Origin of the sequence: Candidatus Liberibacter solanacearum CLso-ZC1, assembly GCF_000183665.1 — a bacterium.
Classification (GTDB): domain Bacteria; phylum Pseudomonadota; class Alphaproteobacteria; order Rhizobiales; family Rhizobiaceae; genus Liberibacter; species Liberibacter solanacearum.
In genome coordinates this window covers 748831-864173 of record NC_014774.1, presented here as the reverse complement: position 1 = coordinate 864173, position 115343 = coordinate 748831, and the positions used below count along the sequence as shown (strand labels likewise).

The window sequence follows — 115343 nt, the reverse complement described above, 5'->3', positions numbered from 1 at the left end:
CCGCTTTTTCAACGGCTATAGGATTAATGTTATATCCACAGTTGGTTGCAAAAGAAGTTGATTATATAGGAGAAGATTATTCTTTTTTTAGGTGGGATAAAAAAAGATTCCTTTATTAGGAAAATGGTTTCGAAAGAGTTCATAATTTGGATATTTCATTGTATTTTTAAAGGATATAAAATCAAAATATTATTTGATCCTTTCTAAACTGAAATATCAAAACATAGAATATCAATAGGAAGGAATGGATAGATGGTGGAAAAACACTCTAATGTGGATATAACTGAATTGAAACCTCGGATAACTGTATTTGGTGTAGGCGGCGGTGGCGGAAACGCTGTTAATAATATGGTTTCATCAGGACTCCAAGGAGTTAATTTTATTGTGGCTAATACTGATGCACAGGCTTTGACAATGTCAAAAGCTGATCGGATCATTCAGCTTGGAACTGGAATTACGGCAGGTTTAGGGGCAGGATCTCATCCTGAAGTTGGTCGCGCCGCTGCAGAAGAATGTATTGATGAAATTACCAATATTTTAGAAAAAACGCATATGTGTTTTGTCACCGCTGGCATGGGAGGTGGTACAGGTACAGGAGCGGCACCAATTATTGCCAAAATAGCACGCAATAAAGGGGTTTTAACTGTTGGTGTTGTTACGAAGCCTTTTCACTTTGAAGGTTCTCGGCGTATGCGTGTAGCAGAAGCGGGGATAGAAGCATTGCAAGAAACAGTTGATACGTTGATTGTTATTCCTAATCAAAATTTATTTCGAATTGCGACTGATAAAACAACATTTGTCGATGCTTTTTCTATGGCAGATCAAGTTCTTTATTCGGGTGTTTCTTGTATTACGGATCTTATGATTAGAGAAGGTTTGATTAATCTTGATTTTGCCGACGTTCGTTCGGTCATGCGCAATATGGGACGCGCTATGATGGGAACAGGAGAAGCTTCTGGTCATGGACGTGGTATACAGGCTGCTGAGGCAGCAGTGGCTAATCCATTGCTTGATGAAGCCTCGATGAAGGGATCGCAAGGATTGTTGATTTCAATTACAGGTGGGAGTGATCTTACATTATTTGAAGTTGATGAAGCTGCGACACGTATTCGAGAAGAGGTCGATTCTGAAGCAAATATTATTCTTGGTGCTACATTTGATGAGGCTCTTGAAGGCGTCATCCGTGTATCTGTTGTTGCGACGGGAATAGACAATCGTTTTCATAGAGATAAAGATGATGATGATCAAAAAAACTCTCTTGATTCAGAGAATGAACCTTTTGAAAACTCAAAACTATTCAATATTGCCTCTCGTAAATTGACGAATGATCATCATGTTGCGCATGATAATGAAGTCGTTAAGGATTCTAGTCTAATCCAAAATAAAGAAATGATGGATAATATTAATCATGATAAAACAGATGTTTCTGTAAAAGAGGGGGAGAAAGATTTTTTTATTAATGAAGATATTATCCCCGAATCTTCTAATCCACATCGGCATGTTCCTAAAATATCTATAGAGGAAAATTATCCTATAGAAGAGCGGGGTGTTATGGCATTAATAAAACGTATTGCGCACTCTTTTGGTTTGCGTGAAGATATATCTACGAAGAGGGATTCTGCGCCTTTAAAAGATAAGGCTACGGTTTCTAACTTGAAAGAGAAGATTGTTTCTTCTCCTCAAGATTCAGAAGAGAATGTTCATGTACAATCAAAATCACCTTTCAATCATGAAAAAGATCAATTAGAAATACCTGCTTTTTTACGTCGTCAGTCTCATTAAATTGAGTTTAAGTATATCTGGTTAATTATAACTCTTTGATAAGGGGTTTTGAAGATATAAGGATGTAAAATTAAATTTTTAGGATGTAGATGTTGCAAAATAATCAATTGTTGGAATTACAGCATACGATTGCAGATTCCATAACAATCACGGGCATAGGAGTCCATTTTGGTAGAAGTATTTCTTTAAAGTTACACCCTGCAACAGAAGGGGTGGGAATATTATTTAAGCTTGTACAATCAGGAAAAGTCTGTGATTCTGTATTGGCATCGTGGAGTAATGTTGTTGGAACGAATTTAAGCACTATTTTAGGATCAAGTTCTTACAAGATTCATACAACGGAACATTTAATGGCAGCATTACATGCTTATGGCATTGATAATGTTATCATTGAAATGGATGAATCAGAAGTTCCGATTATGGACGGGAGTGCCCTTGCTTTTGTAGAAGGCATAGAGCGTGTTGGAATCAAAGCATTACAAGCCAAGCGTCGTTTTATGCGTATTCTTAAGCCTGTTCGAGTTAAAAATGGTGATTCTTGGGCAGAGTTTATCCCTTGTGATACTGCTCGTTTTGAAATTTCTATTCAATTTAAGAGTAAGCTCATAGGTTTTCAGAAATGGGAAGGAAATTTAACAAAACAAGTTTTTCGGGATGAGATTTGTGCTGCTCGTACATTTGGTTTTTTGCAAGATGTTGATCAATATAGGCAAGCTGGTTATGCATTAGGTTCCTCTTTGGAAAATAGCATCGTTATTTCTGCCGATGACCAAATTATTAATGATGAAGGATTGCGTTATTCAGGGGAAGAGTTTGTTCGTCATAAAACACTGGATGCAATTGGTGATATAGCATTATCTGGAAATCGGTTGATAGGTTGCTATCGTTCGCATCGGGTCAGTCATAAAATAAATTATATGGCTTTATGTGCTCTCTTTGCGGATAAGAATGCTTATGAAATCGTTGAGGATTATGTATATCCAGATAAATAGAAAGATTAACCCTTTCTTATTTTATCTAATGGGATAGAATGGTTGTTAAAAAGTATAATGATTTGGTTATTTCATTCTATTAAGGTGTTAGTTAATTTTTATTTTTGAAGAGTGAGCATGTTAGTTGTATAGATTTGTATTAACTATATTTTTTATTAGTACACTTTCCTTTTTGGCAAGTTGTAAACATCAGAATCAACCTTCTCAAAATTTTATTTTTCCTAGTATTTCAGATAAGAAATATCAGCGTAATCTTTATGAAAAAGCAGTAGAATTATTAGAAAATAAGAATTTTGAAAAAGCTTCTAAAGAGTTTTATTCATTTTCAAAGGAATTGCCCTTTAATGATGTCGCACGTAAAGCTTTATTGATGTCTGCTTTTGCCAAGTATAAGACGAAAAAATATTTGTCATCTGCATCGCTTGGCGAAGAATATATTGCTCAATATCCTAATTCAGAAGATATAGACTATGTCTATTATCTTGTGGGCATGTCTTATGCGCAGAAGATTCGTAATGTATCGTATGATCAACACCCTACACAATCAATGGTACAATATATGAGTGAAATTTTGGAAAAATATCCAAAATCTCCTTATTCCAAAGGTGCTCAATTTTATCTGAGTATTGGAAGGAATCAATTAGCGGGTCAAGAAATGTATGTGGGGCGCTACTATCTTAAAAATAAAGAATATGTATCTGCCATTTTACGGTTTCAATTGGTTATTGCAAATTATTTTGATACAGAACAGGTGGAAGAGGCAATGGCTAGGCTTGTAGAAGCATATTTTATGCTTGGATTAGTTGATGAGGCAACCAGTATGGCATCTGTGATTCAACAAAAATATCCTAAGGGATTATGGTCTGATTATGTTAGTGATCTTGTGCAATTGAATAAATAAAAACCGGGAATATCCCTAGAGAATTAATTTTAGAATTGCTATTATATCTTTATGCTGACACATCTTTCCATTCGTAATATTGTTATTATAGAGAATCTTGATATCGATTTTTCTGCAGGATTGTCCATACTGAGCGGAGAAACTGGATCGGGTAAATCTATTGTATTAGATGCTCTCTTCCTTGCTATCGGAGGAAGAGGAGATGGAGGACTGGTTCGTCGTCATACGGAAAAAGGACAGGTTATTGCTGTTTTTGACGTTTCTCCTGTTGAAGCACTAAAAAATATGTTTGCAGAAGCCAATATTACTCTTGAAGATAATGTGATATTGCGTCGTGTGCAATTTCCTGATGGACGCACAAAAGCCTATGTCAATGATCAGCTTGTCAGTGTTAACTTCATGCGTTCAGTAGGATCTCTGCTGATAGAAATAAATAGTCAGCATGCGGATCGTTCTCTCATTGATGTTAGCGAGCATCGTAAGATTCTTGATTCTTATGCTAATCTTGCAGAAGATCTTGATAATCTTGGAATATTATATCGTAATTGGCGTCAGGCTTCGGATGCATTGCAAGAGTATAAAACAAAAAAAAAATTTTCTGCTCAAGATATTGACTTCTTACGTTTTTCGGTAGAAGAACTACAGTCGCTTGCTGTTCAGCCAGAAGAGGAAAATCAATTGGCTGAAATGCGTTCTAGGATTGTAAAGAAAGAGCGTATTGCTGTTGAGTTAGCAAGTATTATAGAGGATTTCAATCAATCTTCATCGCCTATTGCAATTGTTTGCTCAATTTTACGAAGATTAGAACGCAAAAATACGGAATTTCCTGATTTGTTGACGGAGGCTATCTCTTTTTTAAATGAAGCACAGGCAAATTTATCCGATGCACAACACGAAATAGAAAAAAGATTTGCAGAAATTCAATATGATGCTCAAGAATTAGAAAATATTGAAGAACGTTTATTTGCATTGCGTGCGATGAGTCGAAAGTATTCTGTTTCTGTTGATCAGATACCTGAATTAGTAAAGAAAATGGCAAAAGATCTTGATGATATTCATGCGGGAAGTGAAGAATTGTGTTCTTTCGAACGTGCCCTTGATGAATCTCGACAAGTTTATAATCATGCAGCGCAAAATATTTCTGAAAAAAGGCGTCACTTTGCCAAAATATTAGAAAAAAATATTATGAAAGAGATTGCTGCTTTAAAGTTAGAAAATGTTCTTTTTATAGTCAATATTACATCAGATATACAAGATATTTCTTTTCACGGCATTGATAGAATTGAGTTTTACGTTCGCACTAATCTGGGAGAAAGCCCTGGTCCTTTGATGAAATTAGCATCAGGAGGAGAATTATCAAGGTTTCTATTAGCGTTGAAAATTGTTTTAGTGGATCGAGGATCAGTTCCTACTTTGGTGTTTGATGAAGTGGATTCAGGGGTAGGAGGTGCTGTTGCTGATGCTATTGGATATCGCCTGAAGAAATTATCAACGAAAAATCAATTGTTGGTTATTACACACACACCACAGGTAGCAGCGCGTGCCGATGTACATTTTCTCGTATCCAAAAAGAAGAACCTTGAAAATATGGAGAGAACCGAAACAACTGTTGTAGTCCTTACACCACAAGAACGCTGTGAAGAGATTGCTCGGATGTTGGCTGGAAGTCATGTGACTGAAGAAGCAAGAGCCGCTGCCGTAAGGCTTGTTGAATTATCGCAAAAATGATGAGTAAATTTTTATGTAGAGAAGAATTTTTCTAGGAATAATAAATGGCAAACCGTAAATTTATTCCCATTGAAGAGTTGAGCCCTGAACAGGCGAAAAAAGAACTTTCCTTTCTTCAACATGAAATATCATACCATGATGATCTCTATTATCAGCATTCACAACCTAAAATTTTGGATTTTGAATATGACCAGTTGAAGGAACGTTGTGATGCTATCGCACGGGCTTTTCCCGAATTTGCATCCCTTGCAGATAGTAATGGACCTCTCAATAAAATAGGGGGAGAAAAAAACTTCTCACTGTTTAAAATTACCCATTCTCCTCCAATGAGATCATTAGAAAAGAGTCATCAGATCGAAGATATTAATTATTTTATGACTAAAATTTATCGTGATCTGAAAAAGGATTGTTATAACAGCATTGTTTTTACGCTTGAACCTAAAATTGATGGAGCATCTCTTAGTATACGATATGAACAGGGAAAATTTGTTCATGCTGGGCTACGTGGAGATGGTTATATTGGGGAGGATGTGAGTGCTAACATTTCTATGATGTCTATCATTCCACAAGTTTTATCATTCAAAGTTCCAGAAATTTTTGAAGTACGGGGTGAAATTTACATCTCTAAAAAAGATTTTTTTGTTCTTAATGAAGAAATGAGGACGACTAAGAAAAAACTATATTCTAATCCTAGAAATACAGTTGCCGGATTGTTACGTTCTCGTAATCAAACGAGTAAGAGTAGAATCAGCCGTTATTTGAAGTTTTTTGTTCATGGAATAGGGACAATATCTGAGAAGTTCGCAGATGGTCAATATGAGATGCTGCAGAAAATGCGAGCTTTGGGTTTTCCTGTAAATGAAAGAATTCAACAAGCGCATACCTTAGAGGGCATTGTATCTTATTATGATGAAACGGCATTAATTCGTTCTTCTCTCCCTTATGATATTGATGGAATCGTGTATAAAGTTGATAGTTTTACTTTGCAACAACAATTAGGAGAGCGTTCGCGTAGTCCTATTTGGGCTATATCGCATAAATTTTCAGACGAAGAATTCTCTACACCTCTTTTAGGAATTGATATTCAGATTGGTCGTACGGGTATGCTCACGCCAATAGCTCGTTTTGAATCAATCAATATGGGTGGAGTTTTTGTCAGTAATGCCACATTACATAATGAAAATTATATCAAAGGATTAGATTCATCAGGTAAAATAATTCGTGGAGGAAGAGATATTCGAATTGGGGATATGATTCTTGTAAAACGAGCAGGAGATGTGATTCCTAAAGTAACAGATGTTATTATGGAAGAGAGACCTATTGATTCCCAGATGTTTTCTTTTCCATCTTCTTGTCCTGTTTGTCAGAGTAAGGTGGTTCGTGCTGTTAATCCAAAAACAGGAAAATTGGGTTCTTCTCACTATTGTACGGGAGGATTGATGTGTCCAGCACAGCAGTTGGAGTATTTAAAATATTTCGTGTCGCGGGATGCTTTTAATATAGAAGGTTTGGGAGAAAAACAGCTGGATTTTTTCTTTAAATCAGAAGATCCCTCTTTTTCGATTCGGATTCCTGCCGATATTTTTACGTTACAGCATCGTCAACAAACTTCATTTAAAAAACTTGAAAATATTCCTGGTTTTGCGCACGTTAGTGTTACCAATCTCTATGATTCTATTAATAAGAGGCGTAATATTTCTTTGCAGAGATTTATCTTTTCTTTGGGTATTCATCATGTGGGCATAGAAATTGCTAGATCCTTGGCACAGTTTTATCGTTCTTATCAAAATTTTGAAACAGAAATAAAAAATATTCTTGATAAAAAAAATGATGCTGATGTTTCTTTAAAAAAAGTTGCTTTAGTTGGGGATATGGTGGCGCAGTCTATTATAGCATTTTATCAGAATCCTGAGAATAATCGTGCTATAGCAGCGTTGTTAAACGAAATATCTCTTTCTGTTTGGGATTCTCAGGAAGATAATTCAAGGAATTCAATTTTAGCCAATAAGAGATTGGTCTTTACAGGAACTCTTCAAAAAATTACACGGCATCAAGCACAAGAGGCTGTTAAGCAATTAGGTGCCATCGTTTCATCTACTATTTCGCATAAAACTCATATTGTTGTAGTGGGTGATAATGCTGGATCAAAGCTTAACAAAGCACGCCAATTGGGTATTGAAATCGTGAATGAAGAGCAATTTTTATCTTTAATTTCCGAACAGATAAAGATGTCAGGTGTAACACGAAATGATACCATTCTATAATAATAAAATAGTCTTTTGTTATTGTGGTACATCAGAAAGATCATCAACCTTACTTTCTATTCGAGTGAACTCTCTAGCATAGAAGTTACATTGCTTTTTTTATCATAGGTATAAACATAGATAATACTGTATTTGTTTTATAAAAGATTCTTATTTTTTTATTCCCTCGGTATTTGAGAAAACAATAGATGTTATTTCTGAGCATCTCATGCAGAAGAGGTCTATTGAATATGAGAAGATGAAGCTTGAGCAAACTAGAATTCAAAGCTCTACTCAACTAGATCTTGCAGATATTAAATTGGGGATTGAAGAGCTTAAAGTTGATCAGCCAATCAGATTAGCAAGAATAAAAGCTCAACAAGTCAAGAGTGGTATACAATGGATTGATGCCTTTAACGCCTTAATCAACGCCTTAATCCGTCCTCTTACAACACTATTTTGGATTATTTTTCCGTTATTGGTCTGGTGGAGTATGGGTGTGAAAGAGGGCATCTTTGACAGAAGCCCCCTTTCGATCTTAAGCCCATTTGAACAAGATATTATCGCTTGTATCCTTGGTTTCTGGTACACCGATAAAATTGTGCAGAAGAAGAGGAGTTAGTTAGTTTCAGTTACTGAGTTACCAGCTACTTCATATACTTCAGCTGTTTTAGATCCTTCATCTACTTTAGATGGTTTAGATTCTTCATCTACTTTTAGATCACTTAACGCTCATCAAATGGTGTTAGTCGTCTAGGCTATGACTCAATATTGATCGTAGTATTTCTTGGCTTACTATATCACACAATTTGGGGTCATTTCGAATTTCTGAAGACGCCAACGCACTTCTTATATCCCCGATATGTTTTGTTTGCTCAATGGCTTTCTTTATCGCATCGTCACGTTTAACTTTATCTTCAATTTTTATTATCTCTTTTTGTTTCTTAGGGCTTCGGATTGCGACAGATCACAGCCACCTAAAGATACGGTTACTGACAACATGGCCACAGTTGATATTAAGCCTAGCTTTTTAATGTCCATATTTTACCTCTCCAAATATGATATAATGTACTACAAATAACACCTATAGATTGCGTGAGTCAATATCATGCCACAGCTTTTAATTGATTTAATCAAAAGACTTGAAGGGCTTCTCCTATCCGCTTATCGATGTCCGGTTGGTATTTGGACTATCGGTTATGGCCATACTGGTAAGGATGTTTTTGAGAATTTGGTCATAACTGAACAACAAGCAGATGATCTTCTTAAATGGGATGTTTCGAAGTGTTTAAGCCAAGTATTTACCGTTTCCCCGATTCTTATTAATGCTGGTGAAAACCGCATATCAGATATTGGGGATTTTGTTTTTAATTGTGGAATTGGAAGATATCGGGCAAGAACTTTAAGGAAATGTGTAGATTCTGAAGATTGGAAGAGTGCATCTCATGAATGCAAAAGATGGGTTTTTTCTGGTGGAAAGAAGTTGAAAGGGTTGGTTGCGAGAAGTTGAAAGGGTTGGTTGCGAGAAGAGAGATTGAGGCAGAGCTATTGTTGAAGAATTAGTGATAAAAAGGTTAGGGATTTGTATTTTCAAGGTATCGTAATATCATATATGTATGATTCTGGTTAGGGATCAGTTAAGTTGTTGTTTTACGTTATTAATTTCTCTTATCGGAAAATTTATCAGCGTTATTTTCAAGTTGATCATCATTTTTCAAGCAGAGTGAAGAGGATTGTTCGTGGAGGGAGATAAAGCAGAATGAAGGAGGCTTTTTTAGATATTTTTTCTTCTGCGACATTCCGTATCATTTATATCCTAGGATTTTAGTACATTGATACAGTTGTGCAGAAGAGGAGGGATAATCATAAAAAGAGGGACTTCAATGTCATTACTAGGAACGGCTTCAGGTGAAGTTATTCCTTCGTAATAGTCATGTATAGTCCCGCGTTACTTTTTCAATTAATCTTTAGATAGTTTAGTTTGATTATCTTTATCTTGGGTTGTTTCTTTTTGATGTAATTTATTTTCTTTTTTCAGCGGTTTATTCTTTATATTTTTCTCTTTATTCTTCAGTTGTTTCTTCTTCAGCTTTTTTTTATTATCTAATTTTTCTTCTTTTTCTTTATTTTCTTTTTTTGTACTAGATTGAGACCTTGTTTTTTTAAGGTTATTACTGTGTTCTACTTTATTTTTACTTAATTTTTCTCCATCAGTTGTATCATTTCTAGCAGTATTTTTATTTTCTCCACCAGTTTTATTAGATTGAGGTAATTGAAGTGGTTTTTCTATCTTAGTTTTAGTTTCCGCTGGAGTAGCTTGAGTTTCTTTTTTTTCTTGCGTTGATGGAATTGATTTTTGAGTTTCTTTTATTTCTTGCGTTGATGGAATTGATTTTTGATTTTCTTCAATCCCTTTATCTTCTGTATTAGATTTTTCCTCGCTTGAATTACAACTACTCAACATTACAGTTATTGCTATTATTGCGGCTATAGAAGTGGAAATTACTCTATTCATACTTTCTCCTTGAGGATATAAAAATAAGTCTGATTTTTTTTATTGCAATATTGAATAGATTGTAAAAGAATATCTAGACATAATATTTATTTTTATTTTTATCCTTAAGACTATATAAAACAATCTTGACTTTTTTATAATAAAAACTTGGTTAATGATATCATAATTTTATTAATTTGACTAGGAGAATATAGCTTAATTTACTTTCTTCATTCATAAATTGTATTTAATTATTCATGGGCCAAAAATGAAGTTAAATATGATTATAGTTTCATTGCTTTGAGTTAATGGAATGCAATATTTTTATACTCTGTGATTGTAAGCGTATTGATGTCCCGCTGGAAGTAAGGACTATCATTATATCTTTGAATACTCTCTAAACATCTAGAGGGATGAGAAGAGCGTTTTTTTGAATGCCAAATATAGCTTTTGTTGCTAGGAAGGAAGCTCGAAGGTCTTGTATTTTGTATTAAGAGGAGAAGATTGAAGAGGGGAGAATTGTTATTGAATGGTTAGTGATAATTTGACAAAAGTACGGAATAGTATAAAGAAAACACTGGCAAATCAATATTATCTTGATTAGGATTGATAGTATTATAAAGAGTCTTGACCATGCTATTGTTCAACACCACTTTGTTCAATACTGTTATTATTCTGATGAGATGAATCGGAGTAATCCTTATTTACTATGACGGTTACACAAGAATCCGACCAAACGTTTAATGATGTTTCTAACATGTCTACTATACTATAAAATGGCAGGATTATACTCATGATATTGATAGGTATGCCCATATTTGTTAACAAACTTGCGCTTAGAAAAAAACACCCCATAGGTACGCCTGCATTGCCAAGTGCAGATATAGTCGCAACCAAAACCCATGAAAACATGTTTCCCAAACTCATTTCTATACCGTTATTTTGCATGACATAAACTACCGTTATTAATATAAAAGCAGCACAACCATTCATATTAATAGAGGTACAAAAAGGTAATATAGAACGACTTACTTGCGGAGAAACATTAAGATTTTGTTCGGCACATCGCATCGTTGCAGGCAACGTTCCCGTTGAGGATTTGGAAAAAAAAGCAATAACCAATGCAGGGAACATTCCTTTGATTATCTTTAAAGGATTATGGCCATTGATATATAGTATAATTGGCAAAATAACGATACCTTGTATCAGATTAGATAATATGATGATCGATAAATATTCTCCTAATCCTGAGATATTCAATCCCTGTTTAAATTGTAAAATCGTGACAGCAACAAAACCACTCATAGCAATAGGAATGATTCTCATAATCCATCGAGTAATCGTTAAAGAGATACTATGCATTCCTTCAAAAAATATTATAACGTTATTTTTTATGTTTTTATCTGTTATAAAATGAATAGCAATACCTATAGAACCAGATATTAATAAAACCCCCATAACCTGATTTTCCAAAAATGGCGACAAAAAATTATTTGGAATTAAGTTTACAAGATGCTGTAAGTAACTGATTTTGCCCATTGCAACAGTGTTATCTGGTTTAATAATTATATTAGACGGAGAGATGATCTTATATATCAATAAGGCAAGAGATGCCGCTAACATGGTAGTAAGAATTGTGTAAAATACAGTTCTTTTCCACAATCTAATCATACCCTGTTCAGGAATACATTTCGATAAACTGACAATTAACGATAAGGATATCAATGGTAAACTGATAAATTTAAATAGTCGGATGAAAATATTGACAATAACTTCTGCTATATCATTAAAAATAACATAATCTGTTGTTCCTAAAAATATGCCTATCAATATAGAAGATATATAAAAGAAATAAGTTTTCTGTTGTTTATTAAGAGTTATTATATTTCTTAAAAACATGTTTTCTCTTTCTGTAATGCTGAAATATATTAATACAAATATTTTTTTTAATAGTCTTGAGGCAGACATGGCAAATAATAGCAATCAAGCATTTTATTATCAAGAACTTAATTTTTTATGTTACTGATCATAAAATTATTATTGATTTAGCTATATTTTTGCTATAAAAAGGCTACTATTTCTTTGGGAAAAGGAAAAAAATTGTTATGCTATTGATTGTTTTTGGGCGATAGAATACTTGCTAATAGTGTGTTGACGAGCTTGTTTGTGGTCAACTATTGGATGAGGATAAGGATGAATTGTATTCTTGTTATCAATCCAATTGTGGGGAGTATGAATGTATTGGTCAGGAACATTTTTGAGTTCAGGTAACCATTGACGTATAAAAATACCTTTGGGATCAAAACGCTTTCCTTGGGTAGTAGGATTAAAAATACGAAAGTAAGGAACAGAATCATGTCCCGTAGAAGCTGCCCATTGCCATCCTCCGTTATTTGACGCTAAATTACCGTCTAATAATTGCGACATAAAATATTTTTCTCCTATCCGCCAATCTATCAAAAGATCTTTTACCAAAAAACTTGCTGTGATCATGCGTAGACGATTATGCATCCATCCCATTGTATTGAGTTGACGCATTGCTGCATCAACAAGAGGAAACCCTGTATTACCTTGTTTCCATACTTCTAAAGCTCGTGGGTCATTGTTCCACTCTATTTTATCAGTCCATTGAATAAAGGGTTTGCCCGTGCATAAAGAAGGATAAAACACAATTAAATGATGATAAAATTCACGCCATATCAGTTCATTAAGCCAACTAAAAGCACCGCTATTGGTTTTGATAAGTACATCTGAAAATTCTACATTTAATCTATTCCAACATTGGCGAGGAGAAAGAGCTCCAATAGATAAATAGGGGGATAAATGACTCGTCCCTTGAATGGCGGGGATATCTCGTTGTTCAACATAATATTGTACTTTTTCTTTACAAAATTTGCGCAAAATCTGTAATGCGTTGTATTCTCCAATAGGGAAAATAGGATCTACTTCCTGAAAAGGATAATCAAAATATAGAGGAACTTTTGTTAGGATGACAGGTCCAGTTTGACGAATTGTAGGGGCTGGAACAGAACGCAGATCTGATTGAGTTAAATTTTGGATAAATTCTTTGCGAAATGGTGTATATATCTTGTACATTTCGCAGGCTCGATTGAATATTTTACCTGGTGGAAGAAGAACACTGTCATCAAATCCTCTACAAATAACTCTATTCTTTAGGCGTCGTTCTAATTCCTGATCACGACGATGTTCATTAATTTCATATTGGCGATTGTAAAAAAGTTCGGTTACTTTTTTTTCTTGGCAATAAACATCTAACCATTTTATCGCATCATCAAAATGAGAACATTGGTGATATTGGAGAACAATTCCTCTCTTAGAAAGGGATTGCTGTACTTGTAAAAGCGTGGCATAGATAAAAGTAGCTTGACGTGCCGACATTCCATGTTGGTTCCATTGTTGTGGTGTGGCAATAAAAACGGCAATTACTTTTGCATTTGGATTTTTACAAGCAGCATAAAGTGCCTTGTTATCTGTAATACGAAGATCGTTGCGTAGCCAAACGAGATGAACGCTCATATCATATCTTTCGCACTTCTATATCCTTGGAGGATGATCACGAGAATAAAAAACAATAAGACTTACCTCTATTATCTTATAGGTAGCTTTTATTTCATAAACAGTAGATTGGGAGGACAATAAAAATTGTCAAATTCATTTTCCTTCATCATAGATAATGAGAGAGTTTATTTTTTATAATCTATATCCCAGCGATACATTGCCCAAATAATATTTTGGTGTCATACCAATAAATATCTTTGAAAAAATGTGATCAGTAATATTATATTCTAAGCCAATAGTTTTTGTTAGTTCATTACACATAAAATTGTAATTAAATCTAAAAAAGACTGAAGTGGTTCGGTGTTACTTTCACGTAAGGTGTAAACATTTAAAAGGATTCCATTTGTTCTCAGCATCGCTTCTAATGTTGCCCCTATTTCTCTAACAACAGTTTTTTACTCTTGTTAAGCAGCGAATTATATAAAATTTTATTATTTAAATAAAGATATCATTCATCATGAGGATTAATCAGGTCTTTTTTCATGATTGAGTTGACGGCGAGCATGAAACATATAAACAATGGCAAATAAGAGAATGAAAATGATGAAAAAGCGACTCCATTGAAATCCTTGCATAATAAATGGTGCTAAAAGAGACCAATCTGCCATTCCCATCCAACTATCCGTTTTCGCCAGTTTAAGAGCCCAAACACTACCAAGAATTTCAATTATTCCCATAAAAAAACAAATTATAGATGCTGCGCGCCATCCTCCGTAATGATTGGCAAAAATTCCTATTGTCGCATTAGAAAAAAACATGGGAATAAAGCCAGGGATAATTAACAAAGAAAAACGAAAGAATATCATCATAAAAATTGCTGATATTTGGCCGATGGCTCCCCACAAAAATCCCCATATTAATGCATTGGGAGCAAATCCATAAATCGCAGAGCAATCAATAGCTAGAATCGCCCCCGGAATAAGAGATTGCGAAATTCCTTTAAACGAAATAGTAAGCTCTTTGACGAACATTGACACTCCTTGCATAATAATAACAATACCGACAGAAAAGAGCATGCCTGTTTCTAAAATATACAGTGTCCAGTGTGTTTTTCCAGCCATTTCTTGAATTACGTCAGTACCGAGAGATAATAATGCCACTCCCCAAAATAGGGTCATAACAATGCCTGTAGCAATAACGTAATTATTAAATAAAAGAAGCCATTTGGATAGTTTGAGAGAATTAATGTTTTCTGATTTATTGCCCAAATAAGGAGCTATTTTATAAGCAAGCCAAGATGCTACTTGCTGTTGATGTCCAATAGAAAAACCAGCATTATTTGTTATTTCTTGAGTCGGTTTATATAATATATTAGAGGTTATTCCCCAGTATAATGCTAAAAGACAGGATGAATAGGCGACGGATTGCCATATATCTGTTTGTAAGGCTATATGAAAGAAAATGAAAATCAGTCCAGCCTGTTGAAACATGACTTCTCCGTTGAGTATAATTGTTCGAATTCCAGTTAAACGACGCAGAATAACCATGAGAATATTTAGCATGAACGCTATCAAAACAGTATAGCCGACAAAACTGTATTTTTCTCCTAAAGATGCTATGCAGGAAAACATAAAAACATAAGGATCAATAATTAAGCCATCAATATGATGGATGATAGAAATTTTGGTAATGATAGCTTTGGATTTATTGACAAGAATATCAGCTCCTACCCGCAGGAGAAGGAATCCAACAATCGTTTGAATCGTAGAGGAAATAATAAAGATAATCTTTTTGCCAAGTAGAATATTCCCTAACATGACAATAATACCAAGCATAAAAGAAGGCTTGGTCAATATTTGATGATGAAAAAAACTGAAAAAATTCTCAATAAAAGGCATTCAACCTCCTCTTAACACGTGATGTATTCCGTGTGTATATATTGCTATCTAGATGGATCAAAAAAATTTTGCCATTTTATAGCCAATGAATCCTAATATGAGATGGAGGATAAATTTGCGAATAATACCAACAAAAACATATCAAATAATTGCAAAACAAGGGTTTGGAAAATCATTATCCTAAGATAAAATCAAATATAACACTGTGTTGTTTATAGAATCCTATATTGATTATTTATAAAAATACTGTAAAGTCAATAACTTAAGCTTTAAACCTTACATCTTCACATTGTTGATTTCACGCTTTTTTTTATACGTCTCTTATACTTTTTATATGCTTTTTGACAATAATTCAATAGCATTTGAGGACAGTTTTTTATTATCTACCTCCTTCGTATATATATCTCAGCCATAGCTAGTTTCTATCATCCGTACATCGCCATTAATTCATGAGAACGTACACCTGCATTCGCCATAATCGTCGCTCCCGCTTTTCTTAATCCGTGTGCTGTACACTGGTTAGGCAAATCTGCTTTTTTACATTGGTTTTTAAACCATATTATATTACGAACGACTCCTCGTTTGCGTACTTTATACCTGATGGAGATGTTAAGAATACTTTTCCTGTGTACTGTGTGGCTTCCTAGCTATTGGTATAGTAACATGTGTTCCTTTCTTTTTAGTTTGGATCGAAAAAAACCATCTTTAATATGTTGTTTTCCTACTCTCATAACATCCGATCGTCTTAACCCAAGAAACAACATCATCTCCATAGCTAACCTAGCTTTCGTACCTATTGGATGAAATCGTCTATACTGTTCTATATTCTCTATCATCCATGTTACAAATTCTTTAATCTTTAATTTAGGTGATTTTACGCCTACAGTAGAATCAGCTTTAACAATGTTTCTTTCTAACACCCATTTATTTGTTGCTTAAAAGCCCCCTGATATTCTTCTCAAGGGGCTTTTTTGATTTAATCACTAGATATTTTCGCACCTGTCTTAAGATGTTCTTCGTATTTCTTATCTACCTTACTTTGTAGTTCTTCCTGTTGTTTTGTAGTAAGATTGCAAATGGCATCACAGATTTGATCAGGATTTAGCTTCTTTGGTTCATCCGCCAAATCACAACCAGCTAATAAGCCACTGGTGATTAAAGTTGATGCTATTAAAAATGTTTTAGTTTTCATTTGATACATTTTCCTTATAACTTTATAGTTGGACTGAATTATTCCCGCCTTTAAAGGGCGGGGGTGATTTTAAGATGCTTCTTTGATTTGTTCGATGACCACTTAGCTATCGCTAGAGGTTTGTACTCTTCTCACATTCTAGCTCTCTCACTTTTAACGTATTTGATTTAATTACCATATATTTTCGCACCTGTCTTAAGATGTTCTTCGTACTTCTTTTTTAACTTAATGTGTAGCTCGTCCTGTTCTTTTTTAGTAAGCTTGACGATGCCATCACAGATTTGATCAGGAGTAAGCTTATTTGATTCATCCGCCAAATCACAACCAGCTAATAAGCCACTGGTGATTAAAGTTGATGCTATTAAAAATGTTTTAGTTTTCATTTGATACATTTTTCTTACACTTTATGGTTGTAATAAATTATTCCCGCCTTTAAAGGGCGGGGGTGATTTTAAGATGCTTCTTTGATTTGTTCGATGACCACTTAGCTATCGCTAGAGGTTTGTACTCTTCTCACATTCTAGCTCTCTCACTTTTAACGTATTTAGCCTTTAACTTCATAATAGGATACCCTAAATCACTTGGCTAGGGCATAACTGTGAATAATCTTTAAGCCATTTTTCTTGGCAAATAACCGTTTCAGTTCTATAATTTTATTTATTAAGTGGTTGCGAAGGTCGTGTTAGTATTACTCAAATGGGTTAAAACCGTAGTTTAAAGGGTCTATATTTTAAATTAAATACTATTCTTAGAGTTTCTAATGACATTTTTAATTTGCAGAACAATTGCAGTCTTCGACTGTTTGGCGATTGCTTTGAAGCTTTATTTGAGAATTACGACTCTCAGTGGGATGTAGATACGTTAGTAAGATGTCTCAACTCTCATTTGCGTGAGGTCTGCGACGATGAAGAAACCTGGGAAGCTGATGATTGGAACGATGATTACATTTACGGAAAGAGACAATTAAAAATCTTAATTTCACGTATGCAATCTTTGCTAGAGAAGTTAAAGGATCAATCGTCCAAAGCATCAAGTGGCGAGAAAACATCTTAGATATTTTGAAAGGAAACAATAAATCATGATACCTACCGTCATTTCCACTTCCACCAACACATCATCCCAACAATTCCAAAGAAGAGTATGAGATTAAACGCTAATTTGGCTTTTTCTAGTTTTGTAAGTTCTTTACTCATGGTTCTTGTCTTTTCGTATGGCTTTTAATTCCTTGTACTCATTTCCATTCATCCCAACGGTCTTTAATAGTCTCAATTAGAATTATAGTTACTAAAATCGAACTTACGAATATTAGAATAATTATTCATCACCACTTCTTTGTAACTTTTGATATAACTCTTTTAACTCGTGATCGTCTTTATATTTTTGTAAAAAGTGGAGGTGGGCATGGATAATAACAGCGTTCTCTAATAACGCCATACAGACCTCATGAGATCCATATCTTCCAACAAGTGTTAAGATATCTACACGGGTTTTATCTGGTTTTCCATGATGGTAGTTGCAAATATCGCTAACCTGATTTAAAAGTTGTATATTCATTTTTTTCTTCCTCCCATTTGGTGGAGATACGATATGTTAATTTGGGAAAGCTCAGACTCGGATATCTGGTACGGGCATTGCTATGAACAAAAGCCGAGTTATGATATGAGTTATGTGGGTGTTGCCAAATATATAAAAGATGACGACGATCTGTCTGCTTATGCGGTTGGGGCTTGTAGGAGCTGTGGTAACTTGTCGTTGTTCCTTTTCAAAGAAATGCTTTACGAAGAGCTCTGTATTAAAGAGAACTATATTCAAAATATTAATAGGCATATAGATGCCCCTCGAATCATCACCGCACCTATGATTAACGAGCGTATGTTTACAGTTATCCCAAAACCAACTATTCTTATTGAATCTGCACAAGGTTGGCCAGAAGAGGTTATTAATAATATGCTTTCTGCGAAAGAACTTATGGTCAAAAATAATCCTCGGTATGCGAGTGTTATTCTTTCGGCGTGCCGTACCGCATTGGAGACCGCCATTAAAAATATCACGGATGATCAAGGAAAAGCCATAGATTTTAGTAATAATATAAATCTTAAAAATAAAATAAAATCTCTTAGAGAACAAAACTTGATTACCAGAGAGCTTTATGAGTGGTCTAATCACATTCGTTTAGCAGGCAATAAAGCTGTGCATGAAGGTGAAGCTCATATTGAGGACGCCAATGAATGTTTTGAATTCGTACATCTTTTTTGTCATATTCTTTTCACTTTACCTGCTTTGATTGAACAAAATAAATTAATTAATTCCGATAAATCAACCGAATAGGTTTTTAACCCGATACTAAAATTCATTTCTTATTCTTCCTCCTACTTCTTGGAGTTTTGCCGTTTGCAAAGAGGTTTTTTATGTGTTTTGTCTTCGCTTATTCTCTTTTGAAATGGTCGTATATTAAGACACCAAGAAAAGCTAAAAAAAGCCATGCTATAAACAATAGCTATAAGGTGATTAACATATGTTGTTCATTATTCTTGTTCCCCATACCAAGCTTCAAGAGCGATAAGCATAAATAGATTTGAGACCAATGATACAGCTTCTAATTGATTTAGTTAAGGGGGTTTTGGGTTGTCTCGGCGCGGGGATATTGTTGAAAAGTTAGTGTTAATCTGATACCTAAAAGGTGCGGGATTGCTATAACGAAAATTATAGTATTTTCACACCTTGTTTTTGGTGTGAGAAAATGGCTTAAAAGTAGCGTATTATCAATAGTTTACAAATTGATATGTAGTATGTTGTTACAATTTTCTAACAAAATAGTATTTTTGATGAGAAAAAATGGTGTACAAAGTGCTTTTTAATTAAAATTTTAAGGAATAGAGGGAATGTTGGCATATGTATTAGATCAGAAGTTTCCAGAAAACAATTCTCTTCTCCATGGATCAGCTAAGGTTTTTAGTGTCGCTCCAATGGTTGATTGGACTGATCGACATTACCGTTTTTTTGCTCGGTTATTAACTAATAATGCTATTCTTTATACAGAAATGATTGTTGCTGATGCAATCTTATATGGAAATAGACAGAATATTTTGGGTTTTAGTACTGAAGAAAAGCCCCTTGCTTTGCAAATTGGTGGTTCTGATATTGCTAAACTCGTTGAGTCAGCAAAAATTGTTGAAGATTTTGGATATAATGAAATTAATTTCAATGTTGGTTGCCCTTCACCTAATGTTCATGCGGGATCTTTTGGAGCATGTCTCATGCTCACTCCTGAATCTGTTGGTGATTGTATCGCAGCAATGCAGAATGCTCTTTCTATTCCGGTAACTGTTAAGTGTCGTATAGGGGTTGATAATCAAATTCCTGCGATTGCTCTGCGAAATTTGATAAAATCTATCAAACAATCAGGGGTAAAAGGGATATGGATCCATGCTCGTAAGGCCATACTCGGTGGTTTATCCCCCAAAGATAATCGCAAAATTCCAAAGCTTGATTATGACATTATCTATGAAATCAAAAAGGAAAATCCAGATCTTTTTATCGGTCTTAATGGTGGTTTGGACAATATGCAGCAAATCTTACAGGTCTTACCTCATGTAGATGGTGTTATGGTCGGTCGATCTGCATACCAAAATAGTATTATTCTTGCTTCTGTAGATGAATATTTTATGAATCCTTTAACAGGATCTGCCCCTAAAAAGAAAACAATAGATAAGGATTTTTGGAAACAAATTAGTGATTCTATGAGTAAATATGCTGATCGCCATATCAAAGCAGGGGGAAAATTATCCCACATTACGCGTCATATGATTGGTTTGTTTCATGGCTTTCCTCATGCGCGACGTTGTCGTCATATTTTGACTGTTGAAGCCAATGCTCCAACAGCAACTCATCAACTTATTAAAACAGCATTTAACCTGATGATAGAATCATTAGAAAAATAGGTAAGGTGTTAAAAAAATAATTCTATTAAGTTGTATTATTGCATTTTTTAAAATAAATAAAAAATCCCGCATTACGTACTTTCGTTTGATCATTTTAGAGAAACCATTCAACTTACCCCTATACCATGAATATGCTTTGATTAAAAATCATGTGTTCTGTTAAAGAGAGGGATAAAATAGTTAAAATAATTTTTGTTTTTAAGTCTTTACTAGATCAAGTACATCGAGTTCATTTATAAAAAAAGGTCTATTGATATATTGTCCTATAGGGAATTCTATAGGACAAAAATCTTTACACGGCGGAGATCGCAAGAATATCTTCTCCTTTTATTCCAACAACCTGATATCCAAACTACGTCATGATATTCACCCGTCACACCGCTAGAAAGATCAGAAAGCATGTAAAGAGCTGCTTTCCTTCCTTCATCATGAGAATATTGCGGCAAAGAAGGAATGATATTGATTCCTATTTAGAGTATCGCTAAAATTTTCAATAGTATAGGAAGAAAGAATTGTTGCAAAGGAAGAAAGAATTGTTGCAAAGGAAGAAAGAATTGTTGCAAAGGAAGAAAGAATTGTTGCAAAGAAAATAATAACTCTTGCAAAGGAAGCAAGGGTTTTAGCATAGCCGGCAGATATTGTGTTGAATTGCATATCATCATTGCTTTTGAAGAGAGAAGTGAAATAGTTAAAATCATTTTTTTTTTAAGTCTCCAATTGATCAATACATCGGGTTCATTTATAAAAAAAGGTCTATCGATATATTGTCCTGTAGAAAATTCTATAGGACAAAAATATTTATACGACGGAGATATCAGGAGCGTCTTCTGCTTTCATTCCAACAACGTGATATCCAGCATCTACGTAATGACATTCACCCGTCACACCACTAGAAAGATCAGAAAGCATGTAAAGAGCTGCTTTACCTACTTCATCATGCGTAATATTGCGACGAAGAGGGGAATTATATTGATTCCATTTTAATATATATCTAAAATCTCCAATAGCAGAGGAAGCAAGAGTTTTAGCGGGACCAGCAGATATTGCGTTGACTCGAATATCATCTTTTCCTAAATCCATGGCAAGATATCGAACAGAAGTTTGCAGAGCTGATTTAGCAAGGCCCATCACGTTATAATGTGGCATCACTCTTTCGGCACCAAGATAAGTAAGCGTCAACATGCTTCCGCCTTTGTTCATCAACTGTTTTGCGTGGGCTGCTAAAGCGGTAAAGGAGTATACCGAAATATCCATTGTTTTTAGAAAGTTTTCGCGACTTGTATTAATATACGGTCCTGTGAGTTCGCTTTTATCTGAAAAAGCAACAGCGTGAACAATAAAATCTATATTCCCCCATTTATTTTTTATATTACTAAATACTTCATTAATTGTTTCAGGTTCGGAAACATTACAATTTCCTGCCATGTAAAAATTTTTGCCATCTACCAAGCTTTCAATGCGTTTCTTAACAGAATCACCTTGCCATGTTAAGGCTACTTCTGCACCTGCATCATGGCATGCCTGAGCAATTGACCACGCTAGAGAACGATTATTGGCAACACCAAAAACAATTCCTCGTTTATTTTGCATGAGGGAATCCACTGCAAGCATTTAAAAACTCCTAAAAAATTTCTGATATTTATTTTATTAACAGGGTATGTACTATCATGTTTTTATTTGTTGGGGGTGGATAGAAACCTATGTAGCATAAAACCACCCCCCAACATGTATTACACACATTGTATGTATATTCAAGTTTACTATATATAGTAATTTTCTCTTACTGAGATAAAATATCTATATAGATTTTTTTAGTATATTCATCTAATCTAAAAAAATGGAAATTTATGGTTTTATGCAACAGTATCACTCTATCAACGACGAAGATTTTTTTTACGCTTTTATCTCAATGGATGAAAAAAGCAGAATCGAGCGAATCCAATGATCCCCATGCTGCGGTATTAGCTACTGCTGATCGTAAGGGTTTTCCGAATGCACGTGTTGTTCTTATTAAATATTTCAATAAGAATGGTTTTGTATTTTTCACGAATACGCAAAGTTTTAAAGGGCAAGAAATAAAAGAAAATCCCCAAGCGTCTTTGTGTTTTCATTGGAAGTCTTTATGTCGACAATTACGTGTACGGGGTCTAGTAGAAAATTATTGTCCATCTAAGTCAGATGATTACTATGCTTCGCGTCCTCGGGGCAGTCAAATAGGAGCTTGGGCTTCAAAACAATCACAGAAGATGGAATCTATTGATATATTAAAAAAGTCCGTACAGAAGTATTCCGCACTTTATGATGATTCACAAGAAATACCGCGTCCTATTTGGTGGTCTGGTTTTTTGATTCGTCCTTTATATGTGGAATTTTGGGAAGAGCGTCCTTATCGTCTTCATGAACGTATTGTATTTTCTCGTGAAACGATTACAGGAGAATGGAAAAAATTCATGCTTTATCCATAACAACTATTTCAAAAAAATATGAGAAGTATTTGTTATACTGTTATAAGTAAGGAATAATGCTGTTATTTTATCTTCCTCCTCACTTTTTTATGGTGCTCAGGAGATTGTGCGCGGTAAAAGAGGAGACGCAACAAGTTTAGAAGATTTAATGCTCAGTCGCACTCTGTTTGCCTCTTTTGGTATGTATTTCTGCTTGCGATACAGTCTTCCTAACCGTATTCTACCACGAGATCATGAGTTGTAGCTCTTGCTTCAGTTGAAAGTGTAGCGGATAGTTTTATGACGCCATGAAGATTTCTCTAGAAATATTTGTGATAATAAGGAGCAGTGAGAGTATCTCGGTTCTAGATCGTCATAAGTATTGTTTTAGATATTTCTAGTAAATATTTTTTAGTTATAGACAGTTTCTTTGCAACTTTGTATAACGCAATGCGTTGAATGAGACAATATATTTTCTTTAGCATCGTTAGTGCTATCTTCAGGACGATAATATTGTCAATATTTTAATTTCAAAGGGTTTAATATAAAACAAAAAGCAATTTTTTATCATATCATTTTTTGTGAGATTGTATGCGTTGATAACAAACTTGATTTTTTTTCCAGAAACTGCTGATCACGATTCTACTATTTGTGCCATGCATGCAGAAGCATTTGGTCCTGGTCGTTTTGTTCGTGCAGCTATGTTGTTGCGTGAACAGGGAACGCATGATCTTTCTTTGTCTTTTCTGTGCGCCGATGGAGAAAAAATTGTAGGATCCGTGCGTATGATGCCGATTTCTATAGAAAAAATAAAAGGATATATGCTTGGACCTATAGTTGTACATCCATTATACAGAAACAAAGGAATTGGAAAAAAATTAATACAGATGGCTATTAAAGGGGCTAGAACAAAAGGATCAGAAGTCGTTGTGCTCGTTGGTGATGCTGATTATTATACTAAAATAGGTTTTCAAAAAGTTCCATTTAAATCTCTTCTATTTCCTGTTCCTGTTAATCCCCAACGTGTTATGTTTTACCCGATAGAGAACAATATCGTCGAAAATCTTAAAGGTGTCATTCGCTGTAGAAAGGTGGATTAAAATTTTTTTTATTCATCCCTTTCAAACAGAAAATCTCTGTTTTATTTTTTTATGACACCGTTTCTTTTTCAGAGATTCTCTCAAAACATTAAAAATCAATCTTTAATAAGCATATTCTTCAAAATATGGTTCTACCGAATTATTCCATCTACCATGATAAGCGGTGAGTATTTCATCAGAAAAACTTTGATCGCTATGGATTATTTTTTCTAACGGTTTTAGAAAAATCGTTTCATCCTCTCGTTGAAAATTCACTTTAGCACGGTTCTTCAATCCATTCTGTGAAAAAGAAAGAACTTGAGCGGCAATGCTTTTTAAAGATTGACCGTCAATTTTAGCGTTTAGTCCTTCAGAAGGGACAATATTGCGCAAATCGTTGACATCATGAAAAGACCATGTAGACGTTAAATCATCTGCATTTTGCAATGCCGATGAGTCATAAAGTAGCCCTGTCCAAAAAGCGGTAATAGCGAGAATTTTTTCCGATGTACTAGCATCTGCTCCACGCATTTCGAGACAATTTCTCAAGCGTACATCTGGGAATAGGGTGGATAAGTGATTTTCCCAATCTCCTATTGTGGGATGCCATTGTTCAACTCTTCCTTTGAGCGCTCCATTCATAAATTGACGAAAATTTATATCTGTACATGCATGATATTCATTATCACGAAGAACATAATACATTGGAATATCAAGTGCCCATTGTGCATAATCTTCAAAACCATAATTATTCTCAAAAGCAAAAGGTAAAATTCCTGTACGATTGTTATCAGTATGACGCCATATTTCACTACGCCATGATTGAAATCCATTAGGGCGTCCTTCTGTAAACGGAGAAGAAGCAAACAATGCTGTAGCAAGTGGTTGTAATTTTAAAGAAACCCGCAATTTAGTCGCCATGTCCTGCTCACTACAAAAGTCAAGGCTTACTTGTGTAGTACAAGTTCTAAACATCATCTCTAAACCCTGGGTTCCTACTTGAGGCATATATTCCTTCATGATCTTATAGCGTGATTTAGGCATGATTGGTATTTCATCTAATGTCCATTTAGGATTAAAGCCAATGCCTAATACACCAAGATCAAGATCTTTTGTTGCCTCTTTAAGAACCTTGATATAATAGAAAATTTCTTCTTTTATTTGATGAACATTTTGCAGAGTGTCGCTAGAAACCTCTAATTGACCTCCTGGTTCTAGAGATATTCCAGCTTTATTGGCGGGATTTATGAGTCCTATGAGGTTGCCTTTATCTATAATAGCTTTCCAACCAAGCGTTTTTTGTATCTTATGTAAAAGATTCAAAATGCCTTTTTCCCCCCTATAAGGAATAGGGCGATGATCTGAGCGTGAAAAAACGAAATGTTCGTGTTCTGTGCCAATTTTAAAATCTTGTTGTGATTTCACACCAGATGCCATGTATTCTACCAAATCATCGGTAGAAGTTATAATAGTATTGCTTGATAAAGTGCGTATCATGTTTATTCCTTAGACGGGCAAATATTGAATTGATAGGCGCATATGCACAAATTATGATTGTTTAGAACATAATGACGGTTGCCTTTTATACCAATCCCCACAAGTAGATTGAACTAAGGCTATGGCTGCTACTGCTGCGGTATCGGCACGTAAAATTCTTGGACCTAGCGAAATAGGAGTAACAAAAGGGAGTGAATGCAATTTTTCTTTTTCTTTTGGGTGGAATCCTCCTTCTGGACCAATAAGAACTGCCATATGGACGATATGTGCAATCGCTTGAATTTTTGAATTTTCATGAATACATGTTTCGTCAGCAAAAACAATATGACGATTTTGATCCCAATCTTCCAACAGAGTGTCCAATGTAATAGGGGGATGTATAGAGGGAAGAGAAATAATATTGCATTGTTCTGCGGCGCTGATTGCGTAAGTTCGCATACGATTCACATTACAATGTGTGTTTTGTGTGTAACGTGTGATGACAGGGCGAATGGCAGAAACTCCCATTTCAACTGATTTTTGAATCATATAATCAAGACGATTTGTTTTAATCGGAGAAAAAATATAGTGCAAATCAGATGGTTTTGTTTGAGTCCTGGTTTGATGTTCGACATTAAAAGAAATGCTTTTTTTTATGTAGGAAATAGTACTGATCCACTCTCCATCTTCACCATTAAAAATGAGAACTTTTTCTTTTTCTTTCATACGTAATACATGGGCAAGATAGTGGTATTGAGCGTCGCTTGCTTTGCCTTGAGCTTTAGGCTGTAAAGAAAAATTGACAAATAATCGCTTCAGAGGAGGATGCATTTTCATAGACGTATATCTTAAAATTTAACAAAAGCATAACAATAAAAAACGCTATAATAATATAAAATAAAAGAATGAGTATCAACTCTCTTTCTTAGTATATTTTTTATCTAAAAAAAGGGTTTAAAAAAATATTTTCATCATATTATATGTCTTTTTATAGCCTTACTATCAGCATTGAAATTCTGGCTTTGCCTTGACCTCTTTAATTTCGCCTTTAAGAATAATATTCTTGAGCATATTAAATTTTATTTACCATATAATCCATTTTAAGTATTGATTTTCTTAAAAAGAATTAGTATGTCTCAAAGTGAGATAGTATATTTTTCTTCAAAAAATACAGTCTATGAAAGTATAGAAATATCGTTATAATGCCTGAGTGTATCCATTCATAATGGTTATACTGTCTATTATTATTATTATTAATTAAATTTAATATATTTTAAAGTAATAATTGTTATTATATTACTTGGTTTTATGAATTTATCATTTAATGTAATATTAATTTGTTTTAGTATAATTGCACTTCAAATAAATTACTTCATTTGAAGGTGGTTTTTTCCTTCTATGTATTTTATAAGTTCAAGAGTTTTCTTGTCTTTTTACAGAACTATTCTAAAATGGATTAAATGTATTGGGTAAAATTTTGAAAAAAATATATTGCTGGCATGAAGAATACAAGATATATTTTAAAAATATCTGTAGTATAATTCTTCTTCCCTTCACTTATGAAAACGTTATAAAACTTTATGTTATTGTAAATGTCTTTCTTTTTGGTGTCTTAGTCGGAAAGGTTTTAAGGATTTTTTTTTATCATTCCTAGAATCAAGATACGTTCAATATTCTGTATAAACTCTATACAGAATGTAATTTCCCTATGATTTTAAGGTCTTTTATTCAATCGTCACTTTATCGTCAACTCACTATATAGTTTAAGTGAGCGTAACAGTTGTTCTGGCAAGACAATGTCGGTGATATAAATTTGATTGTAGCATTAGAAGAAAATCATCGTAGGTGAAACTGTAGTATTATGAAAAAATATCAATTCCTATTATGTTACATATTAAAAAAAACTAGGATATGATAATCATCATAATTTCCTATGACACAATGATGATGACCCACTCAATGTGCTGGGCATTATTGCTCTTCTTTATATTCTGTTGATCGCTTGCCAAAAGATATAGTCGTAAACCCGAAATAAATTGTATATTTACCAAATATCTGTTAACTACATCTCAACATAGAGCTGTAGTTAAAATGTTTCAATGATTTTGGGGATAATAAATTATCATGTTGGAGATAATACGCAAGGCTTCCCGTACGTGGGTTGCAAAGATTTTTCTCGTCGTCTTGTTCGTTCCTTTTATTGTCTGGGGAGTGTCAGATGCTTTTTTTTCCTTTTCAGGAAAATCAACAGTGGTTTCTGTAGGCAATCAAAAAATTCCTCTTTCCGCTTTTATTCAGATTTGGACACAAGAATTAGATGCTTTATCGAGACAAATTGGATTTGCTGTACCTCCAGAAAGAGCACGTTCTGCTGAATTAGATAAAAAAATTACGGAGCATCTTGTCGCTGGAGCTGCTATTGATCAGTTTATTGAAGATACGGGTTTGGAAGCACCTGATAGTCGTGTTTTTGAGTTTATCGGATCTCAACCAATTTTTTATGGAAAAGATGGAAAATTCAGCCATGAGGTATTTTTATCCAAATTAGCTCAGGAAGGTGTATCCGAAAAAGAGTATGTTGAAACTTATAAAAAAATGATTTCACGCTCTGATATTGCTGAGATGTTTATAGGAGGGGACAAGTCCTCCCGTTTTTTAGCAGAGCAAATGATGCGGCATTATTCTGAAAATCGAACCATTGAGTATGTTGTTCTTAATGCTCATGATGTTCCTGCTGTCGTAGATCCTGCTCCTGTGGTTCTTGCAGAGTGGTTTGCAAAGTTTAAAGGGAATTATAGAGCGCCAGAATACAAGAGCTTTTCTTATATTGCGTTAGATGTAAATGAAAAAGAAAAGAATGTGGTTGTTACAGAAAGTGAGTTGCGTTCAGAATATGAAAAAAATAAAAATCAATATTTTTCCCCAGAAATTCGAACAGTAGAACAATTAGTTTTCCCAAATCAAAAAGAGGCAGAGGAAGCTCTTAAATCTTTGAAGAAAGGGAAAAAATTTATACAATTGGCTAAAGAAAAAGGCAAATCTCTTTCTGATATTTCGTTGGGAAGTTTTTCTAAAGAATATATTCCTGATCCTTCTTTAGCAGATCCAATTTTTGCTCTTGCAAAAGAAGGGGATTATACCTCTTTGATCCATGGATCTTTTGGATATGTGATTGCTCATGTCAGTCGTATTAAACCTAGCTTTACAACTCCTTTTGAACAAATCAAAAAGAGTATTGAACATAAAGTTCGGCTTGCAAAAGCAAGTCAGGTAGTTTTGGAAGAGTATAAAAAAGCACAGGATCTTCTTTCTTCAGGAAAGACAATGAAAGATATTGCAACAAAAGAGAAATTTTCTTTTGGAGATCTTCCTCCGCTTAATTATTTAGGAATGGACATGAAGAATCGTCCAGTACAAAAAATACCTTATAAAGATCATTTGTTGTCTCGTATCTTTAATCAGGAAGATGCTCTCGTCACAGATAATACCATACAATTGCCTGATGGAAGCTATGTAATCTTTAAAGTAAAAGAAGTTATTCCTGCTCGTGATAGAAAATTGGAAGAAGTTTTGACGGAAGTGAAAAAAGATTGGAAGAGCATTCAACAAACAGAAGCCGTGTTGAATAAAGCGCAGAATTTGGTTTTGGCGTGTAATAAAGGAAAATCTTTTGCGGATATGGCATCTTCTCTTAGAAAATTCATTTCAGTCAAGAGTAATATTACTCGTATGACAAAAGAATCAGAAGAGGGAATTTTAGAAAATGATGGTATTTCAAGGGTATTTTCTGGTCCTGTGGGGATGGTAAAAAGCTTTCCTATCAAGAATGGGGCAGAACAAGTTGTGTTCAAAGTAGTCCGTTCTAAGATTAATCCTATGGATGATAAAAAGAAATTTATCCTTTCTTTGGAAAAAATGATAGGGAAGGATATGTTAGATTCATCCATTGCCTATTTGAGACAGCAGTATCCGGTCTATGTCAATGAGTCGCTTATCACAAAATATTTTGATCAAAATAAATAGATAAAGAATACTTTTAAGCAAGTGATATAAGATTTTGGGAAAAGATGATGGAGATCTTTAATTTTCAATCTCTCTATAACAATGTCTTCTTGTGGTAAGCTAAAAGCCATAGATATACAAAAATGACAAAGGTGCATGATTTCATAATAGGAATCATGCATTTTTTGGATATTTTTTCGTGATATTAATATTGCTTTTTGAAAAATTTATTTTGCATAAAATGCTAAATGCTAAATGCTAAATGCTATAAATTTATATGTTTGTTGTTTTTTTGTTAAAATAATGTGCTATTATCATAGAATTTAGTATTGCCAAAAAAGTATTTTTTAAAATCAATCTATGGAACATTAATAGATATTAAATTGATCGTATATTGAACGTTTTTTATATGTTGATAGCCATGATGATTGTCATATTTTTTGATCTTCATATTTGCTCAGTGTTGATCAGTTTTTTATTATAAGGTTATTGTATATTGATTATGATCAAGAACAAATTATTATTAAAAGATGATTGCAAAAATCCTTTAGGATTTCCAGTATTTAGCTACCGTATTAGAGATTTTTTCTTATTTATGAGTTTGTCTCTTTTTTTGATAGCAGGTCTCATATTATGTATTGAGAAACAATGGTTTTCTCTCTCTTTTGCAGTTTATTCTACTATACTATCATTGATTGCAATGGAATTTTCTATAAGGGGTCAGAGGCGTGTTTATTTAGAGATATTTTTCTATATCATCTTTTTGATATCTTTGACGATCATTTTTTACATAACTCAAATATTCGTTAGAGATTCTTTGGAAATTAAGGATTTATGTTCTCATTACTTTTATGAATTCAAAAATTTATTTTTATGTGAAAGGTTATTTATCTGGGGATATGTTTTTATTGTTGCATGCTTGCAATATATCTTTTTCTTTAGATATAGACTCGTGATTAGTTTGTTCGTCGGTTTTTTTCTCGCTATAATCGGATCAATTTTCTTTACATTATTATATATTTATCAAATATACGATCTCTCGTCTGTTAGAGAATATGGAATCTATGTTATTATATTATGGATATCATTGATCTTATTTTTAGGTATTTCTTTTGAATTACAAGATTCCAAACGCTACTTTTCTTATAGAGAACTATCCATTCTATGCCATGCATTAATGCTACCAGTGTGTGTTTTGATATCACTGTATGTCATCTATCCTAGTGGTATAGAAGGAGAAGAAATATCCTATAATATGTACTTTCAGTTCTTTTTATTAGGAATAATTCCTTTGGTAAGCATTGTTTCAGGAATTGTATTTAATAGAGTTTCGACTATTATAGCTAGTTTTATAACTTTATTGAGTATTCTTTATTTTATTCTACAAACATACTTTCAAAGTAGTCTTGATTGTATGATATTTTCGTTTTTTATCTGTGGTATATTATCGTTGCTACTGATCCTGTTCTGGTATGAAATAAGAAATTTTGTATTATTTATATTGTCTTATACCTTGAAAAGGTTGCATGCAAAATAAATGATTATAAGCAAAGCTAATCTTACATAAGAAGTAAGAAAGTAGGGTTGCCAGAAGTCAGAAAGTGGGGCTTCTTTTTTGTATTAAATTTGATCTCTGGATTTTATTATATTGCTTTTGGTTATTCTTGTTTCGTGTCATTGGGAGTATAGTTTCTGCTCATTTGTCATCGTAAAGGACCCGCAACAAATATTTTAGATATTTTTTTAAAATACACCATCTATGGTGGATTTATCTGTTTTTTATTTGGAAGATACAATACCATAATGATCAATGAGAATATCGGTTGCATGGCATAAAGCCAGTTCTAAACTCAACGGGGTAGAGTAAGTCGTATGGCTATCTCGTGCAAGAAAATATTCAAGCGCTTTCCATAAATTATGAGATGAGTTATTTTGGGCTTCGTCTATTGCTTTTTTTAAGGATAGCCAATTTTTTTTAATAGCTAAACAACGTTGTGTATCTCTTTCCTCGCTGTAGGGATATTTTCTAAAATATTCACCACGGCGTTGTAAACTATTAGGTGATTGTATCATGTTGATATATTGGTGATATTGATGAGAAAAACATATAAAAGACTGATATTGTGTGGAAGATATTTTACCAGTAAGTCTCAAACGACCAACGCGACTACCACCTTCTGCCTGAGCAGCTTGAAAAGCACTTAATCCAAAAAGACGCATTCTTGCTTCTTGTACAATTTTTTCGGTGGATAATTTTACTTTTTTTGAACGAGAAATTCTACCGCTATCAGTACGTGCAACTCCTTTTTTACATGGGCGTCCAGTAGACTTATTTTTATAACCTTTTTCGTCTTTACTGACCATGGAATATCTCCTTTAATTTGCTTTTAAAAATATTTTTGTATTAAATTTATTATTTTTTGTATGAGAAATGTTTGTAAAAATTACTCTTTCAATGGACTGAAAATACAAATTTATTTCTAATGTAAAAATAGTTATCAAAAAAATTTTATTCAAATGGTTGAAGATTAGTTTCTTGAAGTAGTTTTTCCGGAACAAGACAGCCTTTTTTCCCTGGAGCAGGACCCCAATCTGAAGGCCAGATTCCATCACGATTAGCCCATAATAGTCTTTTTTTCCAATACTCTTCATCAACTTCCATAGGTTTTGTAAATGGAAGTTGATGATCTGGAAGAGGTTGAGATGGTTCTAAAAATATTTTTTTTGTTTTCCAAAAATGATTAGATGTTTTCTTATTTATAGCTTCTGGTTTATAGGACGCGTGCGCGGACTCAAGTATTCCTTGAAATAAGTTGTTGTTTTTATGGGTAAGAGTACGCATTTGAGAAGATTTTATTCCACCTTTTCGACCGTTTTCCTGACGTTCTTCGATGGCTTTCATGGCTTTTATCATCTCTTTTTCAACGCGATAATTATAAATATTCCCTCCTTTAGAAAAAATCTTATTAGCTTTTTCTAGTACGATACGGATACTTCTCCATTTTCTTATAGAGCATCCGCAAACACCTGCAATGTATTTGTCATTGTCAGGAACTGATCCTCCACGATCATACATCAGATCAATAATAATGCTGTACGCTCCTTTTTGTTCAAGGGTGAGTTCTAAAACACCAGAGATAAAATCAGCTGGATAGCGTTTGTACCATGGACGATTATTCACTATTCTTTCCCATCCTTTATTATGGAATATGGCATGTCGGCAAAAAGGGAAACGGATTCAATTGGCCCATTACGTTGTTTGGCAATAATAAAATCCATTTTTTTTTCATGAATCTCAAGTTTATCACGTCGTTCAAATTTTTCATCAGAGGTTCCTCCTATTTCTCGTGCTAAATAATAGGCTTTGCGATATAAAAATGCGATGGTATCGGCATCTTGTTCAATTGCTCCAGAATCTCGTAAATCAGCAAGTTGTGGAATTTTATTCGTACGATTTTCAACAGAACGATTGAGTTGAGATAAAAGAATAACGGCTACATTTAATTCACGTGCTATCGATTTGAGGCTTGCTGTTATTTCGGCAATTTCATAAGTACGATTGCCTTGATAACGATTAGAAGGTCGTATGAGACCAAGGTGGTCAATAATAATTACTTGTAAACTCTTACCAGATTTTTGTGCTTGTTCTGCTATCCTTTCGCTGCGTGTACGAATTTCAACTATAGTGGGAAAAGTACGGTCATCAATAATGAGGGGAAAATTTTGTAGTTGTTCGCATATCTCTTTGGATGAGCGATGTTGTTCTTGATTGATCTCTCCGCGGATGAGGTTAATGTAGGGAATGCGAGCAGGGCTTTCATAAAGAAGATTGGATAGGGCTCTGGCACCAATTTTTTCTCTGTCCATTTCAAGGCTAAAAAATGCAACGCCATGACCACTCATTGTCATCTGCAATGCGACAGAAAGTGCAAAAGTTGTTTTTCCCATAGAAGGGCGTGCACCTATGAGAATGAGTTCACGTAGTTGCACGCCACCTATTAAATGATCAATACTTTTTAATCCCCATTTGAGATCAGTATTCCCATCTTTTTCTTTTTGTTGTTCTGCTGATATCATTGCTGTTTTTGCTGCATGGGCAATAGAAATACAAGATGTGCTTGTGCATTTATTGTTTGCCAAGCGAATTTCTGAGTTAATATCCTCAAAATTTTGCATGAATTTTTGGATTAGAGAAGTAGTATTGCAGCTAGGATGAGAAGTATATAACGAGAGCGTTTTTGCTTCTTGAGAAATCGTTATTCTAGCCCATTGTTGTACAACTCGTCGTGCTGCATTGATCACTTCGGAACTAATTGTAGTGGCTAATGTTAGCAAGTTGCCAAGATAAGTAGAAAAAGTTATTTTCGTTTGTTTCTCAAAATGAGATATAATTTCAGAATTCATGAGGCGTTTCACAATTAATGGATTAATCGCATTAAACCTCTCGTGTGCTAATAAAATAGCACGAAATATTTCACTGTGAACTGGGTCAATAAAATGTTTTGCATCTAAAAAGCTTATAATTGGTTTTAAATTACCGTTTAATAATAAAGATCCTAAAATCTCTTGTTCAAATTCTACAAAAAAATCGGTTTCAACTGTTGCCATCAATTTATCCTATAAAAACTATATTTTTTTTATGAATTTTTTCTTAATATGTTGAAGAAAGACAATATAAAATATTGGAAGATCAGTATTTTTTATATCTTCACAAACTCTTGTTCTTAGTCGATTGTAAAATCTCTTTTTATCTATGATATAAATTTTTAAAAGTACTATTTTTTCAAATAGATAATAGAATTTCTTTATGTTAGGATAAGATATTTTTTTGGAAATAAACGTAAAAAAATTGTTAATTATAAGAAAGATTGAGTATTAAATTTATTTTTATCGTAAATTTTTCTAAATATTTTAAAGGAAAATATTTCTATGTTTATAAAATAAAATTATCAAAAAAGTACATAAAACGCCACTAAAAGAATTTATTCCTTTATTATAATACATTTTTCAATAAAAATCTAGGGGAAACATTGTTTTATATAGTTTTTATGTTCCATATTATGCCATAAAGTATAATAGAGTGATTTTTTAGAAAAATATCTCCATTAGATAGGATTATTAACTTAATAATATATTTTTAGGATGTTGTTTGAAAAACGAGAAAATGGCGTTGCAGATGATCGTTTTCTTCTGAGAAAACAACAAAAAATAGAATGATTTTGTATAAAGAGCAAAATAAAATATTCGATTTATAATGCGGTGCCATTTGGAAAATGGGGCTATATTATTGCAGTGCCATTAGGGAAATGAGGGTATATTAAGTGGATGCATATGCAATGTAGCATAGCTGGTCGCATTAAGTCCTTGTAGGATAAAAGAAGCGCCATATCTACATAATATAAATATCATTTCTGATGGCGATTCCTTAAAGATATTTAAAAAATTAAATGGGCATACACCCACTAAGGTTTTAAAAGTTTCCACAAAGGGGTATTCAAGGTATGAGCTAGAATAATCATATTATCGATATTAATAGTTGATTTTCCTGTTTCCAATTCACTAATCCATGATTGGGCAAAACCAGTGCGATTTCTTATTTCTTTTTGGGTTATTTTTGCTTCTTTCCGAGTATTGCGAAAATTATTTACGAAAATCATTCTTTCACGTAATATTGTATTCGACAAATGTGATTCATCTTTTCTACGTCTTGGCATATTTATATCACTTTCTTTTTTTTATGGATCATGAAAATATTGCTTTTCTTATTTCAAACGTATACAATTGTGCCAATAAGATACAATACTATAAAATACTCCATGAAATATAGTCATAGATATGTTGATTTTTAATAATTTAACACTTCATTTCATAATAATCAATACAGTTATTATAGATCTTTGATCTATACTTGTAACGATATTGTCATAAATAAACTATTAAATATTGATTTTTTCTTTCAAACAAATAAATCATAGTCCTTATATTTTTTTTATTATACATCATAATTAAATGTATTTAATGCGATATACTCAATATTAATATTAGTATACAAAATGTCATTAATTATTTTTAGTGTCGTGTGTAGTATACAAAAATATTTAACACCTTATTTATAATTTTATATTATAATATAATATATAATTATTTTTAGAGATATTTTTTGTTTTTTCATTAGCAATTTTTATTTGGAAAAGTAATTGTAATTTCTGCTCCAATGTTGTTTACTTTTTATAGTATTGAGCATACCCTTTTAAGGATTGTGCTCGTACATGTCTCTGTTTATATTTTAAGGGAAAACTATGTTGATTCATTTACAAATTTATTCGTTAGGTATTTTTTTACTCTCTTCAACTTTTTATTATCTTATGACGATCAAAAAATTTATTAAAGCCCCTGTCTTTGCCCTTCGTAAAATTTCTCACGCAGTCCATTTTTACAATAAAGCATATTGAAATTACCATAAAACGTATTGGAATTGAAAGATTCTTTTTTCATCGGTATGAATGCGAAAAATAAGCACATCAATTATTAAGGACTGCATGGTCTTTAGTAGGTTTATATTCTTATAAATGCGTTTTTTTATGAAAATTTTCTCTTTTTGCTATAAATTCCTAAAAATGTTGTTGACATTTATCCTAAATTCAGTATATATAGCCTTATTAAATAAAGTTAAAATATTATGAATAACAGAGAGCGCTGAACATGATTTTTAGTATGTGGCGTTCTTTTGTATTATAGCCATGATTATAAAATATTTTTAATAGGCGATGAATCATTAGAGATGATGATCGCCTCTTTTCGTCGTTTTTCTGAAAAAACATGAGGGTTGCTCTTGGCTATGAACAAGGATTCTTACGCAATCGTAGTGTAATGGTTTTTTTCTAAAGAAAAGTTATAGTTGCTATATTGTCGGAAAATAAGTGTTTTTTGAATTTTTCATAAGGGACGTTTAAAAAACAATCTTATTTTTATTAGATTTCTCACAACATACAGGGCTTCATGAGATCAACAATAATTGGTTGTTGTTTGGGATTTTGCGTTAATTTTTGTAATTATGCCTATAAAAATGAGATGGTTATTTTAGAGGAGTGTAATAAATGTCTCTCGTCATGCCTTCATCAACACAAGTAAAATATTCTGAAAAAAATCAATTATTTCATCAAGATATTTCTCTTCAACGTTTATATAAAAATGTATTAATTAAAGATTTTTCTAAACATGGTCGCAAAGTAGTAAAAAATTTGCGCAAAGAAAAGCCTGAACAATATTTGCGCCTTATTGCTCAAATACTTCCCAAAGAGAATATAAAAGAAGAAGAAACAATAAACGGAGATCCACTAACTGATGAACAATTATGTGAAATCATTCGATCTCTCGAAAAAGAATTACAGCTTGTCACAGATTCTAAGAATCAAGATGTCTGTCCTACAAAAGTTAAAAAAACAACGTGAATTTCGTCGTCTTGATTTTTATCACCCTTATGAACAGCAAAAATTATTCCATCAATTGGGAAAAATAGCACGAGAACGTCTTTTTATGGCTGGAAATCAACTTGGAAAGACGCTGGCAGGGGCTGCTGAAGCAGCAATACACTTGACGGGTTTTTATCCACCATGGTGGTTAGGACATCGCTTTGTTAAGCCAATCGTTATGGTGGCGGGATCTGTATCATATGAATTAACGCGTGATGGTATTCAACGTCTTTTGTTAGGGGAGCCAATGTCTTTAGATCGGCAAGGAAGTGGTATGATTCCAGCGCATACAATCGTTAATATGACACGTCGTTTCAATGTTGCAGGAGCATATACTACTGTCACGATCAAACATGTTTCAGGTGGAACATCTGTTTTGTTATTGAAAGCTTATGAGCAGGGCAGGGAAAAATGGCAATCTAATACCGTAGATTATGTATGGTTTGATGAAGAGCCTCCTGAAGATGTATATTTTGAGGGATTGACCAGAATTAATGCAACACAAGGTTTGGTTGCTCTTACTTTAACTCCTTTAAAGGGGCGGTCGAATATTGTTGAACATTATCTTTCTTCTTCCTCTCCAGACCGACAGGTGATCCGCATGACTTTGGAAGAAACACCGCATTATACTGCAAAAGAAAGGATACGGATTATCAATAGTTATCCGCTTCATGAGAGAGAAGCGCGAACAAAAGGAGAACCCGTGTTGGGATCAGGACGTATTTTTCCTATTTTAGAACAAGATATTGTCATCACTTCTTTCGATATTCCCGAACATTGGTCACAAATAGGAGGGATGGATTTTGGATGGCATCATCCTTTTGCTGCGGTGCAGCTTGCGTGGAATCGTGATTCAGATGTGATCTATGTTGTTAAAAATTATCGATGTCGAGAACAAACTCCTCTCTTCCATGCTGCCGTATTGAAGTCTTGGGGGAAATGGTTGCCTTGGGCTTGGCCACATGATGGATTGCAACATGATAAAGGTTCGGGTGAACAATTAGCTGTTCAATATCGCCAACAAGGAATGAAAATGTTGCCAGAATGTGCAACATTTGATGATGGTAGCAATGGCGTTGAGGCAGGAGTTTCTGATATATTGGATCGTATGCGATCGGGGCGCTGGAAAGTATTTAGCGATTGTCAAGAATGGTTGGATGAATTTCGTCAATATCATCGTCGCGAAGGACGAATCATCAAAGAAAAAGAAGATCTGATTTGTGCAAGTCGTTATGGTTTAATGATGAAACGTTTTTCTGTTTCTAGGCCTGTATGCTCTTCATGGAAATATACTCCAAGAAAAGTTATATGATCCATATTGTCAAAAACATTTGATGTAATGCCATCGCTAGAATTAAAAAATATTTACTCCTGAGTATAGTATGCGGCTTAATATATCCTTTTGATATCGTCAATATGAAAAATGCACATCTTATATTTTTGAGTCTTTAATACAAAAATACATTTATTTTCATTGTAGTTTTAAAACTATTTTTTCCATTTCATTATTAAAATAAGAAGTTCATATTCAATGATGACTGATGATCTAAAAACAAATTTTTCACATAAAATATCACGTTTGATTGCAGATGCAGAAGAGACGCTAGCAGAGAGGCAACATGCGTATATTTATTCGCAAGAGTATTATAACGGAATTATGCGTGATGTTCCCTCTGTAGTGGGACATTCTTCGGTCGTCTCGTGTGATTTGCGGGCTGCAATTCGCAAAATTATGCCTTCTATTTGTCGCGTTCTTCTTTCTGGACATAAGTTTGTCGAATATTGTCCTGTTCGGCAAGGGGATGAAGAAATGGCTATTGCTGCAAGTGATTATGTCAATCAGATCATTTTTCCAGAATCAAAAGGACGAGATTCTGTGGAAGATTCTATCTATGACGCGTTATTATCTGGTGTTGGTATTTTAACGTGGCGCTATGAGTTACAAGAAAAATGTGCAACAAGCTTACATACGGGATTAGATGAACAGTCCTTCGTTCTCTTGATTAGTGATCCTGAGGTTGAAGTGCTGGAACATACTCAAAGAAAAGATCGGGAAGAGATCATTCACGATATTCGTATTCGTCGAAAATACTCTCAAGGTAAAGTATGTGTTGACGCTGTGCCACCTGATGAATTTCTCATTCATCCTGATGCAACCGATATTGAAAAAAGTCCGATTGTTGGACGTAAATTATACCTTACACGTTCTGATCTCATTTCTATGGGATATGATCGTAAATATATTAATCAATTACAAGTAGCATCTTCGCAAGGTAATGAAAATTCATGGCAACTTTCAAAATATCATCATTCTGATACCGCTTTGGAGATGATTGAATATTATGAATTATATGTCACACTTGACTATGATAACGATGGAATCGCTGAATTACGTCGTGTTGTAATGGTTGGGGGAACAGGAAAAGACAATATTCTCGTTAATGAAGAATGGGATGAATTGCCTTTTACATGTTTGCGCGCTATACGGGCGCCTCATTGTTTTGTAGGAGAAAGTTTAGCATCCTCTATTATTGAAATTCAAAAAATCAAAACTGTTTTATTGCGTCAAACACTAGATAATCTTTATTGGCAAAATCAACCGCAAACAATTGTCCAAGAAGGATCAATTGTGGATCCAGAAAGTGTATTAAATCCACAATTCGGCAAGCCCATTCGTGTTGTATCAGGAATGGATATTCGCAGTGTATTAGGAATTCATAGTGTGCCGATGATCGCTGACAAGTCTTTTTCGATGTTGCACTATTTGGACCAAGAATTGGTTGATCGTACCGGTATTTCTGATATCTCTTCGGGTCTTTCTCCAGAAATATTACAAAATATGACGGCTACGGCGACTTCTTTGATTGAGCAAAGTGGTGTAGGGCAAGTAGAGCTGATTGTGCGTACATTAGCTCAAGGATTAGAGCGTCTTTTTCGAGGATTATTACGCTTGATTATTCAACATCAAGATAAAGTGCGCATGGTGAGATTGCGAGACCAATGGATTTCATTTGATCCAAGACATTGGAATGCAGATATGGATGCTAAAGTAAATATTGGCTTAGGATCGGGAAGTCGTGAAAAAGATACTATGATGATTTCTCATCTTTTGGGTCTTCAAAAAGAAATTCTTGCAACATTTGGTATTAATAATCCTTTTGTGTCTTCTACCAATTTATATAACGGCATTGCACGTCTGGCTGAATCGATTGGGGTTCAAAATGTAAACGAATATTTTACAAGACCAGATGTCAGTGATCATTTAACAGCTGATCCGATGAATGAACATATACAGCGATTACAATTTGAACAATTTCTATCTTATGCACGATTGCAAGCCGATATGGAGCTCAAGCGTGCTAAAATACAAGCTGAAATCAGCCTTAAAAGCCAACAAATAGAGGCGGAATATCTTCTTAAAGAAAAAGAAAGATTGCAAAAATAGGTACAGCTGTAAATCGGTTTGTAAGAAAAAACGCATCAGTGGTTATTGTATATTTTTAAATCATGCCTGCGGGTATGAGTTCTCATCATATTTTTATTTAGAATCAATCTTTTTTAAAAGGAGTGTCATCCTATGATTACATCAGACGATTCGTTTTCTGCTCTAGAATCTGCCACCAATCAACCGCAACAAATATTGGGTAACGGTGTGAATACACAATATGCACAGTACAATAATACAAATCAGCAGATGACCAATAAATCTGCTAATCATCTACAAAAACAAGATAAAGATGAAGATACTGAACATGAAAATATTGCACAACAGCAAGGATTAGAGCAAGAATTAGATTGTGAACCAACTTCACAAGATTCAGATGAAGATTTGCAAGAAATTAATGATTTACACGAAGTTCATCTGGATGATGGTGAAAAAATTACCATTGCTGAACTCAAAGATGGTTATTGGCGTCGTCAAGATTATTTGTCAAAACAGCAAGATATTGTAGAACAAAAAAATTATGTACAAAAGCAAGCAAAAATTTTGGCACATAGCGCAGATTCATTAGCACAACTAATCAATCATCATATGCCTGCTGATCCTCATCCTTCTTTGGCACAAACAGATCCATCTGCTTATCAGAATATTATCAATTTACGACAGCAGGCTTTGAACATTATCAATCATTTCGTTGAAGAAGGACGCTATCCTGACAAAATCGCCAAAGAATTAGACGCGGAACATGTGGAAATAAAACTAAAAAATGAAAATGAACAGTTAGAAAATATTTTTCCGCAAACAAAAGATCCAGCACAACGGGAATCCTTCTTTCAAAATATATTTAAAATAGGAAAAAAGATTGGCTTTCAAGAAGAAGAAATGAAAAATATTATCGATCATCGTTTACTTGTTCTGGCACATTACGCACAATTAGGATTGCAATCTCAAAAAATATCCGAGGATGTCTACCGTAAAATTCGTCACAAACCTTCTGGTAGCAGTGTTCCTAATAGAAAAAAAAGCTGCAATCATCATCGCATAACATCACAGCAAAGAGCTATACAAAAACTACAGAAAAGTGGATCTTTTTATGATGCTTTAGACATCGATTTCGTATAAAAAAAGAATTTTTTTGTAAAATACATCTGTTCAATATCAAAATTATTTGAATGAAGCATTAGGCGATGAACCATGCTTTTTTCAATAGCCTACGCGCACAATTTAGTCAGTTCTCTACAATAATGCCCATACCATTCATACTTTTCACAACAATTAATTTTAATCACTTCACTCTCATTAAAGGATAATTTTATATTATGACTGAAATTACTAATACATTCATTAGCACTTCTTCTTCTACCAACAAGGAATCTTTATCTGATGTTGTGTCACGTATTACGCCAGAAGATACCCCTATTTATTCGATGATTAAAAAGGGCAGCACACGGTCAATTCATCCAGAATGGGTTGTTGATGATCTTTCATCTCCTGGTCCTAATGCCCAATTAGAAGGAGATGAATATAGTTTCGAATCAATTTCCACTCCTGAAAGAATGGGTAATTATACCCAAATTATGCGTAAAAGTTGGATTCTTTCTGGAACACAAGAATCCATAGATGATACGGGTTCTCTTTTAAAATATAAGGAGCAAAAATTAAAAAAAGCCCTAGAAATTCGTAAAGATGTTGAATTTGCTCTTGTGAGTGCGCAGGAATCTGAAAAAAAATCTCCCCGTAAACTTGCTTCTTTGAGTAGTTGGATTAAAACAAATGTTAATAGGGGGACAGGTGGTGCTAGCGGAGGATATGATCCTACAAGCGGAATGACTAAGAAAGCCAAAGATGGAGCACAAAGACCTTTTACCAAACAACTCCTTGATGCGGTCATGCAAGAAGGATATCAAAATGGTGCTAACTTTCGTCATATTGTCGTTTCACCATATGTGAAAAGTGAATTCGTTCGATTTATGTCGGATTCAAATGTTGCGTCTTTTCGCTATGCTGTATCGGATAACAGTAAAAACAATACCATTGTTGCAACTGCAGATATATATGATGGACCATTCGGGAAAGTTATGGTGCATCCTAATCGTGTTATGGCAAGCAATGCCGAAACTGCACGCAATGCCTTTTTGATTGATCCAAATATGTTAGAATTTTTATGGTTACGTAACATTCAAGAAGATAAAAATATTGCTAAAACTGGAGATGCTAACAAAGGCGTATTGATTGGAGAAGGAACTCTCAAAGTGAAGAATGAAAAAGCTATAGGAGTGATTTCTGATCTTTTTGGTTTATCGAAAACAATTTAAGAAAGTAGCAATAATGGATATCTATGATGGTTCTTGGAAATTAATTAGTTATGATCCAGAAACAGGAAGAACAATTTGGTATTTATCGGATAATCAGCGGGATGTATACCGTATTGATTATCCGGTATCACAGCTTCTAGATCTTAATCAAGCTTGTGCAGTATCTTCTGGGAAAAAAAGAGAAGATTGGCAAAGAATAGCGAGTGTTCCTTTAAGTGTTGTAAGAAGTTCTCATCTTTTGCAAGCACATAGCGAAGGAGATGATCAATGGGTAAGCAAGTGGTTAAATAATAGAGATAACGCTTCATGGCGTACTTCGGAGGGATGCGTATAATGGCAAAAGATTATGCTTCTTTATTAATTGATGTGAGTCATTATACTGAAAAAAGCGGATTTACTTGTCTTTTCAAGGATTTTCTCCATAGAATTGAAGTAAAAATTAACCGTGAGTTGCGATTGAGAGAAATGGAAAAAAAGGCTTTTCTTTCTCTGGTCGAAGGATCAGTAATACTACCAGATGATTTTATCGAAATGCGCTTTCTCACAGATCATCAGGGCAATAAATTAGATCATCTTCCTTTGAGTATTTCGTTGCAAAAAAACAAAGGATATATCATTACGGCTGATTCAATTTGTGTTTCGCCCCCATCTTCAGAAGATGTAGTGCTTTATTATTATGCATGCATTCCACCTCTGACAGATAATAATCCTATCAATTGGTTACTTCAAAGATCTCCTGATCTTTATCTTTATGGTTTGATAGAAGAAGTAGCCTTATGGGAACAAAAAATAGACAAAGCTTCGACTGCTGGTGCTTTATTTCAAGAATCTATTAAAAGATTACAAAAGAATGATATTCGTTCACGTTGGGCAGATACCTCTTTGAATCGTGGTAAATTGACGCCATGAGTGTACTTACATTATTAAATACTATTTGTGATTTAGTTGGCTTATCACGATTCGAAAAAATTTATGAAAATCAAGATGAAAATGCGGTATTACTTATATCTTTGTTGTAGCAATCCGGTGAGGAAATTAGTTTGCGCATTGATTGGCCAGAGTTATTGCGGACAGTAACAATTAATAGTCTGCCATTTCATCTTCCGCAAGATTTTCATCGACCACTTCCTAGTGGGGCAGTGATTATGCCAGATCATTCTTTGGCTCGACCGGTGATTCATTCTGTTGATTGGGAAATCGTTAAAAAAACTTCTCAGGATCCTTGGTATTGGATTGATAATCGTATTTTGCATCTCTCTCCTTCTCCTCCTGCGACTTTTCGATATTTTTCTAAAAATTGGGTGATCGGAAGTCAACAAAATCCAAAGCAAATCATCACAGCAGACGATGATAGTACGATATTTCCCAGATATCTTTTAATCAAAGACATCATTTGGCGTTGGCGTCGTGCCCAAGGATTGAGTTTTGATGATTATTTGCGAGAATTTGATTCTGCTGTTATCGCGGAAAAGATCCTTTTCCTTGGAGGATAAAATGTCTTATTTAATGAAGAATCGATATCATAATCAAAAAAATATCGGAACAGAACAATCATCTTTCTTCTCTCGAGAACAACATAATTTTTTACATTTTCCTGTTGGAACACAACAATTAGAAGACAATATATCGTGTGTTTTGCGTAATTTTTGGCCTACTTCAAATGGTCCAAGTATTCGAGGAGGGTGTCGAAGAATATGTACCCTCAATCATCGTAGCAATATTATTTCCGCATTCTCTTATTGTAGTAGTTCTCAACAGAGAATATTTCTTGCCAATCATCGGGAAATTTATGATGTCACCAATGCTTCTTTAATGCAACCTGCAATAAGATGTTTATCTGGAATGCAATCTGGTGATTGGTCTACATTTCATTATACAACGCCAGAAAAAACTTTTTTAATTGCATTAAATGGTCAAGATGAACGTCAGATTTATGATGGAAATGATTGGAAATCCGATTATCCTCCCATAGTCTGTGAGGGTCATAGCGACATCAATCCCATATATTTTTCATATGGATGGCTTTTTAAAAATCGTCAATGGTATATCGCAGCAGATAGCATGGATGCTTGGTATCTTCCCGTTAGATCTTTAGGAGGAGTTGCTAAAGTTTTTCCACTTGGGGGAGTCATGCAAGCAGGGGGATCATTGTTTGCAGGGTTTTCATGGTCGACAGAAAGTGGTGATGGATTGTCTACCCTATGTGTCTTCTTGTCTACTCTGGGCGAAGTGGCTGTTTATGGTGGAGATAATCCTGATAGTATTGATTCTTTTGCCCTTAAAGCTATTTATCATATTGGGCGTCCATTAGGGAAAAAAGCCATTATCTTTGTTAAAAATGATGTATGGATTGCAACCACCAATGGTTTGATTTCTATGAAAAATATTCTTTTACAGGGAGAAGGAGCAAACCTTCCTTTATCGTCGGCTATTCAAGAAGAATGGAACCAAGCAATCATGGAAGTACCGACAGGATGGTCTTTGACCCTTTGGGAAAAACGCAATATGTTATTGGTTAGTTGTCCGCAACATTCTCTTCTTTCGAGCAAAACATTGGTCATGAATGTTGATAATAATAATTACTGGGCAAGTTTGCATAATTGGTTTACTCAATCGTATGTGATTGCAAATGATAATCTCTTTTTCGGAGATTATGAAGGGAGTTTTTGGCAAGGAGATATCTCGGGATCAGATGATAATCGTCCTTTTCAGGCTATTTATCTTTCTCCTTTTCGGGAGTCTTATTCTTATTTAGGTGTAAAAAGAAAAGCTTGCCAAGCCCATATATCTCTTCAAGCATATCAACGCCCATATCTCAAATTATTTTCTCGTTCTGATTACGATAAAAGCTATCCTGATTTTTTCAAAGAAACTGTTAATGCCAATCCTATTAATAGTGGATTATGGGATAATTCTATATGGGATGAGAGCCAATGGACAGATAATTTTTTTATAAGAAAAAAGAAATTATTCAATTTTTCTCAAAATGTTGTCGCGTATGGCAATTTTTTAGCAGTAGGTTGTGTCATCGTTTCTTCTGGAAAATTTATCAATGATATTCAAATCAATAATTCAAAACTTTTAGTTGAATAAGGATATAATACAATGGAAATTATTTGGGGGGGAACAAAAACACCCGCAATTAATCAGGCTATTGCGGATTTTGTTGCACAACGTATTCAGCATGGATCTAGAGGTTGGGATCGATTTGTTAGTATTGGATTCCTTAAAAACAACATCCTGATGGCTGGAGTTATATATCATAATTATTGTCCGCAATCTCATGTGATAGAATTATCCGGAGCATCTGATTGTAAACGATGGCTTACTCGAGAAACACTGCGGGAAATCTATGGCTATCCTTGGAATGAGTTAAAATGTCAAGCTGTTATCCATCGTGTGCCAGATGAAGATTATCCGCAACATCGTATGCTCACTTGTTTAGGGGCTATTCGCTATCGTATTCCACGTTTGCGAGGAGAACATGAAGCTGAAAATATTTATGTTATCACCTATGAAAATTGGGCTAAAAATAGAATTAATCAATGATTTTTTGTCTACAAAAGTCGATAGCTTTATTTTTTTTTGAAAACCACCAATATAATACAAAAAATATCTATATTACAACATGATCTTCAAAATACATTGATTCAGAAACAATCTTTTGTTGATCCATTATTTAATCACAAATCATCATAGTATTATCAACGAATGACACTCCATTATAAAGTTTTTCTCTTTTCTAATGGGTTATTTTTCATATTTAAAAATAGAAAATATTCACAATATTCGCGGTTATTTTGGTAATTTTACAATCATGAGGTGTCTACATGGGCAAACAACAATCTTTCCTTTCTCCAGATCCAAAAGCTGTTGCTTCTATGCAATTATCTGAAAATATTAATAATTCTTTATTCAATTCGAGTAGAGCAAATATGAATGAGATTACGCCAGATGGTATCTTACGATATACACAAGAGGGTGTAGATAAAATGATTGATCCTTTTAGCGGTCAAGAATTATCTATTCCCCGCTATTCTCGTAGTTATGAATTAAGTCCTGTCGCCCAAGATCTTTATAATCGACGAAATGCCAATCATATTTTATTCTCCAATCTTCTTACACAGCGTCTACAAAACTTTATGCCTAGTCCACAAAATAACTCTATGAATTTGCAACAGCCGCTTGCTATTCCTGATCCCGCACATAATCCTATTCCTGAGGGAACAAATCATTTTTCTCAGCCAGAACAAGAAGAAGGTATTCTCTATGATTATGGCAAAAATAATGGACAACAATATGAAAATACGCTGCTTGATCGATTGCAACCACGCTTAAAGCAAGATAGAGAAGATTTGGAAACAAGATTAAGCAATCAAGGATTGATGCCAGGATCAGTTTCTTGGAATAGGACGATTGATGAAAACAATAGAAAATTAAATGATGCACGCCTAGCAGCGCTCTTAAAATCTTCTGAAGAGCAAGAACGTTTGGATAATATGCGAGAAAAACAAGCTTATTTTCATAATTTTGCGCAAGCGCAATCTCATCAGCAAAAAATAGATCAAAAACAGCAAGCATTGCACGAAATATTATCTCTTATGCAGACTATACCTGCGTCTAAATTTCCTATTACTCAGAACAACCCCATAGCTATAACTCCGGTTGATTATAGAGAAATATCTCAAAATGATTATCAAAATCGCTTTCAAGAATGGAAACAAAGAAAACAAAATATCTATGATTCCATTAATATCGGAAATAAATTAGTGGGATCTATTTTATCTGATCGTCGTATGAAACGTGATATTAAACCTGTAGGAAATCTTTATCAGTATCGATATGTCTCAGATCCTAAAAGAACGCAACGTATTGGCGTAATGGCACAAGAAATAAATAAAATTCGCCCAGATGCCGTTGTTAAAAATTCTCAAGGGCTACAATCTGTTGATTATGGTCTTTTGTTTAATACTTCGAAAATTCTTTCTCCTCGAAAATAATCTGCTCTCCATAAGATTGATGGCATTTTTTTTATCATAACTGCTACGACAAAAGATTATTTTTTTTCGCTATCAAGCCTATTTTTTTTAGCTTCTTTTCTTCACCACTGTCATCAAAAAATATTTTCTATTTTTTATTTTAATTTCCATTTTTTTCAAAAGGAAATATCCATGCCTCGTATCAAAGAAGTTTATATTATTCCATCGGGATCCAAAGCTTATCCTAACAGTAATATTAGTAGTAGCGCCTATAATAATTTACTAGAAGATTTGGCATTAGATAATAATCAACCTCGTCCTATTTGTGCTGGAGGAACGGGAGCTGCCAATGCTTCTCAAGCGCGTATTAATTTAGGCATGGATGATGCAAACAATCTTACAAAGGGTAAAATTATTGCAACTTTATTGCCTTTTTATCCTATTCAACAGGGAGGGGGGAAAGGACAACTAGATAATAAAATCTATTTGGGATGGAATGGAAAGAATCTTTTGTTACAGGTTGATCAGCAACTACAAGGAGTAGTTTGGACATCTCAATTAGCTCCTCTTGCTTTGCAAAGTTTAGTCTCTCATGCTGAGAAAGCAAATCATATTGTGTATACGGCTGATTCCAATAAATATGCCTCTACTCCTCTTTCTTCCTTTGTAAGAGAATTGTTTGCCTGTAAAAATAATGAAGAATTGCATAAGGCTATTTTTAAAAATGGGGCAAAATTTTATAATAATACCAATAAAATTGCCGAATTTATGAATGATGGGGATATCTTTTGCCATCCACGCAATAAAACGATGTGGCAAGGAATTGATTCAGCTCAATATACAGCTAATCTTGCGATAGATTTAATACCTAAACAATATATCAAAAAAACTACCGTCTTAAATATGGAGCGCTCTCAGGGATATATTCATTTTGATACAGATATGGGTGCAGTAGGATGTAACTATTTTATCTCTGACGAACGCTTAAAAGAGATTCATGGGAAATCATCTGCTTCTTCCCTAGATCTTATTGAGAAGTTTAAATTTATTGATTTTAGCTATCTTCCTTCCAGTGGGATGGATTCTTCGTTGCGATATCCTATTGGCTTTTCAGCAAATAATTTACAAGAAATCAACGATATATTAGTTGATAAAATCGGGGATTATTTATCGCCTAATCCTTCTGTGATTCTGCCTTATCTTTGCAAGGCGATACAAGAACTTTCTGCGGAAGTGAAGGAATTACGTCGTCGTATTCATCAACAAAAAGATTAGAATTATTCTTATTAATGATTACTTTTTCTTTGATCTATCGTCAGTAAGTACATGTTTTTTGCATTTTCTGACGATAGAATCCTTTTTAAAAATTCTTTTTCAAGAAAATAAATCAATTAATTTTAGGGGGATATTTCATTCATAGAGAGTGATGTGTCCCATAATAAAATAATTTTAAAAGGACACAGTATTCAGTATCAAGAAAACATTATTATATTATAAGAAAGGTTATCGAATGAATTATATCGTCAATTTAGTGGAAATATTTCAACCTGTTGTTATATTAGTCGTTTCTCTTATTATCCCTGTATTCGTTAATGGTGTGGTGATGCCCTTAAAAGGTTTGTTGAGATTAACGGAATCAGGAAAGCAATTAGAAATAGAAAATATGTTCCGTAATAGCTTACATTTAGCGGCAAGTAATGCCTTAAAATTTGCGATGGCAAAATTTAAATCTTCTTCTTTGACGTCTGAAGTATTAGAATCAGCACAAGATTACCTTCGCTCCACTAATCCTGATGCTTTGAATTATCTTAATATCGATGATCAAAAAATGACTAATATTCTCATTTCTAAATCATTTTCTTCACAAGACAAACTTTCTGATCCCTCGTTGAAAGAAGAAAATTCTACAATGACTATATCAAAATAATTTATTCATCATTCGTAATAAAATAAATATTTCAATATAGAATTAAAGTACGCTTTTACAAAAAAATATTTTAATGATTTTAACATACAAATATAATTGTGATTCGTATTGATTTTCTATATTTTGTATCGTATAAAATTAAAAAAATCCCTTCCTGAAAAGGAGGGGATAATATGTTTTTTTGGTTATATAATGAGGAATGATGATATCTAATATTGTATATAATAATTACTATTATTGCAATATATTTTAAGTATTATTATAATTTATTATTAAAAAATAAGCTTTTTTATTCTCTATTATTTGCAAATATATTTATTATAAAAAGCTATTAAAATAATTATTTACAACAACTTAATCTAAATTATTCTTTAATAATAATTTATAGATTGTTTAACTATGACACTAAAAACAACTATTACTATTTTATATTTTATAGTAGGATAATTTCAATATTTGATGTCGATAATTTTAAGTTTACTATTATTGAACTTTGGTGAAAAATATTTACGGAGACAGTTTTATGAATTGTGTAAAAAAAGACCATAGAAAATCTGCAAGAATATTTTCTAAGTTACTGTATAGTAGCTTGTTTTTAGGCTTTTTTTCATCTAGTGCGATGGCAGCAAATAACTCTTATGAGTATTATCCTCCTGCATTAAATTATCAATCATCTATACCAAAATGGAAAGGAAGCTATATTTCTGTAGATATGGCTAATGCCGCTTTGGTTGGTAAGGATTCAGTTGGTATCATCAGAGATAGAAGCGTTCACGCTGCTTTAAATAAGTTTACGTTTGGTTTTGATTCTCAAGAGGGAACTCTCGTTTATGGTGCTTCTATTGGATATGAAAATCATTTTACGAATGGTCAAATAGTTAATGCAGCTTTTCAGAACTCAGCAATATCTCTTATGCTACGGAGCGGTTTTACATTTGATAATGCAAATTCCTCTCTTTTCCAAAATACTGTTATTTATGGAGCAGTAGGAGTGCGTTTAAGAGATGTATCATCGTTGAAAAGTGTAGCTGATGTCTTAAAATTAGATTTAACTAAGTTGGATCAAGTATACGCTGTTGGTATTGAAAAGAAACTTGCTAGCATGTTATCTATGCACGCTGAATATCGTATCGTTGATTCGATTAATAGTGCGATGACTTTAAGCAACGCTAAAACTGGACGTATTGTTTATGGTCTTTCTTTACGATTCTAATGCCATCATAACCAATATTCTATTATAAAATAATAAAAGAATTCGACTTGTTGATGAATTTATCAATAAAAAATTATGATCCTTAGTCTTTATTATTTATAGGCTAGGGATCATTTTTTTGTCTTCGCTGCTTTTTAAAGAAGAAATTCTATCCAGAACTTCTTGTAAAATTAAAGATGCAGCGATTGAATCAACTTTTTGAGCGCGTTTTTTCCTTGATACATCCATATCTATCAAGATCTGTTGTGCCGACACTGTTGTAAGTCGCTCATCCCAAAAAATAAAAGGCACGTTAATTTCTCTATCAATCATATTTTGTACAAAAGCACGGGTAGATTGTACACGTGGACCTTCGGAACCATTCATATTCAATGGTAATCCAATGACAAAAGCCGCAATATTTTCTGTTGTAGCAAAAGAAAGTAATTCTAAAGCAGTTTGCGTAATTTTTTTTCTGATAAGAAATGGACGAGGATGAGCAAAACGTCTACCGAGATCAGAAATAGCAATGCCAATCTTCTTTGTTCCTAAATCGATTGATGCTATAGGTTGATTAGGTTTAAGAGACTTGACCAAGTCTTCGATAAGAAGTATTGACATGTAAATTGTCGCTTTCTTCGCTATAGTGTTTTAGAAGATTATTGAGTAAAATAATGAAACATTACGTACTTGTCGTGTTTTCAATGATTAATCAATATCCCTGAAGTTATAATGACATTTTTCGTCTATGGTAAGTAGAATTTATTTATGGTTTTTTTGCAACTATCGCTTTTTTCTTTTGGAGATAAGTGCTGATCTCTGTTAGTATTATCTTTAATTTCGGTTTAGCAAGGTATTTTCATATTAAGAGAAAATCATTCAGTAGAATTATAGGACATTTGAGATGAGGAGTTTGTGAGATGGTAATGGATGTAGTGGATGTCAAGCGTATTGCCCATCTTTCTCGTATATTGATAGAGGAAGAAGATATTCCGTTGCTTTTATCACGCTTTAACCAAACCTTGAGTGTTTTAAATAAGATTTCAGAAGTCAATGTTGATGGTGTAGAACCTATGACGTCTGTTCTTCCCATGAAAATGGTATTGCGTCCTGATATAGTTTGTGATGGCGGTAAAGTGGATTCTATACTATCCAATGCTCCCCATGTTGAGAATAATTTTTTTCTTGTCCCTAAGATTGTAGAGTAATGAAAGGCGTAATGGCACTTTTATAGGTTAATTTTAATAGAGGCTTTTTTTAAATGTCAGCATTAAACTGTATGAGTCTCTCAGAATCTAGAGATCGACTAAAAAACAAGGATATTTCTGCCGTAGAACTCATTGATGCACATATTCAAGCTATTGAAGATTATAATAGTAAGATGAATGCATATGTAGAAATAGTTGCACAAAAAGCACGTGCCTTTGCAATGAAGTCTGATGAGCGAATTGCAAGTGGTAACCTAAGAGATTTAGAAGGAATCCCTATCGGAGTTAAAGATTGCTTTGCCACTAAAGGTATTCATACACAGGCGTGTAGTCATATTCTTGATGGATTTAAACCTGAATATGAATCGACGGTTACGCAAAAATTATGGGATAATGGTGCCATCATGCTTGGCAAACTCAATATGGATGAGTTTGCTATGGGATCTTCTAATGAAACTTCCTATTACGGGCCTGTTGTTTCTCCTTGGAGAGCTGTGAATTCTACCGAAAAATTCACCCCTGGAGGATCTTCAGGAGGATCTTCAGCCGCTGTTTCTGGATTTTTATGTGCTGCTTCCATAGGGACAGATACGGGAGGATCTATTCGTCAACCAGCATCTTTTACCGGAACAGTTGGAATGAAACCAACGTATGGGAGATGTTCTCGTCTGGGTATTATTTCTTTTGCACCCTCTTTAGATCAAGCCGGAGTCATTACTCGTTCTGTGAGAGATGCAGCCATTTTATTAAAAGCGATTGCAGGATATGATAATCGTGATTCAACCTGTGTTGATTTGCCTGTTCCTGATTATGAATTATCAATTGGGCGTTCTATTAAAGGGATAACAGTAGGTATTCCCAAAGAATATCGCCTTGATCATCTTTCTCCTACAATTGAAAAAACATGGAAACAAGGCATTGCTTGGCTCAAAGATGCTGGTGCAAAAATTGTTGATATCTCTTTGCCACATACTCAGTATGCTCTGCCTGCTTATTATATTATTGCCCCAGCAGAAGCTTCTTCTAATCTTGCTCGTTATGATGGTGTTCGTTATGGTTTGCGTGTGGCAGGAAAAGACATTGTCGACATGTATGAGAAGACTCGTTCCGTTGGATTTGGTAAAGAAGCCAAACATCGTATTATGATTGGAACTTATGTTCTTTCTTCCCATTGTCACGATTCGCATTATTTACGAGCTCGTAAAATTCGTACTCTTATTAAACGTGATTTTACTGAAGTATTTAAGCAAGGAGTCGATGTTATTCTTACTCCCACTACACCAACATCGGCTTTTCCCCTTGGAAAAGAAGAAAATAATTCTGGCTCTATGGGGCATATCTATAACGATGTTTTTACCGTTGCTACTAACATGGCTGGATTACCTGCTATTTCTGTTCCTGCTGCTTTATGTGATAGAAAAATGCCCCTCGGTTTACAGTTAATAGGACAACCATTCCGTGAAGAAATGCTCTTTAGTGTTGGGCAAATTATAGAAAAGGAGGCAGGGTACTTTCGGCCTCACAAATGGTAAGTAGTAATAAGCGTGACTTTTAGTCGGTGTTTTATGGGAATAAGGTTTTTTTTATAGAGCAAACGTCTTTTCTTATTGAAGGATGGTATAAAAAATTTAGGATGGCTTATAAGTCGTGGTTTTGCTTTTTTAGTTGTTTTGCAATCATTTCTTTTTTAAAGGTTTATTATGGTCTCGGTTGATAATCATGTCTCTCCCTCAGGGTCTTTCATATCTGGCGCAACAGGTGATTGGGAAGTCGTCATTGGTATGGAGGTACATGCACAATTATCTGTTCGATCAAAGTTATTTTCCGGTGCATCGGTTGACTTTGGAGCTGCTCCTAATACGCAGGTTAGTTTTTTTGATGCAGCAATGCCAGGCATGTTGCCAATATTAAATAGTGATTGTGTTCGACAAGCCGTTATGACGGGTCTTAGTTTTAATGCTCATATTAATCAATACTCTGTGTTTGCGCGGAAAAATTATTTTTATCCAGATCTCCCTCAAGGATATCAAATTTCACAGCACAATGAACCTATTGTAGGGGAGGGCAAAGTTTCTGTTTCTCTTGGTCCGGATAAATCTGGTCAATTTAGAACAATAGAAGTGGGAATTGAGCGTATTCACCTCGAACAAGATGCAGGAAAATCTATTCATGATCAGTATGCATCTGTATCTTGTATTGATTTAAACCGTTCTGGAATAGCACTAATGGAAATAGTGACCAATCCAGATATGCGTTCTTCACTTGAAGCAAAAGCTTTTCTGACAAAATTACGCACTATACTGCGTTATTTAGGAACTTGTGATGGGAATATGGAAGAAGGTTCAATGCGCGCTGATGTGAACATTTCTGTTTGTCGTCCTGGTGATTCTTTCGGTACGCGCTGTGAAGTTAAAAATGTAAATTCTATTCGTTTTTTAGGTCAAGCTATAGAATATGAAGCACGTCGTCAGATTGCCATCCTTGAAGATGGAGGGCATATTATACAAGAAACTCGTTTATTTGATCATTCAAAAAATGAAACACGTTCGTTGCGTACTAAAGAAGATGCGCATGATTATCGTTATTTCGCTGATCCAGATTTACTTCCTTTGGAAATTGATGAAGATTTTATTCGTGAGATTAAGAAACAACTTCCTGAGCTGCCAGATGCAAAAAGAGAGCGTTTTATTACTGAGTTTGGTATTTCTCTCTATGATGCTTCTGTTTTAGTATCTGATAAATCAATTGCAGATTATTTTGAAAAATTAGCAGTCAATCGTGATAAAAAGATTGCAGCCAATTGGGTTATTAATGATCTTTTAGGAGGATTGAATAAATCAGCAAAAAACATAGAAGACACGCCCATTTCTCCTGATCAATTAGGGGAATTAATAGATTTAATTATTGATGGAACTATATCAGGGAAAATAGCAAAAGATATTTTCAATATATTGTGGGAAAAGGGAGGTCATCCTAAGCAAATCGTAGACGATCTTGGGTTGCGTCAAGTCACAAACATCTCTGCTATTGAACTTGCGGTTGATGAAGTTATTAACTCTAATCCAAGTAATGTGGCTCGTGTAGCCATTAAACCCAATTTAGTTGGATGGTTTGTTGGGCAGGTTATGAAAAATACTGGTGGAAAAGCTAATCCTGGTATTGTTCAAAAAATAGTAAAAGATAAATTAGGAATAAAATAGATAATCTACACTTCTGAATAGTCTGTTGTGTGCTCTTCTTCTGTTATAGGATGTAAAAATAATAAAATATTTATTGTGTTGAAGCTAATATTCAATTATTTTAACTATATTTTTAAATTATTTTTTAAAAAATTCCCTAATTGCTCTTGTAAGTACTCTTTATACCACTTATAGGGGATGTTGTTGTAGCAATTCTTCATTAATCATATATACGATTTGTTATTGCCTCTTTATTTTTAACAATAGCGGTAATTTTTCCGCTGTTAATTACAAAGAGCCAACATAACGTATTTAAAAAAAAGGAAAAAGCTATGGATCTTCAAACATGGATATCTTTTGCAATTTTTACTCTCCTCTTAACCAGTGCTCCTGGGGCAGGGTGTATTCTCACAATCAATCACTCTCTGCAGCATGGATGGAAACCAACAAGAGTGATGATCTTAGGTCAAGAAATTGCAGTATTGGTTCTTATGTTTTCAGTTACTTTAGGAGCAAAAGCTCTCGCCAATTTAACAAATACGATGTTGGTCATTAAATTTGTCGGAGTGGCTTGGCTCATCTATACTGCCTGGAGCGCATGGACTTCTCCTTTTAATGATCTGCCTGTAGACCAGATTCCTCTTGCTAGTGTATCGCATCGTTTTATTAAAGGCTTCGTTACAGATATTACGAACGGAAAAGCATGGGCATTTTTTATAGCGATGGTTCCTTCATATCTTAATATGGAGCATTCTATACTGCCGCAATCATTTATTTTATCATGCACTATGGCAGGTATTGATACTATTGTTCTTCTGTTCTACTCCATTCTTTGTAGCTATTTGAGACAATATTTCACTTCACCTTCTTTCGTAAAGATACAAAATCGTATATCTTCGGTTGTTTTGATGTTACTTGCATGGAAGATTGTTGTTTCTATTTAAAGCACTAACCCACTACCTTTTCTAATGATGTGATAAAAAATCATATTCATAATAGAAAAGGTAGGGTATTTCATTGAAAAGAGAAAAGGTTTTTTTATTTTTACCATAGGATTTTGGGTATAATTTCCATTATATGAGAATCATGTTTATTTTTCTATTTTTCCAATTCCACCATTTTTTTCCGACCATATCATTGGATTATCAAGAAAATATTGTACTTCATCCAAAATATCTTGATTAAATATTTTTAGGTTTGTTGCTACTTTCATAATATCGTTCCAGGTAGCGAGATAGTGAAGATTTATATCATTTTCGCGCAGGCGAACAGTAATATCAGGGAATATATCATAAAAAAATAATCCAATCCCGTTTTTAACGACACCACCAGATTTGCGAATAACCTGAACAAAATCAACCATTGAACCTCCTAAAGTAATCAAATCCTCTATAATCAGGATACGAGCTCCTTTAAAAATATGTCCTTCAATTTGAGATTTTCGGCCATGATTTTTTGTTTTTTTCCTGACATAAATCATGGGCAGACTTAAACGTTCAGCTAAGAATGCTGCAAATGGGATGCCGGCTGTCTCTCCACCAGCGATAATATCAATGGATTCAAATCCTATGTTTCGTAATACGATTGTTGTAGCAAAATTCATAATCGTTGATCTAACGCGTGCAAAAGAAATTAATTTTCGACAATCAATATATACAGGACTAACAATTCCTGAAGTGAGGCGATAGGGTTTTTCCGGAGAGAAGTTAACAGCTTTAATTTCAAAGAGCATTTTGGCTACTAATTCTGCCATAAATTTTGGTTCTGGAAAATCGCTAAAAATCACTATTAAAATCCTCTATGATATTATCAAACATCGCTTGTTGTTTCAGGTAGCATAAATTTAAAACTATCATTTTTAAATTAATTTTGATTCTTTTTTAATAAACCACTTCCCAATGTAATGGAAATGTTGGATCAAAAATCGTAATAGAACCCATTGAGGTTGTTATTTTTCTATCAAAAACAAGGGGTTTTTCGCGTCGTACTAAGGATATTTTTTCTGTATTGATTGAGACGCCATACCATTTTGCGCCATTGATACTGACAAAACTTTCTAGGTTTTCCAGCTTATTTTCTTCCTCAAAGACATGTGCAAGACAGTTAATAGCATTTTTTGCGGTATAAATACCAGCACAGCCAGACGATGACTCTTTAAAAGAATCTAAATGGGGGGCAGAATCAGTACCAAGAAAAAATCGTGGATTACCCGAAACAGCTGCTTTACGAAGAGCAAGGCGATGTTCCTCTCGTTTAGGGACTGGAAGACAGTAATAATGTGGATTAAGACCATTATGAAATATTGCATTTCTATTGATAATGAGATGATGGACAGTAATAGATCCGGCAATATTAGAAGAGTTTTCGACGTATTGAACGCCATTTAAAGTTGTTATATGCTCAAGAATAATTTTTAAGTTTGGTAGTTTTGTACGTAGAGGTTCTAAAATTCTATCTATAAAAGCTAATTCTCGATCAAATATATCAATGTTAGAATCGGGTATTTCACCATGAATACACAGGGGAATGCCTATTTTTTCCATTCTTTCAAGTACGGGCATTACACGATCAATATTATGTATACCATGATGAGAATTTGTTGTACTACCAGCGAAATATAATTTTACCGCTTGAATGAAGCCAGAATGAAATCCTTGTTCCACATCATCTGGATCTGTTGTCTCTGTCAGATATATAGTCATTAAAGGGGAAAAATTACATTGTGAGGGCAGGGAGTCTAAAATTCTCTGGCGATAAGCTCGTACATCAGAAGTTGTAATAATGGGGGGATTAGTATTGGGCATAATAAGAGCCCGTTTAAAATTCCGCACAGTATCCTTGATAATAATTTTTAATATTTCCCCATCGCGCAGATGAAGGTGCCAATCATCCGGAAAGGATAAGGAAATGTGTTGCATGTCTTTTTCAGATCCAAAGTATAACAAGTGATTTAATACATGAAAATAGCAATATCATCATCATAAAATGTTTTTATCGTATAATATTCATATATATCTATGATCGTATATTACTATCATAGATATATCAATCTTTTTCAACCCTTATACCAAACATCATTTTTGCTGTTTTGAAATGAATTCACTACTTTTTTCTTCATTTTTTTTGAGGATTGATTTTGCAAATTTATATGTTATTTTTGCTCCTTTAAGGGTATGTTTTTTAAAATTATAAAAATTTTTTTCCCATAATGAACATAATTCTGGTTTTTCATTACAAATATTACTTGCGTAACTAATAGTGCCACTCGTAAGACTAATAATGTCTTTTATTTCGGTCTCTGCATTTTGTTTTGTGTTTTCTAATGAATTTTCTGGATATAGATTAGAGATGACAATGAAGAATAGGGATATCCAAAAAACCTTTTTAAAAATAAAAAACATCTTTATTTACCACCCTGTGCATTTCATGTCTTTCCAAAGATAATTATTACTTTGAAATATAACTATTATCCTAATATAATAATAAAAAATTAATTATAAAAAAATTTTTTTGTAAAAATAAGGTTAATTTTTAATTAAAAGTCACATTTTTCGATTTAAATAGGTGTATTTAAAACATAGGATGTGTGAAATATATGAAAAGGTTTGTTGAATATAGAAAATATGGTTAAAATATCTCTTTACTTTTTTTATAGTATTTTATTCATTGATTCAATTTTTTTACAAATAAGTTTTTAATGATAAATTTGTTGAATGAATCAATCGCCTATATAAGATATGATTATAGGAATTGAAAAAAATGTTTGCAAAAAAATATGAAATCAGCTTTCTCAGTTTATGTTCAAAGATAATCTGGATTTTAGGAAAAATTATATCTCGTCATCCTACATTTGTATTGATGATGATAGGATACATTGTTATTTTTCTATGGATATTGTTCAATGCTTTATGGAATCAGAAAGGAAAACATCCTTCTCCTATTTTTACGACACGTCATTCTCAATCGAATCGCATTATTTTAGGGTCTAACCATAATTCAAAGGATTTTTTTCAAGAAAAAAGTATGACTTTTAAAGTCAAAAGAATGGGCGATCGGTACGATACAATCTTATTACATGATTCTTCTTCAGTAGAAAAAAACAAAAAACTATTAAAAAAAATACAAAAAAATTACGACAATATGGTTTTTACTACGGTCTCTGCGATGGTGTTTTAAATATCCAGACTATCGAAGCAATTTATTTTTTTCAAAGAATTCGTAATATTCCTGTTGACGGTATTCCTAATGATTCTCTTTTAAATACTTTGCGGAGTATGGATCAAGATGAGTTTCCTAAAAAATCATATCCTCATTCTTCTTCAAATGATTTTATTGCTTCTTTGATTAAAAATTCCAGACTTTAGGATTTTGACAACAATCTATAAAAATTTATACATAGGACTTTTAAGTAATGTATCTGTTGCCTAGTTGAAAATCATCTTTATTACTTTGTAAGTTAGGGCTATCAAGGGGATTGATCACCATAATTTCGGGAAAATTTTCCCTTATTATTTCTTCTTTATCGTGTGTGAATAGAAATTTTAAGTTAGGTCCTGCATCTAAAGTAAAATAAATAGGAATAGATTTTTGGCGCGCATTCCATACTCTTTGCATACCTTTGATTGTTTCTTCTTGCCAATATAAAATGGAAGGAGAAGCGGTGAGCATGGTTGCGTGCATTTTTAAGGCATTGTTTTCAGAAACTTCTCCAAGTTTGATAAAATCTTGATCAACAATTGCTTGTTTAATATGCGCAAAATCTACAGGAATTTGTTGATTCCATTGTGTAAAAAAAGGCGAACTATGACGTGTAATCTCCATTGCCTCACGAGATCCTATCTTTTTTTCTGTTTCGATAATATTTAAAAGTCCAATGCGTAAATCAGGCCATTGATTCTTTAATGGGATAGCAAAACTATCGATGCCATTTGGATCTGTTCCGCATATCCATTCACAAAATCCTCTATAGAAAGATCGGCAAGCGCTCCCTGATCCGAGGCGTGCAACACGTGAGAGCGTTTCGATGTGTTCTGGAAGAGAATAAAGTCGGAATAATGCTAAAGTTAATGCTGCAAAACCAGAAGCGGAAGAGGCTAATCCTGCTTTTGTTGGAATGTTATTAAAGGTTTCTATTAAAAAATAGACTTTTTCAAACTGACGGAAAAGATCGCAAAATTGAGTGGTTTTTTTAAAAAAATCACTCTGCGGAGAGACTTTTTGACCATTAAGAATGATACAATCCTCATTTGCATTGATAACCGTAATTTCGGTTAAAGTTCCGAGGCGTCCAAGACTTAAAGATAAAGAATTATTCAGTGGAAGATTTAATTTTTCATCTCTCTTTCCCCAGTATTTACATAATGCAATATTACTAGGAAGAAAGGCGCTCCCTTTTTTGTTGATTTGAGGGCTGCATTTACCCAGATAAATGCGTAGAATATGACGAAGTGATAGGGGCAATGTATATTCCTTTTGAATGCATACTACAATCTATTGACGGATAAAAAAGAAATTGTGATCTGGATTCTCCAAGAGCAATAACGCAGTCTCCTAATCCTGATCCTGAAATTTTAGCCGCCATAACAAGAGATTGTTCTCTTAGTCTCCAAACAATATCGGAGAGTGTTGGGTCAGATACTCCCAATGTTTCTAATAATCCCTGTTGTCGATTCATTGCTTGAGCTAATAATTTTATATTACCATCACGCAAAGCGTGCAAAGATATTTCGCTTAATTCTCCCATAAGCGCATAAATTGTTTGATTGATTTTTTTGATTGCAGGATATTCAATTTCTACTTGAGATATTTTGTTTAAAACCTGAGAAGTAGGCGTTTTATATCCTGAATAGACGAGATGAATAGGCAGATTATAAGAGACATGTTCTATACTGTACTCTGATAATTCTGACATACGATAAAAAATTAAGCCTCCATAGATAGAAGCAGCAAGATCTATGCCAGAAGCTTTTCCCTGTGTTTTCAAAACAATATCGTATGCTTTTTTGAAAATTTCTTCTTTTGGAGGTTTTTTTTGATATTGAAGTGTTAATAAAGCGGCTGTTATAGATGCTGTTATGGCAGCAGAAGAACCAAGACCCAATCGACAATCAATCTCAGAAGTTATCTCTAAGTCAAAACCAGATTCTGGTTTAATATACTCTAGTGCCGTTATAATAAAAGAAAATGAAGGATGAGACATAGGGAGATCAAGAGAACCACAATACTGACCCAATGATGAGTTGATATTAATGAGACGATCTTTACGCAATGTCAAACACAGAGAAATTCTCTTGTCTATAGCAAACACCAGTGCTGCTTGTCCATAGAGAACAGCATGCTCTCCCATCAAGACTATGCTGCCTGGCGCATTAACACGAATTTTCTGCAAGCATTGTCCCATTCTTTTCTCCTTTTATTTTATTACATGTATAACCATAAAGAATTGCTAATTCTTGTGGATTATAGCCTCCTACTAGAACAAGTCCGGCTTGCTCTCCTCGAACACTTCCAGCTCCTGAAATTTTTGCCGATCCTCCTTTATTTTCAATGGAGCGAATAAATCGAGCTACTGATTGAGGGACAACACCTATAGCCTGTAAAAGAGATTGATTTGTGCGTATGGAAGAATAAACTTTTTCCTCGTCTTGTTTTTGAACACCGTCCATCATCTGATTCGTAATAGCATTAAATTCGGTCCAGATATTGCTGTGTGAAAAGTATTGATCAACAAAAGAAACACATTCTCCTGTAGAACTTTCTGGCTTTCCCGTATTAATAGCCCACCATTCTCCGGGAAGATTTTCATGTTTAATGGTATGAGAAGGATTTACATACACGATTCCCCCTGTCACAATTGCAGTAGAATCAATAATTCCAGATTTTCCATGTTGAAGACGTTCAATATAACTTGTTTCGTCAATAAGTTTTTCTTTCTTTTGTAATGTTTTGCCTGTTATGGCACTCAAAGCGAGAGATAGCGCAGAAATAATGGCAGAAGAAGAGCCAAAACCGCCTCCAATAGGGATTTTCGAATCAAGATCCAATGATATTCCATGAGGAATATCACGAATATGACGATTAAAAATATAAAGAATAAGATCATCTATTTGGGTTAGAACAGATGTTATTAGAATATTTCCTGCTAAATAATCACTGTAACGTTGATCTATTTTTTGAGCAATCAAACGACATGTTTCAAAAGAATATTCAATGGGTTTTGGGTTTAAAATGCGGATGAGGGGGGATTCAATGATTGTGAGTGAGACCCTTAAATAAAGGGAAATTGTCATAGCCAGCGCTGATGCTCCGTATAAGGTGGAGTGTTCGCCGCTTAAAATGACCTTAGCTGGAGCAATGCTGATGGCTTTGGAATTGTTGAAAGTTTGTTTCTTCATAAATTCGTTTATGGTTTTTGATTGTTGCTAAACGAAATGGACCTGTTGTTGTATGAGGTATTGTACAATCTCCTTCAGCAGAAACAACAATATCTTGATGTAAATCGTAATATAGCTGATAAGTAATGGGAATACGAGAATTGATAATGTTTTGATGATGTTCCTTATGTGATTTTTTATGATAATCTTTTTGTATAATCCCTGAAAAAAATTCTGCTATACAACCAGAGCCATAACTGAAAAATCCTATTCGTTTTCCTGCCAAGTTTTGAGAACTATGATCTAGTAAAGAGATAAAAGAAAGGTATAAAGACGCGGTATAACTATTGCCAATGAGACGATTATAAATCATCGTTTTGCCAATGTGTTTTTCAATTTCAGAAGTAGAAATATTTTTTCCAACGGTTTTAGATAAATGAATATGAGCCTTTTCTGCCATGCGTGTAAAAGGTTGATGATAGCAAAAATATTGAAATTGACTAAAATCGTGACCATTGTTTTTCTGATAATCTTGCCATGCAGCTTTTAATGATTGCAAATAAATCTTTGTAGAGTATTTCCCGTCAACTAATGCCGTACTACGATAATTAGGGCGCCAAAAATCCATACAATCGCTTGTATAAATGCCCGTAGTATCTTCAATTTCTAAAATAGAGGCTTGGGATGAAACTAAAATAGCAACAGCGCCACATCCTTGAGTTGGTTCTCCAGATGATCCGAGATCGTAACGTGCTACATCAGAGGCGATAATTAATACTTTGCGTTGTGGAATTTTTGCTACTAATGCACACGCCATATGTAAAGCACAAGTCGCGCTATAACAAGCTTGTTTGAGCTCTACAACGCGACAGGCAGATTGAAGACCTAAAAGTTTATGTAACCATATACCAGCAGATTTAGATTGATCAATGCTACTTTCGGTAGCAAAAAAGAGAGTGCTGATTAAGTCTTTATCTTGATTTTTAATGATAGGAAGGGCAGCCGCCGCCGCCATGGTGACAATATCTTCATCAGGATGTAAGACACTCATTCGTTCTTGTCCAATACCGTGATAAAATTTTCCAATATCTACGCAATGTTTGTCTGCTATAACAGATAAATCAAGGTACTGATTAGTAGTGTAGAAAGAAATATCTTCAATTCCGATTGCCATGGATCACATACTCCGTTGATGTCGTACAAGAGATGTATTCAAGTATAACTCTTCAACACGTTTAATGCCTAGTAAAAACATTGATATGACGAACTCCTTACGAAGAGATTCTATTACACTAATAACTGATTCGGATGAATCCATTGCTGGTTTTAAAAAAGGTGAGGCAAGACCTCCGATCGAGGCTCCTAAAATAATAGATTTCAATATATCCATTCCATTACGGATTCCTCCACTAGAAATAAATTTTGCCTTTTTACAGTATGGACGAGCCATTTCTAAGGCATAAGGTGTTGGAATTCCCCAATCTTGAAAAAATATTCCAGCATTATCGGTGATATCGCGATGACTTTCGACACGACTCCAAGATGTTCCTCCTCGTCCAGCAAGATCAAAATAGCGAATACCTGCTTTTAATCCTAATTCTATATCCATAGGAGACATTCCACAGCCTACTTCTTTAAGAATAATAGGGATATCCATTTCTGATGATAACAGAGAAATCTTTGAACTCAAATTAGCAAAATTAGTATTACCATTGAGCTGGATGACTTCTTGCAATGGATTAAGGTGAAGAAACAGCCCGTCTGCTCCCAAAACATGAACGGCTTGATTTGCTTCTTTGATACCAAAGTTATAATTTAATTGAACTGCACCTAAATTAGAGATAAGAACCGTATGAGGAGCATATTGACGTAGTTCAAAACTTTTGACAGCTTGGGGATCAGTAAACATGACTCTTTGTGAGCCGACAGCCATAGCAACTTTTGTTTTTTCTGCTGCAATGGCTAAATTACGATTGATGCGCTGTATAAGTTTATGATTTCCTCCTGTCATCGAGGAAATAAGAAGAGGGAAGGATATTTTTTTTCCTAAAAAATCAACGGATGGATCAACATCATCAAGAGATATTTCTGGTAAAGCTCTATGCATAAGATGCCAATCATCAAAAAAATTTTTTTTGCGATCTATATGAGAATCTTTGCAGATGATGTTTATATGGTCGATTTTACGATCATTCACCATTTAAATGCATCCTTTCTAGGAGCAGATGTGCTTTCATAAGTTCCCCAGGATTAGTTTGAGCAGCAATGAGAGATAATTCTCCGCAGAGCACGGTTGCCGCACAAATAGCAGCAAGACGACGAGCATTTTCTCCATTTTTTCGTTTTTCAGTACATCCTAGTTCTGCTAGATTTTTCTTAGTAGCAGGAATATTTTTACCATTTCCCACGCATCCTAGAATTAAATTTGGAATCGTACAAGAAAAGTAAAGGGAATCATCCTGTAATTGAGCGTAGGTTAAACCTTGAGATCCTTCAACAATGTTAGCGGCATCTTGTCCTGTTGCCAAATAGTAAGCAAGCAACATATTGGCAAAATGAGCATTGGCTGAGCGTATACCTCCGGCTAAAAAAGTTCCTATCAAATTTTTATGCGTATTAAGGCGGACAATATTTTCTGGAGAAGTGCGTAAATATTTTTGGCATATTTGGCGATTGATGGTTATTTCTGCTACAAAATTTTTTCCTCTTCCCATTATGCCATTGATTGCGGTTGCTTTTTTATCGGAGCAAATATTTCCAGAAATAGATCCATAACGCAAATAAGTCCATTGTGATAGTATCCAAGTCATAACGGCATCAGCTGCTTTTGTTACCATGTTATGTCCCGAAGCGTCTCCTGTAGAAAACTCAAGGCGCAAGAAGAGAAGATTGGCTGCTATTTGGGAATGTAACTGAATAAAACGAGTAAATTGGCTTGTTTGTTCTACAATTTGTTCTATTTCTTTTTTTCTAATGGTTATTTCTTGGAGTGCTTTCAAGGCCATTTCAGCATGTTCTGTCTCGAAAAAAATAGAACGCGTCATGCGTTCATCAATAAGCGTCGCACGTATGCCATCTTGACAAAGCATTGATATATATGCACCTCTTTTAACGGAATTCCAAAGAGGAGATTCATATGTCGCAAGAGGGACGTTAACTTGATCTTGGACAACGTTTCCCGTTATTTTTATAGGCCCAATCCAACGCATGGGAACGGATATAGTGGATATTTTTTTCATATTTAAATTTTTCAATTACAAAAACATCTAATTTTATTACTCTGCAATCCTATAAATCAATGTTAATTTTTAATAGATTGTATTTATAAAAGTCTTCTTTTAGAATAGCGTTATTTTTTTATACATTTATATTTTTATCTATAAAAAAGTAGTTTTGGTTAATTTAGTGAATGACTACTGTAGCATAAATAAGAAATAATACGCAAAATAATATCTCTCTAACGGAAGAATTAGGGTGTAATACAGGTAAACAAAATCGCCAAGGACAGGGCCATAATAATGGTATGCCAGCTGGAGTGAGGATATCGGCGACAAGATGGCTTACATAACCAATAATCATCGCATCTTGAAAATCCTGATAAGGAATCAGTGTTGATGGGAAAAATTGATGGATGCATTCAACATATAAGATAACGGCCAGTATACTATGTGTAAAGCCTCTATGCTTTAATATATATGAAGTGAAAAAAGAAATAATTTTCAGATGCCTTGAGATGAAAGATTGAGAATGATCAATGTCTGGCAAAAGACAAGATAACAACGCTCCTAGAGCGATTATACCCCATTCACCCTCTGCAAGAGCAGGTGAAAAACTCACTTTTTTAGCAAGAATAACACTCGCTAACGCAAAGATACAATGTCCTTTAAAAGTCATAAAAACCACACATTCTCATTATTTCCTAAGAACGATTATGTCAAATCAATGAGCAAAATAAAAGAAATATTTATATTTTATAACGATGAGATGATTTGCTTTTTTTTGCTTTTATGGAGGCATATTTTTTGTCATAAAAGATTTTTTCCTATGGTATTTATGAGATATTTTCGCTAATATCCATGGGCCAGTTGGCTGGGTGACCGCGCTTTATTGGGATTATACCTGATTGGGTGAGGAAAGTCCGGGCTCCACGAAAACTCAACGCCGGATAACGTCCGGCAAAGGTGACTTTAGGGAAAGTGCCACAGAAAATATACCGCTTTTATAACAATAAAAGTAAGGGTGAAATGGCGAGGTAAGAGCTCACCGCGTTTCTGGTAACAGAAATGGCAGGGTAAACCCCGTTGGGAGCAAGACCAAATAGGGATAGCGCGGAGTAGCAATACTCCCGATTTGTTTTCGATCTAGCTATCCGGGTAGGTTGCATGAGGTGGTATGTAAATATCATCCTAGATGGATGGTTGCCATTTTCCTCTATGGAAATATACAGAACCCGGCTTATAGGCCAACTGGTATCGTTTTAAGTTTTCTTTTTGGGCTCTCAGTACTCTATAAAAATATTCTCAATGAGGGTAATGATCAATCTTAATTATTGATATTTACGTTATTATTTCATATTTTTGGGCTTATGGTAATCAAGTTGAATTTGAAATTTGTTGTCTGAAATATGTGAAATATACCTGCTATGCCGCTTTTTTCATGTCGTATTAGATCATCAACTTCAAATCTGATCATCTTTTTATGAACAGGATAACTTTGTTTATATGTTTGATCCTAACTATTGGAAAAAGAACCATAAATATTATCGTGAATAATTTCTTGGACATGAGAAGGATCATAGATTTCTATTAAAAATTGCGATACTTCGGATGGTTGATATCTTTCTGTGCGGGTAAAATCATGTGTTCGTCGATTGATAGTATAAAAAAGATGACAATTGTTTTTTGCACGCGTAATCCCCATGTATGCGAGTCGGCGTTCTCCTTCTAAATCGCCTTCGTTGAGTGAAAGTTGGTGGGGAAGAAGCCCTTGCTCCCATCCTGGAATAAAGACGGTATCAAATTCTAGTCCTTTAGCAGCATGTAAGGTCATGATTTGGAGGTAATTAGGATTAATGACAGAAGGACCTACACCCTCTCTGAGGGGGGCTTGGAGAATATAACTTGGCAAAGTTTCATATTGTTCTATTTTAGATATGAGTTCTTTTATGTTCTCAAGGCGCTCTTGCGATTTTTCTGAAGATTTATCATTTTTCCACATGGCAATATAACCGCTTTCTTCAAGGATCATCTGCGCAAGGTGCATAGGGTTTGTTTGATTGGTTAGACTATTCCAACGACGAATCTCATTAACAAAAGTATGCAATGATTTACGTATCTGAGGGCGAAATTCATTATTCTTAATGAGTTCTTCGCTGGCTTCAAGTAAAGATATTTGACGCTGGGCGGCATGATTTTGGATTTTTCTAAAGCTTTCTTTTCCTATTCCTCTCTTAGGAAGGTTGATGATACGCTTAAAATCTTGTTCATTATTTCCTTGACATATTAAGCGAAAATAAGCGAAGGAATCGCGAATTTCTTGGCGATCATAAAAACTTCCTCCTATTACTTTGTAGGGGATTTTTTCTTCAATGAACGCATCTTCAAATTTGCGTGTTTGCCAAGCTGTACGCACAAGAATAGCTATATTGTTTAAAGACATTCCTGTGTTTTGAATTTTCCTGATTTCTGTGATGATGGTTGATAATTCAGAAGTATCATTTTGACTGACATGTATTGTTACTTTGGAATCATCAGGGCAATGGCGTTTGGTAAATAGATTTTTATTAAATCGTTGTTTATTATGAGCAATAAGCTTGTTGGCTGTATTAAGAATATGAGAAGTTGAGCGATAATTTTGCTCAAGTTTAATTATACTAGCCTCTTTAAAATCTTTTTGAAAATTGATGATATGAGAAAATTGTGCTCCGCGCCATTCGTAAATACATTGATCTTCATCACCAACACAACAAATAGAAGCATTGTCTTGCTTATCTTCTTTTTGACACAATAATCGTAACAATAAATATTGTGCGGTATTAATATCTTGATATTCATCGACCATGATATAGGAAAGTTTTTGATGATAGTATTTTAAAATATGTGGATGATGTAATGCTTCTATGGCTTTTAAAATCAATCCACCAAAGTCACAGCTTTTTGTTTTTTGGAGATGATCGACATAATCAATGTAGATTTCTTTTGGAATTATTTCATCTTCAGATAAAGAAGATTCAGGAATATTTTCTGGATTCCAACCATGGTTTTGCCAATAATCGATTTTATCTGTAACCTGATAAATAGACCACTTTTTTTCGTCTATTTTGTTTTTTTTCAGTATTTCTTTGATAATTGTGCGACTATCACCTGAATCAAGAATAGTGAAATCAGTCGGAAGACCAACGACATTGCCATGTTGTCGTAATATGCTTGCACTAAAAGAATGAAAAGTTTGAATCTGGGGGATATGACCACTCAAACAAGCCAATCTATTTTTCATTTCTTGGATTGCTTGATTGGTAAAAGTCATAGCAAGAATTTTCGAAGCAGGGATTTTCTTCTGATAAATTAAATGCAACATACGGGCTATTAAAACTGTCGTTTTGCCAGTACCAGCCCCTGCCAATATGAGAAGAGGGTATTTATCAGTAAAGGTAATGGCGTGTACTTGTTGAGGATTTAATCCTTCAAGATAGTTGTGCGAATCGATGATATTAGCTGGTGAGATATTAAGAAAATAAGATTTTTTATCATCTTGCTGCACTGCGCCACCTATAACCATTTGAATATTACGTGGAAATCATTTTACAAAGATTTGATAAAAATACAAGAAATCAATATATATTATACATAGACGATAAGTTATAAGAGGCTAAAATAGAATATTTTGCTCATAATAAATAGGAATGGTTGGAATGATAAAAAGAACAGGTGCTTTAATGGTTGTAATGACTGCTTTGTCAGGGTGTTCTAATAAAGGCAATCATAAACTATTTTCAAAGAAATTAAATAATGAAAATAACATTATTCTCATTAAACCAAATTTTGGAAGTCATTTAGATAAAGCAGAAGACGAGTTGCGTATGCAATTGCAGGATGTGGATGTTAGTATTATTCGCAAGTATGATCAGATTACATGTCATATACCAGTGCATATAGCATTTTCGAGCGGTTCAATTTTGCACAAAGACATTGTACCCGTTTTAAATTCCATTGCCACTACTTTGAACAAATTTCCAAGTACAAAAATTGCAATTACTGGACATACGGATTCCATTGGAACATTAGAATACAACTTATTAATTTCACAGCAAAGGTCTCAAATTATTACTGATTATTTAATAGAGAAAGGTGTTTCTCCAGATAGATTTGCGCCTCCTCAAGGATTTGCTTACAAACGTCCCATTGATACGAATGATACTCAGGAAGGGCGTAAGAACAATCAACGTGTGGAAATAAACATATTTCCTTTTGATAGTAGGAAATAAAACAGTTATGGTTTGAATGGGATATGATATAAAATATTTAACTTTTTTATAAAAATATTTTTCTCAATAATTTACTTTTTCTGTTATTATTTTTCTACTCATCAGTCACTATAATCATAGTACAGTCCGTGTTAGGTTCCTTTAATAATACATCAATTGAATTTTTTTGTATGAGAATATTGAAGGAAGATTGCAATGTGATTTTTCATTCGTTTGTTGTTCCTTTTTTAAACAGGATTATCATTGTGCTTAGACGGATATTAATTAGTATGGTATTTTTATTATCTGTTCTATTGTTGGGCGCATTTTCGATTCCTTTTTTTATAAGTTGGACAGACTTTCAAGAAAAAATTGAACGCCAAGCATCTCTTTTTATAGGGAAAAAAATAGTAGTACGTGGAATTGAAGTTAGCATTTTACCTTTCCCTGCAATAGTTTTTAGAGATATTGGTATAGATCAAAGAGACAATGGTTCTTTTGAATCAAGAATAAAAAAAATATCAATTAATGTACATTTTTTCCCTCTTTTATTTGGTGAAATTCGCGTTTGTGATATGCATATTGATCGACCTTATGTTACTTTTTATCTCCCTAAAAATAAAGGCATGTTTAATGTTTCTAAAGAGAGTAATAAGGTCAATTCTTCTCATGAGAATAGTATCATGGCCATGATTCATAATATTGTTTTGGAAAAATCTCACATTGATGAGGGAAGGATTCAAATTATTGATCAAGAATCTGATAAATCATATTTTATATCAGGGCTTAATCTAGAAATATCCGCTAATATTTTAGATATTTCTTCTCCATTATCTATTAATTCTATCAAAGGATTTATAGGGGTAGAAGGGAGGGGAAAATATGAAGATAATAAGAGTTCATTTAAAATAATGGCTACTTTGCCAGCTCAAAATAATTCTTTTCCCTTAAAAGTACAGATTGCATCTCTCGATTATTCTATTGTTTTTGACTTTAATGGAAATTTTTTCTGGGATCAGAAAAATCCTATTTATACTGGTGTTTTTTCTGCATATGGTCATATATCCAAGTTATTGCCTCTAAAAATTCCTATCGAATGGTCTAAGGTTTCGGGGGATTTTGATTTTTCTGATTGGCATATGCGTATAGAGCACTATAAACTTCAATCAGGTTCTTTGCGTTCTTTAAAAGATAAAGATCAGTCTTCTGAACAGAAGAGAGATAAATAAAATTTTGCAGATGAAGAGGGTAATTCTCTAGTTTTATAAAGCTCAATCGTAATAGTTTTTTATGATAATAAGATCATAAATTTTTATATATTATGGATCATTTCCAGCAAAAATTTATTTTTTTCTAAAGGTATCTAATGATACCACCGAAGCCATCTTATTTTTTTTTGTTTCTTCTCTTTGTTATCCGTAGGCAATTTTTCTAACGAATCGGGAGATTGGTCCTTGTTGAAATTTTCAGGTAAACCTAAAACTTCCCCTTTTTTGTTTTCTAATTCTTCTTCTGCATCGTAAAGATGAACATCGAATTCTAATTCAAAATTGACAGATGGATCATAAAAACCTTGAATAGCATTGAAAGGAATAGAGAGAAGTTCTGGTACATTAGAAAAAGAAAGCCCCACTTCAAAATGGTTGTCAAAAACCTTAAGATCCCAAAACTGATTTTGAATGACTATTGTTATTTTTTCAGGATAGATTTTTTTAATATTTTGTGAGATGCGTACTCCTCGAGCATTCGTCGCAAAAGTTATATAAAAATGATGATCTCCTGGAAGGGATCCAATAGCTGCTGTTTCTGCAAGTACGGTTTTCACAAGACCCCGAAGCGCTTCTTTAGTTAAGATATCATAACGAATATGATCATGATTCATCGATTATTTATCCATTTAATAAAAACTCATTACTTAATGACTGAGGAGAGGAAATCTCATAGTATACTTTTGCCACAAAGTCATCTCTTATTTTTTAATGCAGTATATTTTTTTAATGCAGTATATTTTCGAAGTAAGACAGAAAACCCATCTATGCTTTTTAAAAGGAGGCTTCTGTTGCCAGGTGCCTCCAAACCCCGCCTGATGGTGCAACCCATCAGGGCTTAAAGTGAGAAATCGCATTGCCTAAGCGGCCAGGCGAGTTTCTCCAGCGAAGTTGTCATTTGCAACTACATTTTTAGTCCGATAACGGTGGTACAATGCCGAGCGAACTTTCAACCTTTACACCCTTGTCTATCCTATTTCGCCCCCTTATTGTTATGGTGGAGGCGCCGGGTACCGCCCCCGGGTCCAACAAGCTTATTACGCAGACTATTTATCGCTATATCCAAATGGCATCAATATTATATATGTGTTTGGCTTATATGGGAAGAGAGTAATAAAAGATAACTCAATAAATATTTTTATAAATAATAATAGGTTGGGAAAATAAAGTAGTATTTTAATCTTCTTCGTCATGTTATTACCTCTACTTCAGATGTGTTGGGAATGATTGTTGCTTATATGGAAAGAGAGTAATAAAAGATAACTCAATAATATTTGTATAAATAACAATAGGTTAGAAAAATGCGGCAATATCTTAATCTTCTTCGTCATGTTATTACGTCTGGTTCAGATCGTCGAGATCGTACAGGTGTTGGCACGCGTAGCACTTTTGGTTATCAAATGCGTTTTGATTTGTCCAAGGGATTCCCTTTGTTGACAACCAAAAAAGTTCATTTGAAGTCTGTTATTTACGAGCTTCTTTGGTTTTTAAAAGGAGGAAGCAATATTTCTTATCTTCATCAACATGGTGTCAGTATATGGGATGAATGGGCGAGCAAAGATGGTGATCTTGGACCCATATACGGAGTGCAGTGGCGTTCTTGGCCTGATTATGATGGGAATACTATTGATCAAATTTCTTCTATTATAAGGAGTTTACGTACTGATCCGTATTCTCGTCGCCATATAGTATCGGCTTGGAATGTTGCGCTAATAGATAAAATGGCGCTACCTCCCTGTCATTGTTTATTTCAATTTTATGTCGATGATGGGAAATTATCATGTCAGCTATACCAACGTTCGGGCGACGTTTTTCTTGGCATACCTTTTAATATTGCCTCATATTCATTATTGACGATGATGTTAGCAAGTGTCATCGGATTTCGGTATGGAGAATTTATTCATACCCTTGGAGATGTGCACTTGTATAATAATCATTTTGAGCAAGCTCACTTGCAACTTTCTCGATCTCCAAAAAAAACACCCCATATGATCATTAATCCGAATGTTGTAGATTTGTTTTCCTTTCAATATGAAGATTTTACTCTAGAATCTTATGAACCGCATGCAGCTATTCCTGCAAAGGTAACAGTGTGATTGCCCTTTAAAAATACTCATAAATCCTAGGATATTGAATATTGAACTATCTTATTTTCATAGTATCCGCACATACACCTGAGCTATACTCTTGATGAGTGTAATGAGTTTTTTTATTAGTAAGATATCGAAAAAATAAGTTTTTTTGATCAATTAGTACTTTGAAAGTGGCATGAATACTCTATTGCCGTGTTTTTGACCTCTTTCTTCGGATATTTTCGAGTGGTTATGAGGTGGATTGAGGTTCTGTCAGCAGAGGAGGGCTTAACCAAGGCTTCTTAATCTTACTGATCGTAACTTTACCATCGCTTCTTCTACAGGCATTAATCTTAACTTTACCATCGTGCTTGACAGGTACTGATTGAGCATCGCACTTTCCTGCAGGACATTTTAACCCTCTACTATAATTATCATTCGATTTTAGGGGTTTTAAATTTTTTGCATTCTGTTAGTGTAGAAAAAGGTGGAAAACTCCTATTAATGTTTTTTTTACAATAAAATTTTTCTAATAACTTGCAGTTAGTATGTTTTGCAAGATTCGAGTATCTTTTAATATTGCCTCGTATTCGTCTTCCTACGGAAAAAAAAATCGTTGTATAATGATGATTAATCCGATGTCATAGGTTTATTTTCTTTCCAATAAGCTAGCAGTGTGGATTAAATGCCCAAAATCATTTTAATTGTTGCGATAGCAAGTAATAATGTTATTGGAGATTATGGCCATATGCCTTGGAAACTTTCTTCCGATCTCAAACGATTTAAAGAATTGACTTTAGGTAATCCAATTATCATGGGTTATCGTACCTTTCTATCAATTAAAAAAAATCCTTTACCAGGAAGATTAAATATTGTATTGACACGCAATCATCGTGATGATGTTTCAGGTTCAGAGATAAAATTTGCAGATTCTATAGATCGTTCCCTAGAAATTGCTTATAAAACAGAAAGCAAAAAAGTATTCTTCATAGGTGGGCAGGAAATATATACTCAGACGATTAATCGTGCGGATAATTTATATGTTACCCATATCGAAGCAGCGATTAAAGGAGATGCTTTTTTCCCTCCTATTGATCCTTCTTGTTGGCAAGAAAAAGGAAAACCAATCTTCATTCCCGCAAGTGAAAAAGATGAATATCCAACGCGATTTGTGATATATCATCGTCGTTTTCCAGGAAAAATTTTATAGTATGAAAATTATTTTAGTTGAAATTATGCAATTATCGTTTATACGTGAGGACGTATTGTAAAATGATATTATGATTTTTTTTATTCAAATTTAAGAGGTTTTGATGCCTAATAATAATAACAATGGTAGAGGGCCGTGGGGTCCTCGTTCCACTGAGTTCAACCATTCGAATAATAACGGTTCTCCTCCTTTTGATTTTGATAATTTTATAGCGCGTTTGATTAGAAAAATATTAGGTTTTATCCCTTCTTTTTATACGTATAGTTCTCTTTATATTTCCGCTTTAGTAGCCTTTTCTTTCTGTCTATTCCAATCAATATACATCGTTCATCCAGATGAAAGAGGCGTTGAATTGCGCTTTGGTAAGATAAAAAATGAAATTTCATTGCCTGGTTTGCATGTGATGTTTTGGCCTATTGATCAAGTCGAAATTGTTAAAGTTATAGAGCGACAAGAAAATATAGGAAGACCTGTGAGTTCTTCTTCTAATAATGGTCTAATCCTTACGGGAGATCAAAATATTGTCAGTTTACAGTTTTCTATTCTGTATGTCGTGAGTGATCCTCGATCATATTTATTCAATTTGGAAAATCCCAGAGATATTTTAAGGCAAGTCGCTGAAAGTGCTATGCGTGAAGTAGTCGGAGGGAGAATAGCGGTCGACATATTTCGTTCTAAACGTCAACAAATAGCGTTAGAAGTCAGAGAATTAATTCAAAAGACGATGGATTCTTATAAATCTGGGATATTGATTAATACAATTTCTATCGAAGATGTTTCTCCTCCACGTGAAGTAGCCAGTGCTTTTGATGAAGTACAACGTGCAGAGCAAGATGAAGAGCGTTTTATTGAAGAATCTAATAAGTATACTAATCAAATTTTAGGTTCAGCACGAGGCGAAGCTTCTCGTATTCGTGAATCTTCTATTGCTTATAAGGATCGTATTATTCAAGAGGCTAAGGGAGAAGCAGACCGTTTCTTATCTGTTTATGGGCAATATGTTAATGCACCTGCATTGCTCCGTAGTAGAATATATTTAGAGACCATGGAAGGTATTTTAAAGGGATCGAAAAAGGTTGTTATTGATCAAAAACAAACTGTTATACCTTATTTGCCTCTTAACGAAATGTTTTCTCCTGTTCAAAAACAACAGAATTCGGATGGTGTAAAATGATAGAAAAGAGATCTTATATTGTTTTTTTGCTGATTTTTTCCCTCCTTGTAGGATTGTCGTTAACTTCATTTTTTGTTGTTAATGTGCGTGAACAGGCAGTTGTTATACGATTCGGAAAGATTAGTTCTGTTTATAATGAACCGGGTATTTATTTTAAAATGCCGTTTTCTTTTTTGAATTTTGATAGAGTACAATATCTTCAAAAACAAATTTTGTCTTTGAATCTTGATAGTATTCGCGTCCAAGTTGCTGATGGAAAATTCTATCAAATTGATGCTATGATGGCTCATCGAATTGTTGATCCAGTGTTATTTTGTCAATCTGTATCATGTGATCGTATTATTGCCGAAGCTCGTTTGCGTACGCGTCTTGATGCTGCCCTTCGGCGTGTTTATGGATTGCGTCGTTTTAATGATGCTCTATCCAAACAGCGTGAAGTAATGATGAGGGAAGTGCGTGATGATTTGCGTCTTGATGCTGAAAAATTAGGAATTAGTATAGAAGATGTACGCGTACGACGTACTGATTTAACGCAAGAGGTTTCTAAACAAACATATGATCGTATGAAGGCAGAGCGCTTGGCGGAATCTGAGCTTATCCGAGCTCGAGGAAGAGAAGAGGGGCAAAGACGTATGTCTATCGCTGATCGTAAGGCAACTCAGATTTTAGCTGAAGCAAGACGTTATTCTGAAGTTAATTATGGTCAGGGTGAGGCAGAAAGAGAGCGTATTCTTTCTGCTGTATTTAAAAAAGATCCAGAATTTTTTGAATTTTATCGTTCTATGAAAGCGTATGCTAATTCACTTAATTCTTCAGATACATTTTTTGTTCTTTCTCCAGATTCGGACTTTTTTAAGTATTTTGATCGTTCTCAAGAGAAAGAGACCAATTCTAAAAAATAGAATAAAAACCTTCTAAATTTAAGAGAAAAAGGTTTCTAGAGCCGTGTTATGAAATATTTTTAAGAGTATTTCATACTAAAATGAAGTTGCGGGTATATTTTATATCATTTCTTATGTATAATAATCTATCTGATCACGATTTCAGATTAATCAATAGTAGCTACTTTCTACAATTATAAGTTGTTTTTTAAGAGAAAATAAGATAATTTATTGTGCGAAAGTATTATTAGTTCCTCCATTTGTTGACGTAGATATAAAATAAAAAAATATGATCTATTGGTTTAGGAGGTAACGATGGTTTTGGATATGCAAACTCATTGTTGGAATTCACAGTATATCCTGAAAAACACATAATCCTGATACTAATTAATGCACATTACTATCTTTCTAATCACTTGCGTGATTGTGTTAAAGGAAGTTTTCTTATCAAGCAACGGATGGGCTTAAACTCTGTTTTTTTTAAAGGAGGGTTTTATGATTATAATTCCACCGCTCTTACTTAATTTAATTAAAAGGTTTGAAGGTCAACGTTTAAAAGCGTATCAATGTCCTGCAGGAGTATGGACTATTGGTTATGGACATACTGGAAATGATGTTTTTAAAGATTTGGTTATCACTGAGCAAAAAGCAGAATCTCTTCTTAAGCAAGATGTTTTGAAGTTTTTAACTCAAGTATTTAAGATTTCTCCCTCTCTTATTGATGCTGGTGAAAACCGCATATCAGCAATTGGAGATTTTGTTTTTAATCTTGGTATTGCTAGATACCGTAAGAGTACGCTTCGAAAACGTGTTGATGTAGGTGATTGGAAGAGTGCTTCTGATGAATGCAAAAAATGGTGTTTTGCTGGTCAAAAGAAGTTGAGGGGTCTTGTACTTAGACGAAAGGTTGAGGCAGATTTGTTGTTGAAAGGTTAGAGATTTTTTTTGATGATAAAATAGGATAGATCATAGCAAAATACTTCTAGAAGTTTACTTACCGATATCTCAAATAGTACGGTGATGATGTACATACAATACAATATAAACAAAAAAATATTTTAATTAATCAATTGATTTTTGATAAAAATCTAAAATTAATTGTAGTTTATTGGCATAATCAATTTTTTAGGTATATTTTACAATTTCATGTTGTTTATATCCTTGAATATATAATAAAGATTCGAGATCGCTGTGATCAATACGTATTTTTGCTTGTTCTGCAAGAGCTGGTTTAGCATGGAAAGCAACTCCATATCCTGCCAGCTTAATCATATCCAGATCATTTATCCCGTCGCCGACAGCAATGGCATCTTCGGGGTTAATTTGAAGATTCTTTGTTGTTTCTAATAGGATTTTTGATTTTGATTCTCTATCAAGGATTGGTTCCAAAACTTCTCCTGTCAATATTTCATTTTTCTCTATTAAATTATTAGCATGATAGTGATTAAATCCTAGATGTTGAGCAATAACATGAGCGAAAATTGTGAATCCACCCGAAACAAGCAGGGTAAAAGCGCCGTTTTTTTTCATAGTATTGACCAGTTCATATCCTCCGGGAGTGTATGTAATTCGCTTTTCAATGAGAGAATAAATGATTTTTGTAGAAATTCCTTTTAAGAGAGACACTCTTTCACGAAGTGAATCTTGAAAAGACATTTCTCCATTCATTGCACGAGAAGTAAGACGAGATACTTGTTCTTTTATTCCTATTGTATCTGCAAGCTCGTCAATGCATTCTTGTTCTATCATAGTAGAATCCATATCGGCAATGAGAAGAATTTTACGTCTATTTTCATGTCGATGTATAACGAGATCAATCGGTTTATCTGCTATAATGGAAAGTATTTTTTGTTTATAATGATCTATCGTTCCGTGAGGAGGGAGGATGATCTCGCAGGAGATAGAATCAGCAAGCCAGTAAAACATAGAAGAATTAACTGTTTGCATTATTTGTTTTACAAGAGAATTATTCAGTATAGAATTAGAGCGATGAGTAATAAGTGTAGCAATAAGAGCCATGATGATGTTCCTTTCAACAGATACTAAAGCTATTTTAATAGCTGGTCCGACAGCTAGTGGTAAATCAATGTGTGCTTTGAAATTAGCACAAAAATTGAATGGTGCGATTATTAATGCTGATAGTATGCAAGTATATGATACTCTTAAAATTCTCACTTCCCGACCGTCTGATCAAGATATGCAATCTATTCCTCACTATCTTTATGGTCATGTACCTGCTCAACAAGCCTATTCTACTGGAAAATGGTTACGTTGTGCCATTAAAAAAATTACAGAAGTACAGAAAAATGGTCATTTGCCTATAATAGTAGGAGGAACAGGACTTTATTTCCGTGCATTAACAGGTCAATTTTCTGTTATGCCAGAAATACCGATGTCCATAAGGAAAAATGTGCGTGAAAAATTGGAAAAATATGGACCGCATGTTCTCCATGATGAATTGTCCCAGATTGATTCTTGTGCCGCTCAAAAAATCCATCTTTCTGATGGACAAAGAATTGCACGTGCTCTTGAAATAAAAATGGTTTCCGGTCAATCTATTACAGAATTTTGGAAACAATCATCAAATCCTATTATCCCTATTGAATCAGCATATAAGATTGTCATTCTTCCTGAGAGGAGTTATTTAAAGGATAAAATTAGTCAACGTTTTAAACGAATGTTGGATTCAGGGGCAATAGATGAAATACGCAGTTTGATGAAAATGAATTTATCATTAGATCTCCCAATAATGAAAGCAATAGGAGTTTGGGATATTATGGCGCTCTTAAAAGGTGAAATAAATTATGAGGAAACATTACTAAGGGGCATTATAGCAACTAATCAATATGCTAAAAAACAAATAACGTGGTTTTGTCATCAATTGAATGAAGATTGGAAAAAAATAACATCTGCAGATGATCTGCTGTAAAATATGAAGAAGGGTATTTAAAACGATAGGAAACGGAAGTATAGATTTGGGAGAAAAAATTTAAAATAATCATATTATGAATAGATAACGATGATCATAGTTCAAAACTTCCGTTGCCCTATAATCAAAGAATTTTCTCTCATTTATTTAAAATATTTTTTATAAAATAAGACACTATCCTGGCAAATAAGTTATATAATTTACATATAACTCTTGTATGTGAGGCTTGTAAAATGTTATAATGGAGGTATTATCCTTTAGTTGTATACAAAGTATTATAAAGGAAGGATGGCCGAGCGGTTTAAGGCACTGGTCTTGAAAACCAGAGATGGGCAACTATCCGTGGGTTCGAATCCCTCTCCTTCCGCCAGAGAAAAGTAAAATCAATGACTTGCATCAAAGTAAGACCAGATCGGACTCATGAATAATCAATGACTTATAAACCGAATAGTCCTACCTTTTTACATACAATCTGCTATCATTTTAGCTGCTTTATAAGCAAGTTTCTTTGCGTTAACTTCTCTTGTGTAGAGATCAGCCATATCTGTTTTTGACCAACCGTACTAGCCATCAGTTCATGAGGACTAGCACCTGCATTTGCTGCTATTGTTGCTCCTGCTTTTCTTAGTCCGTGAGCTCTCTGCATTCATCGGGCAATTCTGCTTCTTTGCACCTATCTCTAAACCAGTTGCCAAAAGATCCAGAAGAAGAAAAAGTTTTGCCGTGAGCAGTGATCAAAAAAGTATCTCCATTTGCTCCTACTGCATCCAAGCATGTCTGCAAATCTTCAAAAATCGGAACATGAACTTGTTTGCCTGTTTTTTGTGTACGGATTGATAAGACACTGTCTTTGACATGTTGTTTACCGATTCTTATTGCATCGGGATCGTCGCAGTCCTAGAAATAATATTAGCTCTAAAGCTAATCTTGCCATTAGGATGATGCTTACGATAAATTTCTACTTGTTCAATTGTCCATGTACGCATTCCTACCGTTCTCGTCAGGGGTCTTCGTACTCCGATGACGGGACAATTATACATTAGTCATGAAAGATAAGAAAAATATACATGCCTCTCTGTCGATTTACTGTATCTATCAAAGATAATATATCTCTGAAGCTTGGACATCCATTAGCTTGTAAATATATACTTTTACCCGCTATTAAAAATATATACCTTAAGCTATACCAATTATAGCATTTTCCTATATAAAATATAGCTGTTGAACTATCAAAATATAGGAATATTTAGGCTTTACAAGTGTCTAGGCTTTGGAGGGTAGTCCCCCCTAAATCACTTTTTCGGGGGGCTAAACGCTTCACACCCATTAAATGCAGCAAAAATAAAACAAATGACAGGAGGCGACTGTATGACAGCCCGCTTTAATTACGGCAATACATACAGCGAAGCACGGGCTAGTTTTACTCCTTTTATCGTATCCAATAAACATTTGTTTGTCAGAAATCTAGATGATGCATGGTGGAGACGCTATATTGTCATTCCTTTTGACAAACCGATAGCTAATAGAGACGCAACATTCGCCCAAAAACTAGAAACTGAATATGCCTTAGAAGCGAAGAAGTGGTTTTTAGAGGGGATTAAAGCGTATATCCGCAACGGTCGTAACCTTGATATTGATGTACCTGAAGTATGCATAAACGCTAAAGAGGAAGAAAGACGGGGAACAGATACCTATCAAGCATGGATTGATGACTGTTGCGAGGGTTGGTGAGGGATTTTTAGAAGAGAGTAGTATTTTAGCAAAAAGCTACAGTGAGTACCGAGAACAAGAGCTAAATTACGATAGAAAACGCATATCAACAAGAACCGTTACACTTAATCTCAAGCAAAAAGGGTTTATAGGAGGTCGAGAATGGGAGAAATCAAATTCAGATAGAAGAAAATATCTCCCGCATTATAAGAGGCTTAAAACTTAAGCCCGCTTTTGAAGCTGTGGAAAATGAATCTAATGTTATAGATTTTAAAAGGTAATAGTAATTGACTCTTTTAACCTAAAATAGGTATAATAACGAAATGACTAATACAGCGGTAAAACAAAAGCCACATAAAGATAGTGTTGATGTCCGTTTCGCAAAGGTGGAGACAACACTACCATTTCTTGCGACTAAAGCAGATTTAGCTGATGTTAAAACCGATCTTAAAGAAGATATAGTTAATGTTAGGGCGGATATATCTAACGTTAGAACGGAACTTAAAGAAGATATATCTAACGTTAGAACGGAACTTAAAGAAGATATATCTAACGTTAGAACGGAACTTAAAGAAGATATATCTAACGTTAGAACGGAACTTAAAGAAGATATATCTAAGGTTAGAACAGAGCTTAAAGAAGATATATCTAAGGTTAGAACAGAGCTTAAAGAAGATATTGCTGATGTTAAAGACGCAATAAATACTCAAACCAAATGGTTTATGGGAATAATAATAACCATTATATTATCGGTGTTTGGATCTACAATAGGAATACTGTTAAAGCTATCTAGCCATTAAATATTTGTTTTCGACTATTTTACGTATAGCCATGGTTTTATACTCTTCATATAATCTAGCTTCTTCGCTTTCTATGCAGAAAAGCCACTAGACAAAACACCTTAAATAATGCCGATTATCAACAATCGGAGTTATTGCCTATGCGAGCATTCCCGCTTGCTCTGGCATTTCCGTTTACTGTGGCACATCCGCCTATTACAGCATCGCCGTATACTTTAGCACATCCGCTTATTTGGGCGGATTCGCATACTATAGCATTGCCGTATACTTCGGAATATCCGCTTACTGCGACGCATCCGCTTACTGTAGCACATTCTTATTCTTTCACCATGGCACAGTCGTCTACTATGGGTACATCCGTCTACTATGGCATTGTCGAGTACTACAGCAGATTCGCTGACTGTGTGGCATTTTCTCCAATCCAACAATCCCCATCGTGGCTTAGGTTAAATTCACTCCTCACCCATCCACCAAGGTCGCCTTTTTTGACATTAAATCCTACATTATTGATGTCTCTTAACGCTTTAATACGGTGAAGCGTTACGCCGTTATGTTCTTGAGTTTCATCGGTTAATTCAAATTTCTTAGCCATTGTCTATTCCTAGTTTTTGCTAAGAGAGATTTTCACACCTCCCTTAGCTATTATTGGTGTTTAAGATGCTTCTTTGATTTATTCGGTGTATTCACTTTTTAAGGTTAAACTAGCTGTGAACAGCGATTTTAAAAGCTCCTCTGCCAAACCCTCCAGATTAGGTTTTTTCACATTTGAGAAATCACTTAAGCTTAACGTATGTTTAATTTCTTGGTAGTGATTTTCTAAATACACCTTTAATTCCCAATACGGAGCATTGAGAATTTCACTCTCGTTGAATGATGAGAATTCATTAGAGAATGTTTCATTAAGTTCGTACCTTAAGTCTTCGTCATTAACTATCTTTGCGATCGCTAAAGGTTTGTACTCCTCAATCAGTTTAGCTTCTTCACTTTTACGTAGTCATTCCTGAACTTCACGACAGCATTGATTAAATCATTAGGATTAGGACATATCGGCGTAACAGTCTTTAAACTATTTTCCTTGGCGAATAACCGTCTCAATTCTATGATTTTGTCTTTAAACTTCCGCTTTTTCCCCGTATCCTTAGGGCTATAGTTGCCAATTGAAACCCATTCATCTATTCTTTCTTTGACGTCCTCAAACACGTAGTTTTTAAACTGTTCTTGTAATCCTATAGTCATTGTTTTACTCCTTAAATTGGTGGTTAAGCTACTTCTTTGATTTGTTCGGTATCATCACTTTTTAAAGTTAAGTTAACTGTGAATAGCGATTTTAAAAGCTCCTTTGCCAAATCTCTAAGATAAGGCTTTACATAAGGCTTTACAGCATCCGTTGAATTGTTTAGCGTATGTTTAACCTCATCGTAAAGTCCACAAAACGATAGGTAACTTCTTGTTCCTCCTTTAAAATATATCCGATGCTAAATTGTTGGTTGTTGGTGTTACTTGCTCTTCACCATCAGGATTGACATCTACCCTGTCCTAAAGGACGAGGATTCCTACAGTGTTTAGACTATTGGCCTAACTCACCTCAGCGGGTTCCTGCTTCACTGGAAAGCTTAATTGTGCTTCCTCCACAGGCAAATACGGCATACTCTTCCGCTAAAACGACGATAATATCACATTATTTAATGCCCTACAAGAGTTTTGCGCTTATATCCCCGTCCTGAAGAACGGGGTTTTCGGCGTATGCGGATAAGTGAAACTAAAATATTACAACATTAATTTACATAGACAAGCCTACAATTCTTTACTAACACTTTGATTTAGGGTATAAAAAGAGGTATGGAAAAGGAACTTAAAAACACCCTTAATTGGAAAGAAATAGGGCAACGTTTTAGGGATTTACGTGAGCGAAACGGTTACGAGCGTTCGGATATTATAAAAAAAACCGACGATCAAGGCGGTGCTGTATACAAGTACGAATCTGGCGTTCAACCCGCTAGCACCAACTACGCTTTGTTTCTTCGTAATGAATTCGGGGCGTCTTTCGATTGGTTGTATGACGGGGTTGAGACTCGTAGAAAATATAAAGATGTCCAAACAAAGAAGATTATAGACCCGCATGCTATAGGGGCAAGACTTAAAGCCATTCGTAAAGATGAGGGTATGACTCAAGGCGAGTTTGGAGCTTTAGTAGGGTTAACCCATACGGGAATAAGCAAAATAGAAACAGGACACAGAACACCAGAAATCAAGACTGCATTGAAGATTAAGAGATCTTTAGGAAAGACACTCGACTGGATTTATTTCGGGGATGAAGAAATAATACCGAAAAAGAACAGACTACGAGCAAAGCAAAGCAATTTTCTTCACGAATCAAAGAAAAATTCAAGATTGTAGTATATGTTGTCCATAACTTCTTACACCTATTTAGTGGGTTTGGTGGGGTAGAGGATGGATTTGGAAAAGCCTATGTTGGAGGAAGTATTAAAACACTTCTTAAGGGGTGAATGTCAAATTCGAGGCGATAACAACCATCATCATAAACGGCACTAAATTTAATGTCTCAGTGTATCCGTGTTGTGTTCTCTATCAAATCATAATCGCTAATGGTGTCCCGTTAATTTCGATAATAATCGATGTATCCATTTGTTTTAACTAATTTCTTGGAAAAGAATTTTCGTATATCTTTTGTCTCAAGAGGAGTTCCGTAACCTGATTATTCATAGGCGTCTTTCCATGGCGCTTCTGTATGGGGTCAAATTTCTTAATTTCCATGCGGAAAACTGCCCATAAAATTCAAAAACATCGTCTAGTATATTTCTATCCTTTTGGTCAATTTCCCCAAACTCTTCGGAAGACAAGCTTTCCGTTTCTGGAACTGGAATAGGTGATGATTCATGTTTTTGAACTCCTCATATAGCTCTGGAATGACTGGTCCATGCCTCTATAGATTCGTCAAAGAGGGGATGTGAGTCTTCTTCTCTTACAGCAGATATCATTGTTTTTAAGAAAATAAATTTAAAATAGAAAATTTACCATTTTCTTTTTTATTAGGTGAGAGCTGCAGAGAAATATTTTTTTCATGATCATCCATCGAATCTTTTTCTAAAGGGGGGAAAAATGCTAATGTCAATGCTATTTTATGGGTTGTAGATTGGTAATGATTAACATTGACTGCATAGAGAAAATTTTCTAATTTTTTAGGATCTTTAAAATCTTTGATATTAATGAGTTTTTTCAAAATATGAATTTTGGTACTTTCAGGTAAAGATGGGAAATGAGGCGATAATCGTAGTTTTTTAGAAATTACTTGAAAAAGATTTTTATCTCCTAAAATATCATAGATGTTTTTAATAGTAGGAATAGTGCGTTTAAAATAGAGTAATAATGCGACATCAGGATCTTTCTCTTCTTCCTTTTTTTGAAGTATTTGATTTTTATAAAGATCAACAACATGATCTATATGAAAATTGTCTTGTACTTTTCCGGTATTTTCATTAGATTTTGTGCCGTGGATATCAAAGTTAAATGAAAGCATTATTTCTTTGTATCGACTATCCTTGTATGTATTAGCAAGGCTTTTGGTATTGTTTAAATCAGACTTGAAGATCTTTTCTAAAAAACTATTTTTTACTTTTTTCGGATCAATTTCTTTGGATTCCAGGAGAAAATTTAGTATCCTTTTGTTGGCAAGAAGATCGTTAAAAGAATGAATTGTTTGAATATTAGAGGTATAATACTCCACTTCTTTATCAGTATCTTTTTTTATCCTGATATTTTGTGCTGAAGAAAATATTTTATTTTCATTATAAAGACTCTTTTTATAACCTATATAATTCATGACATTATCTCGTAAGGTTAGTTTTGACTGTGTCAAACGATTGAATCCGATTTCACCTTTTTTATTGAAATTAAATGCGTGATGAAGATTGATAAAACGATTGTCTTTTAATTGATTTACATAACTCTTTGAATCGGAAGAATCACTGATAAGAATATCCCGTAATCGATACTTATTAAGATCATTTTTCTTGATCCCATATGCTTGTAAAGCGAATTCTAATGGTGTAATTGGTTGGCTTTTATTACTACTGATATACGATTTGGGTTTCATATTTAAAAACTGATCAACAGATTTAATATCTCCTGAGATGTCTTTTTTATAGTTTTCAATCAATGATTCAATTTTTTGACTGCGTAATTTTTTGCAATTCGTCTGATATAGAAAAAGTAGCTTATCAATTTGTTTTTTAGTCTGAATTGCTGGGCGAGAGTTTATATCACCAGCATAATCAATTTGAAAAAATTTTTTGACTTGGACAATACTAGGATCATTATTTTTTATAAGTTTTAAAAAATTATTCTCTGTTACTTTTGGATCAAGAGAAAGAGATATTTGAAGTATTTTATATAGTTTTGGATCTTTTAAAAGTTGTTCGAAAGAAGGAATAGAATTAATGCTTGATCGATAATACTTTTGATCAGAAAAAATAACTTCTTCCGGAACACTCATTATCGTATGAGAAAAATAGTTGTGTACCATATTTTCTATCTGCATATTTGTTAAAATTTTATCTTTATGTATTGGAGAACCATTGGATTGAAAACGAAAATTATCTGCTAATGCGTGCAAAAGATTTTCTTTAGGTGTTTTTTGCTTTGTATGATCGAGTTCAGACGTGAGCGATTCCTTTAGAAAAGACAGAGATATGTACTGAGGATTAATACCAAAAGACTGGAGGGCATAATTGACGAGACGTCGATTCTTGATCAATTGATCAACAGACGTAATGTTATTAATATTTTGACGAAAATATTTGCTTTCTTCCAAAGCATCTTTTTCTTTGCGTTTATAAGAGGTGATATAATCCTCTATCACCTTTTTTTGTTGTATAGTAGTTTGGATACTTTTGGGAGCAGGCGAAAAATCAAACTGGCTGGCAAATGTTTGATATTTCTTACTATTCATTTTGTTGACCAAACTTTCGGGAACAGAAAGATCGCTTGTTAAAATTTTCTGGAGAAATGTTTTTGCATGTGACATGTCCGATAAATCAAATGCTTTCAAAACGTAATTTAAAAGACGCTTATCATTGATAAATTCTTCAACAGTAGATATTTTCTTTATTTTTTCTCTATAATATTTCTCTTCACGAGAGACGATAGGATCTTTGGAAATAGTGGCAATTGATTTTTTATAAACCTTATCAGATAAGATAAGATTAGATATAGATGCCGTCGATATCATAGAATAACTCCAAACATTTGCTAGAGACATCCGACCATCTATAAACACCTTAAAGGTATTATGCACTATTTATTGCAATATTGCTATATTTAACTTCTTCTCTTGATACAAAAAGTATACCACAAAGTTCAAACCAATTTTAAGAAGAATCAAGAGTATCATAGGAAAATGCATTTTTTAATCTTTTGATTTCATCACGGATGCGAGCTGCTTCTTCAAAATTCATATTGTCAGCTGCGATGAGCATTTGTTTACGTAGTGATTTTAAATGTAATTCTCGTTCCTTTTTGGATTGAGGCAACTGTTCGGTATTGATTGTGATCTCGGATTTGGAGTTATTTTCTTGTAGAATGGGATCAATGACTTCAATGATTTTTTCTTTTACTGACTCTGGTTTGATATTATTTTTCCTATTATATTCTTGCTGTTTCTCGCGTCTTCTAGTTGTCTCGTCAATAGCTAATTTAATGGATTTGGTCATCGTATCGGCATAAAGAATCACTTTACTATCGACGTTACGTGCCGCGCGCCCAATCGTTTGGATCAAAGATGTTCTAGAGCGTAAAAAACCTTCTTTATCTGCATCAAGAATAGCGACAAGACCACATTCAGGAATATCCAATCCTTCGCGGAGCAGATTAATTCCGACAAGAACATCAAATTTTCCAAGACGAAGATCACGTATGATTTCAATGCGTTCCAAGGTATGTACTTCGGAATGCATGTAGCGTACACGAATATTATGTTCATAAAGATATTCGGTTAAGTCTTCTGCCATCCGTTTCGTGAGAACTGTTAATAAAATGCGTAAACCATTCTGAATCGTTAGGTTTATTTCTTCCTTAATATCCTCTACTTGTGTTCGAGCAGATCGAATCTCTACCGGAGGATCAACAAGTCCGGTCGGACGAATAATTTGTTCAACAATCATTCCTTGACATTTTTCTAATTCCCATGCTCCGGGAGTGGCTGAAACGACAATAGTAGTTGGACGTAAGCAATCCCATTCTTCAAAACGCAATGGACGATTATCCATACAAGAAGGAAGGCGAAAACCATATTCTGCTAAAGTTGCTTTACGGCGAAAATCACCTCGATACATGCCACTAATTTGAGGAATAGTAACATGACTTTCATCAACAAATAATAAGGCATTTTCCGAAATATATTCAAAAAGAGTAGGAGGGGGTTCGCCAGGATTACGTCCGGTTAGATAGCGAGAATAATTTTCAATAGACTGGCAAGATCCTGTTGTTTCTAGCATTTCTAAATCGTAAGTTATCCGTTGTGCAAGCCGTTGAGATTCAAGCAATCTTCCTTCTTTTTCTAATTCAATAAGACGAACATTTAGTTCTTCTTTAATGCATTTCATGGCTGCATTAAGAGTAGGTCTTGGTGTGACATAATGGGAATTAGCATATATTTTAATTTCTTCTAAATTTCTATTCTTTTGACCCGTAAGAGGATCAAATTCAGCAATTTCTTCAATATCATTGCCAAACATGCTAATGCGCCATGCAGTGTTTTCAAGATGAGAAGGAAAAATTTCAATTGAATCGCCACAAACCCGAAAAGATCCTCGTACAATCCCCATATCTTGTCGCTTATATTGTTGTTTGACCAAAGAAGAAAGTAATTCTTTTTGTTCTATTTGATCTCCTATTTTTATTTTTAAAATCATTTGTGAATAAGATTCAACTGATCCTATACCATAGATACAAGATACCGAAGAAACGACAATGCAATCATTGCGTTCTAAGAGAGAACGAGTAGCAGAGTGGCGCATACGATCGATTTGCTCGTTAATAGAAGATTCTTTTTCAATATAAGTATCTGTACGTGGAACATATGCTTCTGGTTGATAATAATCATAATAAGAAACGAAATATTCAACTGCGTTATTGGGGAAAAAATTTTTAAACTCTGAATAAAGTTGTGCGGCTAAAATTTTATTGGGTGCCATCACAATAGCAGGTCGTTGCATTGCTTCAATAACTTTTGCCATGGTAAAAGTTTTGCCTGATCCGGTCACTCCAAGCAAAAGCTGGATTTTTTCTTCTGCATGAATGCTTTCTACGATTTGAGAAATAGCAGATGGCTGATCTCCAGAAGGTTGGTAGTCTGTGTGCATCTGAAATGGAGAGATTTTCTTTGGATGATTGTGGATCGATAAAGAACGATGCGGAGTCCAAATTTTTCCGTTTTTGAAAAGTGGATTATCTGATTGTATTAAACGTGCAAGCGCTTGCACTGATGGAGTCATTGCATTTTCAGCAATTTCTTTTTTAGGAATATTATTTAATGCCGTTCTTTTCTTATCTTGTGTAGTAGGTTTCTTCGATTGCAATGCAATTTTTGATGATTTGGGATCAGAATTATGAAGTGATTTCTCTTTATTTATGCGTTTCGCTACATTTTTGCGATGTTTTCCAGCTTCAGAACGAATTTGACGCATCGTATTGGCAACAATTTCTTTATCTGCGTAAAATTGTTTTTTTTCAAAAGAAAGATAATCCTGATCATCTGTAAAAGAAGAACGAGTTGACTCTATGTGTGAAGGTTTCTTGATAGAAAAAATTTTTTTCTTTGACATGGACAAAGCATAGCAAGATCATTTGAAAAATGAAACAGCACACTTCATTTTAAGTGTTTGGTATATCAGGGCTCATATTTCATTTAACATCAAGAGGTTTAATAGGTTGTGGTACACCTTGCTTATCAACTGCCACCATGATAAATGTTGCCTCAGATGTTTTTTGCAAACAATCTAGTGCATTGCGAGTTGAAGTCCATACATCACAGTAGATCGTAATAGAAGTTCTTCCGATTGCACGGACATCAGTATAAATATGAACTAAATCACCTACATAAACAGGTTTCTCAAACAATAATTCCTTCACAGCTTTAGTGACTACACGGCTTTTAGCAACCTCAGATGCACATATACCGCATGCTAAATCAATTTGAGACATAATCCATCCACCGAAAATATTCCCATCTATATTGATGTCGGTAGGCATGGTTTGAACTTTGAGCGTTAATTTGCCGGAAGAATGCAATCGATTATTCATAAAGGATCCTTTCTTCAATTTTTATATAAAACATTTACATTATATCCATTATCATGGATTTGTATACTTTTTACTATCTTGTAATAAATATTTTTATTCGTATTTTTTAAAAACAATTATCCAGCTAAACAACGTTATAAAAAGATTATCTCACATGATTATTTTAATAATAATGTGTTTTTTATTATGAATTATTACATAAATATATAATATATCATTTAGTATAATGTTTATCGAGCAGTGTTTGTTTAAGGATTTTTATTGTGGATTATATTTATTATATCATCATAGCCAGTTTTATTTCAGGAGCTTTTTCTGGAATCTTTGGGGTTGGTGGTGGTTTAGCTATGGTTCCTATACTGAATAAAGTATTCCAATTAATGGGAGTGGATGATTCCATATCCACGTATGTTGCGATGGGAACATCTTTGGGAGTGATAGCGCCAACTTCCTTTATGTCATTTATGGAACATAGACGTCACTCAGAAATTGATATGAAAATCGTTAAAGATTGGATCATTGTGATTCCTGTCACTGTTATTGTAACATCAATTATGGTTACGCATATTGACCAATCTTTTTTGAATAAATCTTTTTCTATTTTTTGTTCTTTAATAGGATGTTTAATGTTAGTAAAAGATCGTTTTTGTTATAAAAAAAGTTTTCCTGACAACTATCTCAAATATTTTTGGGGCGTTGTCATAGGATTTTTATCGGGATCTTTGGGAGTAGGAGGGGGTGTGTTTTGTACTATTCTCATGTTGTTTTATGGATCTTCAATTTATAAAGCTACAGCAATTTCCAGTGCTGTTAGTGTTTTGATTTCTTTTCCTGGGGTTTTAGTGAGAATTTATAGTGGTTGGGGAGTAGAAGGATTGCCTCCGTTATCTATTGGTTTTGTTAATATCGGAGCTATTTTTTTTATTCTTCCTATCAGTATTCTTGTCACTCCATTCTTTACAAAACTATCTTATATGATAGGAAAGAAATATCTTTCAATAGGATTTAGCATGCTTATGTTTACAACATCTTTTTTGTTTGCGTAGTTGATCTTATTGAAAATAGATACTTTTTCTTCTTGTTATAGTGTCTTGATGATATTTATGTTGCTTATACGCAAAAAGAAAAAGCGAGTGGATATTACGAAGAATGAGCAGGCAGTGATAACACTCATTGTTTGTATTGCTGCCATTATTGCCGTCGTTTTATTTAAACCCTTGCCTTTAGAGTGATTCAAAGGTAGGAGGCGTGGTTAAAACTGAATCTCTGAAAGGCTTTTCGCCTCTTCGTTTAAATATTCCATTTTCTGGTTGAATTTGTCCTGACATTCTTGTTGTTCTTTCAATTTCATATTTTAAATAGCATCACATAGTTGATCTGCATTCAGTTTTGTTTGAAGATCACAACCAGCTGATACGTTGTTGGTTACAAGAATGGATGATATTTTTTATTTGCACAATTGAAGATGGAGAAGGTATTAAAAAATTTCAGGAGAAACATAAGGAAGGGTTTTTTTTCTAGCTTGATAATGCAAATTCAACTGATAGCGCATGTTTTGATAAAAATATAAGGGAGAAAAGGTTCTTTTTTTTTGTAAGCGACTTGCTTCAATAGAGCTATCGTCTGTATTAGCAGCTTCATATACAGCACCAGGTTCTGTGACAAGAGATGGAACGGTATGTTCCCACCAATGTTTCATATCCATATCTACAGGGCGAAATATATCTTTGCGAACATCTAAAAGATGAGCGGCAGCTTGTTTTCCAATAAAATAACCGGTGGTTCGAGGGGATAATATTCTAGGCTGAAGTATGCCGAAATTTCCCGGAACTTTGCATAAAAAATCCGTTTCTTTAGGTCTTTTTCGTAAGGCATCAAATTTAATGAGAATATTGCCGATATCACAGTGATTTAAATGTGAGATAAGTTGAGGAAATCCAACTGAAAAATCAGCATCATCTTCTAAAATAATGGCACCAAGAGCATCAGAACTTGCAATTTTTTTCCAAAGATTGATATGACTCATATAACAACCTATTTCAGGAAGAGATAATAAACGTTTGAAGTGGTGTTGACGATTTTGATTATAAAATATTTTTTTACAAATAGAATCATTTTCCCCGTATATAGCATCGACAAAAGAAAATTGCAGATTAATAAGTGAGGCGCGATGACAGAATTTTTCACGTCTTGCATGGGAAAAGGGCAGACTAATGACATAGTTAGATATTGAGATCAATTTTTAAACTCCACTAACTGACTAACTACTATAGGATCTATAATATTTTATTAATCACTATCAATGAAATGATTGAGTATAAGATATTTTGATAAGATAAATGAATGAAGCACATTATTTTTCTATGTTAATTTTTTATTGGATTATTTTGATGTTAGAAGAACAGGATATTACTCGTTTAAAACTTATTTCTTTCTTAAAAGATCTGTTTTGTTGGATTTGTTGTAATAAAAATTCATAGAATATGTATATTTTTTCAGTTTGGATTCTATTTTCATCTGAATTATATAACAAAATGAAGTTAAAATGAGATAGATAATGGCAATTTCGCAGTAGATAATGAGAGGTTGGTAAGTAGTGGATACAATACGCTGTGCTGTTTGAAAAATTTCTGGAAGGGTAACAGTTGAGGCAAGTGAAGTGCTTTTGAGAATAGATATAAATTCGCTTGACAAAGGAGCAGCAGATATCACCACGATTTGTGGTAAAATAATATGACGTATAGTCTGCTGCCGTGTTAGTCCAATAGAATAGGCAGCATCCCATTGTCCTTTGGGAATAGATAAAATAGAAGAGCGTATTATTTCTGAAATATAAGCAGAAAAGTTTAGTGTAAAACTGATAACGATAGCAGAGAAGCAATCTAGCACAATACCTATGTGTGGTAATCCGTAAAATATTATAAATAATTGTACTAAGAGCGGAGTGCCTCGAAAAATCCATACATAAAGGTGCATTATGAAAGATATTTTTCCGGGAAAACAAATCCGGATCATGGTAATAGATAAACCGACGATAATACTCGGAATAAAAGAGATTAATGCAATTGGTAACGTAACAAAAAAAGCTGCATACAGCAGTTGCGGAAAAGAATCGATAGCTACATTAAACCACTCAGAATTCATATCATTGTAATCCAAAAAACATCAATTCAATCACGAAGAACAAATAGGAACATTTGATATAACATCTTTTTCAAAATATTTAGAAAATATTTTCTTATAAGTACCATCTCGATGTATTGCACACAAGGTCTCATCAATAGCTTTTTTAAGCTTATCATTTCCTTTGCGAATCATAAAACCGATATTACTACTTTCTTTTATACGATCAGCAATTTTAAAGAGATGACCATTATTAGGTCCGTGTTTAAGAAAATCAAAAAAAGGAATATCAGCTATCATCGTTGCATTAGCACGTTTACTTAATAAAAGTTGTAAAGATTGTTCGAAATTATGACTAAATATCAAGTGAGCTTTTAATTCTTTAGCTACTCGAGAGAGATCTGTACCAAGTATTTGAACGACTATTTTGTCTGTCAGATCATTAAAATTATGAATATTTTTTTCATCACTACGAACGATTAATAAGACATTATGTGTTATATAAGGAGTTGAAAAATAATATTTTTTTTCTCTACTAGGTGTAATAGCAACATTGACGAGAACATCATAGCGATTGGTATCTATTCCAGTAATGAGCCCATTTACCATTGTTTCAAAAAATACTATTTTTAAATTAAGGCGATGTGCTATTTCTTTGATAAGATCAATGTCAAATCCTACTAACTCGCCTTTGCCGTTTTGAGAATGAAAACTATGAGGGGGATATATGCCATCTGTTCCAACACGAAGAATAGATTGGTCTTTTATATGAGGATTATAAATTATAAAATAATATAGAAGAAAAATAAGTAATGGAGTAAATATCATATATTTTAAAAAAAATATTATTTTTGAATAGCGAAAGAGATGATGCATACACTAGATTTCCTCTAATTGTTTTCTAAATTTTTAGTGAAACACAGAGATTCCCTACAATTCTATTCTTTATTTTCCAGTTATGATACTTTTTATTTAAAAAAATATTGTTTTTTTTAATATTTTTTCTTCTTTTCAGAGGAGACAAAATGCATAATATCTATTAAAGATTGTGCTTTCTTTCCATGTGAACTTAAAATTTTAATCATCTTTTTATTATATTGATCTATTTCTTGCCTTATCCACTCTTGTCCTTTTATTTTTACAAAGCTATTATTTTTGGTAGTTGCATTTTTAGCTGATTTTTTTTCTATTGTTGCACAATTTTCTTCAAAATCTAGCAAATCATCAACTAATTGAAAAACAATTCCTAGATTTTCTCCATAATAACGTAATCGTGCTTTTTCTTCTTGGTTAGTATGAGCAATAATCGCTCCCGCTTCACAAGCAAAGCGCATAAGTGATCCTGTTTTCATTTCTTGTATTGTTAGTAGTTGTTTTTCATCTAGGCATTCATTCTGGATATCTAGCATTTGCCCACCGAGCATGCCTTGTATTCCTGCATTGCGTGCTAGTGACAGAGTTAACTCAGATCGGATGCTATCTTTTAGTTGCGTCTCTGGAGAGCAAATGATTTCAAAAGCATAGGTTAATAAACTATTCCCAGCAAGAATAGCTGTTGCTTCATCGTATTGAAGATGCAGGGTTGGTTTGCCACGGCGAATATATCCATTATCCATAGATGGAAGGTCATCATGTATCAGAGAATAACAGTGTACACATTCGATAGCAGCACCAACGCGTAATACCGTAGGATTACTCAATCCAAATAAGGAGGCGCATTCAGCAACAAGGAAAGATCGTATATTCTTTCCCCCTAAGATAGCATAGCGAATGGCAGAGCGTAATCTATCATTTAAATAAGATGATTGGTGTGATAGTAGATCATTTAAAAGGGATTCTATTTTTTGGGAGTTTTCTTGTAATTTTAATAGTAAATCATCGTTCATTAATTTATCCCTTTGATTTATAAAGTTTTTTCACATTTATATTTGTATGATGACGCAAAACTTACAATCTAAATACTGAATGATAACTCTGAAAATTTTCAAATAATTTCCTATATGGGGTGCAATAACAACTATTTTCATCATAGTGAATGTCATTTTTGAAATACAAAAGGAAAAAGAAAGTCCTTGAAAAAATATCACTTGGTTGATCAGACAATAATCTATCTTGAAAAAGAATGAGGTTAGAATAAAACATATCCGATCAAAACGAACAAGAATATTACAAATATATCGTTGTGTATTTATCTTTTGGAGCATTATCTGCCGTTACGTTTATAAAGAAATGACATCTATTATGAATAACATATTAGATTTTAGATAAAAGATAAATATATTTTTCGCAGTATTTTAGGATGATAAGAGCGTTATTTTATAAAATGAATGCGAGAAAACAAATATTTACCACTATTATTGGAATCAAAGAAGAGGGTTGGAATGAGGCATCCTTCCAATGCAAGAAGTAGGTTTTTGCAGAAGGCAGAAATATTCAGGGGAGGGTATTAAGAAGAGCGATTGAAGAAGAAGAATTATTAAATGGTTCGGAATTAACAAAGAAAAAAAATAGGGCATCAGGAGTATCAATATTATAGGAAACGTCATTCTAAGTCATTGATTATTATTCATTTAATAACAGTCAACAAAGCTTGTTGACTGTTATTTTAAGCCAATGATTTATTGTCTCTTAAAGATCATTCCTTCATTGTGTTTACATGAATATTTTCTCTAGAAAATGACGGTTTATTTTAATAAATACTTTTGTAAAATAAAAACAGATAGGTTTTTTTTTTACTTTCCATAAAGATTTTTCAATGAATTTATTAAGAACTTTCCTCTTTAATTTCAAGAAAATTATACTTTCTCCAAAAGCAAATTTTTCTATTCTTTTTTCTGTGATCTTGATCTCTATATTGCTTTTTATAGGGATTTTAATATATGTCTTGGACTACTATCATAAAAAAAATGCTATGGAAAATGCGAATACTTCGGCTATTTTATCTGGCGCATCGAAAATTATATCAAGAATCAGTTACTTTGGTGACAATATGTCAAGCCATACACATAGAGCCATTGTCGACGATGTAACAAGGTTTATTAAGAGTTATATTAAAGAATCTTTGTTAATGGATTCTAGTGTATTTGACATAAGTGAGAAAAATATTATTTCTCAGAATTCTAAAGTTTCCATCACGCGCGAGCCACATCCAAATGTTTTTCATGAATTTAACAATCAATCTATTCTTCAAAATAAAAAAACATTTTATCATATAAGTGTAGAAACATTTTATGATTATCATATTAAATTTTTTGACAATCTTCTAAATAAAAAAATCAATAGCAAAATAATATCTTTTGTCCCCGCTCTTGTAAAAATAGATACGGGAGAACATCCCTTTTTTTTTGTACAATTGGTTGTTGATCTTTCTGCTTCAATGAGTTGTTTAATGAATTCTGATCCGGAACATGCAACGGAATTTTCTGTTTGCGGTAAAAGTAAAAAAAATTCTAAAATGGATGCGCTCAAAAAAGCAGTATTACTTTTTCTTGATTCAGTGGATCGTGGATCAAAAACACAAAAAGATACTCATTATATAGGATTAACAGGGTATACAACGCGTGTTGAAAAGAATATAGAGCCATCGTGGGGAACAGGAAAAGTAAGAAAATATATTGTTGAAGAGATAGATGTTAACATGCTTGGTCAAACAGATTCTACTCCAGCAATGAAAAAAGCATATCAAATACTCACTTCTGATAAAAAAAGAAATTTTATTCGTAATATTTTGCATAAAAGAATAAAAATTCCTCCTCTTCCTTTTCAGAAATTTCTTATATTTTTAACAGATGGAGAAAACAACGATCCAAAAAGCGATGTGAAGACCATTAAAATATGTGAAAAAGCTAAGAAAAACTCTATAAAAATACTGACTATATCTATTAATGCTTCTGCTAATGGAAAAAGACTACTAAAAAAATGTGTGAGTGCTCCTGAATACTATTATAACGTAGTAGATACTGGCTCTCTTCTGCGTGTTTTTCAAGATATTTCTACACTTATTACTCACTATAAATATCAAGTAATTCTCAAAAAATAAAATAATACTTATAAAGTATTGTTATATAACCTCCTATATTCAAGCGCTTATCGTTTGCAGATTGCAATATGACTCCCTTGTGGGAACGTTTGTTGAAGACGCTTAAGATCGCTACGGAAGTGATAAAGTTAAGTTAAATCAAATACTTAAATTATTAATTATTGCAATGAAAGTAATATCATGTTTCATTGTACATGATACGCAGGAACCCATTGATATATAAAGTATTTTTTTTCTTATAGTGAAATTACTAAAATATTTTTGGAAAAGATAATTTTAATTGTATCGATAATCAGCTATCTCTGATAATGTGATTGTTAATCATCATGAATTTATTGTATAAAAATGAATTTTATATTTTTTAGACGTTTTGTAATGAATAGAGAGTGATAATGTTCTTGAAAAATTGTAACAAACTTCTTCTTCGTGGAAGAAATATAATTATTGTTATTTCTTTTTTAGATTCTATAATATTATGGTATAAGCACAATAATCATGTTGATTTTGTGATAGATTCATTGATGAATTTATCGTTGGTTCTATTGATAATTATATGTAATCCAATCAGTAATAGACGTTTTTTTGCTCTGCTATTTATATATTTATTGATCATTTTTCGCTTTTTATTATTAATTTTTAAGTTTATAGGATAGATCAAGGATAGTATTTTACAAGACCAAGAGGATAAATTCACTTATTCTCTACTCCATATTGGGTACTAATCAACTTTTTTACTATGAGATAAGATAAAGAAATAATACTTGTTGGTTGCAGTGATCCTGTTGATAGAAAGACAGAATATGATGAGAAACCATATCGTAATATGGTTGCTTTATTTAAACGATCAGATCTACAAAAACCACACCTCACATAGACAATGTTGATAGAATGAGTGATGTTACCGTAGTCGATGATCGTTATCTAAATAGTATGGAATCTAGAAAGAACGTTTCAAGACTAAGACAAATAGCCCCAAAAGAGGGTGATGAATATCAAAAAAAATAGAAAAATTGAAGAAGATAATGGAAATCTTAGAGAGTAGCAAAGAATTCATATTAGCACCTTCTCTTTTCATGCAAATATTATTTAAAATATATATATCTCTTGCATGGAAAAAGGAATTTCTAACTTTAAAATAGATGATCAAAAATATTTATTATGGTCAACTCAACTTTTTATTTGATCAGGTGCATAGTTAATCTTTTACACTGTTCTTCAATTCCTCTATTTGTTCGTCACATTTTTTTATAGATTCTATTCTACTGTTGAATTGATCGTCATTCATTATTTTATCTTCATCTCTATGTTCCTTATTTGTTGCCATGAGCTTTCCCCGAAGAACTCTATAGTCTTCAGTTATTTCGTTTCTGAGATCATCTTTTTTTTTCTCAATATGCTCTATTTTTTCTTGGATGTCTTTTGGATATTTTTTAAATTCTTTTAATATAATATCAAACTTCATTTTATCTTTTAGCATTTTATTACTATCAATATGATTATCGCAACTGCTAAGTATGGTCGATATTGCGATTACAGAGTAGAATATACGCTTATCTTTTTTAAATTGTAATTTCATTGTCCTACAATCTATAATTTTATGTATACAATAGTGTTTGCATGGAAAGAGAAGGTGCTAATATGAATTCTGTGCATACTATATACTATCTATGACTTTATACTATCTAAGACTTTCAATGTCTTCTTCAATTCTTCTATTTTTTTTTCATATTCATCATTCTCTTTTGGGGCTATTTGTCTTAGTCTTTGAGATTTCTTTACAGATTCCATATAACTTAGAGCGCTATCATTGGATACGGTAAAATCTCTCATTTTTCGAATATCGTCTATGTGAGTGTTGATTTTGTGGATCTGATCGCGTAATAAATTACGCATATTACGAAGTGATTTCTCATCATATTCTCTCTTTCTATCAACAGGATCACTGCAACCAACAAGCATAGTTAATATTGCGATTTTTGAGCATAGGATACGTTTGTTTTTTGTAAAATTTACCATTTTATGCAATTCTTATATGTGGATTCAATATTATAAACATCTCTTGTAATGTATAAAAATTTATTTCTTTAGATGGGAATCTAATGTCTTTTTCCTATCAAGCGTTTTATTCCTTATTTCTGTCCAATTACTTAGTTCTTTTTTTAAACCTCGATTGGTATATAATAATTCATCCCTAGAGGACCAATTATTATCAGAATCTATCTGTGTAAGATTTTTAATCTCCTCTTCGGATGATTCTAGCTGTTTTTTTATATTAGATATTTTTTGATCTTCTTCGACGAGATCTTTTCCAAGTTCAGACTGTGTTTGTATTAATGTACGATAGATTTCCAGCGTAATTCTGTCTGATTCCTCGTTATCTTTATCAGATAATCTAATCCCGTCATCAAAACAACTACTGAGTGTTATTGATATGGCGATAATGTATAATCTGCGTTTATTTTTTGTAAAGTTCACCTTCATTAACCTATAAAATATTACCTAAAATACTGTCTTGTTATGCAATGATAATTTTATTGCTTTTTTGTAAATAGTTTTATGTTCATGCCATTTTACCCACTTGACCACATCACTCTTTCAAATGAAAAACCACGTGCTAACACATAATTTCTTTAATTGAGAAATATAAAAATCACATAACGACAAATAATGTTTTTACTATAATTAAGTGGTTATTTTCTTTAAATTTCATTTTAATGAATCTCATAATATACAATTTTATCTATAAATATTATTTATATACGTTTTAAAATACCCCGCAATAATAGCATATTTTATAATTTATTGTCAATTATTGTAATGCTTGAGAGGAGAAGTTGGAATGAGAAGTGAATCCGATGTCTTGTGTTGTAGGGATTTTTTTATTCATTACTCGCAATTCTTACGGCTTTATCTTGTATTGCATGAGCAATACTTTTAAAAGAATCTAGTAATGCTTTCGTATTGTTAGCATAGAAAAAATGCTTCTCAGAACTAGCACATTTGCGTGCTAATTCGTATCCATCGGTATATTCATAATAATTTAAAAAAATGCTATAGATTATAATACCGTTTTTACGGGCATTGTCGCACACATTGATTGTTTTTAAGTCATACGAGGGGTGATTATTTTCTCCATCGGTCATCAATATAATATATCTTTTTAAGGGTACATTATCTGATATATTGTGGGCTTTTGTTTCATTCGGGATATTGTTTAAATATTCATAAGCTGCATTCATCGGTAAGAATGTATCAGTGCCTCCTTTTGGTTTCATTCGAGATATTGTCTTTTTAATGACATTAAAATTATTTGAAAGTTTAGAATCCTGCATAATATAATGATTAAAAGTAATTAATCCTATGCGAGCTGATATTTGAGGGAATGTTTGCACAGTTTCTTGGATTAAATTAACAAAGTCAGAAGAAGCTGTTTTAAGCGCATAAATTTTAGATTTAGGTTTATTATTATTCTTAGAATAAAAATAATAACCTCCTCTTCCAGAAGATAGATCGCAGGATTCTTGCATGGAATCTAGCATGGAACCAGAACAATCTAGTACCATTTCTACTGAAAAGGCTTTTTTGTCAGAGGGTTTTTGGATTATTCCTGTACTAATCGATGATATGTGTGTTATTACATTCGGCATTAAAAATCCTAAAATGAAATTTTTTCCAGATAATTGATGCTTTGCTTCCATTGTTATTTTATATTCATACTTATTAGTCAAATCTTTTGAAAAAGAAATATTAGCATTTTCAATGATGTATGCTGCATGTTCTGCAGGAAAGTTTTGTACCATATTGACATATGCATTTTTTTTGATGACATCACGAATTCTCTCTTCTTGTGGATTAAGATCGTTGATTTTTGGATCTGATACAACAATTGAACATCCAGAAATAATGGCATTATCCAAGGAAGATTGTATATGATTTTTCATATGAAGAAGATGAGTAATATCAATAACAAAAGATACAAAAATCAAACATACAAATATTATAGATGCGCTCATAATATGGAAAACGCCACTTTTATTCTTTGAAAAAAAGTAAATTCTGCGTAGTATTTTATTATTTTCATCTACAAACATTTATTTGAATATCTATTCCTAAATATATTAATGTAAAAATAGATTTATTATAAGGTAATATTGAATAAAAATAGATCAAATTAAGATCTATTATTTATATATTAACCTAATATATAAACTATTATTACTATTATAATATAATATAAATAAATAAATATTAATTTTCAATTATTTGTGTATTTTATATTAAAACTATATTATATAAAATTATTTTTATTATATAATATAGTTGCTAAACAATGTAAAAAAAATACTTGGAGCATAAGAATTTTTGCGTTACAGCAAAATTCTTTTCCAGGCTTTTTTGCCTATTGTACTGAAATATGGAAAGTGAGCTGAAGTACTCCAAAGGGATATGAAATATTCGATAATTCACGAGATTAGGAGTAATAAAAAGATAAAGTGAATTAGGAGCTCATTCTTGAATTGCCCATAATTCAATCAATTGCGAATCTAAAATATAAAATGATATGGAGATAGTATATTAAAGGGATAAAAAGATCTTATATACTAAGAATGCAATATCACAATGCAATCATAGGGCTTCTTTCCCCGATATAATGTCTTAAACAGGAAATTTGTTGAGAAGCCTCAATGAGATTAGAGAGAGTCTTCTGTGTTTCTTCTAAATATTGGGCTGAATTGGGTTGATACGAATCAATATAAATTCGAAGGGTACTATTATCTGTATCTGTTCCAGATATACGATAGATTATTCTAGAATGATCTTCAAATATAATGCGTATACCTTGTTTATCGCTTATATTCCCATTGAAGGGATCTGTGTATACGAAATCATCGGCTTTTTCTATTTTTTTCCCAACAAATGACTTTCCAGCTAAATTTTTTAGTCGTAAACGGATATTTTCTATGAGTTCTTGAGCATTTTTTGTAGGAATATTGGGGTAATCATGCCTTGAATAATAATTTCTTCCATAGGTAGCCCAATGTTTATGAACTATATCCAAAAGACTTTCTCCACGAACAGCTAAAATATTAAGCCAAAATAAAATAGACCATAAACCATCTTTTTCGCGGGAATGATCTGATCCTGTACCAAAACTTTCTTCTCCGCAGATTGTTATTGCGCCATTTTCAAGTAGATTGCTAAAAAACTTCCAGCCAGTAGGGGTTTCAAATAATTTTAATTCAAGCTTTTCAGCAACACGATCAAGAGCAGTGCTCGTAGGCATTGATCGTGCTACACCTACTAAACCAGCAGCATAACCAGGAATCAATCCTGCATTTGCAACTATAATAGCTAGACTATCCGATGGATTAACAAATATGCCTTTTCCAAGAATCATATTGCGATCACCATCTCCATCACAAGCAGCGCCAAAATCAGCGCTATCATCTTGCATCATTCGATCATATAAATCTTTTGCGTGAATGAGATTAGGATCTGGATGGCGTCCTCCAAAATCTTCTAAGGGGACGAAATTGCATATTGAACCGGAAGGAGCTCCAAGTTTTTCCTCTAGTATTTCTTTTGCATAAGGGCCTGTCACGGCATTCATACAATCAATATCGATACGAAATCCAAAACTAAGCAGTTTACGGATTGCATCAAAATCAAAAATTTTTTCCATCAATTCTATATAATCATCAAGAGGATTAATAATGGATATAGTCATATTAGCTAATTCCTTTGTGCTAATATGGTCAATATCGATATCCGTAGATTCGACTATTTTATAGGAAGTTATTTTTTTTGATTCTTCAAAGATCGCTTCTGTTATTTGCTCAGAAGCAGGACCACCATTGCTCGTATTATATTTTATCCCAAAGTCTTGTGTGGCGCCTGCAGAATTATGGGAGGCGGAAAGGATAATCCCTCCAGAAGCTTTATATTTGCGAATAATATGAGAAACAGCAGGAGTTGAAAGGATTCCTCCTTTGCCAATAATAATTCGAGAAAAACCATTGGCAGCTGCTATTCTGATTATTTTTTGTATGACAATGCGATTGTAAAATCGTCCATCACCGCCGATAATAAGAGGTTTGTCTGTGTGATTAGTAGCGTTAAAGATAGATTGAATAAAATTTTCTACGTAACAATTTTGCTGAAAGACAACAACTTTTTTTCGCAATCCTGACGTCCCAGGCTTTTGGTCTAGGTAAGGCGTAGTAGAAATTGTAGTATACATTGACTGAGTCATACTTTGCTAATAAGTCAATTACTACCGCGTAGTACCTGAGAACAAGAAGTTTGTATGTATTTCAAAGACAAACTAGATACGTAAACGGTTCCTAAAATCAACAATCTCTCCTCAATATCAAGATTTCTATATAAAAATTTTGCAATATCCCAACCTGAGAAAGGCCCATAAGACGCTTTCCGATACACTGGGAATTTTACAAGACGGCCTCATCTTAAACACGTGCTACGATCACAAGGTGATTGGATTATAATAATTTATTATATATTTGCAATAGTGACTTAGTAATGGATGTGAATTTATCCAGTGATGATGGTGAAGAAGAAAGTAATCACTACAAGTGAGAGGCTTTTGATAAATCATTTTAATAATGCTATTTTATTGATTCATCATGGATGGATGAAATTATATTTTTATCGTTCAAGTAGTATAAAAATACATTGACTCAGTGATTTTTTTTATTTATAAGGGAAGCAGTATTATATAATTCTTAAACTATATTATCTATTATAAAGCGTATAAAAATTTCTTTAAAAGAGGGGTTTTATCAAGTACTTTTAAAAAAGTTTTTATCATTTTATTGTTTGTAATTTTAGAAGGATATTATGAAAAAGAGTGTCTCTTCTGTTGAGAAAAGCATTAATGTATAGCATGGATATGGCTCGCTTTATTTAGGTTTTTTTTTGATGGAATTCTGCTCGTTGATTGAGGCGTTTGTTACTCCCGAATCTTAAAAGCCCTATCCGAGCAGAATTATTTTTAAAATTATAAAATAGCTTATAACACTTATATTCAAGTACTTATATTAATACTAGTCAAAATGAGTACTAAAATAAGTAGAATCAAACACTTAAGAAATACATAGTCTAACCTTTTCGGGCAAAATCTGAGATCATTTTAGCTGTTTTATAAACAAGTTTTCTTGCGTTAACTTCTCTAGTAGTTAGCTCAGCCATTTCCATTTTTTACCATCCGTATCATGAGGACTTGCTCCTGCATTAGCTAAAATAGTTGCTTCCGCTTTTCGTAATCCATGCGCCATGTACTCAAGAGGTAACTTGGATTCTTTGCATTTTATTTTAAACCAATTGCCGAAAGAGTCGGGGGAGGAGAAGGGTTTACCGAGAGAAGAGGTCAAGAAAGTATCGCTTTCAACGCCTACAGCATCTAAGCATTCTTGCAAAGGTTCAAAAATAGGGACATGAATTCTCTTTCCCGTTGAACCCGATAGGGCGCCATTCTTTGACGTTGCTCATTCCTATTTTAACGACGTCACTACGCCTTAAACCAAGAAATAGCATTAACTCTAACGCTAATCTTGCCTTTGTTGACCATCGCTGACAACTTCAATCATGACGTTTCTTCGGATCCAGAAAAACGTGATATTTTTTTCATCTGGTTCTTGTAGAAAATATGTTTTAAAATAAAATGATACTGAATATCTTAAATAAGATAGAAGAATTCATCTTCACAAGTAGTATCCAAAATACAAACTAGTAGTAAGGTGAATCTTTTTTGAGTAATAATAAAAAATTTGTAAAGTAAATTAAAGCATGAATCTTGGTAAAATAGAATTAGGTCTTCCTGATAATATCGAAGAATGGAAAAGAAGGGCACAAAGAAAATTTGAAAATCTTCAAAGTATTATTTGTGCTGAATTTGAAAAGTTAGAAAACGAATTAACGGGAAATTCATCCAACATTCCTTCAGAAATTTTTAAATCAAAACATTGGGTGCGTGATAAAAGTAAAAAAAATGACCTCGGAGGAGGGCATATGGCCACGTTATATGGTGGCAAAGTATTCGAAAAAGCTGCTGTTCTTGTATCAACAGTTTATGGAGATTTATCTGTAAATTTTAGAGATCAAATACCAGGAACGTTACAGAGTCCGTATTTTTGGGCTGCAGGTCTTTCGGTTATTGCTCATCCTTATAATCCGCATGTTCCTGCAATACATTTTAACATACGAATGATTGTTACTGGCGCCTATTGGTTTGGGGGAGGGATTGACCTTACTCCATTTTTGGAATCTCGCCGTCAATTAGATGATCCAGATGTGATGTTTTTTCATGATTCTTTGAAAAAAATTTTCGCTCAACATACAGTTGCTGATTATAACCATTATAAAGAATGGTGTGACCAATATTTTTATTTGCCCCATCGAGAAGAAGCACGCGGTGTTGGAGGAATATTCTTTGATTACCTTCATTCTAAACAAGAAATAGGAGGAATAGATGCAGATTTTTCTTTTGTATCCGCTGTCGGAGATTGTTTTGTCACACTCTATCCACTACTAGTACGCCGCAATTATCGTCGTTCATTTACCAAACAAGAACGTCAAGAACAACTGATACGTCGTGGACGCTATGTAGAATTTAATCTCCTCTATGATAAAGGAACAAATTTTGGATTTAAAACGGGGGGAAATGTAGAAAGTATTTTGGCATCAATGCCACCAATGGTTGCATGGACATAAGAATATGTATTTTAATAATCTTTTCACCTCCCTTTTTTGTGGTGATCAAGAGATTCTTGCGCAGTAAAAGAGAGGTAAACCAGTCTAGAATTTAATTCTTAGGCGTACTTTATCTGCTCCTTTGGTATATATCTCTGCTGGGAGATACAGTCTTTTAGAAAAAAATATAAGGAAGATAAAATGGAGGGTGTCAAGATTCATGAGAGTTGGAAAGCTTTATTAGAAAGTCATTTTAAAAGTGACTATATGCATAATTTAAAAGAATTTCTTCTTTCTGAAAAAACGCAAAGGAAAAAGAATTTTTCCTAAAGGATCTCATTATTTCCACGCTTTCAATATCACTCCGTTTATAAAGGTAAAAGTTGTCATTATAGGGCAAGATCCTTATCATGGTTACGGTCAGGCTCATGGTTTGTGTTTTAGTGTTCCTCTTGGCATTCGCATTCCACCATCTCTTGTCAATGTTTATAAAGAATTACAAGAGGATGTTGATTTTATTCCTCCTATCCATGGTTTTTTAGAACATTGGGGGCATGAAGGAGTGTTATTATTAAATACTGTATTGACCGTTGAAGAAGGACGTGCCGCTTCTCATAGAGGGCAAGGATGGGAACAATTCACAGATTCTGTTATTGAGTTGATCAATAAAAACCGTAAAAATGTTGTTTTTATGTTATGGGGTGCTTCTGCTCATAAAAAACAGGATATTATAGACAATAAACGACATCTTGTTCTCAAAGCCGCTCACCCATCTCCGTTGTCAGCAAGGTATGGTTTTTTTGGCTGTCGTCATTTTTCTCAAGCCAATCAATATCTTCAAGAATACGGACAGACGCCTATTAATTGGCAAATACCTTGATAAAGAAAGATTCATAAACACATTAATATCATCTAATCATGATCATTGGGAGTAATTATTGATGTCATATATATTTTAGCAAATGAATAGTAGAGAGTAAAACATATTGTCTCATAGCGTAAAACATGAAAAGCCAAATTTTGAATTTGAGATAATGGTGCGACAAAAAAAAATGTGGCCAGTAGCAGGAATAGATGAAGTAGGTCGCGGTGCTCTTGCAGGGTCTGTTGTAGTGGCGGCGATTATCCTTGATCCCAATAACATTCCTCCTGGAATTAATGATTCAAAGAAAATACCTCCGAAAAAAAGGGAATATTTATACGAAAAAATTATCAATAGTGCGATTGTTTCTATTGCTTCTGCAGGTAATCGGTATATTGATCAGCATAATATTCATAAAGCTACTCTTGATACGATGTATCGTGCTATAAATAATTTGAAAATTACTCCTCGATCTGTCCTTATTGATGGGCGGAGTATCCCTGAAAATCTACCATGTCAAGCTTTTGCCATTATTAAAGGAGATTCCTCTTCTTTATCTATTGCAGCAGCATCGATTGTTGCTAAAGTAACGCGTGATCGTCTAATGAAAATGGCTCATAAAAAATACCCTGATTATGGATTTGATTCTCATGTAGGATATCCAACCGTAAAACACCGACAAGCTATCAAAGAAAAGGGACCTAGTCGCATTCATAGAATGAGTTTTCGTCCACTAAAGGATTTATTTTCTTAAATTTTTAGATGTACATCTGGATAATTTATTTTTTATCGAATAAATAGAATGAAAATATAAGTAATTACTATTTTCAAATCAACTCTTCGTTATTAGAAAATATTAAGAATAATTTTAATCGTAGATAGTACACCTATTACTACACATAAATATTTTCTATATTTGCATAGAAATGATATTGCGAGAATAGTTTAGACTAAATGCATACTTAAACCTAGAGAAATAATATGTGCGTTACTTGTGCCATTAATTTCTTTAATAGTTTCAGATGCATCTTTAGATATATTATTAAATCTAATACTATGAGGAGCATAACGATAACTGGTAGTCACGGAAATGTTATCCCATATCATATAATCAACACCAACACCTAATACGATTCCAACTCCATATCCACTAAATTTAGTTGCATGATTTCCAGAACCTTCTTTGTCAATTTTTTGAAGGGTTGAGTTTCCTATATAAGTTCCTCCCAATCCTCCCAATCCATAAACGAGAACGGAATCTACTGAATAACCTGCTCGAAATAAAGCATCTCCATATATGGAATAACCTGCTTTCATACGATGGAATAGGGCTTGGTCTGAAGACAGCTTAGCATTAGCCTCTAATCCTTTGCTAAAATTACTACTAAAACGCAAGCCGTAGACAAAATCTTCTGTATGTAAATCATATCCAGTATCAATGCCTACTTTATATTTGTTAAAACTGCTTTTTGCTTTATTATAAGGTTCATAATAAAAAGCTTGATTATAGTGTTGAGAAGAAAAATTTATCCCTACATGAATACCTTCCCAGATACCGTATTCATCATCCAAGTATTCTATATTGTTACATCTATTGTCAAAATTTTTTTCATTACTATCTTTGTCATTGTCAGAATTTTTATTAACAATACTCTTTTTATCATTGTCAGAATTTCTACTAACTATATTACTTGTCTTAGCAGATTTGCCAGGATAATTACCCGACTTATTAGTTGGAACATTAATATTTTTCACTAATGCATACGAATAACTCGGAATCATAGCCAAAGAAAAAACAAAACAAAACATGTTATACCCGTTATAACGCATATAAATTTTTTCCTAATAAATAAATAATATTATTATAAAATATACTTAGCTACATAACTTATTTTGTCTTCACTGACAATACCAACATAATATAATTTTAATGAATATATTGGTATCATAATTATTCAAAATTAATGATAAAAGATAAGGCTAAATTTTTACTTTTCATATTATGATCATATAGAAATTGTAAATTGATATTTTCTATTCTTGTCATTAAAAAGGAATATTTTGTGACTAAATATTTGAAAGATCTTCTGAGAATATGGTTGCTATATGAAAAGAATCTCGAAAGTTTTTCTCCTAATGCTTTCATGACCTATTTTTCTATTTTTTTTACTATATTCATTACAAGCATAATATTTATTACTAATGTAGTTTTATTTTATATTGGATTAATACCATTTTATGGAGTAGAATATATTCTGTTAGAGAATATATCTTTGGTTATTATTTCCATCGTTATATCATTGATATTAGGGTATATATCAGGATCAATACTCAAAGAATTATTTGTTGCCTATAATAAAATGTCTCGATTGAGTCGTATTGATTGTCTTTCTGGATTGCTTAATCATTCTGCTTTTATTTCTAATCTTGGATCTTGTAGCGAGAAGTTATCAATTGTATTTTTTGATATTGATAACTTTAAGTTCATCAATGATAGTTTTGGACATCCTGTGGGAGATAAAGTTATAGCTTTTCTTTCAGAAAAGTTAGTTTATGTCTTTCAATCCCCTATGTTTGTAGGACGATTAGGTGGGGAAGAATTTGCTGCTGCCGCATTAGGATTATCCGAAAAAGAAGCTGCGATTTTAGCCAATGATCTACGAAAAATAATAGAAAATTCTTTTATTAAAATTTCTTCAAGTCAATTTGTTCAGATAACGATTTCAGCTGGAATATCCGAACGTTGTAATAAGGAGCCAATTTCAACAATTGTTTATCAAGCTGACCAAGCTTTATATGTTGCTAAAAAATTAGGTCGTAACCGTGTTGTTTGTTTTAAGTGATATTTAAAACAGAATAAAATCAATAAAATAGGTTCTATATCGTCTTCATAAAGGGATAATTCTTTATGGCTAGAGGGTAAAAACAAAATTATTCATCTTTTAACATACCAAGAGCACGTAAATAAACTTCAAGAATATGTTCTTCTTCCATTCTTTTCTGCTCGTCTTTCTTGCGTAAAGAAAGAATTTTTCTCAGAGCTCCCACATCAAAACCAGTTGCTTTAGCTTCGCCATAGACATCTTTAATGTTTTCGGAGAGAAGTTTTTTTTCTTCTTCTAGGCGCTCAAGGCGTTCAACAAAACTACGCAATTGATCTTGTGTAACGTTTTGGATGTTGTCAGAAATCATATTTACTCCAATGGAATCGTATTCGTATATTAGTAACAATAACATTCATTATTATATCAGCAAAAATTCCTTATATTTGTCAATATGAATATTAATATTTATCAACAATAGAAAAGTTATATCAGGCTGCTTTGATGTTCTCTTGATGAGTATTTTAAAAAAAGCAGAAGACAATGAAGAATGGATGAGAGAAGGATTTTCTCATGTTTGTCTTTTAAAAGAGGATTTGAATACTGCTCGTTATGTTTGTAAATATCTTCTAAAAGAAGATGCGAAAGGCATTAGAGTAAGAGCGTCCTTTCGTTACGGTTCTATGAAATAGAGTCGTCCGAGGGGCAAACCGAGGCTTGTACGTATTCACGTACTGGACTGTGTGGTTTGCCATCACACCACCTTTCATTGACTTCTCCCCAGGGGATGCGAAGTGGCAACGTAAAGGTAAGGTGTAGTAGGGCGGGCGTAGCTTAGTAGAGCGAAGTTAGGGAAAAAAACATATAACGTTTTAACGATGATAACGATAATAAGGAGTGTATTGTTTTTCTAGTTCGTAATATTTATTTATATGTTTATTTCGGAGATTTCTTTTTAATCTTTCTCTTCTTTCAAAAAATTCTTTTTGTTTTTCTTGTGGCAATTGTATTACTTCTGGTGCTATATTTTGATAAAATGATTTTGTTTGTTCGTCGCTTATCTTACAAAGTTTTTCAAAATTATTGAGGGATGTATTGTCTATACCTCCTTGTGTTTGTGTATCACAAGAAACCAGTAGAATACTTACAAGAATTACTATTGATGTTAGCTTTGGATATTTCATTGTATACAACCTAAGTTTTAATATTTTTTTTATTGTTACTTAAAGTAGGACAAATAAATGAAGAAAATTTTAATAAAATTAGGAAAATTCTTTATTAAATAGATACTTTTTATTATTTTTTTGGAAATTGGTATGCATTGTGTTATATCTTTTTTTAAATATTTTTTAGGTATTGATTTGGTATGAATCCTTTAATTCCCTTTTTTTAGGACAAGCTTCAAAAGGTTTTTTGTGGACTTTAAGCAGTATCTGGAGCGTATGAAGGTCGGCTACTTGTTTTAGGTGGTTTGGTTTCTAATGTTCCGCCTTATAGTTTTTCAATTTCAACAGTTTCACCCACCAAAAACAGGTGCTAAACAAACAGGCTGTAATTGAAAAGGGCTAAAAGCACCTCTAATAGGAAACTTAGGATGACGACGATATTTAGCAGAACCCCTAAAGACATGAACAATACCTTTACTGTTATCCGTTCTAACAGTCTTTTTAATAGTTTCGTTTTCAGACATTTATTCACTTTCTAATAAAGAAAAACCAGTATCAAAATCGATAACTTCGCATTTGGAACGTTTCTCAATTTAAGAAAATTTATGGTCATTCTTCTTCGTGTTTTTCTTCCTATAGGATAATTAACGAATATTTGTTTTTAAAAACTTTACGCTAAAGTAAAAGTTTCTGATTTTCATAGCTACAAAATCGATCACTCTTGTTTTTCTTTGGATTTTTCTGGTGGTTGCTGTAATACGGTTGTATTAGTTTTTATTATCCTTATAAAGTTGTTATTGTTGATGTTGAATATACTTAATAATCATTTTTTTATGTATTTGTTCGGTGTCATCGTTGTTCTGTTTGTTGTAAGAGTAGGGGCATGTTTTGGCTTCGTCGCGCTCAAACGAAGGTTATGCGTTCTTCTCGGACATGGTTTGTTACTTTAACTTTTAGTCCATCAAACCATATAAAAAATTATGCCCTTACTATTATTGGTCAATATGTTGACAGTTTATCTGTTGAAGACCGTAATTTATTTTACGGTAAGAAGTTGTATCAAACTGGTATTGAAGATGTAAGGATGCTTAATATTTCGTGATTTAAAGTTTCGTTTGTTGTGTAAAGGATTTGGGGACAAGATTGTTTTGTTTTTAAAACGTCTTCGAAAGAATACATCTAAAAAGTTTCGTTATTTTTTTGTTTTTGAAAAACACAAAAGCGGTAATCTTCATGCACATATGCTAATTCACCAAGAAATAGGGGATGAGTTATTAAAAAAGGCAGAAGTACAAGAAGAATGGATGAGAGAAGGATTTTCTCATGTTCGTCTTTTAAAAGAGGATTTGAATACCGCTCGTTATGTTTGTAAATATCTTCTAAAAGAAGATGCGAAAGGCATTAGAGTAAGAGCGTCCTTTCGTTACGGTTCTATGAAATAGAGTCGTCCGAGGGGCAATCGAGGCTTGTACGGTAACGGTGACGATTACACGTACTGGCTGTGTGTGGTTTGCCATCACACCACCTTTCATTGACTTCCCCCCAGAGTGTGAAGTGGCAACGTAAAGGTAAGGTGTAGTAGGGCGAAGCTTAGTGGAGCAAAGTTAAGGAAAAACACATAACGATTATGAGGTATTTATATGTCTTCTGATTTTCTTTTGGATTTGGAATTTTACTATGTTCCTGTTCCTATTTTTTTGATTTATTTTTTGTTTTTTTTTATTAGGAGAGTTTTAAACTATTTTTTCCCTTTTCCTTTTTTGTATTATTATCACAAAATTCGTAATTACTTTTTATATTTTTTTAGATTTTTATTTGTAAAAACTGGAATTTTAAAAGATTACGGTGTTTGGGTTCGTAAAGATAAAGTTGATCCTCTTTACGATAAGATTTATTTTGTTTGTTTGTTTTTTATTGTTATTCCTATTTGTTTTTTTATAGGTTTTTTTTTAGTGTTTTTTTTTAATGTCTAAATCTTCTTTAAAATTAAAATCAGAGTATTTTAGTAATTTTCTTAATGACCCTAATACGGGTGAATTTCTTAAGCAATTACATAAAGCGGAAATAAAATATCCTACTTCACGTTTTTTAGTTGCTAGTAGCGTGCTTTAGTTTTGTTTTGGATTGCTCCCGTTGTTATTCCATTGGGATACAGTCTGCTTTCTGTTCAAGCTTGAATTCGTCTAAAAGGTTCATAAAAGCACGATTATTTTTATCATGACTGATAAATAAATCACTTAAGGTGCGATAAAGATTATGTTCCAAACTTTCATCAGAAGACTTCAAAAAAGTATCAATCTCAGAAGAGAGATTAATAATATATTTTACGTCATAAACTAACGTAACCAAATCAATTAATGTTTGATAACCCATAACAATATATCCAATGTTCCATAATACTTAATCTCATTCAATCGATTTTTTTTTCTTCTTCACGGAAGCCTGGGGGCTTGTGGTCGGGTGTAAGCCGACAACTGTAAGCCGTCCACAGACCCCCTTTAGGATTTCTTTTGATTGTTTTAGGTGTGTTGGAATTGTGCATATAAAATTAGCGAAGCGAAGGACTTGATATATATATGCACAACTGACACCTTTTTATTTTAGGTGTTATTTTTAATGGAAATTGATCGTTTTTCTGTATTAACTTCTTGTTGGGATTATGGTTATACTTTTAAATATGTTGCGCTTGATCAAATTAGTCTTTTTTATAAAGCTATTGAATCTTTGGCGGAAGATCATTTGATTGATCCTCCTGATTATTGTGAAGATAGTGTTTTAGATCATTATTCTAATTCTAGTTATAAAAATCATGAATTTTCTTATTATTGGATATTTTTAAGAAAACTTTATTATTATTTTTTAGAAAAGCATTTGGATAAGCATAAAGCTGATGATCGAGAATATTTTTCTCTTTTTTATATGCCTGAGTTGAGACATGTTTTAAGTTGGTATAAAGGTGTAGATTTATTTTATTCTGAGCCTTTTAATCTTAAACCTAAAGGTTTTTTTGGTTATTATTCTTTTCTTAGAATTAATGATCGTTTTATAAGAAGGATTTATGGTGATTCTATTGTTTATCGAAGTGGTGGTTATACTTGTATTTCTAAAGATTTGTTTTTAAAACTTTATGCTAAGGTAAAAGTTTCTGATTTTTATAGTTATAAAATTGATCATTGTTGTTTTTGTTTGGATTTTTCTGGTGGTTGTTCTGATCCTGTTTTAGTTATTATGTATTATCCAGATCAAGTTGTTATATTTGATGTTAAATATAATTATAATTATTTTTTTTATATTTTATGTCGTTGTCGCCGTTGTTCTATTTGTTGTAAAAGTAGGGGGATGTTTTGGCTTCGTCGTGCTCAAACTGAGGTTATGCGTTCTTCTCGTACATGGTTTGTCACTTTAACTTTTAGTCCATCAAACCATATTAAAAACTATGCCCTTGTTGTTGGTCAATATGTTGACAGTTTGTCTACTGAAGATCGTGATTTATTTTACGGTAAAAAAAAATATGGAACTATTTTTGAAGATTTAACAATTCTTAATATTACTGATGTTGATTTAAAGTTTCGTTTACTATGTAAAGGATTTGGGGATAAGATTGTTCTTTTCTTAAAGCGTCTTCGAAAGAATACATCTAAAAAATTTCGTTATTTTGTTGTTTTTGAGAGGCATAAAAGCGGTGATCCGCATGCACATATGTTAATTCATCAAAAACCAGGTGATGAGTTGATAAAAAAGGCAGAAATTCAAGAAGAGTGGATGAGAGAAGGTTTTTCTCATGTTCGTCTTTTAAGAGAGGATTTGAAAACCGCCCGTTATGTGTGTAAGTATCTTCTAAAAGAAGACTCGAAAGGCATTAGAGTAAGAGCGTCCTTTCGTTACGGTTCTTTAAAAGAGCCGTCCGAGGGGTAACCGAGGCTTGTACGTATTCACGTACTGGACTGTGTGTGGTTTTGCCATCACACCCATTCGTCATTGACTTACCCCCAAGGTTTGAAGTGGCAACGTAAAGGTAA

108 protein-coding genes, 1 tRNA gene, 2 other RNA genes and 1 pseudogene (1 of these 112 running past the window's edge) are annotated in these 115343 nt (G+C 33.5%); 59 read left to right on the top strand and 53 right to left on the bottom strand.

Annotation, left to right across the window (positions count from 1 at the left end):
• From ftsA to CKC_RS03920, 8 genes are all read left to right on the top strand, one after another.
• Positions 1–119 carry the 3' portion of a cell division protein FtsA gene (gene ftsA / locus CKC_RS03955; RefSeq protein WP_013462229.1) on the top strand. The gene continues 1180 nt to the left of window position 1, outside the view, so the window shows 119 of its 1299 coding nt (coding positions 1181–1299); the start codon falls outside the window, past its left edge; the stop codon is at positions 117–119.
• A 133-nt stretch (positions 120–252) separates the two neighbouring features.
• Positions 253–1782 carry a cell division protein FtsZ gene (gene ftsZ, locus CKC_RS03950; protein WP_013462228.1) on the top strand — a complete coding sequence of 510 codons (1530 nt, stop codon included), beginning with the start codon at positions 253–255 and terminating at the stop codon, positions 1780–1782.
• A gap of 89 nt (positions 1783–1871) precedes the next feature.
• Positions 1872–2774, top strand: coding sequence for a UDP-3-O-acyl-N-acetylglucosamine deacetylase (gene lpxC / locus CKC_RS03945; RefSeq protein WP_013462227.1), 903 nt, complete (start codon positions 1872–1874; stop codon positions 2772–2774).
• A 172-nt stretch (positions 2775–2946) separates the two neighbouring features.
• A complete protein-coding gene (locus CKC_RS03940) occupies positions 2947–3675 on the top strand; it encodes an outer membrane protein assembly factor BamD (protein WP_244391943.1) in 729 nt (242 codons plus the stop codon).
• 51 nt (positions 3676–3726) lie between these two features.
• The gene (gene recN, locus CKC_RS03935; RefSeq protein ID WP_013462225.1) at positions 3727–5403 is read left to right on the top strand and encodes a DNA repair protein RecN; all 1677 of its coding nucleotides are present in this window, start codon (positions 3727–3729) and stop codon (positions 5401–5403) included.
• A gap of 44 nt (positions 5404–5447) precedes the next feature.
• Complete coding sequence (ligA, locus tag CKC_RS03930) at positions 5448–7667, top strand: NAD-dependent DNA ligase LigA (RefSeq protein WP_013462224.1); 2220 nt, start codon at positions 5448–5450, stop codon at positions 7665–7667.
• A gap of 208 nt (positions 7668–7875) precedes the next feature.
• Positions 7876–8268, top strand: coding sequence for a hypothetical protein (locus CKC_RS03925; protein ID WP_013462223.1), 393 nt, complete (start codon positions 7876–7878; stop codon positions 8266–8268).
• A 486-nt stretch (positions 8269–8754) separates the two neighbouring features.
• Positions 8755–9156 carry a lysozyme gene (locus CKC_RS03920; RefSeq protein ID WP_013462222.1) on the top strand — a complete coding sequence of 134 codons (402 nt, stop codon included), beginning with the start codon at positions 8755–8757 and terminating at the stop codon, positions 9154–9156.
• A gap of 450 nt (positions 9157–9606) precedes the next feature.
• On the opposite strand, the gene CKC_RS03915 is transcribed toward CKC_RS03920, so the two are convergent.
• The 8 genes from CKC_RS03915 to CKC_RS03875 form a co-directional block, all read right to left on the bottom strand.
• Positions 9607–10161, bottom strand: a complete 555-nt coding sequence (locus CKC_RS03915; RefSeq protein ID WP_013462221.1) for a hypothetical protein — start codon at positions 10159–10161, stop codon at positions 9607–9609.
• A gap of 615 nt (positions 10162–10776) precedes the next feature.
• Positions 10777–12039: a dicarboxylate/amino acid:cation symporter gene (locus CKC_RS03910; RefSeq protein ID WP_013462220.1), complete on the bottom strand. Its 1263-nt coding sequence runs from the start codon at positions 12037–12039 to the stop codon at positions 10777–10779.
• A gap of 204 nt (positions 12040–12243) precedes the next feature.
• On the bottom strand, positions 12244–13677 hold the full coding sequence (gene phrB, locus CKC_RS03905; RefSeq protein WP_013462218.1) for a deoxyribodipyrimidine photo-lyase: 1434 nt from the start codon (positions 13675–13677) through the stop codon (positions 12244–12246).
• 506 nt (positions 13678–14183) lie between these two features.
• Positions 14184–15557, bottom strand: coding sequence for a PTS ascorbate transporter subunit IIC (ulaA, locus tag CKC_RS03900; RefSeq protein ID WP_013462217.1), 1374 nt, complete (start codon positions 15555–15557; stop codon positions 14184–14186).
• Between the two features lie 647 nt (positions 15558–16204).
• Positions 16205–16477: a site-specific integrase gene (locus CKC_RS05840; protein ID WP_013462216.1), complete on the bottom strand. Its 273-nt coding sequence runs from the start codon at positions 16475–16477 to the stop codon at positions 16205–16207.
• 56 nt (positions 16478–16533) lie between these two features.
• The gene (locus CKC_RS03890) at positions 16534–16749 is read right to left on the bottom strand and encodes an SEC-dependent effector SDE5640 (protein WP_013462215.1); all 216 of its coding nucleotides are present in this window, start codon (positions 16747–16749) and stop codon (positions 16534–16536) included.
• 167 nt (positions 16750–16916) lie between these two features.
• Entirely contained in the window at positions 16917–17132 is a 216-nt protein-coding gene (locus CKC_RS03885; protein WP_044054347.1) for an SEC-dependent effector SDE5640, read from the bottom strand.
• A 931-nt stretch (positions 17133–18063) separates the two neighbouring features.
• Positions 18064–18303: a hypothetical protein gene (locus CKC_RS03875; protein ID WP_013462211.1), complete on the bottom strand. Its 240-nt coding sequence runs from the start codon at positions 18301–18303 to the stop codon at positions 18064–18066.
• A gap of 33 nt (positions 18304–18336) precedes the next feature.
• On the opposite strand from CKC_RS03875, the gene CKC_RS05835 reads away from it, so the two are divergent.
• Both CKC_RS05835 and dusA read left to right on the top strand, forming a co-directional pair.
• A complete protein-coding gene (locus CKC_RS05835) occupies positions 18337–19077 on the top strand; it encodes a DUF4145 domain-containing protein (RefSeq protein ID WP_013462210.1) in 741 nt (246 codons plus the stop codon).
• Positions 19078–19631: 554 nt separating this feature from the next.
• On the top strand, positions 19632–20690 hold the full coding sequence (gene dusA, locus CKC_RS03860) for a tRNA dihydrouridine(20/20a) synthase DusA (protein WP_013462209.1): 1059 nt from the start codon (positions 19632–19634) through the stop codon (positions 20688–20690).
• A 426-nt stretch (positions 20691–21116) separates the two neighbouring features.
• Here dusA and CKC_RS03855 read toward each other — a convergent pair whose 3' ends face one another.
• Positions 21117–21344 (bottom strand): hypothetical protein, encoded by a 228-nt coding sequence (locus CKC_RS03855; RefSeq protein WP_143827775.1) that lies wholly within the window; start codon positions 21342–21344, stop codon positions 21117–21119.
• Between the two features lie 144 nt (positions 21345–21488).
• On the bottom strand, positions 21489–22301 hold the full coding sequence (fabI, locus tag CKC_RS03850; RefSeq protein ID WP_013462206.1) for an enoyl-ACP reductase FabI: 813 nt from the start codon (positions 22299–22301) through the stop codon (positions 21489–21491).
• Positions 22302–22537: 236 nt separating this feature from the next.
• Here fabI and pdxH point away from each other — a divergent pair, with 236 nt between their 5' ends.
• Both pdxH and CKC_RS03840 read left to right on the top strand, forming a co-directional pair.
• A complete protein-coding gene (gene pdxH / locus CKC_RS03845) occupies positions 22538–23155 on the top strand; it encodes a pyridoxamine 5'-phosphate oxidase (RefSeq protein WP_013462205.1) in 618 nt (205 codons plus the stop codon).
• Between the two features lie 587 nt (positions 23156–23742).
• On the top strand, positions 23743–24234 hold the full coding sequence (locus CKC_RS03840; protein WP_244391941.1) for a GNAT family N-acetyltransferase: 492 nt from the start codon (positions 23743–23745) through the stop codon (positions 24232–24234).
• A 102-nt stretch (positions 24235–24336) separates the two neighbouring features.
• Here the strand turns inward: CKC_RS03840 and CKC_RS03835 are convergent, their stop codons facing one another.
• Entirely contained in the window at positions 24337–25710 is a 1374-nt protein-coding gene (locus CKC_RS03835) for a glutamate--cysteine ligase (protein WP_013462203.1), read from the bottom strand.
• A 51-nt stretch (positions 25711–25761) separates the two neighbouring features.
• Complete coding sequence (locus CKC_RS03830; protein WP_013462202.1) at positions 25762–26526, bottom strand: 16S rRNA (uracil(1498)-N(3))-methyltransferase; 765 nt, start codon at positions 26524–26526, stop codon at positions 25762–25764.
• Positions 26527–27813: 1287 nt separating this feature from the next.
• On the opposite strand from CKC_RS03830, the gene CKC_RS03825 reads away from it, so the two are divergent.
• On the top strand, positions 27814–29712 hold the full coding sequence (locus CKC_RS03825; RefSeq protein WP_013462201.1) for a peptidylprolyl isomerase: 1899 nt from the start codon (positions 27814–27816) through the stop codon (positions 29710–29712).
• A gap of 1758 nt (positions 29713–31470) precedes the next feature.
• Here the strand turns inward: CKC_RS03825 and CKC_RS03815 are convergent.
• The 4 genes from CKC_RS03815 to CKC_RS03800 all read right to left on the bottom strand — a co-directional run bounded on the left by CKC_RS03815 (position 31471) and on the right by CKC_RS03800 (position 35405).
• Positions 31471–32055: a hypothetical protein gene (locus CKC_RS03815; RefSeq protein ID WP_013462199.1), complete on the bottom strand. Its 585-nt coding sequence runs from the start codon at positions 32053–32055 to the stop codon at positions 31471–31473.
• A 145-nt stretch (positions 32056–32200) separates the two neighbouring features.
• Entirely contained in the window at positions 32201–32872 is a 672-nt protein-coding gene (locus CKC_RS03810) for a YdaU family protein (protein ID WP_013462198.1), read from the bottom strand.
• Positions 32872–34299, bottom strand: coding sequence for a replicative DNA helicase (locus CKC_RS03805; protein ID WP_013462197.1), 1428 nt, complete (start codon positions 34297–34299; stop codon positions 32872–32874). The genes CKC_RS03810 and CKC_RS03805 overlap by 1 nt, the downstream gene beginning before the upstream one ends.
• Positions 34300–35153: 854 nt before the next feature.
• Positions 35154–35405 (bottom strand): helix-turn-helix domain-containing protein, encoded by a 252-nt coding sequence (locus CKC_RS03800; RefSeq protein WP_013462196.1) that lies wholly within the window; start codon positions 35403–35405, stop codon positions 35154–35156.
• 1383 nt (positions 35406–36788) lie between these two features.
• Here CKC_RS03800 and CKC_RS03795 point away from each other — a divergent pair.
• The 14 genes from CKC_RS03795 to CKC_RS03730 all read left to right on the top strand — a co-directional run bounded on the left by CKC_RS03795 (position 36789) and on the right by CKC_RS03730 (position 51039).
• Positions 36789–37142 (top strand): hypothetical protein, encoded by a 354-nt coding sequence (locus CKC_RS03795; RefSeq protein ID WP_013462194.1) that lies wholly within the window; start codon positions 36789–36791, stop codon positions 37140–37142.
• Positions 37108–38475, top strand: a complete 1368-nt coding sequence (locus CKC_RS03790) for a terminase large subunit domain-containing protein (protein WP_013462193.1) — start codon at positions 37108–37110, stop codon at positions 38473–38475. Before CKC_RS03795 ends, CKC_RS03790 begins: the two co-directional genes overlap by 35 nt.
• 219 nt (positions 38476–38694) lie before the next feature.
• The gene (locus CKC_RS03785; protein ID WP_013462192.1) at positions 38695–40608 is read left to right on the top strand and encodes a portal protein; all 1914 of its coding nucleotides are present in this window, start codon (positions 38695–38697) and stop codon (positions 40606–40608) included.
• Positions 40609–40740: 132 nt separating this feature from the next.
• A complete protein-coding gene (locus CKC_RS06330; RefSeq protein ID WP_013462191.1) occupies positions 40741–41727 on the top strand; it encodes a hypothetical protein in 987 nt (328 codons plus the stop codon).
• Between the two features lie 197 nt (positions 41728–41924).
• Positions 41925–42920: a DUF5309 domain-containing protein gene (locus tag CKC_RS03775; protein WP_013462190.1), complete on the top strand. Its 996-nt coding sequence runs from the start codon at positions 41925–41927 to the stop codon at positions 42918–42920.
• 13 nt (positions 42921–42933) lie between these two features.
• On the top strand, positions 42934–43254 hold the full coding sequence (locus tag CKC_RS03770; RefSeq protein WP_044054330.1) for a hypothetical protein: 321 nt from the start codon (positions 42934–42936) through the stop codon (positions 43252–43254).
• On the top strand, positions 43254–43829 hold the full coding sequence (locus CKC_RS03765) for a phage adaptor protein (RefSeq protein WP_013462188.1): 576 nt from the start codon (positions 43254–43256) through the stop codon (positions 43827–43829). Before CKC_RS03770 ends, CKC_RS03765 begins: the two co-directional genes overlap by 1 nt.
• Positions 43830–43960: 131 nt before the next feature.
• Positions 43961–44413, top strand: coding sequence for a hypothetical protein (locus CKC_RS03760; RefSeq protein WP_013462186.1), 453 nt, complete (start codon positions 43961–43963; stop codon positions 44411–44413).
• A gap of 1 nt (position 44414) precedes the next feature.
• Complete coding sequence (locus CKC_RS03755) at positions 44415–46013, top strand: hypothetical protein (RefSeq protein WP_013462185.1); 1599 nt, start codon at positions 44415–44417, stop codon at positions 46011–46013.
• Positions 46014–46025: 12 nt separating this feature from the next.
• Entirely contained in the window at positions 46026–46469 is a 444-nt protein-coding gene (locus CKC_RS03750; protein WP_013462184.1) for a hypothetical protein, read from the top strand.
• 281 nt (positions 46470–46750) lie between these two features.
• Complete coding sequence (locus tag CKC_RS03745) at positions 46751–47920, top strand: tail fiber domain-containing protein (protein ID WP_013462183.1); 1170 nt, start codon at positions 46751–46753, stop codon at positions 47918–47920.
• Positions 47921–48091: 171 nt separating this feature from the next.
• Positions 48092–49174, top strand: a complete 1083-nt coding sequence (locus CKC_RS03740; protein WP_013462182.1) for a tail fiber domain-containing protein — start codon at positions 48092–48094, stop codon at positions 49172–49174.
• A gap of 235 nt (positions 49175–49409) precedes the next feature.
• Complete coding sequence (locus CKC_RS05830) at positions 49410–49826, top strand: hypothetical protein (protein WP_013462181.1); 417 nt, start codon at positions 49410–49412, stop codon at positions 49824–49826.
• Between the two features lie 523 nt (positions 49827–50349).
• Entirely contained in the window at positions 50350–51039 is a 690-nt protein-coding gene (locus CKC_RS03730; RefSeq protein ID WP_013462180.1) for a CLIBASIA_05150 family virulence factor, read from the top strand.
• A gap of 96 nt (positions 51040–51135) precedes the next feature.
• Here the strand turns inward: CKC_RS03730 and ruvX are convergent, their stop codons facing one another.
• The gene (gene ruvX / locus CKC_RS03725; RefSeq protein WP_013462179.1) at positions 51136–51639 is read right to left on the bottom strand and encodes a Holliday junction resolvase RuvX; all 504 of its coding nucleotides are present in this window, start codon (positions 51637–51639) and stop codon (positions 51136–51138) included.
• A gap of 299 nt (positions 51640–51938) precedes the next feature.
• Here ruvX and gatC point away from each other — a divergent pair, with 299 nt between their 5' ends.
• From gatC to CKC_RS03705, 4 genes are all read left to right on the top strand, one after another.
• Positions 51939–52226, top strand: coding sequence for an Asp-tRNA(Asn)/Glu-tRNA(Gln) amidotransferase subunit GatC (gene gatC, locus CKC_RS03720; protein ID WP_013462178.1), 288 nt, complete (start codon positions 51939–51941; stop codon positions 52224–52226).
• Between the two features lie 53 nt (positions 52227–52279).
• Positions 52280–53758, top strand: coding sequence for an Asp-tRNA(Asn)/Glu-tRNA(Gln) amidotransferase subunit GatA (gatA, locus tag CKC_RS03715; RefSeq protein WP_013462177.1), 1479 nt, complete (start codon positions 52280–52282; stop codon positions 53756–53758).
• 168 nt (positions 53759–53926) lie between these two features.
• A complete protein-coding gene (gene gatB / locus CKC_RS03710) occupies positions 53927–55426 on the top strand; it encodes an Asp-tRNA(Asn)/Glu-tRNA(Gln) amidotransferase subunit GatB (protein WP_013462176.1) in 1500 nt (499 codons plus the stop codon).
• A gap of 311 nt (positions 55427–55737) precedes the next feature.
• The gene (locus tag CKC_RS03705; RefSeq protein ID WP_013462175.1) at positions 55738–56349 is read left to right on the top strand and encodes a LysE family translocator; all 612 of its coding nucleotides are present in this window, start codon (positions 55738–55740) and stop codon (positions 56347–56349) included.
• A gap of 146 nt (positions 56350–56495) precedes the next feature.
• On the opposite strand, the gene CKC_RS03700 is transcribed toward CKC_RS03705, so the two are convergent.
• The 3 genes from CKC_RS03700 to CKC_RS03690 form a co-directional block, all read right to left on the bottom strand.
• Positions 56496–57158, bottom strand: a complete 663-nt coding sequence (locus tag CKC_RS03700) for an orotate phosphoribosyltransferase (protein ID WP_244392002.1) — start codon at positions 57156–57158, stop codon at positions 56496–56498.
• A 127-nt stretch (positions 57159–57285) separates the two neighbouring features.
• On the bottom strand, positions 57286–58323 hold the full coding sequence (gene pyrC / locus CKC_RS03695; RefSeq protein ID WP_013462173.1) for a dihydroorotase: 1038 nt from the start codon (positions 58321–58323) through the stop codon (positions 57286–57288).
• A gap of 156 nt (positions 58324–58479) precedes the next feature.
• The gene (locus CKC_RS03690; RefSeq protein WP_013462172.1) at positions 58480–58806 is read right to left on the bottom strand and encodes a DUF5330 domain-containing protein; all 327 of its coding nucleotides are present in this window, start codon (positions 58804–58806) and stop codon (positions 58480–58482) included.
• A gap of 358 nt (positions 58807–59164) precedes the next feature.
• On the opposite strand from CKC_RS03690, the gene CKC_RS03685 reads away from it, so the two are divergent.
• Both CKC_RS03685 and CKC_RS06460 read left to right on the top strand, forming a co-directional pair.
• On the top strand, positions 59165–59581 hold the full coding sequence (locus CKC_RS03685) for a hypothetical protein (RefSeq protein ID WP_013462171.1): 417 nt from the start codon (positions 59165–59167) through the stop codon (positions 59579–59581).
• The gene (locus tag CKC_RS06460; RefSeq protein ID WP_080550993.1) at positions 59515–59769 is read left to right on the top strand and encodes a peptidoglycan-binding domain-containing protein; all 255 of its coding nucleotides are present in this window, start codon (positions 59515–59517) and stop codon (positions 59767–59769) included. Before CKC_RS03685 ends, CKC_RS06460 begins: the two co-directional genes overlap by 67 nt.
• Before the next feature lie 40 nt (positions 59770–59809).
• Here the strand turns inward: CKC_RS06460 and mvaD are convergent, their stop codons facing one another.
• From mvaD to CKC_RS03650, 7 genes are all read right to left on the bottom strand, one after another.
• Positions 59810–60865, bottom strand: a complete 1056-nt coding sequence (mvaD, locus tag CKC_RS03680; RefSeq protein ID WP_013462170.1) for a diphosphomevalonate decarboxylase — start codon at positions 60863–60865, stop codon at positions 59810–59812.
• Entirely contained in the window at positions 60822–61805 is a 984-nt protein-coding gene (gene mvk, locus CKC_RS03675) for a mevalonate kinase (protein WP_013462169.1), read from the bottom strand. The genes mvaD and mvk overlap by 44 nt, the downstream gene beginning before the upstream one ends.
• Positions 61774–62799 (bottom strand): mevalonate kinase family protein, encoded by a 1026-nt coding sequence (locus CKC_RS03670; protein WP_044054117.1) that lies wholly within the window; start codon positions 62797–62799, stop codon positions 61774–61776. The genes mvk and CKC_RS03670 overlap by 32 nt, the downstream gene beginning before the upstream one ends.
• The gene (locus CKC_RS03665; RefSeq protein WP_013462167.1) at positions 62747–63952 is read right to left on the bottom strand and encodes a hydroxymethylglutaryl-CoA synthase; all 1206 of its coding nucleotides are present in this window, start codon (positions 63950–63952) and stop codon (positions 62747–62749) included. The genes CKC_RS03670 and CKC_RS03665 overlap by 53 nt, the downstream gene beginning before the upstream one ends.
• Positions 63953–63955: 3 nt before the next feature.
• The gene (gene fni / locus CKC_RS03660) at positions 63956–64978 is read right to left on the bottom strand and encodes a type 2 isopentenyl-diphosphate Delta-isomerase (protein WP_013462166.1); all 1023 of its coding nucleotides are present in this window, start codon (positions 64976–64978) and stop codon (positions 63956–63958) included.
• Positions 64968–66017 carry a hydroxymethylglutaryl-CoA reductase gene (locus CKC_RS03655; protein WP_013462165.1) on the bottom strand — a complete coding sequence of 350 codons (1050 nt, stop codon included), beginning with the start codon at positions 66015–66017 and terminating at the stop codon, positions 64968–64970. Before CKC_RS03655 ends, fni begins: the two co-directional genes overlap by 11 nt.
• Before the next feature lie 163 nt (positions 66018–66180).
• The gene (locus CKC_RS03650) at positions 66181–66672 is read right to left on the bottom strand and encodes a metal-dependent hydrolase (protein WP_044054324.1); all 492 of its coding nucleotides are present in this window, start codon (positions 66670–66672) and stop codon (positions 66181–66183) included.
• Between the two features lie 187 nt (positions 66673–66859).
• Here CKC_RS03650 and rnpB point away from each other — a divergent pair.
• Positions 66860–67252, top strand: an RNA gene (rnpB, locus tag CKC_RS05865) — RNase P RNA component class A.
• A 257-nt stretch (positions 67253–67509) separates the two neighbouring features.
• On the opposite strand, the gene CKC_RS03645 is transcribed toward rnpB, so the two are convergent.
• A complete protein-coding gene (locus CKC_RS03645) occupies positions 67510–69555 on the bottom strand; it encodes an ATP-dependent helicase (RefSeq protein ID WP_013462163.1) in 2046 nt (681 codons plus the stop codon).
• A 133-nt stretch (positions 69556–69688) separates the two neighbouring features.
• Here CKC_RS03645 and CKC_RS03640 point away from each other — a divergent pair, with 133 nt between their 5' ends.
• Together CKC_RS03640 and CKC_RS03635 are read left to right on the top strand one after the other, a co-directional pair.
• A complete protein-coding gene (locus CKC_RS03640; RefSeq protein ID WP_013462162.1) occupies positions 69689–70261 on the top strand; it encodes an OmpA family protein in 573 nt (190 codons plus the stop codon).
• 269 nt (positions 70262–70530) lie between these two features.
• A complete protein-coding gene (locus CKC_RS03635; RefSeq protein ID WP_158304001.1) occupies positions 70531–71469 on the top strand; it encodes an AsmA family protein in 939 nt (312 codons plus the stop codon).
• Positions 71470–71603: 134 nt separating this feature from the next.
• On the opposite strand, the gene CKC_RS03630 is transcribed toward CKC_RS03635, so the two are convergent.
• Complete coding sequence (locus CKC_RS03630) at positions 71604–72122, bottom strand: SspB family protein (protein WP_013462160.1); 519 nt, start codon at positions 72120–72122, stop codon at positions 71604–71606.
• A gap of 163 nt (positions 72123–72285) precedes the next feature.
• Positions 72286–72618, bottom strand: a transfer-messenger RNA (tmRNA) gene (gene ssrA, locus CKC_RS05965).
• A gap of 191 nt (positions 72619–72809) precedes the next feature.
• Between ssrA and CKC_RS03625 the strand changes: the two genes are divergently transcribed.
• The 5 genes from CKC_RS03625 to CKC_RS03605 all read left to right on the top strand — a co-directional run bounded on the left by CKC_RS03625 (position 72810) and on the right by CKC_RS03605 (position 77781).
• Complete coding sequence (locus CKC_RS03625; protein WP_013462159.1) at positions 72810–73604, top strand: thymidylate synthase; 795 nt, start codon at positions 72810–72812, stop codon at positions 73602–73604.
• 661 nt (positions 73605–74265) lie between these two features.
• The gene (locus tag CKC_RS03620) at positions 74266–74790 is read left to right on the top strand and encodes a dihydrofolate reductase (protein WP_013462158.1); all 525 of its coding nucleotides are present in this window, start codon (positions 74266–74268) and stop codon (positions 74788–74790) included.
• Positions 74791–74893: 103 nt separating this feature from the next.
• Complete coding sequence (hflK, locus tag CKC_RS03615) at positions 74894–75964, top strand: FtsH protease activity modulator HflK (protein ID WP_013462157.1); 1071 nt, start codon at positions 74894–74896, stop codon at positions 75962–75964.
• On the top strand, positions 75961–76866 hold the full coding sequence (gene hflC / locus CKC_RS03610; RefSeq protein WP_013462156.1) for a protease modulator HflC: 906 nt from the start codon (positions 75961–75963) through the stop codon (positions 76864–76866). The genes hflK and hflC overlap by 4 nt, the downstream gene beginning before the upstream one ends.
• A 474-nt stretch (positions 76867–77340) precedes the next feature.
• Positions 77341–77781, top strand: coding sequence for a lysozyme (locus tag CKC_RS03605; RefSeq protein ID WP_013462155.1), 441 nt, complete (start codon positions 77341–77343; stop codon positions 77779–77781).
• Between the two features lie 189 nt (positions 77782–77970).
• Here the strand turns inward: CKC_RS03605 and serB are convergent, their stop codons facing one another.
• Positions 77971–78864, bottom strand: coding sequence for a phosphoserine phosphatase SerB (serB, locus tag CKC_RS03600; protein ID WP_013462154.1), 894 nt, complete (start codon positions 78862–78864; stop codon positions 77971–77973).
• Between serB and miaA the strand changes: the two genes are divergently transcribed.
• Together miaA and CKC_RS03590 are read left to right on the top strand one after the other, a co-directional pair.
• Positions 78863–79774, top strand: coding sequence for a tRNA (adenosine(37)-N6)-dimethylallyltransferase MiaA (gene miaA, locus CKC_RS03595; RefSeq protein ID WP_013462153.1), 912 nt, complete (start codon positions 78863–78865; stop codon positions 79772–79774). The genes serB and miaA overlap by 2 nt on opposite strands.
• A gap of 282 nt (positions 79775–80056) precedes the next feature.
• A tRNA-Ser gene (locus CKC_RS03590) sits at positions 80057–80144 on the top strand.
• 108 nt (positions 80145–80252) lie between these two features.
• On the opposite strand, the gene CKC_RS06210 is transcribed toward CKC_RS03590, so the two are convergent.
• The 3 genes from CKC_RS06210 to CKC_RS06200 all read right to left on the bottom strand — a co-directional run bounded on the left by CKC_RS06210 (position 80253) and on the right by CKC_RS06200 (position 80814).
• The gene (locus CKC_RS06210) at positions 80253–80420 is read right to left on the bottom strand and encodes a hypothetical protein (protein WP_013462152.1); all 168 of its coding nucleotides are present in this window, start codon (positions 80418–80420) and stop codon (positions 80253–80255) included.
• Complete coding sequence (locus tag CKC_RS06205; RefSeq protein ID WP_193345356.1) at positions 80399–80557, bottom strand: hypothetical protein; 159 nt, start codon at positions 80555–80557, stop codon at positions 80399–80401. The genes CKC_RS06210 and CKC_RS06205 overlap by 22 nt, the downstream gene beginning before the upstream one ends.
• Positions 80558–80646: 89 nt before the next feature.
• Positions 80647–80814 carry a hypothetical protein gene (locus tag CKC_RS06200; RefSeq protein ID WP_193345355.1) on the bottom strand — a complete coding sequence of 56 codons (168 nt, stop codon included), beginning with the start codon at positions 80812–80814 and terminating at the stop codon, positions 80647–80649.
• Between the two features lie 328 nt (positions 80815–81142).
• Here CKC_RS06200 and CKC_RS06325 point away from each other — a divergent pair, with 328 nt between their 5' ends.
• The 4 genes from CKC_RS06325 to CKC_RS06075 all read left to right on the top strand — a co-directional run bounded on the left by CKC_RS06325 (position 81143) and on the right by CKC_RS06075 (position 82820).
• Positions 81143–81505 carry a primase gene (locus CKC_RS06325; RefSeq protein ID WP_013462150.1) on the top strand — a complete coding sequence of 121 codons (363 nt, stop codon included), beginning with the start codon at positions 81143–81145 and terminating at the stop codon, positions 81503–81505.
• Positions 81483–81710 (top strand): hypothetical protein, encoded by a 228-nt coding sequence (locus tag CKC_RS06320; RefSeq protein ID WP_013462149.1) that lies wholly within the window; start codon positions 81483–81485, stop codon positions 81708–81710. The genes CKC_RS06325 and CKC_RS06320 overlap by 23 nt, the downstream gene beginning before the upstream one ends.
• A 97-nt stretch (positions 81711–81807) precedes the next feature.
• The gene (locus CKC_RS03570; protein ID WP_013462148.1) at positions 81808–82284 is read left to right on the top strand and encodes a DUF1640 domain-containing protein; all 477 of its coding nucleotides are present in this window, start codon (positions 81808–81810) and stop codon (positions 82282–82284) included.
• Between the two features lie 140 nt (positions 82285–82424).
• Positions 82425–82820 carry a hypothetical protein gene (locus CKC_RS06075; RefSeq protein ID WP_143827772.1) on the top strand — a complete coding sequence of 132 codons (396 nt, stop codon included), beginning with the start codon at positions 82425–82427 and terminating at the stop codon, positions 82818–82820.
• Positions 82821–83250: 430 nt separating this feature from the next.
• Here the strand turns inward: CKC_RS06075 and CKC_RS05825 are convergent, their stop codons facing one another.
• Positions 83251–83520 carry a hypothetical protein gene (locus CKC_RS05825; RefSeq protein ID WP_013462146.1) on the bottom strand — a complete coding sequence of 90 codons (270 nt, stop codon included), beginning with the start codon at positions 83518–83520 and terminating at the stop codon, positions 83251–83253.
• A gap of 603 nt (positions 83521–84123) precedes the next feature.
• On the opposite strand from CKC_RS05825, the gene CKC_RS03555 reads away from it, so the two are divergent.
• On the top strand, positions 84124–84681 hold the full coding sequence (locus tag CKC_RS03555) for a helix-turn-helix domain-containing protein (RefSeq protein WP_013462145.1): 558 nt from the start codon (positions 84124–84126) through the stop codon (positions 84679–84681).
• Positions 84682–85288: 607 nt separating this feature from the next.
• Here CKC_RS03555 and CKC_RS03550 read toward each other — a convergent pair.
• The 3 genes from CKC_RS03550 to CKC_RS03540 all read right to left on the bottom strand — a co-directional run bounded on the left by CKC_RS03550 (position 85289) and on the right by CKC_RS03540 (position 90603).
• Positions 85289–87532 carry a DUF1217 domain-containing protein gene (locus CKC_RS03550; RefSeq protein WP_143827771.1) on the bottom strand — a complete coding sequence of 748 codons (2244 nt, stop codon included), beginning with the start codon at positions 87530–87532 and terminating at the stop codon, positions 85289–85291.
• A gap of 139 nt (positions 87533–87671) precedes the next feature.
• On the bottom strand, positions 87672–90125 hold the full coding sequence (uvrB, locus tag CKC_RS03545) for an excinuclease ABC subunit UvrB (protein ID WP_013462143.1): 2454 nt from the start codon (positions 90123–90125) through the stop codon (positions 87672–87674).
• A gap of 79 nt (positions 90126–90204) precedes the next feature.
• On the bottom strand, positions 90205–90603 hold the full coding sequence (locus CKC_RS03540) for an acyl-CoA thioesterase (protein WP_013462142.1): 399 nt from the start codon (positions 90601–90603) through the stop codon (positions 90205–90207).
• Positions 90604–90866: 263 nt separating this feature from the next.
• On the opposite strand from CKC_RS03540, the gene CKC_RS03535 reads away from it, so the two are divergent.
• On the top strand, positions 90867–91649 hold the full coding sequence (locus CKC_RS03535; protein ID WP_013462141.1) for a sulfite exporter TauE/SafE family protein: 783 nt from the start codon (positions 90867–90869) through the stop codon (positions 91647–91649).
• Between the two features lie 9 nt (positions 91650–91658).
• Positions 91659–91835 carry a hypothetical protein gene (locus CKC_RS06150; protein ID WP_158304000.1) on the top strand — a complete coding sequence of 59 codons (177 nt, stop codon included), beginning with the start codon at positions 91659–91661 and terminating at the stop codon, positions 91833–91835.
• A gap of 245 nt (positions 91836–92080) precedes the next feature.
• Here the strand turns inward: CKC_RS06150 and CKC_RS03530 are convergent, their stop codons facing one another.
• The 4 genes from CKC_RS03530 to CKC_RS03515 all read right to left on the bottom strand — a co-directional run bounded on the left by CKC_RS03530 (position 92081) and on the right by CKC_RS03515 (position 95612).
• Entirely contained in the window at positions 92081–92842 is a 762-nt protein-coding gene (locus CKC_RS03530) for a glycosyltransferase family 25 protein (RefSeq protein WP_013462140.1), read from the bottom strand.
• Between the two features lie 185 nt (positions 92843–93027).
• Positions 93028–93747 (bottom strand): amino acid ABC transporter permease, encoded by a 720-nt coding sequence (locus CKC_RS03525; RefSeq protein WP_013462139.1) that lies wholly within the window; start codon positions 93745–93747, stop codon positions 93028–93030.
• A gap of 30 nt (positions 93748–93777) precedes the next feature.
• Positions 93778–94602: a transporter substrate-binding domain-containing protein gene (locus CKC_RS03520; RefSeq protein ID WP_013462138.1), complete on the bottom strand. Its 825-nt coding sequence runs from the start codon at positions 94600–94602 to the stop codon at positions 93778–93780.
• Positions 94603–94718: 116 nt separating this feature from the next.
• On the bottom strand, positions 94719–95612 hold the full coding sequence (locus CKC_RS03515; protein ID WP_013462137.1) for a polyprenyl synthetase family protein: 894 nt from the start codon (positions 95610–95612) through the stop codon (positions 94719–94721).
• 998 nt (positions 95613–96610) lie between these two features.
• On the opposite strand from CKC_RS03515, the gene CKC_RS03510 reads away from it, so the two are divergent.
• Positions 96611–97765: a vWA domain-containing protein gene (locus tag CKC_RS03510; RefSeq protein WP_244391939.1), complete on the top strand. Its 1155-nt coding sequence runs from the start codon at positions 96611–96613 to the stop codon at positions 97763–97765.
• A gap of 1195 nt (positions 97766–98960) precedes the next feature.
• On the opposite strand, the gene CKC_RS03500 is transcribed toward CKC_RS03510, so the two are convergent.
• The 6 genes from CKC_RS03500 to CKC_RS05820 all read right to left on the bottom strand — a co-directional run bounded on the left by CKC_RS03500 (position 98961) and on the right by CKC_RS05820 (position 105201).
• Positions 98961–99341, bottom strand: a complete 381-nt coding sequence (locus CKC_RS03500) for a hypothetical protein (RefSeq protein WP_013462133.1) — start codon at positions 99339–99341, stop codon at positions 98961–98963.
• An 89-nt stretch (positions 99342–99430) separates the two neighbouring features.
• Complete coding sequence (locus CKC_RS03495) at positions 99431–99781, bottom strand: hypothetical protein (RefSeq protein ID WP_013462132.1); 351 nt, start codon at positions 99779–99781, stop codon at positions 99431–99433.
• A 60-nt stretch (positions 99782–99841) separates the two neighbouring features.
• Complete coding sequence (locus tag CKC_RS03490) at positions 99842–100240, bottom strand: hypothetical protein (protein WP_143827769.1); 399 nt, start codon at positions 100238–100240, stop codon at positions 99842–99844.
• A gap of 404 nt (positions 100241–100644) precedes the next feature.
• Positions 100645–101778, bottom strand: coding sequence for a vWA domain-containing protein (locus tag CKC_RS03485; RefSeq protein WP_158303999.1), 1134 nt, complete (start codon positions 101776–101778; stop codon positions 100645–100647).
• A gap of 602 nt (positions 101779–102380) precedes the next feature.
• Entirely contained in the window at positions 102381–104006 is a 1626-nt protein-coding gene (locus CKC_RS03480; protein WP_013462129.1) for an alpha-D-glucose phosphate-specific phosphoglucomutase, read from the bottom strand.
• A gap of 955 nt (positions 104007–104961) precedes the next feature.
• On the bottom strand, positions 104962–105201 hold the full coding sequence (locus CKC_RS05820) for a hypothetical protein (RefSeq protein ID WP_050780890.1): 240 nt from the start codon (positions 105199–105201) through the stop codon (positions 104962–104964).
• A 370-nt stretch (positions 105202–105571) separates the two neighbouring features.
• Here CKC_RS05820 and hemF point away from each other — a divergent pair, with 370 nt between their 5' ends.
• The 3 genes and pseudogenes from hemF to CKC_RS03460 all read left to right on the top strand — a co-directional run bounded on the left by hemF (position 105572) and on the right by CKC_RS03460 (position 108090).
• The gene (gene hemF, locus CKC_RS03470) at positions 105572–106495 is read left to right on the top strand and encodes an oxygen-dependent coproporphyrinogen oxidase (RefSeq protein WP_013462124.1); all 924 of its coding nucleotides are present in this window, start codon (positions 105572–105574) and stop codon (positions 106493–106495) included.
• Between the two features lie 180 nt (positions 106496–106675).
• Positions 106676–107354, top strand: a pseudogene (gene ung / locus CKC_RS03465) (uracil-DNA glycosylase).
• Positions 107355–107508: 154 nt separating this feature from the next.
• Positions 107509–108090, top strand: coding sequence for a ribonuclease HII (locus CKC_RS03460; protein WP_050780921.1), 582 nt, complete (start codon positions 107509–107511; stop codon positions 108088–108090).
• 191 nt (positions 108091–108281) lie between these two features.
• Here CKC_RS03460 and CKC_RS03455 read toward each other — a convergent pair whose 3' ends face one another.
• On the bottom strand, positions 108282–109166 hold the full coding sequence (locus CKC_RS03455) for an outer membrane beta-barrel protein (protein WP_013462120.1): 885 nt from the start codon (positions 109164–109166) through the stop codon (positions 108282–108284).
• Positions 109167–109399: 233 nt separating this feature from the next.
• Between CKC_RS03455 and CKC_RS03450 the strand changes: the two genes are divergently transcribed.
• Entirely contained in the window at positions 109400–110179 is a 780-nt protein-coding gene (locus CKC_RS03450; protein WP_013462119.1) for a GGDEF domain-containing protein, read from the top strand.
• 88 nt (positions 110180–110267) lie between these two features.
• Here CKC_RS03450 and CKC_RS03445 read toward each other — a convergent pair whose 3' ends face one another.
• Positions 110268–110528, bottom strand: a complete 261-nt coding sequence (locus tag CKC_RS03445) for a DUF2312 domain-containing protein (RefSeq protein WP_013462118.1) — start codon at positions 110526–110528, stop codon at positions 110268–110270.
• A 145-nt stretch (positions 110529–110673) separates the two neighbouring features.
• Here CKC_RS03445 and CKC_RS06145 point away from each other — a divergent pair, with 145 nt between their 5' ends.
• On the top strand, positions 110674–110850 hold the full coding sequence (locus CKC_RS06145) for a hypothetical protein (protein WP_013462117.1): 177 nt from the start codon (positions 110674–110676) through the stop codon (positions 110848–110850).
• A gap of 180 nt (positions 110851–111030) precedes the next feature.
• Here the strand turns inward: CKC_RS06145 and CKC_RS03440 are convergent, their stop codons facing one another.
• Both CKC_RS03440 and CKC_RS06140 read right to left on the bottom strand, forming a co-directional pair.
• Entirely contained in the window at positions 111031–111342 is a 312-nt protein-coding gene (locus CKC_RS03440; RefSeq protein ID WP_013462116.1) for a hypothetical protein, read from the bottom strand.
• A gap of 332 nt (positions 111343–111674) precedes the next feature.
• Positions 111675–111848, bottom strand: coding sequence for a hypothetical protein (locus CKC_RS06140; protein WP_013462115.1), 174 nt, complete (start codon positions 111846–111848; stop codon positions 111675–111677).
• A 359-nt stretch (positions 111849–112207) separates the two neighbouring features.
• Between CKC_RS06140 and CKC_RS06315 the strand changes: the two genes are divergently transcribed.
• Positions 112208–112426 carry a hypothetical protein gene (locus CKC_RS06315; RefSeq protein ID WP_013462114.1) on the top strand — a complete coding sequence of 73 codons (219 nt, stop codon included), beginning with the start codon at positions 112208–112210 and terminating at the stop codon, positions 112424–112426.
• A 46-nt stretch (positions 112427–112472) separates the two neighbouring features.
• On the top strand, positions 112473–112766 hold the full coding sequence (locus tag CKC_RS06310; RefSeq protein WP_244391937.1) for a rolling circle replication-associated protein: 294 nt from the start codon (positions 112473–112475) through the stop codon (positions 112764–112766).
• Between the two features lie 694 nt (positions 112767–113460).
• Here CKC_RS06310 and CKC_RS03420 read toward each other — a convergent pair.
• Positions 113461–113697 carry a hypothetical protein gene (locus CKC_RS03420; RefSeq protein ID WP_013462109.1) on the bottom strand — a complete coding sequence of 79 codons (237 nt, stop codon included), beginning with the start codon at positions 113695–113697 and terminating at the stop codon, positions 113461–113463.
• A 243-nt stretch (positions 113698–113940) separates the two neighbouring features.
• On the opposite strand from CKC_RS03420, the gene CKC_RS03415 reads away from it, so the two are divergent.
• A complete protein-coding gene (locus tag CKC_RS03415) occupies positions 113941–115239 on the top strand; it encodes a rolling circle replication-associated protein (RefSeq protein ID WP_013462108.1) in 1299 nt (432 codons plus the stop codon).
• The last annotated feature ends 104 nt before the right edge of the window (positions 115240–115343 follow it).

Bases quoted from the DNA above. Each gene is read 5' to 3' on its own strand.
- CKC_RS03620 (WP_013462158.1), top strand. From the start codon at position 74,266: ATGCCCAAAATCATTTTAATTGTTGCGATAGCAAGTAATAATGTTATT.
- lpxC (WP_013462227.1), top strand. From the start codon at position 1,872: ATGTTGCAAAATAATCAATTGTTGGAATTACAGCATACGATTGCAGAT.
- CKC_RS03875 (WP_013462211.1), bottom strand. From the start codon at position 18,303: ATGAATATACAACTTTTAAATCAGGTTAGCGATATTTGCAACTACCAT.
- phrB (WP_013462218.1), bottom strand. From the start codon at position 13,677: ATGAGCGTTCATCTCGTTTGGCTACGCAACGATCTTCGTATTACAGAT.
- CKC_RS03690 (WP_013462172.1), bottom strand. From the start codon at position 58,806: ATGTTTTTTATTTTTAAAAAGGTTTTTTGGATATCCCTATTCTTCATT.
- CKC_RS05825 (WP_013462146.1), bottom strand. From the start codon at position 83,520: ATGACTATAGGATTACAAGAACAGTTTAAAAACTACGTGTTTGAGGAC.
- CKC_RS03635 (WP_158304001.1), top strand. From the start codon at position 70,531: ATGGTATTTTTATTATCTGTTCTATTGTTGGGCGCATTTTCGATTCCT.
- CKC_RS03740 (WP_013462182.1), top strand. From the start codon at position 48,092: ATGCCTCGTATCAAAGAAGTTTATATTATTCCATCGGGATCCAAAGCT.
- CKC_RS03540 (WP_013462142.1), bottom strand. From the start codon at position 90,603: ATGAATAATCGATTGCATTCTTCCGGCAAATTAACGCTCAAAGTTCAA.
- CKC_RS03515 (WP_013462137.1), bottom strand. From the start codon at position 95,612: ATGAACGATGATTTACTATTAAAATTACAAGAAAACTCCCAAAAAATA.
- miaA (WP_013462153.1), top strand. From the start codon at position 78,863: ATGATGATGTTCCTTTCAACAGATACTAAAGCTATTTTAATAGCTGGT.
- CKC_RS03460 (WP_050780921.1), top strand. From the start codon at position 107,509: ATGGTGCGACAAAAAAAAATGTGGCCAGTAGCAGGAATAGATGAAGTA.
- CKC_RS03420 (WP_013462109.1), bottom strand. From the start codon at position 113,697: ATGGGTTATCAAACATTAATTGATTTGGTTACGTTAGTTTATGACGTA.
- CKC_RS03730 (WP_013462180.1), top strand. From the start codon at position 50,350: ATGAATTGTGTAAAAAAAGACCATAGAAAATCTGCAAGAATATTTTCT.
- uvrB (WP_013462143.1), bottom strand. From the start codon at position 90,125: ATGTCAAAGAAAAAAATTTTTTCTATCAAGAAACCTTCACACATAGAG.
- pyrC (WP_013462173.1), bottom strand. From the start codon at position 58,323: ATGCAACACATTTCCTTATCCTTTCCGGATGATTGGCACCTTCATCTG.
- CKC_RS05835 (WP_013462210.1), top strand. From the start codon at position 18,337: ATGTTAATTTGGGAAAGCTCAGACTCGGATATCTGGTACGGGCATTGC.
- CKC_RS03630 (WP_013462160.1), bottom strand. From the start codon at position 72,122: ATGAATCATGATCATATTCGTTATGATATCTTAACTAAAGAAGCGCTT.
- dusA (WP_013462209.1), top strand. From the start codon at position 19,632: ATGTTGGCATATGTATTAGATCAGAAGTTTCCAGAAAACAATTCTCTT.
- CKC_RS06200 (WP_193345355.1), bottom strand. From the start codon at position 80,814: ATGTATAATTGTCCCGTCATCGGAGTACGAAGACCCCTGACGAGAACG.
- ulaA (WP_013462217.1), bottom strand. From the start codon at position 15,557: ATGCCTTTTATTGAGAATTTTTTCAGTTTTTTTCATCATCAAATATTG.
- gatC (WP_013462178.1), top strand. From the start codon at position 51,939: ATGGTAATGGATGTAGTGGATGTCAAGCGTATTGCCCATCTTTCTCGT.
- CKC_RS03550 (WP_143827771.1), bottom strand. From the start codon at position 87,532: ATGATATCGACGGCATCTATATCTAATCTTATCTTATCTGATAAGGTT.
- CKC_RS06315 (WP_013462114.1), top strand. From the start codon at position 112,208: ATGTTTTGGCTTCGTCGCGCTCAAACGAAGGTTATGCGTTCTTCTCGG.
- hemF (WP_013462124.1), top strand. From the start codon at position 105,572: ATGAATCTTGGTAAAATAGAATTAGGTCTTCCTGATAATATCGAAGAA.
- CKC_RS03795 (WP_013462194.1), top strand. From the start codon at position 36,789: ATGTCTCTCGTCATGCCTTCATCAACACAAGTAAAATATTCTGAAAAA.
- CKC_RS03805 (WP_013462197.1), bottom strand. From the start codon at position 34,299: ATGGCAACAGTTGAAACCGATTTTTTTGTAGAATTTGAACAAGAGATT.
- CKC_RS03570 (WP_013462148.1), top strand. From the start codon at position 81,808: ATGACTAATACAGCGGTAAAACAAAAGCCACATAAAGATAGTGTTGAT.
- CKC_RS03885 (WP_044054347.1), bottom strand. From the start codon at position 17,132: ATGAAAACTAAAACATTTTTAATAGCATCAACTTTAATCACCAGTGGC.
- CKC_RS06140 (WP_013462115.1), bottom strand. From the start codon at position 111,848: ATGTCTGAAAACGAAACTATTAAAAAGACTGTTAGAACGGATAACAGT.
- CKC_RS03705 (WP_013462175.1), top strand. From the start codon at position 55,738: ATGGATCTTCAAACATGGATATCTTTTGCAATTTTTACTCTCCTCTTA.
- CKC_RS03890 (WP_013462215.1), bottom strand. From the start codon at position 16,749: ATGAAAACTAAAACATTTTTAATAGCATCAACTTTAATCACCAGTGGC.
- CKC_RS06075 (WP_143827772.1), top strand. From the start codon at position 82,425: ATGCGAGCATTCCCGCTTGCTCTGGCATTTCCGTTTACTGTGGCACAT.
- CKC_RS03650 (WP_044054324.1), bottom strand. From the start codon at position 66,672: ATGACTTTTAAAGGACATTGTATCTTTGCGTTAGCGAGTGTTATTCTT.
- mvk (WP_013462169.1), bottom strand. From the start codon at position 61,805: ATGGGACAATGCTTGCAGAAAATTCGTGTTAATGCGCCAGGCAGCATA.
- CKC_RS03790 (WP_013462193.1), top strand. From the start codon at position 37,108: ATGTCTGTCCTACAAAAGTTAAAAAAACAACGTGAATTTCGTCGTCTT.
- CKC_RS03480 (WP_013462129.1), bottom strand. From the start codon at position 104,006: ATGTATACTACAATTTCTACTACGCCTTACCTAGACCAAAAGCCTGGG.
- CKC_RS03920 (WP_013462222.1), top strand. From the start codon at position 8,755: ATGCCACAGCTTTTAATTGATTTAATCAAAAGACTTGAAGGGCTTCTC.
- hflK (WP_013462157.1), top strand. From the start codon at position 74,894: ATGCCTAATAATAATAACAATGGTAGAGGGCCGTGGGGTCCTCGTTCC.
- CKC_RS03700 (WP_244392002.1), bottom strand. From the start codon at position 57,158: ATGGCAGAATTAGTAGCCAAAATGCTCTTTGAAATTAAAGCTGTTAAC.
- CKC_RS03815 (WP_013462199.1), bottom strand. From the start codon at position 32,055: ATGGTCAGTAAAGACGAAAAAGGTTATAAAAATAAGTCTACTGGACGC.
- gatA (WP_013462177.1), top strand. From the start codon at position 52,280: ATGTCAGCATTAAACTGTATGAGTCTCTCAGAATCTAGAGATCGACTA.
- fabI (WP_013462206.1), bottom strand. From the start codon at position 22,301: ATGCTTGCAGTGGATTCCCTCATGCAAAATAAACGAGGAATTGTTTTT.
- CKC_RS03765 (WP_013462188.1), top strand. From the start codon at position 43,254: ATGGCAAAAGATTATGCTTCTTTATTAATTGATGTGAGTCATTATACT.
- hflC (WP_013462156.1), top strand. From the start codon at position 75,961: ATGATAGAAAAGAGATCTTATATTGTTTTTTTGCTGATTTTTTCCCTC.
- CKC_RS03605 (WP_013462155.1), top strand. From the start codon at position 77,341: ATGATTATAATTCCACCGCTCTTACTTAATTTAATTAAAAGGTTTGAA.
- ligA (WP_013462224.1), top strand. From the start codon at position 5,448: ATGGCAAACCGTAAATTTATTCCCATTGAAGAGTTGAGCCCTGAACAG.
- recN (WP_013462225.1), top strand. From the start codon at position 3,727: ATGCTGACACATCTTTCCATTCGTAATATTGTTATTATAGAGAATCTT.
- CKC_RS03485 (WP_158303999.1), bottom strand. From the start codon at position 101,778: ATGAGCGCATCTATAATATTTGTATGTTTGATTTTTGTATCTTTTGTT.
- CKC_RS06330 (WP_013462191.1), top strand. From the start codon at position 40,741: ATGATTACATCAGACGATTCGTTTTCTGCTCTAGAATCTGCCACCAAT.
- CKC_RS03750 (WP_013462184.1), top strand. From the start codon at position 46,026: ATGGAAATTATTTGGGGGGGAACAAAAACACCCGCAATTAATCAGGCT.
- CKC_RS03830 (WP_013462202.1), bottom strand. From the start codon at position 26,526: ATGAAAATGCATCCTCCTCTGAAGCGATTATTTGTCAATTTTTCTTTA.
- CKC_RS03855 (WP_143827775.1), bottom strand. From the start codon at position 21,344: ATGCAATTCAACACAATATCTGCCGGCTATGCTAAAACCCTTGCTTCC.
- CKC_RS03910 (WP_013462220.1), bottom strand. From the start codon at position 12,039: ATGTTTTTAAGAAATATAATAACTCTTAATAAACAACAGAAAACTTAT.
- CKC_RS03785 (WP_013462192.1), top strand. From the start codon at position 38,695: ATGATGACTGATGATCTAAAAACAAATTTTTCACATAAAATATCACGT.
- CKC_RS03455 (WP_013462120.1), bottom strand. From the start codon at position 109,166: ATGCGTTATAACGGGTATAACATGTTTTGTTTTGTTTTTTCTTTGGCT.
- CKC_RS03520 (WP_013462138.1), bottom strand. From the start codon at position 94,602: ATGCATCATCTCTTTCGCTATTCAAAAATAATATTTTTTTTAAAATAT.
- ftsZ (WP_013462228.1), top strand. From the start codon at position 253: ATGGTGGAAAAACACTCTAATGTGGATATAACTGAATTGAAACCTCGG.
- CKC_RS03925 (WP_013462223.1), top strand. From the start codon at position 7,876: ATGCAGAAGAGGTCTATTGAATATGAGAAGATGAAGCTTGAGCAAACT.
- CKC_RS03745 (WP_013462183.1), top strand. From the start codon at position 46,751: ATGGGCAAACAACAATCTTTCCTTTCTCCAGATCCAAAAGCTGTTGCT.
- CKC_RS03800 (WP_013462196.1), bottom strand. From the start codon at position 35,405: ATGCCAAGACGTAGAAAAGATGAATCACATTTGTCGAATACAATATTA.
- CKC_RS06145 (WP_013462117.1), top strand. From the start codon at position 110,674: ATGAGTATTTTAAAAAAAGCAGAAGACAATGAAGAATGGATGAGAGAA.
- CKC_RS03655 (WP_013462165.1), bottom strand. From the start codon at position 66,017: ATGAAAAAAATATCCACTATATCCGTTCCCATGCGTTGGATTGGGCCT.
- CKC_RS03645 (WP_013462163.1), bottom strand. From the start codon at position 69,555: ATGGTTATAGGTGGCGCAGTGCAGCAAGATGATAAAAAATCTTATTTT.
- CKC_RS03625 (WP_013462159.1), top strand. From the start codon at position 72,810: ATGCGGCAATATCTTAATCTTCTTCGTCATGTTATTACGTCTGGTTCA.
- CKC_RS03495 (WP_013462132.1), bottom strand. From the start codon at position 99,781: ATGGTAAATTTTACAAAAAACAAACGTATCCTATGCTCAAAAATCGCA.
- CKC_RS03640 (WP_013462162.1), top strand. From the start codon at position 69,689: ATGATAAAAAGAACAGGTGCTTTAATGGTTGTAATGACTGCTTTGTCA.
- CKC_RS03445 (WP_013462118.1), bottom strand. From the start codon at position 110,528: ATGATTTCTGACAACATCCAAAACGTTACACAAGATCAATTGCGTAGT.
- CKC_RS03775 (WP_013462190.1), top strand. From the start codon at position 41,925: ATGACTGAAATTACTAATACATTCATTAGCACTTCTTCTTCTACCAAC.
- CKC_RS03500 (WP_013462133.1), bottom strand. From the start codon at position 99,341: ATGAAATTACAATTTAAAAAAGATAAGCGTATATTCTACTCTGTAATC.
- CKC_RS03440 (WP_013462116.1), bottom strand. From the start codon at position 111,342: ATGAAATATCCAAAGCTAACATCAATAGTAATTCTTGTAAGTATTCTA.
- CKC_RS03685 (WP_013462171.1), top strand. From the start codon at position 59,165: ATGTTTGCAAAAAAATATGAAATCAGCTTTCTCAGTTTATGTTCAAAG.
- gatB (WP_013462176.1), top strand. From the start codon at position 53,927: ATGGTCTCGGTTGATAATCATGTCTCTCCCTCAGGGTCTTTCATATCT.
- CKC_RS03915 (WP_013462221.1), bottom strand. From the start codon at position 10,161: ATGAATAGAGTAATTTCCACTTCTATAGCCGCAATAATAGCAATAACT.
- CKC_RS03770 (WP_044054330.1), top strand. From the start codon at position 42,934: ATGGATATCTATGATGGTTCTTGGAAATTAATTAGTTATGATCCAGAA.
- CKC_RS03555 (WP_013462145.1), top strand. From the start codon at position 84,124: ATGGAAAAGGAACTTAAAAACACCCTTAATTGGAAAGAAATAGGGCAA.
- CKC_RS03755 (WP_013462185.1), top strand. From the start codon at position 44,415: ATGTCTTATTTAATGAAGAATCGATATCATAATCAAAAAAATATCGGA.
- CKC_RS03835 (WP_013462203.1), bottom strand. From the start codon at position 25,710: ATGATACGCACTTTATCAAGCAATACTATTATAACTTCTACCGATGAT.
- CKC_RS03415 (WP_013462108.1), top strand. From the start codon at position 113,941: ATGGAAATTGATCGTTTTTCTGTATTAACTTCTTGTTGGGATTATGGT.
- pdxH (WP_013462205.1), top strand. From the start codon at position 22,538: ATGGTTTTATGCAACAGTATCACTCTATCAACGACGAAGATTTTTTTT.
- CKC_RS03525 (WP_013462139.1), bottom strand. From the start codon at position 93,747: ATGAATTCTGAGTGGTTTAATGTAGCTATCGATTCTTTTCCGCAACTG.
- CKC_RS06325 (WP_013462150.1), top strand. From the start codon at position 81,143: ATGACAGCCCGCTTTAATTACGGCAATACATACAGCGAAGCACGGGCT.
- serB (WP_013462154.1), bottom strand. From the start codon at position 78,864: ATGGCTCTTATTGCTACACTTATTACTCATCGCTCTAATTCTATACTG.
- CKC_RS06320 (WP_013462149.1), top strand. From the start codon at position 81,483: ATGACTGTTGCGAGGGTTGGTGAGGGATTTTTAGAAGAGAGTAGTATT.
- CKC_RS03665 (WP_013462167.1), bottom strand. From the start codon at position 63,952: ATGGCAATCGGAATTGAAGATATTTCTTTCTACACTACTAATCAGTAC.
- ruvX (WP_013462179.1), bottom strand. From the start codon at position 51,639: ATGTCAATACTTCTTATCGAAGACTTGGTCAAGTCTCTTAAACCTAAT.
- CKC_RS06210 (WP_013462152.1), bottom strand. From the start codon at position 80,420: ATGCAGAGAGCTCACGGACTAAGAAAAGCAGGAGCAACAATAGCAGCA.
- fni (WP_013462166.1), bottom strand. From the start codon at position 64,978: ATGGTGAATGATCGTAAAATCGACCATATAAACATCATCTGCAAAGAT.
- CKC_RS03825 (WP_013462201.1), top strand. From the start codon at position 27,814: ATGTTGGAGATAATACGCAAGGCTTCCCGTACGTGGGTTGCAAAGATT.
- CKC_RS03670 (WP_044054117.1), bottom strand. From the start codon at position 62,799: ATGAAGAAACAAACTTTCAACAATTCCAAAGCCATCAGCATTGCTCCA.
- CKC_RS05830 (WP_013462181.1), top strand. From the start codon at position 49,410: ATGAATTATATCGTCAATTTAGTGGAAATATTTCAACCTGTTGTTATA.